At 35.4% G+C, this 88,541-nt stretch carries 76 protein-coding genes and 2 pseudogenes; 51 read left to right on the forward strand and 27 right to left on the reverse strand.

Annotated elements, in window-relative coordinates:
* Positions 1–244 precede the first annotated feature (244 nt).
* Positions 245–1,775 (reverse strand): annotated as a pseudogene (locus SAGCYANO_RS14200) (ferredoxin--nitrite reductase).
* Between the two features lie 1,030 nt (positions 1,776–2,805).
* On the opposite strand from SAGCYANO_RS14200, the gene SAGCYANO_RS14205 reads away from it, so the two are divergent.
* From SAGCYANO_RS14205 to SAGCYANO_RS14235, 8 genes are all read left to right on the forward strand, one after another.
* Positions 2,806–4,917: a PAS domain S-box protein gene (locus SAGCYANO_RS14205; protein WP_202220673.1), complete on the forward strand. Its 2,112-nt coding sequence runs from the start codon at positions 2,806–2,808 to the stop codon at positions 4,915–4,917.
* 1 nt (position 4,918) lies between these two features.
* Complete coding sequence (locus tag SAGCYANO_RS49240; protein WP_307785892.1) at positions 4,919–5,110, forward strand: hypothetical protein; 192 nt, start codon at positions 4,919–4,921, stop codon at positions 5,108–5,110.
* A gap of 2 nt (positions 5,111–5,112) precedes the next feature.
* Positions 5,113–5,367, forward strand: a complete 255-nt coding sequence (locus SAGCYANO_RS49245; RefSeq protein ID WP_307785893.1) for a response regulator — start codon at positions 5,113–5,115, stop codon at positions 5,365–5,367.
* Between the two features lie 166 nt (positions 5,368–5,533).
* Positions 5,534–6,349, forward strand: a complete 816-nt coding sequence (locus tag SAGCYANO_RS14215) for a response regulator (protein ID WP_202220674.1) — start codon at positions 5,534–5,536, stop codon at positions 6,347–6,349.
* A gap of 5 nt (positions 6,350–6,354) precedes the next feature.
* A complete protein-coding gene (locus SAGCYANO_RS14220) occupies positions 6,355–8,475 on the forward strand; it encodes an adenylate/guanylate cyclase domain-containing protein (protein ID WP_202220675.1) in 2,121 nt (706 codons plus the stop codon).
* A gap of 1,120 nt (positions 8,476–9,595) precedes the next feature.
* The gene (locus SAGCYANO_RS14225; RefSeq protein WP_202220676.1) at positions 9,596–12,256 is read left to right on the forward strand and encodes a GGDEF domain-containing response regulator; all 2,661 of its coding nucleotides are present in this window, start codon (positions 9,596–9,598) and stop codon (positions 12,254–12,256) included.
* A gap of 31 nt (positions 12,257–12,287) precedes the next feature.
* Complete coding sequence (locus tag SAGCYANO_RS14230) at positions 12,288–12,476, forward strand: hypothetical protein (RefSeq protein WP_202220677.1); 189 nt, start codon at positions 12,288–12,290, stop codon at positions 12,474–12,476.
* Positions 12,477–13,183: 707 nt separating this feature from the next.
* The gene (locus SAGCYANO_RS14235; protein WP_202220678.1) at positions 13,184–14,593 is read left to right on the forward strand and encodes a pentapeptide repeat-containing protein; all 1,410 of its coding nucleotides are present in this window, start codon (positions 13,184–13,186) and stop codon (positions 14,591–14,593) included.
* A gap of 1,119 nt (positions 14,594–15,712) precedes the next feature.
* Here SAGCYANO_RS14235 and SAGCYANO_RS14240 read toward each other — a convergent pair.
* Together SAGCYANO_RS14240 and SAGCYANO_RS14245 are read right to left on the reverse strand one after the other, a co-directional pair.
* Entirely contained in the window at positions 15,713–17,629 is a 1,917-nt protein-coding gene (locus SAGCYANO_RS14240) for a lipoxygenase family protein (protein ID WP_202220679.1), read from the reverse strand.
* A 611-nt stretch (positions 17,630–18,240) separates the two neighbouring features.
* Complete coding sequence (locus tag SAGCYANO_RS14245; RefSeq protein ID WP_202220680.1) at positions 18,241–19,113, reverse strand: S-methyl-5'-thioadenosine phosphorylase; 873 nt, start codon at positions 19,111–19,113, stop codon at positions 18,241–18,243.
* Between the two features lie 932 nt (positions 19,114–20,045).
* On the opposite strand from SAGCYANO_RS14245, the gene SAGCYANO_RS14250 reads away from it, so the two are divergent.
* Positions 20,046–20,252: a hypothetical protein gene (locus SAGCYANO_RS14250; protein WP_202220681.1), complete on the forward strand. Its 207-nt coding sequence runs from the start codon at positions 20,046–20,048 to the stop codon at positions 20,250–20,252.
* Between the two features lie 735 nt (positions 20,253–20,987).
* Here the strand turns inward: SAGCYANO_RS14250 and SAGCYANO_RS14255 are convergent.
* Complete coding sequence (locus tag SAGCYANO_RS14255; RefSeq protein ID WP_202220682.1) at positions 20,988–21,821, reverse strand: Tab2/Atab2 family RNA-binding protein; 834 nt, start codon at positions 21,819–21,821, stop codon at positions 20,988–20,990.
* A 409-nt stretch (positions 21,822–22,230) separates the two neighbouring features.
* Between SAGCYANO_RS14255 and SAGCYANO_RS14260 the strand changes: the two genes are divergently transcribed.
* The 5 genes from SAGCYANO_RS14260 to SAGCYANO_RS14280 all read left to right on the forward strand — a co-directional run bounded on the left by SAGCYANO_RS14260 (position 22,231) and on the right by SAGCYANO_RS14280 (position 28,495).
* Positions 22,231–23,520, forward strand: coding sequence for a valine--pyruvate transaminase (locus SAGCYANO_RS14260; RefSeq protein WP_202220730.1), 1,290 nt, complete (start codon positions 22,231–22,233; stop codon positions 23,518–23,520).
* 432 nt (positions 23,521–23,952) lie between these two features.
* Positions 23,953–24,210 carry a hypothetical protein gene (locus SAGCYANO_RS44735; protein ID WP_237396159.1) on the forward strand — a complete coding sequence of 86 codons (258 nt, stop codon included), beginning with the start codon at positions 23,953–23,955 and terminating at the stop codon, positions 24,208–24,210.
* 715 nt (positions 24,211–24,925) lie between these two features.
* A complete protein-coding gene (locus SAGCYANO_RS14270; protein ID WP_202220683.1) occupies positions 24,926–25,627 on the forward strand; it encodes a class I SAM-dependent methyltransferase in 702 nt (233 codons plus the stop codon).
* Positions 25,628–26,521: 894 nt separating this feature from the next.
* Positions 26,522–26,989 carry a hypothetical protein gene (locus tag SAGCYANO_RS14275; protein WP_202220684.1) on the forward strand — a complete coding sequence of 156 codons (468 nt, stop codon included), beginning with the start codon at positions 26,522–26,524 and terminating at the stop codon, positions 26,987–26,989.
* A 264-nt stretch (positions 26,990–27,253) separates the two neighbouring features.
* Positions 27,254–28,495, forward strand: a complete 1,242-nt coding sequence (locus SAGCYANO_RS14280; RefSeq protein WP_237396160.1) for a glycoside hydrolase — start codon at positions 27,254–27,256, stop codon at positions 28,493–28,495.
* 272 nt (positions 28,496–28,767) lie between these two features.
* Here SAGCYANO_RS14280 and SAGCYANO_RS14285 read toward each other — a convergent pair whose 3' ends face one another.
* Complete coding sequence (locus SAGCYANO_RS14285) at positions 28,768–29,850, reverse strand: SGNH/GDSL hydrolase family protein (protein WP_202220685.1); 1,083 nt, start codon at positions 29,848–29,850, stop codon at positions 28,768–28,770.
* A 598-nt stretch (positions 29,851–30,448) separates the two neighbouring features.
* Positions 30,449–31,648 carry an SGNH/GDSL hydrolase family protein gene (locus SAGCYANO_RS14290; protein ID WP_237396161.1) on the reverse strand — a complete coding sequence of 400 codons (1,200 nt, stop codon included), beginning with the start codon at positions 31,646–31,648 and terminating at the stop codon, positions 30,449–30,451.
* Positions 31,649–32,755: 1,107 nt separating this feature from the next.
* Between SAGCYANO_RS14290 and SAGCYANO_RS14295 the strand changes: the two genes are divergently transcribed.
* Together SAGCYANO_RS14295 and rnc are read left to right on the forward strand one after the other, a co-directional pair.
* The gene (locus SAGCYANO_RS14295) at positions 32,756–34,105 is read left to right on the forward strand and encodes a CHAT domain-containing protein (RefSeq protein WP_202220687.1); all 1,350 of its coding nucleotides are present in this window, start codon (positions 32,756–32,758) and stop codon (positions 34,103–34,105) included.
* Between the two features lie 692 nt (positions 34,106–34,797).
* Positions 34,798–35,535 (forward strand): ribonuclease III, encoded by a 738-nt coding sequence (gene rnc / locus SAGCYANO_RS14300; RefSeq protein WP_202220688.1) that lies wholly within the window; start codon positions 34,798–34,800, stop codon positions 35,533–35,535.
* A gap of 402 nt (positions 35,536–35,937) precedes the next feature.
* Here the strand turns inward: rnc and SAGCYANO_RS14305 are convergent.
* The 4 genes and pseudogenes from SAGCYANO_RS14305 to SAGCYANO_RS14320 form a co-directional block, all read right to left on the reverse strand.
* A pseudogene (locus tag SAGCYANO_RS14305) lies at positions 35,938–36,124 on the reverse strand (IS1 family transposase); the annotation flags it as partial.
* A gap of 135 nt (positions 36,125–36,259) precedes the next feature.
* Entirely contained in the window at positions 36,260–36,394 is a 135-nt protein-coding gene (locus tag SAGCYANO_RS14310) for a helix-turn-helix domain-containing protein (protein WP_202220689.1), read from the reverse strand.
* Positions 36,395–36,513: 119 nt separating this feature from the next.
* Complete coding sequence (locus SAGCYANO_RS14315) at positions 36,514–37,233, reverse strand: hypothetical protein (RefSeq protein ID WP_202220690.1); 720 nt, start codon at positions 37,231–37,233, stop codon at positions 36,514–36,516.
* A 238-nt stretch (positions 37,234–37,471) separates the two neighbouring features.
* The gene (locus SAGCYANO_RS14320) at positions 37,472–38,425 is read right to left on the reverse strand and encodes an N-acetylglucosamine kinase (protein ID WP_202220691.1); all 954 of its coding nucleotides are present in this window, start codon (positions 38,423–38,425) and stop codon (positions 37,472–37,474) included.
* 80 nt (positions 38,426–38,505) lie between these two features.
* Between SAGCYANO_RS14320 and SAGCYANO_RS47560 the strand changes: the two genes are divergently transcribed.
* From SAGCYANO_RS47560 to SAGCYANO_RS14355, 10 genes are all read left to right on the forward strand, one after another.
* A complete protein-coding gene (locus tag SAGCYANO_RS47560; RefSeq protein ID WP_255502561.1) occupies positions 38,506–38,637 on the forward strand; it encodes a hypothetical protein in 132 nt (43 codons plus the stop codon).
* A 581-nt stretch (positions 38,638–39,218) separates the two neighbouring features.
* Positions 39,219–39,572: a hypothetical protein gene (locus tag SAGCYANO_RS14325; protein ID WP_202220692.1), complete on the forward strand. Its 354-nt coding sequence runs from the start codon at positions 39,219–39,221 to the stop codon at positions 39,570–39,572.
* Between the two features lie 190 nt (positions 39,573–39,762).
* The gene (locus tag SAGCYANO_RS14330; RefSeq protein WP_202220693.1) at positions 39,763–39,984 is read left to right on the forward strand and encodes a hypothetical protein; all 222 of its coding nucleotides are present in this window, start codon (positions 39,763–39,765) and stop codon (positions 39,982–39,984) included.
* An 11-nt stretch (positions 39,985–39,995) separates the two neighbouring features.
* Positions 39,996–40,220 (forward strand): hypothetical protein, encoded by a 225-nt coding sequence (locus SAGCYANO_RS14335; RefSeq protein WP_202220694.1) that lies wholly within the window; start codon positions 39,996–39,998, stop codon positions 40,218–40,220.
* 21 nt (positions 40,221–40,241) lie between these two features.
* Positions 40,242–40,835, forward strand: a complete 594-nt coding sequence (locus SAGCYANO_RS14340) for a hypothetical protein (RefSeq protein WP_202220695.1) — start codon at positions 40,242–40,244, stop codon at positions 40,833–40,835.
* Between the two features lie 807 nt (positions 40,836–41,642).
* Positions 41,643–42,329, forward strand: coding sequence for a transposase (locus SAGCYANO_RS44740; protein ID WP_237396162.1), 687 nt, complete (start codon positions 41,643–41,645; stop codon positions 42,327–42,329).
* Between the two features lie 24 nt (positions 42,330–42,353).
* Complete coding sequence (locus SAGCYANO_RS44745) at positions 42,354–42,575, forward strand: hypothetical protein (protein ID WP_237396163.1); 222 nt, start codon at positions 42,354–42,356, stop codon at positions 42,573–42,575.
* Entirely contained in the window at positions 42,551–42,784 is a 234-nt protein-coding gene (locus SAGCYANO_RS44750; RefSeq protein WP_237396164.1) for a hypothetical protein, read from the forward strand. Before SAGCYANO_RS44745 ends, SAGCYANO_RS44750 begins: the two co-directional genes overlap by 25 nt.
* Before the next feature lie 127 nt (positions 42,785–42,911).
* Positions 42,912–43,169: a DUF4277 domain-containing protein gene (locus SAGCYANO_RS50295; RefSeq protein WP_202220732.1), complete on the forward strand. Its 258-nt coding sequence runs from the start codon at positions 42,912–42,914 to the stop codon at positions 43,167–43,169.
* A 114-nt stretch (positions 43,170–43,283) separates the two neighbouring features.
* Positions 43,284–43,448, forward strand: coding sequence for a hypothetical protein (locus tag SAGCYANO_RS14355; RefSeq protein ID WP_202220696.1), 165 nt, complete (start codon positions 43,284–43,286; stop codon positions 43,446–43,448).
* A 952-nt stretch (positions 43,449–44,400) separates the two neighbouring features.
* Here SAGCYANO_RS14355 and SAGCYANO_RS14360 read toward each other — a convergent pair.
* Positions 44,401–45,315 (reverse strand): S1 RNA-binding domain-containing protein, encoded by a 915-nt coding sequence (locus SAGCYANO_RS14360; protein ID WP_202220733.1) that lies wholly within the window; start codon positions 45,313–45,315, stop codon positions 44,401–44,403.
* Positions 45,316–45,974: 659 nt separating this feature from the next.
* On the opposite strand from SAGCYANO_RS14360, the gene SAGCYANO_RS14365 reads away from it, so the two are divergent.
* Positions 45,975–46,289: an IS200/IS605 family accessory protein TnpB-related protein gene (locus SAGCYANO_RS14365; protein ID WP_202220734.1), complete on the forward strand. Its 315-nt coding sequence runs from the start codon at positions 45,975–45,977 to the stop codon at positions 46,287–46,289.
* 394 nt (positions 46,290–46,683) lie between these two features.
* Here SAGCYANO_RS14365 and SAGCYANO_RS14370 read toward each other — a convergent pair whose 3' ends face one another.
* Positions 46,684–47,439 carry a dienelactone hydrolase family protein gene (locus SAGCYANO_RS14370; RefSeq protein ID WP_202220697.1) on the reverse strand — a complete coding sequence of 252 codons (756 nt, stop codon included), beginning with the start codon at positions 47,437–47,439 and terminating at the stop codon, positions 46,684–46,686.
* Positions 47,440–47,983: 544 nt separating this feature from the next.
* Between SAGCYANO_RS14370 and SAGCYANO_RS14375 the strand changes: the two genes are divergently transcribed.
* The 4 genes from SAGCYANO_RS14375 (at position 47,984) to SAGCYANO_RS14390 (ending at position 52,593) form a co-directional block, all read left to right on the forward strand.
* Complete coding sequence (locus SAGCYANO_RS14375) at positions 47,984–48,967, forward strand: GntR family transcriptional regulator (RefSeq protein WP_202220698.1); 984 nt, start codon at positions 47,984–47,986, stop codon at positions 48,965–48,967.
* 481 nt (positions 48,968–49,448) lie between these two features.
* Entirely contained in the window at positions 49,449–50,102 is a 654-nt protein-coding gene (locus SAGCYANO_RS14380) for a nitroreductase family protein (RefSeq protein ID WP_202220699.1), read from the forward strand.
* 563 nt (positions 50,103–50,665) lie between these two features.
* Positions 50,666–51,088 carry a hypothetical protein gene (locus tag SAGCYANO_RS14385; RefSeq protein WP_202220700.1) on the forward strand — a complete coding sequence of 141 codons (423 nt, stop codon included), beginning with the start codon at positions 50,666–50,668 and terminating at the stop codon, positions 51,086–51,088.
* A gap of 104 nt (positions 51,089–51,192) precedes the next feature.
* Positions 51,193–52,593 (forward strand): hypothetical protein, encoded by a 1,401-nt coding sequence (locus SAGCYANO_RS14390; RefSeq protein WP_202220701.1) that lies wholly within the window; start codon positions 51,193–51,195, stop codon positions 52,591–52,593.
* A gap of 788 nt (positions 52,594–53,381) precedes the next feature.
* On the opposite strand, the gene SAGCYANO_RS47565 is transcribed toward SAGCYANO_RS14390, so the two are convergent.
* The 6 genes from SAGCYANO_RS47565 to SAGCYANO_RS14425 all read right to left on the reverse strand — a co-directional run bounded on the left by SAGCYANO_RS47565 (position 53,382) and on the right by SAGCYANO_RS14425 (position 60,123).
* Positions 53,382–53,513, reverse strand: coding sequence for a hypothetical protein (locus SAGCYANO_RS47565; protein WP_255502562.1), 132 nt, complete (start codon positions 53,511–53,513; stop codon positions 53,382–53,384).
* A gap of 1,917 nt (positions 53,514–55,430) precedes the next feature.
* Complete coding sequence (locus SAGCYANO_RS14395) at positions 55,431–56,636, reverse strand: calcium-binding protein (RefSeq protein WP_202220702.1); 1,206 nt, start codon at positions 56,634–56,636, stop codon at positions 55,431–55,433.
* Between the two features lie 76 nt (positions 56,637–56,712).
* The gene (locus SAGCYANO_RS14400; protein WP_237396165.1) at positions 56,713–57,039 is read right to left on the reverse strand and encodes a hypothetical protein; all 327 of its coding nucleotides are present in this window, start codon (positions 57,037–57,039) and stop codon (positions 56,713–56,715) included.
* A gap of 821 nt (positions 57,040–57,860) precedes the next feature.
* A complete protein-coding gene (gene fetB / locus SAGCYANO_RS14415) occupies positions 57,861–58,631 on the reverse strand; it encodes an ABC transporter permease (protein ID WP_202220706.1) in 771 nt (256 codons plus the stop codon).
* A 92-nt stretch (positions 58,632–58,723) separates the two neighbouring features.
* On the reverse strand, positions 58,724–58,969 hold the full coding sequence (locus SAGCYANO_RS14420) for an ABC transporter permease (RefSeq protein ID WP_202220707.1): 246 nt from the start codon (positions 58,967–58,969) through the stop codon (positions 58,724–58,726).
* A gap of 914 nt (positions 58,970–59,883) precedes the next feature.
* The gene (locus SAGCYANO_RS14425) at positions 59,884–60,123 is read right to left on the reverse strand and encodes a hypothetical protein (protein WP_202220708.1); all 240 of its coding nucleotides are present in this window, start codon (positions 60,121–60,123) and stop codon (positions 59,884–59,886) included.
* Between the two features lie 434 nt (positions 60,124–60,557).
* On the opposite strand from SAGCYANO_RS14425, the gene SAGCYANO_RS14430 reads away from it, so the two are divergent.
* From SAGCYANO_RS14430 to SAGCYANO_RS14455, 6 genes are all read left to right on the forward strand, one after another.
* The gene (locus SAGCYANO_RS14430; RefSeq protein WP_202220709.1) at positions 60,558–61,709 is read left to right on the forward strand and encodes a DegT/DnrJ/EryC1/StrS aminotransferase family protein; all 1,152 of its coding nucleotides are present in this window, start codon (positions 60,558–60,560) and stop codon (positions 61,707–61,709) included.
* 1,751 nt (positions 61,710–63,460) lie between these two features.
* The gene (locus SAGCYANO_RS14435; protein WP_202220710.1) at positions 63,461–65,197 is read left to right on the forward strand and encodes an AarF/ABC1/UbiB kinase family protein; all 1,737 of its coding nucleotides are present in this window, start codon (positions 63,461–63,463) and stop codon (positions 65,195–65,197) included.
* A 481-nt stretch (positions 65,198–65,678) separates the two neighbouring features.
* Entirely contained in the window at positions 65,679–65,957 is a 279-nt protein-coding gene (locus SAGCYANO_RS14440; RefSeq protein WP_202220711.1) for a hypothetical protein, read from the forward strand.
* Between the two features lie 80 nt (positions 65,958–66,037).
* A complete protein-coding gene (locus SAGCYANO_RS14445; RefSeq protein ID WP_237396167.1) occupies positions 66,038–66,475 on the forward strand; it encodes a hypothetical protein in 438 nt (145 codons plus the stop codon).
* A gap of 254 nt (positions 66,476–66,729) precedes the next feature.
* A complete protein-coding gene (locus SAGCYANO_RS14450) occupies positions 66,730–67,032 on the forward strand; it encodes a hypothetical protein (protein ID WP_237396168.1) in 303 nt (100 codons plus the stop codon).
* A 69-nt stretch (positions 67,033–67,101) separates the two neighbouring features.
* A complete protein-coding gene (locus tag SAGCYANO_RS14455) occupies positions 67,102–68,049 on the forward strand; it encodes an NAD-dependent epimerase/dehydratase family protein (RefSeq protein ID WP_202220714.1) in 948 nt (315 codons plus the stop codon).
* Positions 68,050–68,633: 584 nt separating this feature from the next.
* Here the strand turns inward: SAGCYANO_RS14455 and SAGCYANO_RS14460 are convergent.
* From SAGCYANO_RS14460 to SAGCYANO_RS14475, 5 genes are all read right to left on the reverse strand, one after another.
* Positions 68,634–69,497 carry a sulfotransferase domain-containing protein gene (locus SAGCYANO_RS14460; RefSeq protein ID WP_202220715.1) on the reverse strand — a complete coding sequence of 288 codons (864 nt, stop codon included), beginning with the start codon at positions 69,495–69,497 and terminating at the stop codon, positions 68,634–68,636.
* 548 nt (positions 69,498–70,045) lie between these two features.
* A complete protein-coding gene (locus SAGCYANO_RS49250) occupies positions 70,046–70,579 on the reverse strand; it encodes a hypothetical protein (protein ID WP_307785896.1) in 534 nt (177 codons plus the stop codon).
* Between the two features lie 73 nt (positions 70,580–70,652).
* Positions 70,653–70,979, reverse strand: coding sequence for a hypothetical protein (locus tag SAGCYANO_RS49255; RefSeq protein WP_307785897.1), 327 nt, complete (start codon positions 70,977–70,979; stop codon positions 70,653–70,655).
* A gap of 67 nt (positions 70,980–71,046) precedes the next feature.
* The gene (locus SAGCYANO_RS14470; RefSeq protein ID WP_202220716.1) at positions 71,047–71,826 is read right to left on the reverse strand and encodes a hypothetical protein; all 780 of its coding nucleotides are present in this window, start codon (positions 71,824–71,826) and stop codon (positions 71,047–71,049) included.
* A 774-nt stretch (positions 71,827–72,600) separates the two neighbouring features.
* Positions 72,601–73,536, reverse strand: a complete 936-nt coding sequence (locus tag SAGCYANO_RS14475) for an Npun_R2821/Npun_R2822 family protein (protein ID WP_202220735.1) — start codon at positions 73,534–73,536, stop codon at positions 72,601–72,603.
* A 90-nt stretch (positions 73,537–73,626) separates the two neighbouring features.
* Here SAGCYANO_RS14475 and SAGCYANO_RS14480 point away from each other — a divergent pair, with 90 nt between their 5' ends.
* Positions 73,627–73,965 carry a hypothetical protein gene (locus SAGCYANO_RS14480; protein ID WP_202220717.1) on the forward strand — a complete coding sequence of 113 codons (339 nt, stop codon included), beginning with the start codon at positions 73,627–73,629 and terminating at the stop codon, positions 73,963–73,965.
* Positions 73,966–74,845: 880 nt separating this feature from the next.
* Here the strand turns inward: SAGCYANO_RS14480 and SAGCYANO_RS14485 are convergent.
* Complete coding sequence (locus SAGCYANO_RS14485) at positions 74,846–75,850, reverse strand: Npun_R2821/Npun_R2822 family protein (RefSeq protein ID WP_202220718.1); 1,005 nt, start codon at positions 75,848–75,850, stop codon at positions 74,846–74,848.
* Between the two features lie 59 nt (positions 75,851–75,909).
* Between SAGCYANO_RS14485 and SAGCYANO_RS14490 the strand changes: the two genes are divergently transcribed.
* The 5 genes from SAGCYANO_RS14490 (at position 75,910) to SAGCYANO_RS14510 (ending at position 79,648) form a co-directional block, all read left to right on the forward strand.
* On the forward strand, positions 75,910–76,278 hold the full coding sequence (locus SAGCYANO_RS14490) for a hypothetical protein (RefSeq protein WP_202220719.1): 369 nt from the start codon (positions 75,910–75,912) through the stop codon (positions 76,276–76,278).
* Positions 76,263–76,862, forward strand: a complete 600-nt coding sequence (locus SAGCYANO_RS14495) for a sulfotransferase (protein WP_202220720.1) — start codon at positions 76,263–76,265, stop codon at positions 76,860–76,862. Before SAGCYANO_RS14490 ends, SAGCYANO_RS14495 begins: the two co-directional genes overlap by 16 nt.
* Positions 76,863–76,930: 68 nt before the next feature.
* Positions 76,931–77,617, forward strand: coding sequence for a sulfotransferase family 2 domain-containing protein (locus SAGCYANO_RS14500; protein ID WP_202220721.1), 687 nt, complete (start codon positions 76,931–76,933; stop codon positions 77,615–77,617).
* 44 nt (positions 77,618–77,661) lie between these two features.
* Entirely contained in the window at positions 77,662–78,591 is a 930-nt protein-coding gene (locus SAGCYANO_RS14505; RefSeq protein WP_202220722.1) for a sulfotransferase, read from the forward strand.
* Positions 78,592–78,613: 22 nt separating this feature from the next.
* Positions 78,614–79,648, forward strand: coding sequence for a polysaccharide pyruvyl transferase family protein (locus tag SAGCYANO_RS14510; RefSeq protein WP_202220723.1), 1,035 nt, complete (start codon positions 78,614–78,616; stop codon positions 79,646–79,648).
* 64 nt (positions 79,649–79,712) lie between these two features.
* On the opposite strand, the gene SAGCYANO_RS14515 is transcribed toward SAGCYANO_RS14510, so the two are convergent.
* The 3 genes from SAGCYANO_RS14515 to SAGCYANO_RS14525 form a co-directional block, all read right to left on the reverse strand.
* Positions 79,713–80,693 (reverse strand): hypothetical protein, encoded by a 981-nt coding sequence (locus SAGCYANO_RS14515; protein ID WP_202220724.1) that lies wholly within the window; start codon positions 80,691–80,693, stop codon positions 79,713–79,715.
* Positions 80,694–81,125: 432 nt separating this feature from the next.
* On the reverse strand, positions 81,126–81,887 hold the full coding sequence (locus SAGCYANO_RS14520) for a sulfotransferase (RefSeq protein ID WP_237396170.1): 762 nt from the start codon (positions 81,885–81,887) through the stop codon (positions 81,126–81,128).
* A gap of 351 nt (positions 81,888–82,238) precedes the next feature.
* Positions 82,239–83,333 carry a glycosyltransferase family 4 protein gene (locus SAGCYANO_RS14525; protein WP_202220726.1) on the reverse strand — a complete coding sequence of 365 codons (1,095 nt, stop codon included), beginning with the start codon at positions 83,331–83,333 and terminating at the stop codon, positions 82,239–82,241.
* A 1,128-nt stretch (positions 83,334–84,461) separates the two neighbouring features.
* On the opposite strand from SAGCYANO_RS14525, the gene SAGCYANO_RS14530 reads away from it, so the two are divergent.
* The 8 genes from SAGCYANO_RS14530 (at position 84,462) to SAGCYANO_RS14545 (ending at position 88,313) form a co-directional block, all read left to right on the forward strand.
* Positions 84,462–85,460, forward strand: coding sequence for a hypothetical protein (locus SAGCYANO_RS14530; RefSeq protein ID WP_202220727.1), 999 nt, complete (start codon positions 84,462–84,464; stop codon positions 85,458–85,460).
* A 453-nt stretch (positions 85,461–85,913) separates the two neighbouring features.
* The gene (locus SAGCYANO_RS50300) at positions 85,914–86,270 is read left to right on the forward strand and encodes an RNA-guided endonuclease InsQ/TnpB family protein (RefSeq protein WP_375339928.1); all 357 of its coding nucleotides are present in this window, start codon (positions 85,914–85,916) and stop codon (positions 86,268–86,270) included.
* Between the two features lie 8 nt (positions 86,271–86,278).
* The gene (locus tag SAGCYANO_RS50305) at positions 86,279–86,503 is read left to right on the forward strand and encodes a hypothetical protein (RefSeq protein WP_375339929.1); all 225 of its coding nucleotides are present in this window, start codon (positions 86,279–86,281) and stop codon (positions 86,501–86,503) included.
* Positions 86,504–86,557: 54 nt separating this feature from the next.
* On the forward strand, positions 86,558–86,746 hold the full coding sequence (locus SAGCYANO_RS50310) for a transposase (RefSeq protein WP_375339932.1): 189 nt from the start codon (positions 86,558–86,560) through the stop codon (positions 86,744–86,746).
* On the forward strand, positions 86,740–86,931 hold the full coding sequence (locus SAGCYANO_RS50315; RefSeq protein WP_375339930.1) for a hypothetical protein: 192 nt from the start codon (positions 86,740–86,742) through the stop codon (positions 86,929–86,931). The genes SAGCYANO_RS50310 and SAGCYANO_RS50315 overlap by 7 nt, the downstream gene beginning before the upstream one ends.
* Positions 86,932–86,933: 2 nt before the next feature.
* On the forward strand, positions 86,934–87,080 hold the full coding sequence (locus tag SAGCYANO_RS50320) for a zinc ribbon domain-containing protein (RefSeq protein ID WP_375339931.1): 147 nt from the start codon (positions 86,934–86,936) through the stop codon (positions 87,078–87,080).
* A 130-nt stretch (positions 87,081–87,210) separates the two neighbouring features.
* The gene (locus SAGCYANO_RS14540; protein ID WP_202220728.1) at positions 87,211–87,708 is read left to right on the forward strand and encodes a hypothetical protein; all 498 of its coding nucleotides are present in this window, start codon (positions 87,211–87,213) and stop codon (positions 87,706–87,708) included.
* Positions 87,709–87,818: 110 nt separating this feature from the next.
* Entirely contained in the window at positions 87,819–88,313 is a 495-nt protein-coding gene (locus SAGCYANO_RS14545; protein WP_237396172.1) for a hypothetical protein, read from the forward strand.
* Positions 88,314–88,541 lie beyond the last annotated feature (228 nt).

The following is an 88,541-nucleotide window of genomic DNA, read 5'->3' on the forward strand; positions in this document are numbered from 1 at the left end:
AACGCTGCCAACTATTGGTATAAAAACCAGCAAATAGTGTTAACCCAACTACAGATAGAATTTTTAGACCTAGAGATTTTGCAGTTTCGGGTGAATTGTTAGAAGTATTAACTGTAGTAGACATTGTTGAGATTCTCCTTGTTGTTTTTTTGGCTTTGAGTGTAATAAATAAATTTTTGCTTTGAGACTAAATTTGAGAAAGGCTATTTAAGCTTCTCCAGTCTTTACTTGTAAGATTTTTAATTTACTTTGGTTGAGCACCAAAATTTTCAATTAGCAAATTCCGCAAAACAGGTTTGAGGTCTTCACAGGGAATACCTTTTGAACGCAATTGCCAAGTTTAGCATCTTTGCCAACTGTGCCTCCCATGTACAGGTCAACACCCTCAACCATTTTACCATCTTTGCGGGCTTTAGTTCCCATCAAACCGATATCTGCAACCTGTGGCTGTCCACAAGAGTTGGGGCAACCAGTCCAGTGAATCCGTACTGGTTTTGGCATGGATAGTTCAGCCTGAGTTCCTTGACCATTGCTACGGCACGACTTTTGGTTTCGATGAGAGCAAAGTTACAAAACTGTGCCCCTGTGCATGAAACTACGGCCCGAGTTAATGGTTGAGGATTAATGGAAAACTTTTCTAGCAGGGGTTCACCAAGGAACGCTTCGATTCTAGATTCTGGAATATTAGGAACTATAGCATTTTGTTCTACACTGAGCCTAATTTCTCCATTTCCATAAACCTCCGCTAGCCGCGCCAGCTCAAACATATCGTTAGCATACAGCCTACCAACCGGAATATGCAACCCTATATAGTTTAATCCTGGTTGTTTTTGTTTGTAAACCCCTATGTGGTCCCGTTTTTCCCAGATAATTTCGTCTTTGGGAGCTTCTGTTTCTAGAGTTTGCCCCATTTGTTGCTCGACTTTTGAGCGGAATTTGTCTAGACCTAATTCGTCAATTAACCACATTAGACGAGATTTCTGACGATTGGCTCGCGGTCCATTATCGCGAAATATTTCTAATATAGCTCGGCAGATGGCAACTACTTGATTTGGTTCTACCCAAGCATTTAGGGGGATAGCTGCTTCACAACGTTTGGCTGAGAAAAAGCCACCGACTAGAACATTAAAGCCAAACTTATCGTTTTTGTAAGCGGGAACAAAGGCAATATCATTGATTTCCGCATGAACAGAATTATCACGACATCCAGCGATCGCTATATTGAATTTCCGTGGTAGATTGGTAAATTCTGGGTTGCCTTTGCTGTTGCCAGTAATCATGTCTTGGACTTGCTGCACTAACTCACGAGTATCGTACAGTTCGTCTGCATCTATTCCTGCTACTGGGGAACCTGTAATGTTGCGTACATTATCCATACCTGATTGAACGGTGGTTAAACCTACTTGTTCAAATCGACTGAATATGTCTGGGATGTCTTCTATTCTAATTCCCCGCAGTTGCAAGTTTTGCCTGGTGGTAATATCCGCGCTACCATCTTCACCGTAGCGTTGGACTATTTCTGCCAAGACTCGCATTTGCTTACTGGTGATGACTCCATTCGGCATCCGCATCCGCAACATAAATTTGCCTGGAGTTACTGGTCGGAAGAATATACCTAACCATTTTAGTCTGTGGTCGCGGTCAGTTTTGTCTATTGCTTCCCAACCAATATTGGCAAATTGTTCTAGTTCTGTTTTCACTGCCAGACCATCTTTTTCTGCTTTAAATTTCTCAAATTTATTTAGTTTTTCTTGGCGTTCTACTGTGCCAGTCATTTCAGTTATCAGTTATCAGTTATCAGTTATCAGTACCTCCTGTAATAGGGAGGCTACGAGAATACGGAATTATCTTTCTTTTGGTCGATTAGATATGGCGAGGAGACCTTGCCATCTCTCGACCGCTTTTTATCTCCTTAAAAGGGCAGGAGGCTTTAGACCTTATGTTTAACAATTTCTGTATCTGTTGTTACCACCTAAGTCAAATTTTTATTAACTTGTTGTTGATTAATGTAAATGAGTTTCCAGGAAGTATTCGTATTCTTTGTTACAAAATATTTATTTTTATGAAGTTTATGTATATTAAAATGCGTTTATTGCATTTCAGATGCAAAAGAGATATAGGGACAAGGGCTATAGCACTGGGCAAATAGGGCGTGGACATTTATAGAACCCATTTGGGATCTATTGGGAGAGTGTGGGGAGTGTGGGAAGGGTGGGGAGTGTGGGAGGTGTGGGAGGTGTGGGGGTGTGGGAGGAGTTTGTGGGATGATTTTGTCAAAGAGCAGAAACGATAATCCCCGTGTCTCCGTGTCTCCGTGTCTCCCCGTCTCCGCCTCTCCGCCTCTCCGCTGCCTCCACGTCCGCGCCCGAGTTTCCACAATTCGCAGCTCCTCCGGAGGAGGCGTGCCCCCCGGCAAAAAAGCCGTAGTGTAGTATATCTGTTCAATTCACTTGCAAATAAAAAGTCGCCCTACAAGGGCGAGGCACCTACCCCAATTTTTTGGTAACTGTTCTATATTTTTTGTGCTGTAATCAAGATGTGGGTCATCTGAGAAATCAAGAAGCTACAAGTCAGTCGTCATTATTAAGGAGACAAAAAGTGAAATGGCCAAAATTTCAAGAATTTAGAATTTAGAATTTAGAATTTAGAATTTAGAATTAGGGCTTGCGCTCATAAAGCTAAAAGTCAGGATAGCTTACGGTAATGGAGCTTTTTATATTCAGTTTATCTCGTAGTTTATGGCTCTTATTGGCATCAATTTACTGAAATTTTCTGCTGAAATTCAAGAAAATTTCTTCACATAAAATGGCCGAAACCGTTGTCTGTTCCCCACACATCGACCCGTCCCCGCGTCTGGTGCGTCTCCGTGTCCTACCCCCACCAACCAATTTTTTCACCCGTACCCTAAATATAACTTTTGAGGGTGGTCAGGCGCAGTTTGAAACTAATATCTTTGTCCTTGTTTCTTTATCCCTATTGCCTTTCTTAAAAAATATGTTTGAATATAGACCTACTGGACAATGCTATCTCTGGAATCCTAGTTTAGTTAGCTTGCATTTAGTCTCAGATACTCTGATTACTATTGCTTACTTCTCTATCCCTCTAATATTGGTTTATTTTATCCAGCAAAGAAAAGATTTACCTTTTCCTTATATATTCTGGCTATTTAGTGCATTTATAGTTTCTTGTGGGACAAGCCATCTTCTAGATGTGTGGACCTTATGGCATCCCACTTACTGGGTTTCAGGAACTCTGAAGGCTATAACTGCCATAATTTCATTGTTGACAGCTTTTGAACTCAGTATTCTCATGCCTCAAGCTTTAGCATTGCCTAGTCCAGCAGAACTAGAAAAAGCAAATCAGGAACTACACAAACAAATAGTAGAACGGCAGGTTATAGAAACTCAATTACGAGAAAGTGAGGTTAAATTTCGTGCTGCTGCAGAAGCAAGCTTAGATAGTTTATTTATATTTAATACTCTGCGGGATGAAACTGGAGGTATTATCGATTTTATTTTTGCAGAGCTAAACTCCCGCGCCGAACAACTCATTTCTATGTCTAAATCTGAAGTATTGGGACAAAGACTGTCCGAACTAATTCCTATCAACCGTACCGAAGGTTTCTTGGAAAAATACGTTCAGGTTGTGGAAACGGGAAAAGTTCTCAAAGAAGAGTTTTGCACAAATGCCTTTACCCCCAACATTTCTTGGTTACAACACATGGTAGTTCCTCTAGCAGATGGTATTGCTATTACTACTAGAGATATCACTGAACGTAAACAGATGGAAAAAGTATTGCAAGAAAGAGAACAACGCTTCCGTCTAGCTTTTGACAATGCACCTATTGGTATTGCTCTAGTATCACTAGATGGAAAATTTATCCGGGTTAACCATGCTTTGTGCAAAATGCTGGATTACAGTGAAGTTGAATTGATCGAGTTAACTTTCCCAGAAATTACTTATCCTGACGATCTAGCTACCGATCTTGCCTTGATGCAGGAACTGTTAGAAGCAAAAAAAAGCAACTACAATATGGAGAAGCGCTATATTAGCAAGAAAGGTAATATTGTCTGGATAATTTTGAGTGTTTCTCTAGCAAAATATCCATCAGGCGAACCTCTGTATTTTATTGCTCAAATTCAAAATATTACTCCCCGCAAGCAAAATGAAGCTAGACAGCAAAAGCTCATTACTCAGCTAAAAATTAGTAATCAAGAACTAGAGGATTTTGCTTATGTCGCTTCCCACGACCTGCAGGAACCACTACGGAAAATTCAGACTTTTGGCGATCGCCTCAAAGCTAAATATGGGGATGTGTTAGATGAAAAAGGACTAGACTATCTACGAAGAATGCAGAGTGCTGCCAACAGGATGCAAACTCTCATTAGAGATTTATTAAACTTCTCCCGTATTACGACCAAAGCACAACCATATCTACCTGTAAGCCTTTCTCAAATAGTCGCAGAAGTTATTGACGACTTGGAAAACCGCATTGAACAAACAAAAGCTCAGGTGGAAGTAGGAGAGTTACTGACTATTCAGGCCGACTCAATACAAATGCGACAATTGTTCCAAAACTTAATTGGCAATGCACTTAAATTTCAATTACCAGAAAATCGTCCTATTGTCAAGGTAGAAGCAGTTTTACAGTGGAAAACTAATCAAGTTCAAATTATGGTATCCGACAATGGGATAGGTTTTGAGGAAAAATATTTAGACCGAATATTTACACCTTTTCAACGCCTGCATGGTAAGCAAAAATATCAAGGTACTGGCATGGGACTAGCAATATGTCGTAAAATAGTAGAGAGACATAACGGTAATATTACTGCTCGTAGTATCCCCAATCAAGGAACTACTTTTGTGGTTACTTTGCCTATTGAACAGACTGCAGATGAACAAAAGGAGCATATCTAAGTTGAATAAAACACCAGTACCAATTCTCATGGCTGAAGATGATGAGGACGACCGCCTCCTGACAATAGAAGCTTTTGAGGAAAGTAGATTACTTAATAAGCTATATATTGTTGAGGATGGGGAAGAATTATTAGATTTTTACATCATCAAGGTGCTTATGCAGACCCCGGAACTTCGCCTCGACCAGGACTAATTTTGTTAGACTTAAATATGCCTAAAAAAGATGGCAGAGAGGCTCTCAAAGAAATTAAATCTGACCCTAATTTATCTTTGATTCCTGTTATAGTTTTAACTACTTCTAAAGAAGAAGAAGATATCTATACTTCTTATCAATTAGGAATTAGTTCATTTATTGTCAAGCCAGTAACATTTGAGGGATTAATAACAGTAATTCAAGGTTTGAGTAGATATTGGTTTGAAATTGTTGAACTTCCTGCTAGAGAAGATTGAATCTGCTAGGGCAATTTTTAGGTTGATAATTTCCTGGGAAAATTATTGGAAAAATTATTGGGAAAATTATATTTATAATAAATTATTTTATGTTGGTGGCGATGCTAATTGTTTACCTAAATATAACTATAGTTAGTTGATAATATATAAAATCAAGCAGGCTGCTATGCAAAAATACACTATTAATATTCTCCTGATAGAAGATGATGAAGATGATTTTATTGTCATTGATGATATATTGTCAGAAGTAGAGTCACCAAAAATCTCCCTGGTGTGGGAAAAGACCTATGAAGGGGGGTTAGCTGCAATACAAACAGGAGAATATGATGTTTGTTTGCTTGACTATCGTCTAGGAGAAAAAGACGGCATAGATTTACTCAAAGCAGCAATAGAACTTAATTGTCAGACACCAATTATATTCATCACAGGTCAAGGCGATCGAGAATTAGACCTACTGGCAATGAAAATTGGGGCAGCAGATTATTTGAATAAATTAGAAATTCGAGAATATACATTAGAGCGAGTAATTCGCTATGTGATTGAAAGAAATAAAAATTTAATTGCCCTCAAAGAAACTCAAGCCAAACTACAAGAAGCACAAAAAATACCTCATTTGGGTAACTGGGTATTAGACCTCAAAACACAGAAAATTACTTGGTCTGATGAAGTACTGAGGATTTTGGGTCTGAGTGGTACTCAAAAGCCACCAACTTGTACAGAATTCCTCCAAATGTTCCTTCCCGAAAGTAGAAAATTATGGGAAAAAAATATGGCTTTAATCTTAGAGAAAAGCCAAAAGTGTGAGTGTGAATATGAAATAATTCGCCCAGATGGAACAGCGAAATATCTTTATACGAAGACGAGTTTAATTACAAATAGTAACTTAGAACCAATCAAAATCTTTGGCACAATTCTAGATATTACCAAGCGCCAACTAGCCGAATTAGAACTCAAAAAATTAGAAAACAAGAGAACTTATTAAGTTTAGTGATAGACAAAATTAATCAGTCTTTAAACTTAGAGGAAATATTAGAAACTACAGTAGAGTCAGTGCGAGAGTTTTTGCAATGCGACCGCGTAATAATTTATCGTTTATTAGCAAATGGTCATGGTGTTGTAGAAAAAGAATCTTTAGCACCAAATTATCTTTCACTGTTAGGCATGACAATTTTCGATCCATGTTTTCCCAACAGCAATATTTTAGAACGTTATAAACAAGGTCATTTTAGTATTATTAGTAATATTAATCGACCGGATATACAAGAATGTTATGCAGAGATGCTGAGAAAATTTCAGGTGAAAGCAAATCTAGTACTACCCATCTTAATTACAGAGGAAACTGAAAATAAAAATCAGATTGACAATTCAGAAATTAATGTATGGGGGTTATTAATAGCTCATCAATGTCGAGAAAATAGACAGTGGGAAATATCAGAAACTGATTTATTAAGGCGCTTGGCAGCTCAGACAGCGATCGCTATTCAACAAGCTCAACTTTATCAATATGTAGAAAGCTTAAACCAAGAATTAATAGATAATAATTTATTTTTACAACAAGAAATTACAGAAAGAAAAAGAGCTGAAGCCGAAATCAGGTTTTTATTAGAAACTACTCAATCTATTAATAATACAGATGATTTTCATTCTGCATTAACAATTATGCTTCAGTCTTGTTGTCAATTAATTGATTGGGATTTTAGTGAAGCCTGGATTCCTAATCAAGATACTAATTTCCTCGAATGTAGTCAAGGTTGGTGCCCTCAAAAACCAGATTTATTTGAGTGTAGAGACCAGATTATGAAACTAATTTTTAGTCATAATAATGGTTTGCCTGGTAGAATTTTTGCATCCAAAAAATCAGAGTGGGTTGAAGATTTTTCAACTGAGTCAAAATTAGCTGCTGTAGCAGATTTAAAAACAGCTTTTGGCGTACCAATTATTGTCGAAAATAAAGTGTTGGCAATCTTGATTTTCTTTAACAAAAAGGTACTACATGAACAGTTACATATAATGCAATTAATTGAGGCAGTAGCTACTCAATTAGGCTCTCTAGTCCAACGTAAGCAAGCAGAAGAATCTCTGATAATTGCAGAACAACGATATCACGAGATAGTAGAAAATGCTGTTGATGGTATTTTTCAGACTACTCCTTCTGGGCGTTTTATTAGTGCAAATATGGCATTAGCAAGAATGTATGGTTATAGTTTGCCAGAAGAGTTAATCAAGAATACTCAAGATATTTCTCGCCAGCTTTATGTTGAAGCAAACCGACGGCAAGAATTTATATCGGCAATAGAAGTGGATAATGCAGTGTATAATTTTGAGTCCTTAGTATATCGCAAAGATGGTAATACAATGTGGATTTCTGAAAATGCTCGTGCTGTCCATGATTCTCAGGGAAAATTATTGTATTATGAGGGTACTGTTTCCAATATTAGCGAGCGGAAAATAGCACAGGAAGCTTTGAAGCTTCAGAAACAACAAATGCAAGAATTATTGCTAAATATTTTGCCAGCTAAAATTGCTCAACGTTTGCAAAAAGGAGCAAGAGCGATCGCTGATAGTTTTGATGATGTGAGCGTGTTATTTGCTGACTTGGTAGGGTTTACTGAATTTTCCTCAAATGTTTCTCCCATAGAACTTGTAGAACTTCTGAATTTGATTTTTTCGGAGTTTGACCAACTAACTCAAAAACATCGTTTAGAGAAAATCAAAACTATTGGAGATGCTTATATGGTAGTTGGTGGTTTGCTAATAAAACAAGAAGAGCATTTACAGGCGATCACTAATATGGCGCTAGAGATGCAAGCTTGTTTAGATCGTATTTGCATTCAACAACAAACATCTCTAACTCTACGAATTGGTATCCATGTTGGACCTGTGGTTGCTGGAGTTATAGGTCAAACTAAATTTATCTACGATCTGTGGGGTGATACTGTAAATACTGCATCTCGAATGGAGTCTAGTGGTATTGATGGTAAAATTCAAGTTACCTCTGTTGTATATCAGCGGCTCAAAGAAAAATTTGTATTTGAAGAGCGAGGGGAGGTTTCAATTAAAGGAAAGGGAAATATGACTACCTATCTACTTTCAACAATTAATAATTAATAATTAATAATTAATAATTATATCATGTCCGGATAATTAGTTATAAAAAAACTTTCTCCTTCAACTCCAGTTGTTCTTCTTTCTTCCCCTCCACCGGAGGGGAGGGGCGAGGTGGGTTGACTCCTGAGGACTCCGTAGTTATTTATTTATCACTGTTTAACCGGACATGATATTAATCATCCTTTAAAATGGATAGGATTGAATCAAAGGAAAATCTTGATTTTTATCCCCTTAAAATGGGAGGCTTTAAACCACAATTTTTCGGTAAATAAAAAGTAAACTAAGATCTAATATCAAGTTGCCGATAGACCAGAATATAAAAAGATGAAAAAGATGGCATACTCCTCAAGAGTCATCAAAAGGAGACTTAAACTATTAGCCAATAAAATCCTTGGCGAGCTTGGCGAGCCATGTCATACGCTCTTGAAAATCTATCCAATTTCCTCCTACTCTCTAATAAATATAAATATCCAAAAAATAAAAAATTATCAATAATAATTGATAAATTATCAATTTATTACTGCTTATAACCTATTATATATTCCCTATTTTAATGTTTTTTTGGATCTTTTAAAGAGGTATGATATAATAGTTAAATACTTACAAATAAATGTATAGTTAGATGATACATGAAAAAACTGTGGTCGCGATCAAATAAATATATAGGCAAAATTGTTTTTATATTGACTGTTGAGTTATATTTCTCTCCCAGAGATAACTTAAGTAAATTTATTTTAGTAAAAAATGCATCGCTCATTTTTTGTTAGTACTTATAGAAGTTTTCATAAAGGTAGACTACATTCAAGAATTTAGAATTTAGAATTTAGAATTTAGAATTACCTCTCCTTTATAAAGAAGAGGATTGACTCAAAGGAAAATTTTTCTTCTCTTGGTCTCATGGATATGGCGAGGAGACCTAGCCATCCCACCCTACGGGAAGCTCCGCTACGACCACTTTTTATCCTCTTAAAAGAGGAGGCTTTCAAACACAATTTTTCGGTAAAAATTGTACATATACCTAAAGTTTAATAAGTTGCATAAATAGTTGTATTCTATGAAACATGAAAACCGCTGTAAATATTATTCTCAAAGTAAAATTTAGTCAATAAATATTTATATCATGGAAAAGCAGACTATTAATATTCTCCTCATAGAAGATGATGAAGATGATTTTATTGCCATTGATGACATCTTGTCAGAAGTAGGATTGCCAAAAATATCCCTGGTGTGGAAAAATACTTATGAAGGAGGTTTGGCTGCAATACAAACAGGAGAATATGATGTTTGTTTGCTTGACTATCGTCTAGGAGAAAAAGACGGCATAGAACTACTCAAAGCAGCAATAGAACTTAATTGTCAGACACCAATTATATTCATCACAGGTCAAGGCGATCAAGAATTATACCTACTGGCGATGAAAATAGGAGCAGCAGATTATTTGAATAAATTAGAAATTCGAGAATATACATTAGAGCGAGTAATTCGCTATGTGATTGAAAGAAATAAAAATTTAATTGCCCTCAAAGAAACTCAAGCCAAACTACAAGAAGCACAAAAAATACCCCATTTAGGTAACTGGGAATTAGACCTCAAAACACAGGAAATAACTTGGTCTGATGAAGTACTGAAGATTTTTGGTCTGAGTGGGACTCAAAAGCCACCAACTTATACAGAATTCCTCCAAATGTTCGCCCCCGAAAGTAGAAAATTATGGTCGGAAAATATGGCTTTAATCTTAAAGAAAACCCAAAAGTGTGAGTGTGAATATGAAATAATTCGCCCAGACGGAACAGTGAAATATCTTTATACAAAGACGAGTTTAATTACAAATAGTAACTTAGAATCAATCAAAATCTTTGGCACAATTCTAGATATTACCAAGCGCCAACTAGCCGAATTAGAACTCAAAAAAATTAGAAAACAAGAGCATTTATTAAGTCTGGTAATAGACAGAATTAATCAGTCTTTAGACTTAGAGGAAATATTAGAAACTACAGTAGAGTCAGTGCGAGAGTTTTTGCAGTGCGACCGCGTAATAATTTACCGTTTCTTACCAAATAGTCATGGTATTGTAGAAAAAGAATCTTTAGCGCCAAATTGTATGTCACTGTTAGGCATGACAATTGTCGATCCATGTTTTCCCAACAGCAATATTTTAGAACGTTACAAACAAGGTTATTTTAATATAATTAATAATATCGATCGATCAGGGAAACAACAATGTCATGTCGATATGCTCAGGGATTTTCAGGTGAAAGCAAATATAGTGCTACCTATCTTAATTCCAAACGAAACCGAAAACAAAAATCAGATTGACAATTCAGAAATTAATGTATGGGGGTTATTAATAGCTCATCATTGTCGAGAAAATAGACAGTGGGAAATATCAGAAACCAACTTATTAAGGCGCTTGGCAGCTCAGACAGCGATCGCTATTCAACAAGCTCAATTTTATCAACGTTTAGAAAAACTAAATCAAGAATTAAAAGCAATTGCATATATTGATGATTTAACAGGAGTGTTTAACCGTCGTCATTTTGAGCAAAAATTTAAACAAGAATGGAGAAGGTTGGCACGGGAGGAAGCTGTCATATCAATTATTATGTTAGATATAGACTACTTTAAACCTTATAACGATACCTACGGTCATCAGCAGGGAGATAAATGTTTGCAACAAATAGCTATAGCTATTCAAGCTGTGGTGAAACGGCCAGGAGATTTTGTCGCTCGATATGGTGGAGAAGAGTTTGTAGTTGTGTTGCCAAATACCCCCATTGAAGGAGCACTTAAGGTTGCAGAAAATATCAGAATAGAAATTGAAGCTTTAAAAATTCCTCATCAAGCTTCAGCAACAAGTCAATGGGTGACAAGTAGCTTAGGAGTTGCAGATAGCAATTGTGCAAAAACATCTAATCCAGAGAGATTGCTAAAAGCAGCAGATACAGCCCTCTACAATGCTAAAACTTCTGGCAGAAACCGCATAGAGATTTATTATATATGTATGGAAACTTTAGAGAAACAAAAACAAGAAATTAATTTAGTTACACAACTACGAGATGCTTTAAGAGAAAACGGTTTTTGTCTGTTTTCACAAGCAATTGTTCCATTGCATGAAGGCGTACAAACAAAACTTTATGAAGTTTTGCTCAGATTTAGATATCCTTCAGGTAAAATTATTTCACCCGCTACTTTCCTGCCAGTAGCGGAGCGCTATCATCTAATGCCAAGAATTGACCGTTGGGTGGTAAAAAATCTACTATATTTGCTGTCTTTGCAGAAAATCGATCATTTAGACCAAGATTGTATTTTTACTGTTAATCTTTCTGGTGCTAGCATCAACGATAACCACTTTCTAGAATTTATCGAACATCAATTTACCTGTTTCCAAGTGCCCCCCCAAAAAATTTGTTTTGAGATTACTGAGACTATAGCTATTACGAATTTAGATAAAGCAGCAAAATTTATTCAGTCTCTCAAACAAATTGGTTGTAGTTTTGCTTTGGATGATTTTGGCAAAGGAATGTCTTCTCTTTCTTATCTTACAAACTTGCCAGTAGATTATCTCAAGATTGACGGGATGTTTATTAAGAAGATGGAAAAAGATACTGTCACTCAAGGAATAGTAGAAGGTATTCATCACATTGGCAGGGCAATGAATTTAAAAGTAGTAGCTGAATATATAGAAACAGAGTCAATGCTCAACAAAGTCAGTAGTTTAGGAATAGATTATGGTCAAGGATTTTATCTTGATAAACCAAGTCCACTTTTGTCTTCTGTTTGAGGGTAGGGAGTAGGGAGTAGGGAGTAGGGGAGTGGGGAGTGGGGAGTGGGGAGTAGGCAGTAGGGAGTGGGGGAGTAGGGGAGATTACAACAGTTTCGGAGTTAGTGAGGTACAACATTTTAGGACTTTAGGCAACAGGCAAAAGAGAATTAATCAGCAAAAGAGAATTAATAAACTTTACCTCACTATCCTAAAAAGTGCTGTAAATATTGAAGTATAGTTATCAATGGATAATGGATAATGGATAATTGCTTAATTTGGTCTAATACCAATGTGATAAATTTTTGTTACAAATAGTAGCAATAAGGAAGAGGGAAGAAAGAGGAAGGAGCAGGGAGAAAGAATTGATGAATCAGAGTGGGATAATTGATTTGATTTTTTGGCGTTGGTAATTTGAGGTATGATATCGTGTCCGGATAAGAGCGCGATAGAAGTGCATGACCTTTACGCTCCCCGAAAAACTTTATCCTTCTACTCCTCCTTCTTCTTCTTTCTCCCCTCCTGGGAGGGGTTGGGGGTGGGTTGACTCCTGACTCGGTCCTCCTGAGTTCCCTCCTGGGAGGGGTTAGGGTGGGTTGACTCCTAAGTAGTTAAGATTAATATCATGCACGCGCTTTACCAACGCCGATTTTTTTTATTATTGGAAATGTCTATTGTATTTTATCAAGATTTATGCTACTGATATCAAATCAGCTTAAATACTTATTATTGGGAATAGGGGAGTAGGGGATATTGAATATTGAAGTAATTATAGAATTATCAACATATATTAATAACCGGATTCTATATGAATTATCAAATACAATAAAATAGAAAATTCAAGCATAGTTCTCAGCAGACGAGGATTTGAAGGATAAAAGTATTCTTTTAGACTTTAGCTAAATTAGAAAAAAAGTAGTGTAAAAATGAGAATAGGGAAAAAATACTATGAGCAAGCAACACTGGTTAGACATAAGTGAATATGTTTGCCTGGCAGGTTCAGTTTTAGGAACCATTGCTTCAGCCACTTCTGGGCAGGCAATATATGCAGCAGCACCTTTAACTTTGGCCTTATCTGCAAGTGTAGCTAATAGAAAACGGCTAGATAAATTGCAACAACAAGAACAAAGAGTGGCGCTTACAGATGTTCAGAAAACCTTCCTAGAAGATTTAGACAGAGTTGATAGTCAAACATCTAAATTGCAAGAACAATTGAATCTTCAAACTGAGGAACAAAAAAAGAAATTAGAAGTAATAACAGAAGAGCTGAATCAAAAATTAGTCACCGAAAAGGAAACTTTAGAGTGGCAAACTCAGCAACAAAGGAATAAATTACAAGAAGTTATAGAGTTAATACCAACTGAGCTACAACAACTCATTCAACGTTTAGAACCATTAGAACGTCAGCAGAAAGAAATCATCACTCAACGCTTACCTTGGGCAGTTTCAGCGATTGAGGAATTACAAGATAGAACTGCTGCCATAGCATCCTTAGAAAGTAACTTTGGTCATATTAGCAGAAATCTGCAAATTTTGAATAAGCGTGTTGAGAGTCTGCCTCAACCAGAGTTTTTTGGTAAAATTGAAACAGCTATTACTTCAGTAGAGAAGCGACTTGATTTAAATCCTATCAATCTTCAAGGTGCAGTGCTGACAGATGCAGATTTCAGTGATATTTATCTTAAGAATGCAAAACTAACAGATGCTAACCTCAGTGGTGTTAACTTGGGTGGTGCTTGTTTAAATAATGCTAATCTCACAGATGTTAACCTCAGCAATGCTAATTTAACAGGTGCAGACTTAGCAGTTGCTAATCTATCCTACGCAAACTTGAATCATGCTGAACTTGGTCAAGTAGATTTGTCTGGTGCTAACCTCAGTGGAGTAGATTTATCCTCAGCTAACCTAAGTGGTGTTAATCTTTCGTCTGCTAATCTCACAGATGCAGATTTAAGTAATGCTAACCTCAGTGGTGCTAACCTCAGTAATGCTAATCTCAGTGGGGTTATTCTCAGTCATGCAGATTTAAGTAATGCTAACCTCAGTGGTGCTAACTTGTCCCATGCAGGTTTAAATAATACTAATCTCAGTAATGCAAATCTTTGTGCTGCACAATTGTGGTGTGTTGATATCAGTGATGCTGACTTAACTGGTACATTAATAGATCGAAACACTAAATTAGACAAAGAAACTCTAGAGAAATTGCAAAGAGCAAGTCATAAAACAAAGAATCAAAATTTTAATGGTTTTGGTAGGAAAGTAACTAATAATGGTGTTCATCTAATGAGTCCTAACTTCTTGGAAGGAAAATCAAATGATAGCGTTGTTGTTCAATCTTCAATTATTGATACAAATTAGACATATCCAGAAAAGAGGGAGTAGTCAGTAGGGAGTAGGGAGTAGGGAACCCACCCTCGCCCCTCCCCTCCCAGGAGGGGAAAGAATTGATAATTTATGTGCGATTATTGGTTTTCTTTTTTATTATTAGAGATGTCTATTCGTAAGGTACACCAGTCGCGGGCAAGATGCCCGCACTTGCATTCACTTTAGACTTCTATTCTGATATTTTCTGTTCCCTTTTTCCTTATTATTCATATTATGTCCGGTTGAATAGTTATAAATAACGAGAGAGGAGTCAGGAGTAGGGGGACCTGCGGAGTATGCGAAGCAAACGGCCGTTTGCTTCGCATAACTATCGTTACACTACTTCCTACTCCCTACCTCAACAAAAAGACTTTTTCAGCAAACCCTAGTGGACTGACACAGCTAAAACTGTGCAGAGCGATTATATCAAATCCGGTAGCATCGGTGTAATTAGATGGGGAGATGGGGGGATGGGGGGATGGGGACCCACCCCTAACCCCTCCCTGGAGGGGAGAAATATTTGGTAATCGTTGAAGATGGAACATTTTTTACGTGCCGAATTAAACGGATTTGATATTATTGGTGCGGGGGCGGGTTTACCAGCTCCTGGGTAAAACCATTAACTTCACGCGGAACCCGCCGGGGGCGGGTTTACCAGCTCCTGGGTAAAACCATTAACTTCACGCGGAACCCGCCGGGGGCGGGTTTACCAGCTCCTGGGTAAAACCATTAACTTCACGCGGAACCCGCCGGGGGCGGGTTTACCAGCTCCTGGGTAAAACCATTAACTTCACGCGGAACCCGCCGGGGGCGGGTTTACCAGCTCCTGGGTAAAACCATTAACTTCACGCGGAACCCGCCGGGGGCGGGTTTACCAGCTCCTGGGTAAAACCATTAACTTCACGCGGAACCCGCCGGGGCGGGTTTACCAGCTCCTGGGTAAAACCATTAACTTCACGCGGAACCCGCCGGGGGCGGGTTTACCAGCTCCTGGGTAAAACCATTAACTTCACGCGGAACCCGCCGGGGCGGGTTTACCAGCTCCTGGGTAAAACCATTAACTTCACGCGGAACCCGCCCCTACTATTGCACCATTTTAGGCGTGTCACGCCACTAGATATTAATGCTCTGGGGAATTCTCGAAGGCAGTAAATATCTATAAAGTGGACGGTTTAAGTTACGCTGCTCAATAGTAGCTTCAATCTGAGTTAAATTCTCTTGAAACTTCTCTAACAAAGGTTTCACCTGCGGGTTTGTGAAATGCTCTATGGGATATTCACCCAATCTGTTGTAATAGACAGACCCCAATAAATATGTGAGATTCAGTTGGGTTTGTGCTTGCTCCAGAGGAGGTAGTAAATTCAGATAGTCTTGTTCACTCACCTCACCTCTGAGAGTTGAAGCTGGAGAATAACCTGCTAATGGTACCGCCGCAGCATAAGACATAATATTTTTTTGCGGGAAGTTAACTGCAGCGTGTTGAGCACTAGCAGTAAAAATAATCAACGTCACTGCATCAATTAAATACTGTCGCGTCTTAATACCTCCATCTTCACCAAAATCAGGTACGCGACCACCATCATAAGCGATCGCTTCCGCTGCCCAAGCTTGTAGTCGTTTATCCGCCTGAATTTCTTCATCAGAAGAATAGTAAACTTTCACATAATCTGAAACCCATTGATGAATAGCATCCCAAACTAACAAAGCATCATCCCGGTAAGGATAGACAGGAAGTAAATTCGGGTCGTCAACTCCCCGTTGTTTGAGTTGGTTGGGTAACATAGCTTGATTAAAGCTATAGCTTTGTAACCCGATCGCTGCTAATACACGGGAGTTATCAATAGTGGATGAAAGTAATTTGTCTACTCCACCTCCAGGAGCAATTAACATTTCCTGAGCTGCATTATTAATTGCCAAAGTGCCTTCAAAGTGAGGACGTAGTAGTATACTTAGACAATGAGTTTTTGGGAGTTGTCGATGAGTAGGCAGGATAAAAGCACCCACAAATAGATGAGTTCGACCCAAGTGACTCACAGCTTCATGGAAATTTGCATCCGCTATCTGTACGACTGTTTTGGCAAATAACCAAGCATATTTGGAAGAGTTAGGAATGAAAATTGGATTATCTGCTCCAGGAGTTTGACCGCACTGAATAGCTACGGGGCGTAATTTGCGATTGGGATCTGAACCTCTTGGCACTGCAAACAGAGCTAGAGGAGCATAACTATACTTTTGTTCTTTGGGAAAAGTGCCATTGAGAGCGCCTGCCAAAATTCCATAGTCTACTAGGTAAAGACGACCTTCTGCTCCTGCTGCTTCTAATGAATCTTCATTTCCCATGACTTGCTGATATGGAGCATCTGTAACAGGAAAGCGATCGTCTAAAGTTGATACCCGCTCAAGCATAACAGGGTTATAACCTGCCACTCGCATATAGGCAAATACTTCGTCTTCTTGAAAGGTATTAGCGATCGCTGGTATTCCACCAGTTTCAGGGAACAACTCCTGATAGGGCAACAACTTCTTGTAATCTTGCAAATTAGTCACATGGCCTTTTGGAGCATTTTCATACAGAAGTTTGACTGCTCGCCCTAAAATACCCTGGAAGACTGACAGATCGCTTTTTTTTAAGAGAGAATACAATAGCTCGTCAATTTCGTGAAAGTCCCTAGATATTCCTTTAATCAATAATTTGATTAAAACTTGCACTACTTGAGTCATGACGCTGATTTTTGTGGCTATCCCCTCTTGAGAAATCACTTCAATGATAAATTTTTTGATATCGTCTCTCACTCCTTGGTTGCCATAATTACCCCGGTTTGTGATTAGAGTATTCACAAAAAGAAGGCGGATAGTAGTGGCCAATAAGAAATACCATTGCGGGGAAGGCTGTTCTTGAGGGGGTAACTTATCCACCATTGCCAGAGGAGGAATATGAGCGTAGTTGTATTGATATTCTTGTTTGGCTATTTCTAGACTTTCATTCACTGGGGAACTTGCGATCGTAATATTTTCTGATGAAGTAGTCATTTCAGTTATCAGTTATCAGTTATCAGTTTACCTCTGCAATAAGGAGGCTTGATACATGGAATATTCTCTTTCTCTTGGTCTCATGGATATGGCTAGGAGACCTTGCCATCCCACCCTACGGGAAACTGCGCTAAGGACCGCTTTTTATCCCCTTAAAAAGGAAGGATTAAGACCAAAATTTTTCGGTTATTAACATAATTTACCGAATAGTTAAGGTAAAAATCCTCTCCTTTTAAGGAGAAATAAGAAAAAATTTTCCTTTGATTCAATTCTCTTCCTTTTAGGGAGAGGTAATTATCAATTATCCATTATCAACAGGACTTACGCAGAGACTCTACATATAGAGAGGGCGCAATTCGGAGCTTGGCGTTAGCCAATACCATTCGCCCCTACATATAGTGGTTTAAAAGTCAATTTGCGTAAGTCCCGATCAATTATTGAAAGCATAAATATTACAACTCAGAGCTGATTTATAAAGTAAATATTAAGAGGCTGAATTTCTTACAGGACAAAGGTTTTGCCGATTTTGGGCCAGTAAACCATAAATTCCTGAGACCTAGATAGCATAAGAGTTTTAGCTCAGTTTATCAATCAGCTCTTAAATAGGATTGCTATATATACTTTTGCAATAATAATTCCAATTTCTCCTTAGTCTTAGCAGGTGCTTGGTCCAAAGAAGTTAAGATGGCATTTTTCAAGGCAGAATGGGAATCAGAAACAAACTGATTTTCGCTCAACCTCCGCACCGTTTCCTGAATAACTTTTTGGGCATTCACCGCATTCTTGCGTAGATTATTAATCACCATGTCCACAGTTACGCTCTCATGTTCTTCATGCCAACAATCATAATCTGTAGATAGCGCTAAAGTTGCATAAGCTATTTCTGCTTCCCTTGCCAACTTCGCTTCTGGTAAATTTGTCATCCCAATAACTGTTGCGCCCCAACTACGATATAAATTTGATTCTGCTTTGGTAGAAAAAGCAGGTCCTTCCATACATAAATAAGTGCCACTGCGATGCACATTGATATCTGATAAATTCAAACTTTCTGCAGCATCCGCCAACATTTTCGCTAGTTGAGGACAAGTAGGATTTTCAAAAGTAATGTGTGCTGCTATTCCTTCACCGAAAAAAGTAGATATCCGACCTTTTGTCCGGTCAATGAACTGGTCTACTACTACTAAGTCTAGTGGTTTGATTTCTTCTTTGAGAGAACCAACTGCAGAAGCAGAGATTAAATATTCCACACCTAGACTTTTCATACCATAGATATTGGCACGAAATGGTAATTCAGATGGTAATAAAGCGTGATTGCGATCATGTCTGGGGAGAAATGCTACTTGTGTTCCTTCTAAAGTACCAACAATAAAAGCATCAGAGGGAGACCCAAACGGAGTATCTACCCGTATCTCCTCCACATCTGTGAGTGCTTCCATTTTGTACAGACCACTGCCGCCAATAATTCCTATTTTTACTTTGGTCATCCTGAGATTAGCTAATATGGATTTTTCAGGTATTCTACCGGATTTCTGGTGAAATTATTTGAGATTGTATCCGTTTAAATACTTATTTAAGAAAGCGATCGATAATACGGCCTATGGGGTGTCTCACCCTACAAATGGTATGGACATCGCTGGTGATATAGAATCCGGGGCGTTGCTGAATTGAAGTATGAATGTGCGATTGTTTGGTTCTCGCCTTCGCCCCCGCTGGTCCCCCATTCAACAAAAAGCGCAGCATCCTCTGGCTTCCCCCTCCTCACACTCCCCACACCTCCCACACTCCCCACACCTCCCACACCTCTCACACTCCCCACACTCTCCCTATATTTTTAAATAGATCCACTCAGGGGTTCTATATGTCGCGGAGCAAAACGCTCGTACAGGAGTCAGGAGAAATGGAAATTACAGAGAATGTAGTTGAAAGAACTGTCCCTTAATTTTTCTGCCCTTGTCTGCACAAAATGCGCTCCATGGATGAGCTTTCTTGATCGAAAAGCTGACACTTTTTTCAACCTAAGAAGTCTAAAACTTTTATATGTCAATGCTTTGATATTTGATCGGTAAGCCCTAACTAGCAATAGGGCACTATAGAGAACATAGCATAGAGTCAAGTAAGTGTTTATAATTAATACATAAGTATTAGACATACTGCAGATCTAAGTATTTTTCATCGCTGAATGTATAAAAAAAATTAATTTTTCAAAATCTTCAATGTTTATGCTGAATCTTTATCAAAATTTTACAAAACAAACTATACTTTTGTAATACTCTAGAAAAATAAGAACTACTCAATTTTGTGTCGTGCCCTTTCTTTATGATTCTCCTACCCAAATAGTTTTTCAATTTTCTGCGGGTAGTCAGTATTTTAGGAATATTTCTCTTTTGTCGGACAATTATCTGATTTACTAGAAAAAATGAACAATTCCCAAGCTCAATCTAAAACAACTTCCCTAGAATTAGTTATCAGTAATATTTTTGCTGCTCGTAAAATTTCGGCTAGCGATCGCCAGCTTTTAAGAACGGTGTTACTTTTACCTAATCTTTTAAGTATCACACAACAAAACCAGATTAAACAAATTTATGAAGAATTAATGGCTGGACGAATTAGTATTGTTAAATAGTCAGCATCCCGCTCTAAAGAGATGGGGCTTAGTGCCTCGTTAATTTAGATAGCTGACCAGCCTAAGTCCTACGAGGGCTACGTTGCATTTAAGAGCCAAAGTTCTCACCTTGGGATGCTTGCCAGTTCCATGCTCTGAAATCAAACAGTTAAAAGTTTACGAGGGGTAAAGCGGTGCTATCTGAATGTGCCGGAATGCAACAAAGGAAATTCTCGAAACTACTTTGATACAACTGAGTTTTCTATTGAAGTTACCAAAGCTAAAACTAAACGGACTCGCTTTCTTTAGGGGAACAGAGGGAGAACAACTAAGTTGATTTTAAGAGTAACGGCGATTAAAATCCCCTGAATCGAACTTCCTCCCCGAACTAAAGTATCGCGGCTCCCGTTCTCCCATAATTTTTCCGTGGAATTTAGTGAACATTCTTCTTCCTTCTGCTATAAATAGGGCGTGACCGATCTAATCTAAAAGTATTTACAGATAAAGGTAAGTGCCTTTTTGGGGTCAAATTGCAGTGCCTGGTATCACGTCTAAAACCCTCATGCATGGATCGTATTTTAGGCTCATAGTTGGGCAGAAAAATAATTCTTACAATTCTTACTCCTACCTCCTCGCTCGTACCCATTTCTCCTGTCTCCTGTCTCCTGTCTTCCCCTCCAGGGAGGGGTTAGGGGTGGGTTGTCTCCTACCCTCACCCATAAGACTTTTTGCCGCAAACCCTAAATAATTTTTTTTCTACTGTAAAAGCCAAAATCCACTGTAAGTCATCCCAGAATCATCTGGTTGTACTAACAGAAAATGTAACCCCTGACTATGTTGTTTTCTCTGTTCATAAACTTGAGCTGCTGATGAAACTTCTCGGTCTGAAAAAGTAGCAACTACCCATCGATCTACTAATCCCGCCTCTAAAATTAACCCATCAGGATCACCAGAAACATACTTTAAAAAGTATGGTTGCGCTGCTTCTAACCATTTAGCTAATCTCATAGACTGACGACCTCCGTCTATAACAACCCCTGGTATAGGAAGTGTTGAAGACAATCCTAAATTTAAGGGTAAAAGAAATTCAGATACTGTCAAAATAGGAATTGGGCGTTCAATAATATCCTTAATATTACCCGCAGGTAATGTAGCAAATCTCCAGCGATCGCCCCAAAGATTTTCAGCTAATGGTACGGGTGGAGGAGAATCTAATTTTAAGGGATCGTAAAATTCCCCAGTATATGTTTCCATCCCCTGATATTCTTGCGCCCTATCTAGTAACCATTGTTTTAAAGCAGTAGTACGTCTAGTCGCTTCCACTTTTACCCCCAATATTTGAGCTGCGGTTTCAATTAAACCCAAAGATTGAGGTCGAAATACTTGAATTGTATCTGGTATCTCCTGGCCTTGACCCACTGTTCTCAGTTGCTCCACTACCCAATGGGCATTAACTTCTGGTTGGGGACAAATAGCCGTAAATTCTAGGCTACGAGTGGGAGTACAAATTAATAATTCCCATAACTGTTGGCCTTGTTTATCCTGGAGTGGACGACGATAAAAATCTGCTTGCCAAATACTATTGTTCATTTATTTTTGAAGGAAGAAGGAAGAAGGAAGAAGGAAGAAGGAAAATTGGCTGGTTGAATTACCGAAAAATTTAGGTATAAAGATTTGATTTATGGAGAAAAAAGCGGTCGTTTTGCTAGCGCAAAGCTCCGCTAACGGCTGTCGCCGATATGTTTGCGTAGCATTCCGCACCGAAAAGCGGAGCTTCCCGTAGGGTGGGATGGCGTTTGCTATCGCAAAGCTGCGCTAAAAGCGGAGCGGCTCTGATAAGAGCGGGTCTCAGAGCCATATCCAATCGACCAAAATCCTTTTAACCAATCCTCTTAGTTTATAAGAAGAGGTAATTCTAAATTCTAAATTCTAAATTCTAAATTCTGGAATCTTGGCTACAATAAAAAATTGTCAATCTATTTATATTTTATTAGATGCTATGGTTAATCCGGCCCTGAGTGAATTTGGTACAACTATGTCCCGCCTCACAGGTGTGCGGGCAATTATGGCAGATATTATTGCTACTCTACGAGCAGGCCAGGGACAGGAGTTTCTCAACTTCAGTTCAGGAAATCCCCTGGTTTTGCCAGAAGTAGAAAAGTTGTGGCGGGATTGTACCACAAAATTATTGGCAAGTCCAGAATATGGGGAAGTTGTGGGGCGTTACGGTTCATCTCAGGGTTATCAACCGTTTATTGATGCAATTGTTAATGATTTTAACCGCCGCTATGGCCTGAATTTAAGCGATCGCAATATTTTAATTACCCCAGGTTCTCAGTCTATATATTTCTATGCTGCTAATGCTTTTGCTGGATATACTAACAGTCAAACTCTGAAAAAAATTGTTCTACCTCTGAGTCCAGATTATACAGGTTATGGCGGAGTGAGTTTATTCCCTGAAGCAGTGGTAGCTTATAAACCTACTCTGGAAATAGATGCTGAATCTCATCGCTTCAAATATTGTCCAGATTTTAGTCAGTTGGTCATTGATGAAAATACTGGTTGTGTCATTTTCTCACGCCCCTGCAATCCTACTGGTAATGTGATTAGTGCTGATGAGGTTAAGAAAATTGCAGATCGGGCTGCTGTTTATGATGTGCCAGTATTTGTGGATGCTGCTTATGCTCCCCCATATCCAGGATTAAATTTTGTGGAGATGGAGCCAATATTTGGGGACAATATTTGTCATTGTATGAGTTTATCGAAAGCTGGACTTCCTGGAGAAAGAATCGGCATTGCTATTGGGGACGAACGAATAATTGAGGTTTTGCAGGCTTTCCAGACTAATATGTGTATTCATTCTCCTCGTTATGGACAAGCGATCGCTACTGATGCAATTAATTCTGGCGCTCTGGCAGAAATTTCTACTGGAGTAATTCGGCCTTTTTATCAAAATAAGTTTTCGATTTTAGAATCTACTTTATCAAAAGCTTTACCAAAAAGTTTGCCTTGGTTTCTCCATCGTTTTGAAGGAGCAATTTTTGCTTGGTTATGGTTGAAAGATTTACCGATGACTGACTGGGAACTTTATCAAAAGTTGAAGGAAGTGGGGGTTATTGTTGTGCCTGGCAGCTCTTTTTTCCCTGGTTTGCGCGAAGAGTGGCCTCATAAGCAAGAGTGTATTCGGATTAGTTTAACGGCTTCTGATGAGGATATTCAAGAAGGAATGGAACGTTTAGCGAAGATGGTGGTTTCTATTTTTTCAAGCACATCAACTAACTTTATTTAATATAGCTATTATCCAAGTTAGAGTTAACAATAATGTTACAGTTGGAGAGATTATTTCTAGTAGTCTGATTCTTCCTAATAAGATTTAGTTGAAAGCTTCTGCTATCCCTCTAGGTTTACCAAAAACTTATTAGTTTGTTAAACGTATTAAGCAATTTTTAATAGCATAGACTTCAAAAAAATACATATAAATAAAAGGAGTATAAAATATATGAATGCCTCAATTTATAGTATTGCAATTGAACCCACTGCTGGAATTGCTAGACATTATTTTATTTCGTCTGACGGAACATTTGAAAATTAAATTGGGTGGGGGCCTCAAGGAATTGAATATCGGGGAAAAGGGGCAGAATTAACAGTTGAACAAGAACAACGAGCTTGTGAATATTTACACAAGTTTGGCAAGTACAATATTCATACTAATAATTGTGAAATGTTTGCTTGGTATGTCATTACTGGAAGACATTATTCTGGGCAAATTCAAGAAAAAATTCACACTGCAATTGGAGCTAAAATGGTTTCTCTTGTACAACCTGTTTTGACCACTAGAGAAATAGTTAATTATCAGTATGAAAAAGCAATAGTTTGTAAATTTAATGAAGACCTAGAAAAAGCAAAACTTGCTAGGTTAAAATCAGAGCAAGCAATGCGTGATGATTTTTGGAAAAAAAGAGATGCTAAGGAAAATTAGATTTGAGAGTAATACCAAATTCAAGAAAGATTGTTACAGTAAAATCCGGGGGTCAAAGGATTGGAAAATTGGCACTTGTTCTCTCTCATAACTAACACCTAACACCTAGAAATCAACCACTGTAGCAATATTTTATGAAAATGGTATAAATTAAGTTCCTTACCTAATAATGAAGGTTTAAAGCCTCTCCTTTAAAGGAGAAAAAAGTGGTCGTTAGTGTAGCTTCCCGTAGGGTGAGATGGCGAGGTCTCAGAGCTATATCCAATCGACCAAGAGAAGAAAAAATTTTCCCTTTTGCGTCAATCCTCTCCTTTTCAAGGAGAGGTAATTAGGGCTTGCTGATTAAATCTAAAAGTATTTACAGATAAAGGTAAGTGCCTTTTTGGGGCCTTTAAAAAGTGCCTGGTTTTCAGCTCTTCATGCTCATGCATGGAGCGTATTTTAGGCGCATAGTTGGGCAGAAAAATCACTGTATCCAAAACTTAGCTCCTACCTCCTCGCTCCCGACCCTTTTCTCCTGTCTCCTGTCTCCTGTCTCCTACCCTCACCCATAAGAATTTTTCAGCAAACCCTAATTATTAATTATTAATTATTAATTGTTGAAGCATCCTAATTGTGCTTTCAGGATTTAATTTTTGAAGTTCACAGATTATTCTCCTGTAGAATCTGCTAAAAATATAAAGATACTAATATTTGAAAAAAAGCCACTGTAACAATGATAACTGTCAAAGAAGCTAGAGAACAAGCATTATCTTTTCTTAGTCAACAAGGACTTGAAAGAGAATTTATTGAAAATGCCTCAGTCAAACTTGATGATGCAGAAAAATTGATTAATATCAGCCGTCAAAAAAATCATCAGAAAATATTAGAAATTGGCACATTTGTCGGAGTTTCCACTGCTGTATTAGGATTGTGCCTACCAGAGTCAAAAATTGTTTGTGTCGATGCCGATCTTCCTGTAGAACTTCTCAATCTTCTTTGTGTTAAACAATTTGAAATTAAAAATCAACAAACTCATTTATATTTTGTTGAAAAAGTGCTTAAACACTTTGAAATTTTGACAAGATTTACCTTAAAACGAGGTTTTTTTTCTTGCGGTTTTCCCAACAAAGAAGATTTAGATAAAGTTGTAAATTATGGGATTAACCTTGAAGATAGAGAAATTATTGGTCGAGAAATATGTGAAGAATATGGACCATTCGATCTAGCATTTCTGGATGCAGACCATCGAACAGAAGCGGTCAAACAAGACCTAACATTACTTTCTAGTTACATTAAACCAGAAGGAACAATTATTCTTCATGATGTTGGCTTAGATTATTGGGGACAACAAGTACGACAAGGTGTGGAATTGTTCTTAAAAGAACATCCTCAAAAAAAATTTAATATTGAAGGTGAAATTGGCTTGATATCTTAAGGTTTTGTCAGCAACGAATGATTCTTAAAACTTAAAATTGGGTCATAAATTCCAGATACCGAGTTTCTAGCACTGCCTTATACCAATTTAATCAAAGAATGTTACAAATGAGTGACTGGAAATCCTTGCCAGATATACATTTTTCCATACATCCATTTTTAAAATTGGTATTAGTCAGAGACTCGGTTAATTTTTTGGTGTTGCTGATTCTGGGTATGATTTGATGATTTGATGATTTTGGATTTTGGATTTTGGATTTTGGATGGTTTGAACTACTTGTTAATATTAACTGTTCCCTGTTCTATGTTAAATGTTCCCTCCATACCTATAAACCTACTTTCATACCTTAATTCAGCAATGCCAATTTTTTATATCTTAATATTTATAAATATCAAATTTTATAAGCTACATATATTTGAAATTCATATTTAATAAAAATAAATTTTATAGTGAATTAAACTTTCAATAAATTATTTTTATTTGTAACTCAAATAAAGTCATAATCAAAAATTGTAAATCTTATACCAAATCCGGTCCTGAATGCACCACGTTTTTCGTTCTTCCTCTCTAACTTTTCTGCCTCCAGCATAGCTGCCTTACCCTTGTAAACCGGACATGATATTAGTTATCAATACAAAGCGAAAATTCCCCTGCTCAAAGTGAAGTTCTAAAGAAGAAATGAAAATTCTCCCGATCAAAGCAAAGTTCTCAAGAATAAGCTATAAGTAGTAAAAGAATGAGGGGTCTTACCCCTCAATGTAGTTACAGCTTTATCAAGGATGTCCAATGCTAAAGACTTTTCCGATTGATACAACGCGAAATATCAATCCTCTAACCAATAACTTCAGGGTCAACAATTTCAACAGATATACCGTAGCCATTCCTGACAATGAAATGACTAAATCAGAACTCTTACAACTCCCAACAATGTCTAGTTGTATTCGCCTTGGCCTAGAAAATTTAAAATCCTTTGAAGTAGTAGACCATCAGTTTAGAAATTGGGGCCTAACTTTCTCTAATGCAATTGCGATCGAACCCTCAAACCCTGCTTTTGCAATTCCTCCAGGTGTAAAAGTATTAATGGGAGCGCCAAAAAGTGGCCTAATAGAAATTCACTTTAAATTTCCAGTCAAGTTTGTCAGTGGAGTGGTTACCAGTTCTCGCCGAACAATCTTGTCAGCTTACGATCAAAATGAAGAACTTCTGGCCAAAGATGAAACGTCCGCCTCAAACTTGCTTAACTCTAATTCACATATTTCCCCAAATGCTCAATTAACTGTGAATGCCGAGAACATTCACAAAGTTAGTTTCTACGCTTTTGAGGGTCAACTAATAGTTGTTGATTTGAAGTTTGGCTTCTGAAACTCCCCAAAAGTTCCATCGAGCTTCAAGATTTGATACCAATTTGAAAAAAGAATGTTACAAATAGTTTCAAACTTTAGATATCGAATAATTTGCTGAAATTACTGCAAAATAAAAGTTTTGAGCTATAAAATCTGACTTTTGACTTTTGAGTTTTGACTTTTGAATTCCGTGAAACGGTATGAGAACTTATCCTAACTTTTCTTAATAGTGCTATAAGTAATAAATCCATGAATAGTTTAGTACCAGGAAGAGTGTCAGAAAGTGTCAAATCCCAATCCTCTGTCTATATTTGTCCCCTGGTTACATTTTCATCAACCTCCGATTTGGAATAATGGTCAACTACAGGGCAACTTAGAAAAAATGCTTGGTGGTGAAGAAAACTCTGAAGAGCATTGGAATGCTCAATGGTTTGCTCAAGCATACAAAAATCCTGCCCGTTATGCGAAACAACTCACACAAGAAGGCCATAAACCTCGGATGATGGTAGATTACTCTGGGGTATTGCTCGAAGAAATGGCCAAGCTTTCTACCAATGGTATTTTTTCTCATCTTCACGTTGATAATGAACCAGTAGGAGATGTAATTAGTCTCTGGCGAGAAGTTCTCACAGAATATTCAGACACAATAGAATTTACTGGTAGTGCATATAGTCATTGTTATTTTCCGGCCACTCCCGAACGAGACCATGAAGGTCAAATTATGGAATGGCGACGAGTCTTTAGGGATTTATTTGGGACAGAGGCATTATCGCGAGTAAGGGGGTTTTGGCCACCAGAGATGGGCATGACAGGAGACCCTGCTGAAGCATTAAGATTTATACGTCTGTTGAAGAAGTGCGGTTATGAATGGATTATTTTACCCAATGCAGCATTGGAACATCCTGAAGGTTGGAGTACGCCAGAGTTAGAAAACCGAGTGCATTGGTTGGTGGTAGAATCAGATGGTGAGTCGGAACGTATTCTCTGTGTGGTTAGAGATACGGATATGGGTATTCGACAACAAAGTGGTCAAAATGCTGAGGGTTGTATTAGTGATGTGCGATATCGTGGGCAAGAAGTGGGAATGAAACCCCCTGCTTTGGTAGTGCCGACTTCTGATGGGGAAAATGGTAATGTGATGATGTTTGAATATTTTAAGAATTCTTTTGTTCCTCTGTTTCGGGAGAGCGATCGTTGGTCTGATGTGGGTTTTTTGACTGTAAGTCAATATATCGATACATATTTATCAGAGGGTTCAGCGACAGAGGTAAGACTTAAGTCAACTGGGGGTTCGTGGATAGGGGGACACCAGCAATGGCAAGAAGGAGACTTAAGACAAGAGGTATTGGCAGCAGTTGAAAAGTTGAGTCAAGATTATGCCAAGGTTGTAGAGTCTGGTAAGGGGTCTGCTGAAAAAACTAGGGCGTTATTGTTGTGTGAAACCAGTTGTTTTGTTTATTGGGGTTCTGATTTTTGGGCGGAACAGGCAAAGTTATGTATTGAGTGGGCAACAGAGATGTTATAGAACCTGTTTGAGATCTATTTAGGGTTTGCGCTCAAAAGTCTTATGGGTGAGGGTAGGAGTCAGGAGTCATAATTCAGGAGAAATGGGAATCACACAGGAGACCAGGAAAGGATGTTTCATACAAGTATTGTGAAACATCCCTATACTCTTTTTCATAAATCTTCAAAGATTCTGATGATATAGTAGTCGAAGCAAAGGGTGCTAACATTTCTAAATTATCAAACTCACTCAAAGAGTATTTTTGACTTTTGACTTTTGCCTTGCACGTAGCGCTATACTTTCTGTTTCTGCTTTTGTATATCTTTCTGTTTGAAAGCTGACATTCCCAGGAAACTTAAACCTAATCCCAACAAACTCAATGTAGAACTAGCTTCAGGAACAGCTTGATTATATTCAGGAACAGCTTGATTATATTCAGAGTTCAAAGCAGATATAGCTTCATTTGCTACTAACTTATGAAATGCTTTTGTAGGATGAAGGTAATCCCAGAATAAGTATCTATCTGGATCTGCAAGATCGACATCACAGTCAAAAGCGTTGTTGCAAGCAGAAGGATCGAGAACTGTCTCTAACCAATTGTCTGTTACATTGGTAAAACCTAACTGACTGGGATTATCAAGTATTTCATTGAAAATAGAGTCAACATCTAATAATGTGATGGTAACTTCAGATAACTCTTCCTCCAACTCAGCGATCTTTAACTCCAATTTTTGGTTATGATCGTCTGTTAATTGATTCAATCTCTCAGATGCACTTTCACTTCTGGATGTAGCAAGAGGTGAGAAACCGAATAATGGCAAGTTAGGGATAAGGAAGTCCTCAGCACCTTCACCATGTAAATTTCTAATAGCATCAGCAATATTCTCAACAACAATATCAGGATTTCCATCAGATTCTGCATCTGAACCCAACAATGTCTCCTTAATATAATCATTTGCACCTATCCACACAGTATACAGTGCATTAGAGTTAGCTGACTGACCTTCATCTAAAAAATCATTGATAAAATCGTCAATTTGTTCACCGAATTTCTCTCCACTATCATTTCCACCTCTAGCAAAGTTAGCTCCATCTGAAGACACACCACCACGACGAGGACGATAATAAGTTACAGGATCTAAATCTAAACACGATTCTGCTAGAATATCTGCAAAAACATTTCCGTTAGAAGCTCTACGCTCAAAATAACGACGGCCGTTTCTAGTTCCGTTTGTATTTCCTGGATCTGAAAGGCTATCCCCAAAAACAAACATTTGAGAAAAGTCTAAATTGCAATTTGTAGCATAAGCTGGTGCAGTGCCTATAGTTAGAGTAGATGCAGTTACAGCAAAGCTGAGTGACACAAATTTATTCATTGATTTAAGCTGTATTATTATTATTGTTATTATAAATCTATTCTTTAAATAATAAATTAAATTTCTAAAAATGTCAAGTAAGAATTGTTAGTGTTTTATGAAAATTCAGTAAAGATTTGGCAGTATTTCACTGGTTACATGAATATTTGATGAAGTTGATATAGTAATATTATGTCCGCTTAATCAGTGATAATACAGTTTGTAGGTTGTAGGTGGCTCGGTGGTAGGTGTAAATTCAAAAGGGAAGACTTGAAACGGAGTGGAAATTTGGGATATTTCTTCAATATTGAGAGTCAAACATTTTTATTATACTTAATCATCCGGACATGATATAATTTACATTTATAGATGAAGATTTGATGAACTTGGCCTTTTTGTTTTTGACATGAGCGGGTAAGAATTCATAATCCGAAAATAAAAATAGGCATTGGTAAAATAAGTAAGCATTTCCTGCGGAATGCTGACTAAAATAAGGTATTAAATTTGGATTAAATAAAGATTGATAGTAAGGAAAAAAAGCTGTTTTAAATATTTGGCTACGAAAAATCATACCATCATTTACCAACGCCTCTTATTCATAGCTCTTCAAAGATATTGATTATATTTTCTGTTTCTGCTTTTGTTTATCTTTCTGTTTGAAAGCTGATATAGCTAACGAACTGACACCTAATCCCAATAAACCAAATGTAGAAGTAGGTTCTGGAACGGTTTTAAATTCTGATTTGAGAGCAGATAAAGCTTCATCGGCGACTATCTGATTAGATACTTCTGTAGGATGAACTATATCCCAGAATAAGTATTCATCTGAATTAGGAACATCGATATCGCAGGACTCTACTGAACCATCTGCTCCTAAAAAAGCATCTGGACAAAAAGCTAATACTGTATCTGACCAACTGTCTGTTGTATTCGTAACATTAAACTGACTGGGATTTTCAATTATCTCATTTACTATAGAGTTAACATCTAATAGAATGATTTTTGCTCCAACTAAAGATTGATTTAATTGGGCGATCGCATCCTCTAATTTTTGGTTATGCTCATCAGTTAACTCGTTCAAAATATTAGATGTATTTGTTAATGTAGCTAAAGGACTAATACCTAATGATGGCAAGTTAGGGATGAGGAAGTTGCGAGCGCCTATGTTATATAAAGATGCGATCGCGTTGGAAATATTATTAATAGTTGTATCTGTATTAGGTGGTGCATCTGGTTGTGATGTAAAACCTAATGTAAATAGAGGGTCTAAAAGATAATCATTTGCACCAGTCCAAATGGTATATAGTGCTTCGGAGTTAGCTGAACTATCTGTTGCTAACAGAGGACTAATAAAACTCTCAAGTTGTTGCTGTAAACCTAGAGGAAAATCATCAAAAATATTCTGGTCTCCGCTGAGAGAACCACCCGTGGCATAGTTTGCTCCATCCGGCGAAACAGAAAAATTAGTAAAAAAAGCTGTAGGATTTAAGTTTAAAGATGATGCTAGAGATTCTATCCAAATAGAGCTATTAGAAAATCTACCTTCAAACGAGAGGGAGTTTCCTGGAAATGCTCCACCTGTTTGAGTAAAAGCATTTCCTGTATCAGAAAGACTATCTCCAAAAATAAACATTTGAGAAAAATCTAAACTGGAATTATCGGTGTTGAAATTTGCAGCAGACACAGGGAATGTCCCCATAGTTAGAGCAGATACGCTTAAGGCAATGCTTATGGAAAAAACATGATTCATTTTTGCACCCCGTTCGATGTAATAACTACCGAATATTTGCATATTGGCAAAATTTTTTAGGGATGTCAATTATGAAATAAAAGTTAAAAATTTTTATCATTCATGCTTCATAAAATACTTTTTTGTTAGTTATAAAATCAATAAATACTCACAAATTTAATCATTAGAAATCTCTGGAAAAGAGGGAGTAGGGAGTAGGGGAAAATAATTGATTATTTATGTACAATAATTGATTTTATTTTTTATTATTGGAGATATCTATTAGTTTACAGAAAAATCTATGTCAAAATCTGAATTTTGACTATTAGTATATTACTATGAAAGACTACCGAATAATTTACAAATTTACTCAAAAGCCAAATTTTAATTTGACAAAATAGCAAAGCTCTAGTAAAATATAATACTTATAATATTTCCTAACTTTTAATATCAAGTCTCATTTAATTAGCCATAATAAAAATGTTCAACTCTAGAGAGAGAATATTTTTTCCGTTTGTCATGGGGAACAAACAAATTTCCTCTTGTTCCCTACTCCCTACTCCCTAAATTTTTTATCAAAATAATTGGGTCGCGCAACCCCGCCTTTTAAGGCGAAATATTTTTGGAGAGTTGCTCAAATCCCTTACTTCCCCTCCTGGGAGGGGCGGGGGTGGGTTGGGTTAAGGGTTGGTTAACTTCTGTACAGATGGTTCGCGTGTAGGGGTGCTTCGCGAACCACCCCTACTGTAAGGACGCCCTTGCGAAGCCCATGCCGTCAGGCTATATGGCCATTTGCGCTCTGCAAAGCTCCGAATGGCGCCTCTACTGACTTCTGACTTCGTTAATGGGGTTATTTAAAGAGACACGATATTATATCATGTCCGGATAAGAGCGCGATAGAACTCCGTTCCGCTCGGCGTTAACGCAGTTGTGCGCCAGCAAACAAAAAAACTTTCTCCTTTTCCTCCTCTTATTTCTTGCTTCTTTCTTCCCTCCTGACTCCTGACTTCCCCTCCCCTCCACGGTCGGGGTTAGGGGTGGGTTGACTCCTGAGGACTCCGTCATTTTATTTATAAGTAATCAACCGTACATAATATAAGATATTTTCTGCACAATTCAAATAGGACTGCTAGGGATAGAAAAATATATTTAAATCATTAATATTAACCTGTAGAGTAAAACTATGTATCATCAGAAATGGAAAAAAAGAATTATTTTTTGTTTATTATTTATCTTAATTTTTTTAGTACCATTATCTTAAACATTCTATGGCTCAAACAATCAGCGATCGCTGTAAAAGACGAGGACTGGGATAGATTTTTAGAACAGAAAGATTTTATTGAAGCAGTAAATCAAGTTGAGCAACATTGGGAAAGAGACTATGAAAATTACTTTGATGAAAATCTAGCTGACTTTTCAGTAACTGCTGAAGGTATAGCTGAAACTCTTTCAAATATATCTCAACAAACTGGTACAAAACCTGCAGTTATTTGGATTTGGTCACGAGCAGAGCAAATGCAGCTAATATTAATAACTCCAGGCAAAAAACCAGAAATTTATAGTGTTACTGATGCAGATAGGCCACAGTTAATTAATACAGTCAGAAGGCTAAATGTAGAAATTACAAATCCTAGAAAACGCAATACAAAATCATATTTAGAGTCAGCACAAAAATTACATGAATGGATGGTAAAACCATTAGAAAAAACTTTAAAACGGGAAAAAATAGATACTATTATGTTCTGCTTAGGTATGGGTTTACGAACTTTACCATTAGCAGCATTACATGATGGAGAAAATTTTTTGATAGAAAAGTATGCTCTTACTAGAATTCCAGCATTTAATCTGATAGATACTAACTACAATAAAATTAAAAATGCTGAAATATTAGCAATGGGAGCATCAGAATTTAAAGAACTAGAACCTTTACCAGCAGTACCAGTAGAAATCAACAAAATCACGCGATTTGTGTGGCAAGGTAATGCTTTGATAAATCAAGATTTTACAGTGAAAAATTTACAAGCTCAACGACAGAAAAAATCTTATGAAATAGTTCATTTGGCTACCCATGCAGAGTTTAGACCAGGAAAACCAGAACGGTCTTATATACAGTTTTGGAATGATGAACAAATCGGATTAGATGAAATAGAAAAATTAAAACTGAATGACCCCCCAGTAGAATTATTAGTTTTAAGTGCTTGTCGCACTGCTTTGGGGGATAGACAAGCAGAATTGGGTTTTGCGGGGTTAACGGTAAAGTCAGGAGTTAGATCGGCATTAGCAAGTTTATGGAATGTCAGCGATATCGGAACATTAGCATTAATGACAGAATTTTATCAACACTTGCAAAAAACACTACTGAGAGCAGAAGCACTCCGACAAGCTCAAATTGCAATGATACGAGGGGAAGTAGGTATAAATATGGGTGAGTTAAGTGGAACTAGGGGAGAGTTACAACTACCTCCAGAATTGTCAGAGTTTGGCGATGAAATTTTTTCCCACCCTTATTATTGGTCAGCTTTTACATTAATTGGTAATCCTTGGTAAGTCTTCTGGGCGTTGTTAATTTAGACCCTAGATCGATCATCTTCTCGACCTTTCTATTTTCGGCGTTGCTGAATTAGTGTATAATATTAGTCTTAATTACTTAGGAGTCAACCCACCCCTCGCCCCTCCCCCGATCGTGGAGGGAAGTAAACCCACCCCTAACCCCTCCTGGGAGGGGAAGGACTGAGTCAGGAAGGAAGAAAGAAGAAGAAAAAAGAATAGAAGGAGAAAGTTTTTTGTTTAGCTACGCCATATGTAACGCGGAGCGCAGAACTCCGTTCTATCCCTAATTATTGGGACATGAAATCATACCTCAAATCACCAATGCCCTATTTTCTATATGTAATAATATATATGATGATCTAACTCTAACAGTAAACAAATATTCCATTGCACTGAACTGAGCAAAGCAGGAAGCAAGGAGTAGCAGTGCCACCCCACGAAGTGCGACAGACATATCTGGTAGCGCATCAACAGAGGGAGTAGGGAGAGTCCAAAAATTGGATAATTTATTTTTTGCTATTAGACATCTCCAATAATAAAAAATCAAATCAATTATCGCACTCTTATTTATCAATTCTTTCCCCCTACTGCCTACTTTCTACTGCCTACTCCCTCTTTTGGTGGAGATGTCTATTCCTAAATTTTAAAAGTAAACAAATAAATTGGGAGATACCAAAACCATCCAAACAATGACTCAAATATATCATCCTCGCCAAAAGCAACTTCAATCTCTAATCAAAAAATTATCTATACCTCAACAAGCAGCAATAAAATGGAATTTACTAGATTTGGCTTTAACCCATTCTACAGTTTCCTCAACACATAACTATGAACAATTAGAGTTTGTAGGTGATGCAGTAGTACGACTGGTAGCTGCCGAGTTACTATTTGAAAAATATTCAAATTACCCAGTAGGAGAATTTGCTGCCATTCGTTCTATTTTGGTGAGCGATCGCTCTCTAGCACAAATTGCCAATAAGTATGGGTGGAGTCGTTATTTACTGGTATCTAAAAGTGCGGCAGGGGATCGAGCTGGAGAAGAATCACGAATAGCAGATTCTTTTGAAGCTGTTTTAGCTGCTCTTTATTTAAGCACTAATAGCTTAGAATTAATTCGCCCCTGGTTAGACTCTCACTTTGAAATCTTAATCGCAGAAATTCGCAGTGACCCAGCTAGGCAAAATTATAAAGCAGCTCTCCAAGAATGGACTCAAGGTCATTACAAAACACTGCCAAATTATCAAGTTGAGGAAACAAATAAGATTCATGGCGATCGTGGACGTTTCTTTGCAGAAGTTTGGTTTAAAGATAAGAAACTTGGCATGGGTAAGGGACCATCAATTAAAGCTGCGGAACAAGCTGCAGCTAAATCTGCTTTGAATAAATTGAAAGCTCACAGTTTTGAACAGTTAGATGATCTACTTTAGTACCTGACAGATAAAATTTTTCATAGTAGTTAATACTTACCAGTTTTGAAAACCAGGTGAATAATAACACTGATAGGTTTTGACTTGTTATTAGCAGTCAAATCAAATCTATCAAAAATGGAGCTTTAATGAATAGATAGGTAGATGTATTCTGTATAGATAGGATCGGCTTTTTAATCGCTAAATTATCGGGACTCGATCTCAATCAAGTTGCATAAAGCTAACGCACATTGAATCTAGTATAACTACTACTCATGCCACTTGGATGAATATTTGCTATAAATCTTGATTCTGTCTGTAATATCATGTCCGGATAATTAACCATAGAACTCCGTTCCGCTTACGCGACCAAAAAACTTCCTATTTCTTCTTCTTTACTGGCGTTGCTGAATTAAGGTATGATTATAGAAAAGTAGCGATCGCGCTCACTATAAAATAATTTGTATTATTTGAATAAGGAGTTGGCACATCTCTAAATTTTAGAAGCGTGAATTAATAATTGAATAGAATATTTGAGCATTTATTCAGATTTAGAATAGCAAAGAGTTTGACAATGTAACCTTGCTAAATAATGTTTTAATCTAGTATTTCCGGCATTGCATAATTGCGGGATGATTTTGTCACCAGAGCAGAAACCATAATCCCCGTGTCCCCGTGGAGCGCCGAAATCATCCCAGTATTCAGCAACGCCTCTTTACTTCCGTTCTTAGAAACCCACGATTATCTATATAAATCTATGATTTTCTCTAATTAACCATAATCCCCAATTCCAAGCGTGACGAGCTACACCTGCGTGTTTAGCCAGTAATGTTTTTTGCTGCTTATTTGGGTGTAATTCAGTATGATATCCAAGTAGCATAAACAGATCATACCAGATTTTTATAGATAATACCAGATTTTAGCCAACAGTTACAAGCCCTCCTGACTCCTGACTCCTTAGTCGTTTATTTATAACTGTTCAACGGGACATGATATAAATCAACGCAATGCAAAATCAGAGCGTAATCTCAAGTCTAAATCTTCTTCTGGACGAATCACGACAACCTCAGCTTTTTCCCGACCCAATAATACTCCAGCTAAAGCACCCAAACCAGCACCAGCTAATACTCTTTCTGTAGCAATTACTTTATCCCCAGTAATACCAGATAGTAAAGTAGCAGCAGCACCACCCACAGCGGCACCCTTCAAAATATCTCCAGCATCAGCACCCTTTCTAATTTGTTCAGTATCGGTAACTACCCTAGAAATAGCGTCAAAACGAAACCTTCTGCGACCGCTGATAATTAACTGTTCGGCCAAAAATTGAGTACCATCTGAAACAGGTTGTAGTTGACCTTCTATGAGACTGCCAGAGGGTATGATTACTCTTCCTTGAACATCTCGAATATCTTGTGCTACTGTTAGCCTTAATCTCATAGATTCATCTGGACTCAGAACTATTTTTTCTGCTTCCTCATATTCGACAGGTATAAGTGTTCCTGCTGGTATTCGTGCTACAGAAAACTGTCTTTGTTGGTTATTAGAAAACTGTCTTTGTTGGTTATTAGGAAATTGCCTTTGTTGGTTCCCAATAAATGTTCTTCGCCGATAAAATTGAGCCATAGCAGGATTTGAAATTAGGGGTGTTGCTGTGGCTAATGTCATACCTAAAGTTAATAATAAAGATGTTCCGAAATGCCATTTTTTTGAATTAAACATAGGTAATATTCTCCAAATAGAAAATTTTCAGTAGTGTAATAAATATCTGGTTAGATATATAGTAGGGAACAAGGAACAGTTAGAAAAACATTTCCTAGTATTCGATTCATTATCAGTAATTCTCCTAACCAATTCTTTCTTAGCTATAGCAGTGCAACCTCAGCTATTTAAATTTTTAAGGTCAGGGAAAATTACTAAACTTTTTGTATTACAAGATTTTTGATTCCCTGTTATTTGCCTACATAGTAATAGCTTTCAAGGCTAAAATTCCTGCACCATAAGCAGGTTGATGTCGAGGCCAGATAATTTTCGCAGCAGGAGCGATCGCTATGATGGAGTCTTCAAATTTACCGCGAAAATTAATTATGCTCTTCCAGATATTTCCAATAGTAACAACCTCAAAAGTTTCGTGAGGCTGAAATAAGGTAGATATCACAATTTTTGTAGCTACGCTTAACTCCTCTACAGCATCGTGGATAATTTTTTTAGCCACCTTATCTCCCTTATCTGCGGCTGTGGAGACAATAGGAGCAAGTGCTGCTATCTGTGTTGGACCCCATCCACGACGATAGACTACTTCTATTAGACCTTCAATATTACTCAGGCCCAGATATGCTTGAAAATCTGTAATTAGAGTTGTGGGTAATTCACGTCCATCATCAGCTTTCAATACTGCTTGTAAACCCCGAATAGCTATATTATAACCACTACCTTCGTCTCCTAACAGATAGCCCCAACCACCAACTCGTTTAGTTAACCCCTGACTATTTTGGCCGAATACTTGAGAACCTGTACCTGCCATAGCCACAATACCTACAGAATGGCCAATACCACCGACCAGAGCGATCGGGCTATCGCTACAAATAATTATTGTATTTGGCTGTAATGCCCATTTTATCGGAATATTAGTAATAATTTCTTGGAGGAAATTTTTTACTACTCGAATATCTCCAGGTCTTCCTACTCCTGCTAAACCAAGACAAATTCCAGAAATTGGTTGATGGTTATTACTATTACTAACTGCTTGAGTAATAGCGGTTTGAATCGAATTTTTTGCTACTTCAATTCCTACGCTCTGATAATTTGAAGGACCGCTTTTACTACTACCAAGAATTTGATAATTTTCATCCATTAAAACGGCTTCTGTTTTGGTACCACCGCCATCAATTCCTAAAACATTCACTTTTTTCATGTTCTTCTATATATTATAATTACTATTATTATTAGACATATATATAAAATAGGGAACAGGAAACAATAATATAGTATATAGTGGTATTAATTGATAATTTATACCAATTTGATAAGTGTTTGTTACAGATAGTAGAAGTAAGAAAGAAGGAAGAAGGAAGAAGGAAGAAGGAAGAAGGAAGAAGGAAGAAGGAAGAAGAAGAAAATATTTAAAAAAGGTAAAAAATAGATAGAACTATCTCTAATGAAGGATCGCCACTATTTTTAAACATATTTTATCGAGAGGCACTTTTTATAGAATTATTTTTTCAAATTGAATTGGTATTATAGATAATAATTTATTTTTTAAAATTTTTGGAGAAGTCTATTTATCTAATTTGGAGGCAGGAAAAACTTTAAAATCAAATTATTATAATCAGACAAAAATTATCACAAGTAGTCATTTCAGTTATCAGTTACCAGTTATCAGTACCTCTGCCTGTTTGCACAGCATGACCTAGGAAAGTCAGAGGCTTGAAATACTGAACTTTATTTTTTTAATCCCCTTGTAGAGCGGTAGCTCGCGGCGCAGCCAAGGGGAGGTTTGAAACCTTATTTTTTGGTCAAAATAAATTTATTTTTTATTCAGCTTGACAGGAATGAAATGTAAAAGTTAGTATCAAAAGTGATGAAGCAGGTGATATAGGGTTTCTCAGCCTAATGAGGTACACCTATTTTTATTTGTATTCTGTTCCCTATTTCCTGTGCCTTAAAACCAACGAATAACAGTACATCACCAGCATGGGAATTGCTATATGACTAATAGTTGCATAGTTAAAAGTAACATGAATATTTATTTTGGACAAGATCGAACCTTCTGCATTTCAACCATAGATGAAATTAATTTGTACCTCAAAATTCCTATTCTAGAAGGGCGATCGATTATTCATTACTCTAGCAAATTAGGAAAAAAATACAGCGAGCAAGGCTTTCATCTGCTACAAACAAAATCACAACTAATAGGCGCTTCCACTGTACCGATAACATATCCTCTAAACGAATTTGTATACAAAACATATTTAAGTTTGCTAGAGCTGACCCAAGACTGGAATTTATGTCGAATTTGGAATTATGTTCCCTACATTAATGATGAAAGTAGGGGTGATTAACTGTTAAACTTAAACCGTAGAAAATAGTTGTAAAATTTACACTCATTGTTGTAATATTAAATAGGTAACAATAAATTATCAAGCGTTAGCGAGTGAATGCAACTTGTTGATAGACATATTATTAACCGAACACATAACTTTTGGCGAGTTTGTGATGAATTAGCCAATAAGATCGAAAAACTTGTATAATTTGGCTAATTATTATTGTCGTCAGCATTTTTTCCAGTCCTCAAAAAGCCTGGATTTAACTAAGCTGTACCACGCCACCAAAGATAGCGATGCTTATAGAGCATTACCAACTAAAGTATCAAAACAAATAATCAAATGCTTGGTTGCCACTTGGCGTAGTTATTTTCAGGCAATGGACATGAGTCTCTGGGCAAAGGCAATATTGACAAACAGTTTGAGGTAACTCTAGATAACATGAAACTGGTGTTTGAACGTATGGGGTTTAATCCAGGACTTCCAGACCCAATACTTTACGATCGTACCTTCACCATTTACCTCCGCCATCCTTCTGATTTGCCTGTTGTTCAACAGATGGTTAAGAAAAATTTCCCTGCTGCTGATAGACTTATCTATTTGCATTCGGATATATGCCGCTCAGAACTAGACATTGAAATTGAAGCCATCATTACTGAAAAATAGCAGACCATAACTATCCTGCAATTGAGCTACCCGATTTTATCCTTTATCAACTCTAAAAACAAAATAGAATTTGGTTTACAGTTTTTTCCCGATGTTAGCCCTCAACAGAAGTCAGGATCACAGTATTTTAACGAAGCTCTCCATCTGGTAAGTCTGTGCGACAAACTTAATTATACTAATGTTCGGATTGTCGAACACTACTCCCCTACTCCCCCACTCCCCCACTCCCAACTATACAATAACTATTCAACCGGATTCTATATTAGGAGTGGGTTGACTCCTACCCTCACCCATAAGACTTTTTTAGCAAATCCTAATTATTATCTACCCACTTTGGAGGCAGAAAAAATTTTGGTATTACAAACAAACTATTCCTACCAGACAAAAATTATCACAAATAGTCAGGATGAGCCGTATCTAACTCCAGAATTTCAATATGTTCTATCTGGCTTAATTATGAAGCTGAAAAATTCTCAATTAAGAGACTTTCTGATTGATAAAATCCTTGGGGATACAAAGCAAAATATTAAATCTGATGTAACCAAGCTAGAAATATTTGAAAAATCTCGACCTCCCCGTTTAGGAGCATTCTATACTTCTGAGAATTACGAATGAAAATTTTATGGCAAATAATAGTTTATATGCATTAACTCCTATTTATTCTAATTTTCAAAAGGAAAACTGGGAAAATATTTTAATTTACACGGAACGCTTACTCAACTCGAAATTATATTTATGTCTAGCGTATCAGATGAATATTATTAGAAAAATCCCAAGCAGCAACCTCAAATCAAAGTTAGTGATTTAAAAAGATTACCTTTTTGGCTGGATAAAAAAGTTTATTTTTTGAAAAAATTATTAGTCTCAATCCTATAGCCTACATTTCGCACGACAAAATGTAGTACATAAAGAGGAGAAAACTTGAATAAGTATTTAGACTCAAGAAAAAAACACCTCAAACTGTAATTCTAGATCGGGAGGTGAAGATACAAAAGAGGAGAAAATGTCAATAGAAGTGACTAATGTAGACCCAGATCGGATTGGTAGCAGGAATTATTGATGAAATTGGTATAGAAAAGAAAATTAATCTATTACCTAAATAACACGGGAGCATGAAAGCCATCGTCTTTTAAGCGATGGATGAAAGGCAACTCGTCGGATTTTAATCCGAAGTATTTTATTTTACCGAAAAGCGACGTTTAAGCTCCCCCGTGTTTGAACCGGGATATGAAAACAAGGGAGTTGTTTGGACTAGACAATTTTAGCTGCCCTCTGTTACTATAATAGACAATAACTTTTCAGTCTGCCCGTTTCCAATGTACTCTTGCCAGAAAGTTTTAGTAAATAAAAATTCTGAATTAATTGCTATCTTAAAATTCTTGTGCGAAGAATCTCACAAGCTAACTAACATGGGAATATATTATGGCAGACAATTATATTTTAAGTCTCACAAAACCTTGGGTAAGTATGACTTGGAAAAAGTCTATAAAAACAACTATCACTATAAAGTTTTATATTCACTCTTCAGCACAACAAATATTGAGAACTGTAGCTGAATCATTTAGGTCTTATTATAGTATAATTAAAGCTTATAGTTCAGGTAAAATCTCAGATAAACCAAGGATTCCTAACTACAGAAAAAAAGGGGGAATGGCTACAGTAAGTTACCCCAAGCAAGCATTAAAACTTAAAGATAATCAAATTAGAGTACCATTAGGCAATACCTGTAAACGCTGGTTTGGAATAGATTGCTTTTTAATTCCAATGCCTAGTATAAGAGCATTTTCTACTCTCAAGGAACTGAGAATATTACCCATAAATAGATGCTTTACCCAAGAATTTGTCTATGAAAAAGAAGTAGTAGTTAAACCTCAATTAAATCAAGACAATGTATTAGGAATAGACCATGGTGTAAATAATTGGTTAGCCTGTGTATCTAATGTTGGTACTAGCTTAATCCTAGATGGTAAACATCTCAAATCAATGAATCGTTGGTACAACAAACAAGTATCAACCATTAAAGAAAATCAACCTTTAGGATTTTGGTCAAATAGGCTAGCTTCTATTACTGAAAAACGTAACCGCCAAATGCGATTTGGGTATAAATAAAGCAGCAAGAATAGTAATTAATCATTGCTTAAAAATTCTATTGGTACAATTGTATTTGGTTGGAATAAATGTCAGAAAAATCAAATAGAATTAGGAAAGAAAAGTAATTCAGAATTTGTACCAATTCCCACAGCTAGACTCTTTGAAAGAATAGCTCAGTTGTGCGATGAATATGGAATAATATTTATAGAAACCGAAGAAAGTTATACTTGTAGGGGCGAATGGCATTCGCCCCTTCATTTTTAGATGGTGACTATCTACCTAATTATGGTGAGAAACCCAATGATTGGAAACCTAAGTCTTTCAGACAAGCTTCGCTAACAGGAAAAAGAATAAAGCGTGGTTTGTATAGAACAGGTGATAATTTGTGTGTGAATGCAGACTGTAATGGAGCTGCAAATATCATCACAAAAGTAAGCAGAAAGTTAAGTTTAGACGCTATGCCGACTGTGTAGGGGCACTTTGACTTGTCCCCAGAGAGCGTATCTTTGGTCAGCTAAGAAGAAACGGAGCAACAGAGATTTATCCTGTTGCGTAGTATCTGCGCTTGTTTCCCCTCGGCTTCAGCCAGGGGAGTAGTCAATTGGAGAACAGTTACCAGAAAAAATTACAGGGAGTCAAGCAGTCAAAGGAATACTTTTAAATGGGTTAGGTAAGGTTTCATCTCCATTATACTTATTTAGTCGATTTTTTCAGAGGAAAGCAATAGAACATTTAATTGCCCAAGGGGTGAAAGCAGAGTATTTTAACAACGATGATAGATTATTGTTGAGTATTAGACCAACTTTATCGCACAGGATTAAATCAGATTTTCATGTCTGTGGTGGAGCGAAGCAGTGAAAATTTATCAACTAGAAACAAGCACAGTCCACCTAGATTCCGGTTCCCGATCATGTTCATGGAGATTATCAAAGACTTGAAGATGAATCCACAGAAGATATAGAACCAAAAACTGTGAAAATCACTTATGGATATTCGAGAGATAAAGGACCTGACTTAAAACAATTTCTGATGGATTTAATTTGTACGAACGACGGAGATGTGCCATTCTGGATGAGAATTGGGTCGGGAAATGAATCTCGACCAAAAACAATTTGTAAAAGCCATGAAAGAGTTTAAAAGTCAGTTAAATTTTTTTATCCCCTCAGTTCAAACACGGGGGCCTTCAACGTTGCTTTTCGGTCAAATAAAATACATCGGATTATAACAAGATTCTCAAATAATAACTTATATATTTCAACAGAAAAATATTAATTTTCTGACAACTTATAACTGATAACCGAAATAACTCCTTCTTCTTTTTTATAAGACTATAAAATACTTTGACATTAATTAAACTTATAATTAATTGATTAACATATTTATAATTTAAACTAATTTTGGCAAAAAAGTTCAAATGAGCTATCGAAGACCATATTTTAGGGAAAAATCACGATTTTGCCCCTGTATGAGCAATCTTTTCATAAACGCTACAAGTATTGATATGCAATAAATACAGGATTTTTGCTTATCGCTCAATTTTGATCTATATTGATAACAAGTCTGTCGCTCTGCGTAGGTGCTTATTAAAATGAAAAAGGGCATTAGCGAGTGGGAGTGCGATCGCGTACTATCACAAAATGGTATTGATAAGATTGATAACTTTTTCTACCATTTCATATTGATAAAAATTTCGACCATAAAAACTGCTGAATAAGTGCCAAAACCTATTCAGCCATCCTGAAAAGTAATAGAAAAATTACACCTATAGCTAAGAAAAAATTGGTGAGAACTTATGCAGATGATAAACCTTAGACTAGGAAATATTTTTCCGACTATTCCCTATTCCCTGGTAAGCATTAAGCTATTAGCTGTCAGCTCGAGCGCAACAAGAGTCTCTCCTCAAAAACAGTGTTTAAATTAACAACTGACTTTAAGGGCAAGGGAGCCAACTTTTGTAGTAAGAAAATTAATAAAGCTTTTATCCTAAACTAGAAGCAATAGCTGATAGCTGAAGTCCGCAGTTACGACCATAGAAGGCTGGCTGACGGCTGTTTGCGCAGCATTCCGTAGGAAATGCTTACATTCCCTGCTACTGTAATTGAGGTAAAGCCTTTCTTGCCCTTTCTGCACGAGCATCTGCCGACTCCATCACTTCATCAATTTTTTCCAACATTTCCCCTGGATAATTTTCTAGCACCTTAGTAGAAAGAGAAATTCGCTTTCGGCCTTCATCTAAATCAACAATCATCGCCCTAACCAAATTACCCTGGGCAAAAATAGTTGATAAAGAATCAACCCGTTTTTGACTAACTTGGGTAATATGCAGCAAACCAGTTAAACCCTCTAAATCGACAAAAACCCCAAAAGGTTTCACTCCAGCAACCTTTCCTTCAACCAACTGACCAACTATTAACTTACTAAAACCAGCAGATTGAGCAGCCAAACGCTGAGACATCACAATTTTCTTCTTTTCTTGGTCTAATTCCAAAAAATTGACCGTCAATACTTGGTCAATCAATGACTCTAAATTATCCTTTGCCAGAAGATGGGAGCGCGGAATAAAACCCCGCAAAGATTGTACATCCACCGTCACCCCACCCTTATTAGTACCAATTACTCGAACTTGGAAAGACTGACCACCTTCTTGTAATTCAATCAAATTCTCCCAAATTTGATTAATTTCTAGCTGCTTGATAGAAAGAAGCACTTCTCCTTCTGCATTTTGCTCGCGGATAATTAGGAAGTCCCGTTCTAGCTGTAATGGTAGTGCTTCCGATAAATCTTGTGTTACTCCCAAGAAAGCTTCTTGAATGGGTAAAAGAGCTAAAGACTTACCCCCTATATCAATGTATATACCTTCAGATTCATAACTATATACTTTTCCAGTAACTATTTGTCCTTTTTGAAATTCATAATTATATTGAGGTTGTTCGAGAGCTTTAGCAAAATCGTCCATGGAAAAGGACTGTTTACTTTCTTGAGAGCTGCTTGATTCGGGATTCATCATAAACTTTCGGTAAGTGGGAAACCAGCCAGTTTTTAACGGCTGGATGGAAACGATGCGACGGGTTTTAACCCGTAGTCACGCACATTGCCAATTTTGAATATTTTCGCTACTAAGATGTATTATAAGTGCGAAAGTTAATTATGTATCTTACCCAAAAGAACAAAATTATAAACCTGTATGGCCAGAAGTTTAGAGCCTTAAAGCAATTGTGCAGATTATCTAAAAATATTTACAATGTAGGACTTTACTCTGGGTGATAGTTTTATTTTGCTGAGGGCGGATATCTCAGATACGAGTCAAATTACCATTACTGCAAGGATAACGAAAGCGTTTGCGTAGCATTCCGTAGGAAAGCTCCTCTGTAAGAGGCAAATTATCAACTACTTCAAACCTATATTGCACAGCAAACTTTAAAAGTTGTAGATAGGTCTTTTAATAATTAATAATTAATAATTAATAATTAATAATTAACAATTACCTCAGACCTGGGGTTAGACAATAAGCGCAACTTGTGTATCAAATATTGGGTCATCGTTTATTTTAGACGGTAGAAAACTTAGATCAATCAACCAGTTGTACAACAAGGAAAATTCGCTTATTACAGTCATTAAAGGATAAACAAGGCATTAAAGGTTTAACCAAAAAACAAGGCGCGCATTACAGTAAATCGGAACAATAAAGTTAGAGATTACCTAAATAAAGCAGCTAGATATTTAATTAACTGGTGTAGAGAAAACAAAATATCTACTATTTTTTTTGGTGTTAATCCAGGGATGAAACAAAATCTCAATTTAGGTAAAAAAAACAATCAAAAGTTGGTGCAAATATCACACAACATTTTTAGATTCAAACTAAAAGCCATGTGTGATAGGTATGGGTTAACTTACATGGAGCAAGATAAGTCTTATACTTCCAAGGCTAGTTTTTTAGATAGCGATCCAATACCTGTTTACCGAATAATTAATAATTAGGGTTTGCACTTCACTAGTCTTTTAGTAGGGGTAGGAGACAGGAGACAGGAGAAATTGGAATTTATAGCAGGTAGGAGTAAGAATTGTTCCTTGATTTTTCTGCCCAAGTCTTGCCTAAAATACTAACTTTTTGAGCATAAAGAGCTGAAAAATTTGCATTTTATTCTACCCCAAAAAAGCTAAAGCCTTTATATGTCAATGCTTTGATATTTAATCAGCAAGCCCTAATTAATAATTAAATAATTTTGGTTTAAAGCCTCCCCTTTAAAGGGAAAAAAGCGGTCGAGATATGGGAGGAAACCTGCGCCATATCCAATCGACCAAGAGAAGAAATAATATTTCCTGATATTCAATTCCGTAAAGGTTAAAACCAGAGGTAATTATCAATTATCAATTATCCATTATCCATTAATGAAAATTCTTGACTAAACAGTTGCTTTGTCTTAACCCAAGCATCAGTAGCAGCTTCAGCATTATAACTACTACGATGGTCACAAAAGAAACCATGGTCTGCCGGATAACGAAATACCTGGTGCTTAATTTGATACTTCTGTAATTCTGCCTCTATTTGGTCTACTTGTTCTACGGGAATTAAAGGATCTTCTGTGCCAAAAAAGCAGTAGATAGTACCACTAATTTTCGGAGTTAGAGTAATAGTAGGTTCACCACCACCGGGAGTACCAGTGGCAATACCAGCTCCATAGAAAGAGGCAGTTGCTTGAATTTCTGGTAAAGTTGCTGCCAGATAACTCACATGGCCTCCAAAACAGAAACCAATACAACCAAACTTATCTGCTTTAATAGTAGGTAGGGTTTTGAGATAGTTTATAGTAGCTTGAACATCACTTAGTAGTTCTGAGGCTTTGGTTTGTTCTTTATATTTGCGGCCCAGTTTTAAATCTTCCTCACTATAGCCAACTTCAAAACCGGGAGCTTGACGTTGGTAGATTGAGGGAGCGATCGCTACATAACCTTGTTTGGCAATTTTTTCTGTTACTTCTCGAATATGGGCATTGACCCCAAATATTTCTTGAATTACTACTACTGCTGGAAATAGATTTTCTTCTACTGGTTGTGCTAGATAGGAAGCTATTTCTAGGTCTCCGTTGGGGACTTGAATATGGCCTGTACGAATTTTTAATTCTGTCATATAGTTTCTACACTCCGAAGGTATTAGGTAGGAGGTTGTAAGTATTTAGGGCTTGCTGATTAAATCTAAAAGCATTGACAAGTAAAGGTTTGAGCCTTCTTTAATTCCCAAGTCGTGCGCTGGGAGTAGTCTAAAACCCTCAAAAAGTTAGCATAAAAGGCAAACCTTCGGACAGAAAAATTGAGGGACAAAACGCCCGCTCCTACCTCCTCGCTCCCGACCCATGTCTCCTGTCTCCTGTCTCCTGTCTCCCCTCCTGGGAGGGAGGGGCGAGGGGTGGGTTGGGAGGGGAGGGGCGAGGGGTGGGTTGTCTCCTACCCTTACCCATAAGACTTTTTCAGCAAACCCTATTTAGATGGGAAAAGTTTACTTAAATCCTTATTCAAAACTAGATGCTATCTAGTTGATTGTTCAGAATACATAATAATTGTTCAAGTAATTAAGATCAATTTAATTAAAAGATTTAATATGAGTGAGTTCTTGACGAAGCAAAAACTAAAATTAGAGGATGAAAATTTATTTCTGAGCAGCAGTTTTTTCTACTATGGTTAATTTTCAGATTAAAGCAGATAGTGATATTCCTGCATCAAACCAATTATTTAATCAAATTCGGTTTGCCATTGCTTCTCGACAATTTCCCCCTGGCCATCGACTACCTAGTACTCGACAACTTGCGATGCAAACTGGTTTACATCGCAACACGATAAGTAAGGTATATCGTCAACTTGAAGATATCGATCTTGTGGAAGCTCAAGCAGGTTCAGGTATTTATGTCAGAGCGCAGGGAAATGAGAGAGGGCCAAGGTTAAATTCTCCCTTTTATGACAAGTATCCCCATGCCAGTAATATAGTCAAGGGTGGCTTGGATGAATTACTGTCCCAAGGTTGTAGTTTGAATGAAGCTAGAGAAATGTTTCTCTCTGAGATTGATTGGCGACTGCGTTGTAGTGCCAGGGTATTAGTTACAGCTCCCTCTAATGATATTGGTATTGGACAGTTAATGGCTAAAGAGTTGGAACAAGCTCTTAATATTTCTGTCCAAGTAGTTCCTCTGGAAGAACTAGGTAGAGTTATAGAGGAAATATCTTCTGGAACGGTTGTCACAAGTCGATATTTCATTGGACGAGCTGAAAAAATAGCTGCTCCTCAATCTGTACGAGTGATTCCAATTGATATATATGATTATGCTCAAGAATTTAAGTTGGTCAATAATTTATCTCAGGGAAGTTACTTTGGTATTGTTAGTCTCAGTTCTGGTCTACTAAAAGCTGCAGAAGTAATTATTTACAGCTTGCGTGGAAATGACATAAATGTAATGACTGCCCAACAGGAAGAAACCCACAAAGTTGATGCTATGGTGCGGGTAGCTAAAATAATTATTTGTGACAGATTTAGTGATGCTAAAGTTAAAGCTGCCGTACAAAAAAACAGAGCAGATATTATTCGCCCGCCACAAATTATCTGTTTTGAAAATTACATTGGTACAGAGTCAATTAATTTATTGAAACGAGAGTTGGGTTTGGTATAGTTACTTCTTAAGATTATGCAAGATGAAGAACAATTAGATAAAATTAATATTAATTTATTCCCTATTTCCAATGTTTATGCTGCTATAACTTTATATGGTATTTTCAAATATTGTGAAGCCTAATAGTAAGCATTTCCGTTTGTCATGCTGCGCAAACAGCAGTCAGCTATTAGCTATCAGTTATTAACTTATTATCTGAGAAGGAGAATTCAAAATTATGTTTATACAGCATTCCGCAGGAAATAAAAAGGTAACAAGTTAACCTTAGTAAGTCCTGTGTATTCATGCATCTTTTTGCGTAGCATTACAAACGGAAATTCTTACTCCTAATAATTGCTGAATATAGCAGCACTAAAAAATCTCTATCTATTATTTCCTCTTATTCCATTTTTCTATCAATCTTAGTTTCACACCTTAAAATAGAAAAATTATAGTTCAATCAGAAATAAAAAAATCCAACTATAAATTATATTTTGATTTTATGGAACCAAGCATTAATTTAAAGCAAGCTATTGAAAAACGTCGTTCTGCTCGTGCATTTAGTAAAGATTTAATTCCTAATGTAATCCTAGAAGAAATTTTACGTCTGGGTATGATGGCTCCTTCTAGTTTTAATTTACAACCTTGGCGTTTTATTGTGGTTAAGAAACAAGATAATAAAGAACGACTTAAGGCTTGTGCTTTTAATCAACGCCAGGTAGGAGAAGCTCCAGTAGTTTTAATTTGTTGTGGCGATCGCCATGTATCTAAACCAGAATATATAGAATCTATAATTGAGTTGCGCAAAGAGCATGAAGCTATCAATGATACTTATGCAGATTATATGAAAAATTCAATTCCTAAAATGTTTGAAAATCCTCATTCTTTTGAGTCTATGGAAGCTTGGATAAATAGGCAAATAATGTTAGCAGTAGCTCAAATTATGCTCATTTCTAGTAGTTTTGGGGTTGATAGTTGTCCTCTCGAAGGATTTATTACATCTCAAGTTAAAGCAGCATTTAATATTCCTGAGCAAGTAGATGTTTGTTGTCTATTAGCTATGGGTTATGCTGCTGAACCATTTAAAAAATACGGTGGACGTCTTTCTGTTCGTCAGGTCTGCTTTCAAGAAACCTATGGACAGGATTTTGTCTGATTGACCAATCCTACTAATTTGACCAAAAAATGTGACAAAACTGTGTTTGTATGTAACAAAAATTTATCGCAAATATTTATCCAAATTTTATTATTAATAGCTTTACGTTTAGGGTTATTAATTTAGTGACAAAATTCAAAAGATTAATTCCTAAAATAATTAGGGTTTGCGTATGGAAAGTCTTTTTGCTCTTTGTAGGAGACAGGAGAAAACCCACCCCTCGCCCCTCCCCTCCCAGGAGGGGAGAAATGGGAATGTAGAGGAGGTAGGAGCGGGCGTTTTGTCTCTCAATTTTTCTGCCATAATCGTCCCAAAAAACTAGCTTTATGCAGCTCTTGCCACCGAAAAGCTGGTACTTTTTTCAACTATAAAACGCTAAAATCAATATCTGTCAATACTTTTAGAATTAATCAGCAAGCCCTAATTAATACCAATTTGTTTGATAAATGTTTGCTACAAATTTCTGTTGCCTGTTCCTTATAACTAGAGTTTTGTAACATTATTTATTTTCACGCTTAGTATTGAACCCACAAAGAAAAGATAATAAAATTATTAACTAGAAAATGAAAACAGCAATCAGAAATATTAATACTCAGATATTAGAGGATAATTTACAAAAAAGCTGGCAATCTTTGAGAGATTTCAATGATGCTTGTAAAATTAAATGTGACTTAAAAGCTGGAACATTATTAGTGATTTGTGAACATCCAGCAAATTTAGTGATAGATCGAGAGAAAACAATTTCTGAGTTAAAAGATATAGTTCAAAAACAACCACTAGAATCTATTGAGAAAATAGGTATTTGTTTAAATGTGATTGGTCATATACATCCTTATGCTTATCATTCATTTTTTACCAAGAGTCGGCAAGAAGAGTCTACATTAACTTTTATGCCGAGATGGGTAGATAGAGATATGGATTATCAAGTAAAAATTACATCAGAATTTTTAGATTCTTTAGATAATCCATTTGATTTAAAAATTTAGAACAGATATCTATTAGGTTAGAGTCTGAGCTAAACACTAATGTCGAGAAAGAGGATATTCCTGGAAATAAAAGTCAAAACTCAGAGATTAAAATTACTTCAAAATTGCTGGATGATTTAGATAACCCCTTTGATGCGGAAGGATTAGATCTATCTCTAAAAATCAAGAATAAAAGCAAAAATTCTAATTATGTAGAACAAAAATCAACTGTTAACTTCAGTACCTTCTCTAAAGTAGAATTTCTCAGTGCCAGTTTAAGTTTGACCATTTTAATAGGCTGTTTTTATGCAATAACTCAACCCTGTGTTATAGGAAAATGTATGATCGTACCCACAGCAAGAGAGTTAAATCAACAATCATTAGAAACAATTAAAAATTTTCAAAACTCTCTAGCTCCAAAGCAAGCAAAAGAAAAGTTACAAAAAGCAGTTCAAGATTTAAACAAAATTCCATTTTGGTCAATACATTATCTAGAGTCACAACATTTAAAATCTACTTACAAAGTAGAAATTCAACATTTGGAAAATATTGAACAAGCTTTAGCTAAAGGTCAACAAGCAGCTCAAAATAGTAAAACTTTGCCACTCAAAGTAGAAGATTGGATAGAAACTCAATCACTTTGGCAAAATGCAATTTTCTTACTAGAAAAAGTACCAGAAGATAGTACTGCTTATCCTTTTGCTAAGAATAAACTACAGCAATATCGTAAATATTTAGTGGCGATTAAAGGTAGATTAACAACAGAAGAAGCAGCAGATAAAAAATTAATTGCTGCTAAAAAATCAGCTCAGTTAGCAAATACAAGAGAAGTCGTAGCTCAGTTTCCTGAAAGCTGGAAAAGTGTATATTCAAGTTGGGCGGATGCCTTAGATAAAATATCTTCTATTCCACCACAAACAACTGCCTATTTAGAAGCTAAAAATTTACTCCCTCAGTATGAACAAAAACTTCAGTTAGCTGAGGAACGTAGGATTATAGAACAAATTGGTGAAGAATATTATAATCAAGCTATTAGTTATGCGAAACAAGCTGAAGTTTTTGAGACAAAAGATAATTGGCAAGAGGCTGTGGAATATTGGCAAAATGCTCTAAATTCTGCTGAGGAAGTACCTACCAATTCTAGTTATTTTTCTAAGGCAAAACCTCTGATTAAATCTTATGACACTATTCTCAAAATAGCACAAGCTAACCAGAGATTTTTAGATACTATAGCTAAAGCTCGTCAAGATTTAAGTAAGACTTGTAAGGGAACACCCAAAATTTGTGAATATAGTATTACTAAGGATTTAATTACTGTACGCTTAACTTCTGATTATGTGGATAAAATTAAGAAAACAGCTAAGGAGTTACAGGGGAATAAAGATCAAAAGAGTTTGAATCAACTAGAAAAACATTTGAAAACTTTACAGATAGCTTTGAAGGCTATTAGTAATAATGCCAATATTCCTTTAGAGGTTTATAACCCACAAGGTTTAAAAATTGCTGCTCATATTCCTAATAGTTGAAGTAATTTCAGTTATCAGTTATCAGTTATCAGTTAACAGTACCTCTACAATAAAGAGGCTTGAAATCTGTAATATTCTCGATTTTTACCCTTGGTATGATACTAATTTTTAAAAGAAAGCGATCATGGAGAATTAGCAGACATAGTTGACCGTTAAATAATACTTTTAGAGTGAGGTATTGAATTAAGATGAAATTTGAGCATACCTTCTATATTTAAATATGAGAAAATTGCTACTTTTTGAAAGTAGAAATAGGCTTCTCTATTTATGAAGCGATCGCTCAATTGGCAATTGGATAACTTTTCTAAATTGTAGAGGTACTGATAACTGATAACTGAAATTACCTTCAGCTACTTACCATGACATTTGAGCAACTGCTAGACAAGGATTTGGCCACAGATACACGGATGATTAATCTGCATTCTGTGCAGCTCCAAAAAACAGCAAGGCTTTTCCCCTGGCATCCCTAAAAAAATCGTGATAGTATGTAATTATTGGGTGTTTATCGCCCCTACGCATGACTTTTTATTCAACGCAAAAACAGCATTTCGTTACTGAATACATATAGAAGGCATACTCACATAACCAAAGCACCAGAAAATCATCATCCTGTGAAGCACTACGAACAGAATTTCGGAAAAATTTTCTACCATTAACAGTATCGATATAGGTCAACATATCAATATAGGCGTTGCTGAGGGGCGGGATGAAACTTTTGACAGAAGGTAAATCCCATGTTTTGTTTTTTATACGGACTGTGTTCGAGAGCCTAAAATTCATCCTGCACTCTATGCAACGCCATATATATACTCATATAGAGGGGATGTAGCTACTGCTATGCGATCGCTATTATTCACAACCAAAGAAAAATTATCATCCTGTGAAGCTCCAAAAAAACGGCAAGGTATTTCCTCTGGCATTCTCAAAAAAATTATGATAGTATGTAAACATTGGCTTCTACTCGCCCCTACGCATGACTTTTTATTCAACGCAAAAACAGCATTTCGTTACTGAATACATATAGAAGAGATACTCACATAACCAAAGCACCAGAAAATCATCATCCTGTGAAACTCTAAAAAATTAAGTGGCGACACCGAAAAATTTTCACCCCATCAACACATCCATATATTTACTCATGTAAAGGCGATGTCGCTACCGCACAGCAAGTGCGGTAGCTATTATTCACTTTTGAATCAAATTATCATTCTGTGAAGCTTCAAAAAAACGGCAAGGTATTTCCTCTTGCATCCCTAAAAAAATCGTGATAGTATGTAATCGTTGGGTTCTACTCGCACCTACGCATGACTTTTTATTCAACGCAAAAACAGCATTTCGTTACTGAATACATATAGAAGAGATACTCACATAACCAAAGCAGAGAAAATTCATCATCCTGTGAAGCACTACGAACAGAATTTCGGAAAAATTTTCTACCATTAACAGTATCGATATAGGTCAACATATCAATATAGGCGTTGCTGAGGGGCGGGATGAAACTTTTGGCAGAAGGTAAATCCCATGTTTTGTTTTTTATGCTTCCTGTGTTCGAGAGCCTAAAATTCCCGAACGCACTCTATCTATGCAACGCCATATATATACTCATATAGAGGGGATGTAGCTACTGCTATGCGATCGCTATATTCACTTTTCAATCAAATCATCATTCTGTGAAGCTCCAAAAAAACAGCAAGGTATTTCCTCTTGCATCCCCAAAAAAATCGTGATACTATGTAATCATTGGGTGTTACTCGCCCCTACGCATGACTTTTTATTCAACGCAAAAACAGCATTTCGTTACTGAATACATATAGAAGGAATACTCACATAACCAAAGCAGAGAAAAATTATCATCCTGTGAAGCACTAAGAAAAGAAGTGGTGACACCGAAAAATTTTCACCCCATCAACACATCCATACATATACTCATATAAAAGGAATGTAGCTACTGCTATGCGATCGCTATTATTCACTTTTCAATCAAATTATCATCCTGTGAAGCTCAAAAAAAAAGCGGCAAGGTATTTCCCCTTGCATCCCCAAAAAAATCGTGATACTATGTAATTATTGGGAGTTACTCGCCCCTACGCATGACTTTTTATTCAACGCAAAAACAGCATTTCGTTACTGAATACATATAGAAGGAATACTCACATAACCAAAGCAGAGAAAAATTATCATCCTGTGAAGCACTAAGAAAAGAAGTGGTGACACCGAAAAATTTTCACCCCATCAACATATCCATATATTTACTCATATAAAAGGAATGTAGCTACTGCTATGCGATCGCTATTATTCACTTTTCAATCAAATTATCATCCTGTGAAGCTCAAAAAAAAACGGCAAGGTATTTTCCCTTGCATCCCCAAAAAAATCGTGATAGTATGTAATCATTGGGTGTTGTTCGCCCCTGCACATGACTTTTTATTCAACCAAAGAAAAACTTATATTTTGCGTTCATACTTAATCTCAAAATCATTACCACTGAACAACGCCGAGAATTTAGTTAAGATAAAAGTCTGAAATATCAGAAAAATGCTACTTTTTGAAAGTCGAAACAGAGTTCAGTATTTTTGAAGCGATTCAGCTTTAGCAAAGTTTATATTATAGTCATTTAACTTTAGATTGAGACAAAGCTTTCTTGCTCTGAGGAAGTTTCAGACGAAAAAACGTCTCATTTTTAAGTTAAACAACTATAAGTAGTCGTGCTTTTAGGAATTTCCTAGTTGAGATAGGGAACAAGGAATAGTAAACAGGGAGTGAATTAGGATGTGTAATTAATTTTGCATAGGAACTTATTATAAAAATAAGAAAAACTTTTCTACCAGTGAGATAACCTACGACTGAATCATAAAATCTCTAGCTCTAAGTAGTGGAATATCTGTAAAAGTAGCAAACTTTCCACCGTTGCCAAAACCATTAGTTCTACCATTAGGATTGTAATATAAATCTCCACTGGAAAAATCATAAACAATTTCTGCGCGACTTCTAGCAACTGCATCCCTACTATCAACAACTGCAAATTCTCTTGCCACATTAAAACCTCTACCGATACGACTATTTAAACTGGTAAAAGTGGTTTTATCTAGAACAATTTTGTCCTGACCTAATACAAAATCTACGATAGTATCTATTCCCACATCATTCCGACGAAAACGTCTGTCTGTTTCATAAATAAATTTATCTTTTCCTCGACCACCAATTAAATTATCGTTTCCTGAACCACCATTAATATTATCATTTCCTGAACCACCATTAAGTCTATCATTACCCGCTCCACCAATTAAATTATCGTTTCCTGAACCACCATTAATATTATCATTTCCACCTTCACCTATTAATAAATCTCTCCCAGCACCACCGTTGATTCTATCGTTTCCTGAACCGCCATTAATTTCATCATTGCCACCTCTACCATTGAGAGTATCTCTGCCGCCTCTACCTGCAATAATTTCATTTTGGTTAGTTCCTGAAAGTTTGTCATTTCCAGAACTACCTTGAAGTAAATTTTCTGAATTTTCTACTAAAGCTTCCAAACGAATATTATCAAAAAAAACATCCCCAGTTACTCCACCTGAACCTGACCAGTCTTCAAATATAAGGTGAACTTCTTCATCGGTTGTGAATATAATTTCAACAGATTCCCATCTTCCAGTATCCTGTAAATCAGTAAAATCTTCAGCTAGGGTATTCGTATCTCGAATTGTTCCAGCAACCCATGCATCTGCGTTGGTCAGTTCACTGCCATACCCTACATATCCACCAAAATTACCTACTATACTTCCTGGTAATCCTAAACCTAAATAGTCAAAAGATAAACGATATATACCAATATTACTATTATTAAACAGAACCCTGAAGGACTCTTGTGTGAAAATATCTCCTCCACTTCCGAAACCACTAAATGAAACAACTTGGTCATTTTGTAGTGGGTCATTAGTAATAAATCCTGTAAAAGAACCTCCAAACCTTCCAGTCCAACGAGATAAGTTTGACTCAAAATCTTCAAAAAATATTGTTTCAAAGGTAAAAGTTTCTGCCATAAAGTTTTCCTTAAATTAACAAGATTATCTGAAGCATGATGTTAATCCATTTCTGTCATTTTGCGAAAAAAATTTATTATTGCTTAATTGTCGTCGCTACACTCTGAATGTATTTACCTTCTTGCCTTCCTTTTTGAGTAGCATTCTCTAAACGTTCTAAATAAAGCGGTGATAATTCCATAATTAATTCCCTATCCTCTGGTTCTAGACCTCGATTTAGTTCCAACATTGTCAGCAAGTTGTAAACTAATTCCAACACATTGAAACGTAATGGATTTTCAACAGATAAATTTCTTAATTCCTCAATAACTTCTTTTTGCACTTGTCCTCTACCTAAAATTCTCAACCACAAAGTTTCCCCACTTTTTTGTAATTGATGAACTGCGATTATTTTGGTTCTCAAAATTTTTCCTAGGGTGTAAATACCTGGGGAACTACATTCTGTATCATTCACAGCACTAACTCCCGAAATTATTGCCTGTGAAATAGTTAGTGTAATTATCCATAATAGAGGTAAGTCTGTTTTAGTAGTTTTCTGATTTTTTCGATTAATTTATCTTTCTAAACCTGCACAAATATCAAATAAATTTTCCAAACAACTACGAATTTTTCTAGGAGTAACTTAATTACGAAATGGTTCGATAGTACAGACATTGACAGCAATTTTTTCTAGTATACCTAAGTTGAATAAATTCTCAGGAGTCTGAGTATATAGGATAAAATAAACGTCAGCTTGTCTGATTTATCCAGATATATCTTTACTTACTTCTACTTAACCAAAAAATAAGGTCTCAAGCCTTCCCTTGGCTGCGCCGCGAGCTGCCGCTCTACAACTCTACAAGAGGAGGAAAAAAAATAAAGTTCAATATTTCAAGCCTCTGAATTTCCTGCGGAATGCTGCGCAAACAGGCAAAAGTACTGATAACTGATAACTGATAACTGATAACTTATAACTGATAACTTATAACTTAAATGACCTCTGTTAGATAATAATTCTGTTAAATACTGTTTGGCAAATTGGTCATGGATAAATCTTGTCATTGATTAATTTTAAGTTGTACTAACTTTAATAAATACTTCTACATTTCTATTACGGTTCAGATAAGACCAAAACTCATAAAGTATAGTTCTATAGACTCATATAATTTCCTTCTTTCTTCTTTCTTCTTTATTATTCCTTCTTCCCTCTTCCCTCTTCCTTCTTCCTTCTTACTTCTTACTTTCTTATAAATTTTTGAGTTGTGCATCCTGATTAAAAAATTGTCTACATAAACCATAGGTAATTAATAAACTTGTCACCAAGTTTGTAAAAGCCAAAAGAAACATAATTAAAATCTGATATGCTACAGCATTCAAAGGATTAACACCAGTTAATAACTGACCAGTAAAAATACCAGGAAGCGTAACTATTCCAACTACCATCATTAAATTTAAAGTAGGTATTAATGCAGCACGAACAGCATCTTTTCTATATTTAGCAACTGCCTGTTGAGAAGTAGCTCCTAAACTTAAATAAGTTTCAATTTCTACTGGACTAGAATTAATTGTACTGACAAGTCTTTCGCCAGCGAGCGCTGCTGTATTCATGGCATTTCCTAATACTATTCCTACTAAGGGAATTAAGTATTGAGGTTCGTACCAAGTTTCAGGTTGAATAACTAATAAGTTGGTATAACTGATACTTAAAACTGTACTTGTTAAAATCGAAACCCAAACTAAAGGTAATAATCGAGGTATTTTTTTACTAATTCTATTCCTAGCAACAACAGAAGCAACTGTTAACATAATAGTAATCATAGCGACCACCAACCAAGGTTGTTTATTATCAAATACTATTTCTAATACATAGCCAACAAATATTAACTGCACAATAGTACGAATTGTCGCTATTAATAATTGCCATTCTAATCCTAATTTTTGCCAAGCTGACAAACCAATAGCTATAGCAATAAGTCCTAAAGCCATAGCTATATCTATAATTGTTAATTGAATCATATTTGTTACTTATACCAAATTAATAATAAGTTCCATAGAATAATATTTTAATCAGAGTTGACTGTAGATTAAAATATACAGGTTAATAAATTTCATATTTTAGCAACAACAGAAGCAACTGTTAACATAACAGTAATCATAGCAACTACTAACCAAGGTTGTTTATAATCGAATACTATTTCTAATACATAGCCAACAAATATTAACTGTACAATAGTACGAGTTGTTGCTATTAATAATTGCCATTCTAATCCTAATTTTTGCCAAGCTGACAAACCAATAGCTATAGCAATAAGTCCTAAAGCCATAGCTATATCTATAATTGTTAATTGAATCATATTTGTTACTTATACCAAATTAATAATAAGTTCCATAGAATAATATTTTAATCAGAGTTGACTGTAGATTAAAATATACAGGTTAATAAATTTCATAATTCTGTGCAACTTCACATAAAATTGGTATAAAGTTTAATTTTATATTAGTTAGGGCTTACCGATCTAATCTCAAAGCATTGACAGATAAAGCCAAGTTTCTTTTAGGTCGAAAAAAGTGTCAGCTTTTCAGTCCAAAAAGCTCAAAAAATCAGTACAAAAAATCAGTATTTTAGGCATACAAGAGCAGAAAAATTACTCTGGCAACTTTTCCTCCTACCTCCTATATAATTCTCCCTCTCTCCTGACTCCTACCCTCACCAAAATACTTTTTCAGCCAACTCTAGTTAGTAAAAATCATAATTAACCTCACCAAAAGCATTATGCTTTCTAGTTAGGTATGACTAATTTATATTAATGTATATTCTGAAATTCTAATTTTTAGAAGACTTAGCTAGGAATAGTTAAGTTAATTAGAATTACAGATATGAGGATTCTTTAAATGTAAGCATTTCCTGCGGAATGCTGCGCAAACAGCTTTTAGCGGTTAGCTATGCGGTTAGCTATTGCGTTTGTCATGCTGCGCAAACAGCTTTTAAATAGACATCTCCTTCATGGATAGGGAGTAGGGAATAGGGGGAAAGAATTGATAATTGCTGTGCAATAATTGATTGGATTTTTTATGATTGGAGATGTCTAATCAATAAAGCAAGCATTCATTTAATTTCTACTACATTATCAACCAGATATTCGTACTCTAAAGCTTTGATAAAATTGCTTTTTTCTCCTTTAAAAGTAATAAAGCTAATAGGTCATAGCTGACTGCTTAATTCTTACCTTTGAATTAACTTTAAAGATACTTGGAATTAACTTTAATATTAGCTAATAGCCTCACTCAAGTCATCATAATCTATAGCTGGTTCAGGAGGATTTTCAAGACCTGACTTATGAGTATCAGTTAGTACTTGCCAAACTAAACCACCAAAGCGTTCGGCACATCTCTTTTGTATACTCTCTATTAACTTTTCACCATAGTAATATTTTTCTTCATTCCAATACACATTCTCTTTTTTTCCAGTTTCTTTGTTATCAACTGTTATCACAGAATATTTTGACATTGTATTCTCCTAATATATGTTAAGTAATAGGCACCTCTAATTACTCTTAGAAAAATTAAAAATTTACTTGTATTAGCAATAAATTAAAGCATTTATTCTAGATGCAAATATATCAAATATAAAAAGAAATATACTACTACCTAAAGTTATAGATTAGGTAAATTTTTGATTGAGTTAATACTAGAAAATATCTATCCTTAGATTGTAGCTAAAATTGTATTTTAGCAATCTTATTTGAGTTGTGAGATATTGTAGATTTTAGGAAATAGGGAATAGGGAACAGGTATGGGAAAAACACCGAAGCAATAAAATTATCACAAATGATTTAGGATTGCTATTACAAGACTCACGTTAACAGTAGCTTGATTTTCTAAGTCAGTTATCATATCAATAAATTTTACTAGCCTTTTATTCTTTAATTTCTCACTCTAAATATGACTAATATTCCTCCCCTAGATTTAACACAACAGTATAAATCAATCGCTGAAGAAATAAACACCAGAGTCCAAGAAGTACTCAGCTCTGGTCGCTATATTGGTGGCTCTATTGTTGATGAATTTGAACAACAATTTGCTAACTATATAGATGTATCTCATTGTGTATCCTGTAACTCTGGCACTGATGCTCTATTTCTAGCTTTACGAGCTGTAAATATTGGCCCTGGTGATGAAGTAATTACTACTCCTTTTACTTTTTTCGCTACCGCTGAAGTAATAAGTGCTGTCGGAGCAACACCAGTTTTTATTGATATTGACCCCCAGACTTTTAACCTAGATATTGAACAACTCCAATCAGCAATTACTGAAAAAACAAAGGCTATTTTGCCAGTACATTTATTTGGTCAACCAGTAGATATGACCCGGTTAATGGCGATCGCTCGTTCCCATAATTTAATAGTTATAGAAGATTGTGCCCAAGCTACAGGGGCTGAATGGTCAGGAAAAAAAGTAGGAAGTTTTGGTGATATCGGTTGTTTTAGTTTTTTTCCTACTAAAAATTTGGGAGCTTTTGGAGATGGGGGTGCTTTAACTACTAATAACTCGGCGATCGCTGACCAAGTACGGATGCTCAAAAATCATGGACAGTCTGCTAAATATTTTTATGAACATATCGGTATTAATAGTCGGTTGGACACCATACAAGCTGCAATTCTACAAGTTAAGTTGCGTTATCTAGATAGTTGGAACGAGCAACGTCGGGATTTAGCAGATCGTTACCTTGAATTTATGAGTGGAATAAATGCTGTAGTTCCTCCTCAAGAGTTGACTGGTAGTAGATGTGTTTGGAATCAATACACGATTAGGCTCAAAAGTCAAGATTTAGAAGCTACAGTAAAGTCTCGTTTTTCTAATTCTCTGCGTAATTGGATTCGTATTCAGTTACAAAACAAAGGAATAGGTTCAATGGTTTACTATCCTACTCCTTTACATTTACAGCCAGTTTACAAATTTTTGGCATTCCGTCAGTTGCCAGTGGTAGAACAAGTTTGTCATCAGGTTTTGTCCTTGCCTATATTTCCGGAACTTTCTACTCCACAACAAGAACAAGTTATATTTGCTTTGAAGGATTGTTTACAGGAACTTTGATAGTCAGGAATTACGGCAAGGCACTACATATAGCAGATAAAAACTATAGCACTATGGTATATATAGTGTTTTTGTTGGAAAAATGCTTCAATAATTTAGAATTTAGAATTTAGAATTTAGAATTACCTCTTCTTGAAAAGAAGAGGATTGGGTTACAGCGCTTTTCATTCGAGTAGACCACAAAGTCAGCCATCTATTGTGGAATTTGCAGTCCTCGTTTCGCTGACCACCGCTTCACCTACCACCTAACTTTTTAACTGTGGTTTACCGATTTAAAAACTGCTGTAAAAGGAATTTTTTTCTTCTCTTGGTCGATTGGATATGGCGAGGAGACCTCGCCATCCCTCGACCGCTTTTTTCTCCATGAATGGAGAGGCTTTATACCTTAATTTTTCGGTAAGTTCTGATAGTGTTGACTTTAATATTTCTTTAAAATTTATTTTTGAAATTTGTAGTTTTGTATACTATACTTAATAAAAAGAAAAATAATTTAATTTAAGACAGCAGGGATAAATTTTTTTTATACCTTTTGAATCACTCAAAATCTGCCATTAGTTAAGAAGAAAAAAGGTACAACAAACAACAAAAAGATGAAGGAAAAATTTCAGCTCTAAGCTCTAGAAATATAGCTAAATACAGATAAAGTAACAATTGCCCGTTACTTAGAAACTGTCAATATCCTTGACTTATTTTTGTTGTGAAATACCACCCCCTTTTTTCAGACGACTTACACAAAAACTCTATATATAGTCAAAAAACTATAGTGCCACACTATATATAGCGATTTGCCAGAAAAAGCCAAGGTGAAATACCACCCCTTTTTTCAAATGACTTACACAAAAACCCTATATATAGTCAAAAACTATAGTGCCACACTATATATATGATTTGCCAGAAAAAGCCAAGGTGAAATACCACCCCCTTTTTCAGACGACTTACACAAAAACTCTATATATAGTCAAAAACTATAGTGCCACACTATATATAGCGATTTGCCAGAAAAAAGCCAAGGTGAAATACCACCCCCTTTTTTCAGACGACTTACACAAAAACTCTATATATAGTCAAAAAAAACTATAGTGCCACACTATATATAGCGATTTGCCAGAAAAAAGCCAAGGAGAAATACCACCTCCTTTTTTCAGATGACTTACACAAAAACTCTATATATAGTCAAAAAAAACTATAGTGCCACACTATATATAGCGATTTGCCAGAAAAAAGCCAAGGAGAAATACCACCCCCTTTTTTCAAATGACTTACACAAAAACCCTATATATAGTCAAAAACTATAGTACCACACTATATATAGCGATTTGCCAGAAAAAGCCAAGGAGAAATACCACCCCCTTTTTCAAATGACTTACACAAAAACTCTATATATAGTCAAAAACTATAGTACCACACTATATATAGCGATTTGCCAGAAAAAGCCAAGGAGAAATACCACCCCTTTTTTCAAATGACTTACACAAAAACCCTATATATAGTAAACAAAAACTATAGTGCCACACTATATATAGCGATTTACCAGAAAAAAGCTAAACATACCTAAGTCATGTGTAACTAGCTATCAGCTTTTAGCAGCTTTGGTTAAAATTCCCGACAACCACAAGCGATAGTTTAGGAGGAGTAGTGTATCCCCTTCTCCCACGTTAAAAAAATGAACAAAGCTGAGTGCTGAGTGCTGAGTGCTTCTTTAACTCAACTCAATAAATAAAAATATAAAATTTAAGAGGAAAATATTAAAAGTGGATGACAATCACTTTAATTCAACAAGACGATACGACCCAGAAGCGATCGCTAAATATTACCGTTACCGTCCCTGGTTAGTAATTTGGAGATTTCTCGTTATACTTTTGTCCTTTGCTAGTTTTCTACTAGGAGTTTTATGGGATAAATGGCAATATGACAAAGTTGAAGATACTCCCGAACGAGCTACCCAACTGCGAAAAATTCTAACTCGCTTAGGACCAACATTTATTAAAGTAGGCCAAGCATTATCCACAAGACCCGATTTAATTCGTAAAGACTTTTTAGAAGAACTAACAAAATTACAAGACCAGTTACCACCTTTTGATAATCAGAAAGCCATCTCAATTATAGAAACAGAGTTAGGCCAAAACATCAACAACATATACAGCGAAATTTCTCCCAGACCAGTTGCAGCAGCTAGTCTGGGTCAAGTTTATCAGGCACGTCTTCAGAGCGGAGAAGTAGTAGCAGTAAAAGTTCAACGACCAAACTTATTGCCCATTATTACTCTCGATTTATTCTTAATGCGGTGGTCAGCAACTTGGTTAGCTCCCTGGTTGCCTCTGAATCTTGGCCACGATTTATCTCTGATTGTAGATGAATTTGGCACAAAGCTATTTGAAGAGATTGACTATATCAATGAAGGACGAAATGCAGAAAGATTTGCGACCTATTTTGCCGATGACCCAAGCGTGAAAGTACCATCAATATTTTGGCGTTATACTACCATCCATGTTTTGACCCTGGAATGGATTGATGGTCTGAAATTATTAGATACCGAACAAATTAAAGCAGCAGGTCTTGATACTGATACTTTGATTACTGTAGGTGTTACTAGCGGTCTACGTCAATTACTAGAATTTGGCTTTTTTCATGCAGACCCTCATCCCGGTAACTTATTTGCCTTAAAAGATGGTCGAATGGCCTACATTGATTTTGGCATGATGGATCAATTGGAGCAGGATACTAAAGAAAATTTGGTTGATTCAGTCATTCATTTGATTAATAAAGATTATCAAGAGTTGGCTAAAGATTTTGTCAAACTTGGGTTTTTGGCACCTGATGTAGATATTCAGCCAATTGTACCAGCTTTAGAAATAGTGCTGGGAAATATTATGGGTGAGAAAGTTAAGGATTTTAACTTTAAGACAATTACAGATAAGTTCTCGGAGTTAATGTTTGAATATCCATTCCGAGTTCCGGCTAAGTTTGCCTTAATTATTCGTTCTTTAGTTACCGAGGAAGGTTTAGCTCTTTCTCTAAATCCAAATTTCAGAATAGTTGATATTGCTTATCCTTATGTGGCAAGAAGATTATTAAAAGGTGAGTCCCCAGCATTACGTCGTAGGTTAATTGAGGTATTGTTTAAAGATGGAAAATTCCAGTGGCAAAGGTTAGAAAATTTGATTGGCATAGCTCAAACAGACCAAAATTTTGATATACTACCTACTGCTCAATTAGGTTTACAATATCTCTTGAGTGAAGAAGGCGAATTTCTCCGAAAAAAATTGATACTAGCAATGGTAGAAGACGACCGAATTCACACCGAAGAAGTTAGTCGTTTGTGGGGTTTAATTCAAGATGACTTTCAACCAAGTCGTTTGTTTGATATTGCTTTAGGTGCTCTAGCTGAATTTTCTACACAGAGAGCTACTGCAATTTTACCTTCTGTAATGGCCATGACAAATTCTCAAGCAAGGAGTCAGGAGTCAGGAGTTAGGAGTCAGAATTGAAGAGTTTATTTTACAGATTAATCATCAGGAAAATCAGGAATAAGTAGTCATAATTTTCCCCTAAAATATTCTGTTAATTTGTAATTAAATGACTCTTATACTTGAATTATTATTGCTCAAAAAGAGAATCAATTAATTGATGTATTGATATTACTGCATTACAGATAAAAATTAATTTTTAAATTCTTGTAAAGTAAGATTTTGAGTGCCAAGAAAACACTTTTCTAATAAGTAGTTCTGTAATTCAGTAGTATCTATTACTAAATAGATAATTGAAATTAGTATAAATCAATGAATTATTTGTGTATGACACAATGCTTTTGCTTTAAGATTAGGATATTCTTTTTTTACCTGTTGTCTGTTGCTTTTCCTACCGGAATGCTGCGCAAACAACCCAGATTTATTGTCCTAATCAAAGAAGGTACTGCTATATAATCTGCTTTATTTAAGTATTAAAAAAACACAAAAACAATGAAAGATAATGAAAAATCTTAAGAACATAGCTAAACAAAACTTATTTGTTAGTAAAATTCGGAGTAAAATAAGAATTGTTCAAAAAATTCAGCATTTAATTAATCGTAATAAAATACTTAGTCATCAACTGATATTTTGTATTAATTCTGGGCGTTCTGGTTCTAATTATTTATCAGCACTTTTAGGAACTGCTGAAGAGGTTGTTAGTTATCACGAACCAAAACCTTCTATGACGCACCAGTATTTAAAGATGATTAATAAATCTAACTATACAACTTCTTTTTAAAAAGAAAGTTGAAAAATGCTGCTATTAAAGATCAACTATTACAACTTCCTGATGACAAGATATACTGTGAAACCAACCATATGTTTATTAAAACTTTTTTTGATGTTGTTGTTCAGGAATTTCCCAAAGTAAAAGTTATTATTTTGCGTCGCTATTTACCAAGGGTGTTGAAAAGTTTTATTGAACTAGGATATTTTTCTGAGAGAAATCGACATTGGAAGTCTTGGATGTCTAGTCCTAATGCTGCTACTGCAGCTATTCCCTGTATTGATGTCGATCAAAACTTAGACCAGTGGGATTTATCTATAGCCTATTTAATTGATATAGAAGCTAGAGCAAAGAGGTTTCAGCAAGAATATCCAGAGATAAATACCTATGAAGTACGTTTAGAAACTTTAAATAATTTTACTAATGTTGAATCACTTTTTGAGCAACTAAATATTACTCTAACTGATGCAACCAAGAACATGTATAGTCAAAAAATTAATCAAAGAAAAAGCATAAAGAAAATATACTAGCGAACAAGATATTAGTTTATCATATTGCCAAGAACGAATAGAAAAGTATATTCAAAAAGACCATGATTTGAATATCCCCATACCTGTTAATACTTTAGCACTAGATGATTATATATAAAAAAATACTTCTTCGATAAATAATTCTATAATTAAGTAGTATATATCCCTCAAATAATTAATTAATATAAATCAAGGAAATATTTGTGTATAATCTCCCTCAACCTCCCTATTTTTTAATCGCAGTTGGTTTATTCATGAGTTTATCTTCAGGAATAGTATTTGCCAAATTAATTAAGCAACTGGTTCAAGATTGGTCAGCAAATCCTTCTACTTGTAATATAGTTAGTATAAGAGGATTAACATTACAGCTTCCATATATAGGTATTGCTATTGGTGCATTAATATTTTTATCCTCAAGTTTACAATTATTTGGATTTACTAACTTAGTTGCCTATTCTATTTGTTTGCCTTTAACTGTCGCAACTGGGGTAGTTCTCTGGATTCAGTTTACTAAAATTTTAGATAAGATGGAACGGAGCATAACAGAAGAGAGTTGATTTTTTTCAACATCAGGATAAATTGACTCCCGTTTTCAGTAAAAAATAGCCACTTGAATATAGGAAAAAATGAGTAATATTATCGTAACAGGAGTAGGTGGGTTTATTGGGTCTCATTTAGCGGAAACTCTTTTAAATCAAGGAGAAAAAGTAATAGGTATCGATCAATTTAATGATTACTATGATCCTGTTTTAAAACGTCAGAATATTTCTCAATTTAAAGACAATTCCGCTTTCCAACTAATAGAAAATGATATTCAATCTTTAAATTGGTCAGAGTTATTAGCAGATGTAGATATAGTTTATCATCAAGCGGCTCAAGCAGGTGTTCGTGCTAGTTGGGGTGAAGGTTTTCGTGCTTATACAGAACGTAATATAAATGCTACTCAAATAATTTTAGAAGCGGCTAAAGATGCTCCTAATTTGAAAAGATTGGTTTATGCTTCTACTTCTTCTGTATATGGTAATGCTGAAACTTTTCCCACTCCTGAGACTATTTGTCCTCAACCAGTATCCCCTTATGGAATTACTAAGTTAGCAGCAGAACAATTAGGTAAGTTGTATCATCAGAATTTTGGCGTACCCTGCGTATATTTACGCTACTTTACAGTATACGGTCCCCGGCAACGACCTGATATGGCCTTTCATAAATTTTTTAAGTGGATTTTGCAAGATGAACCAATTTCTATTTATGGAGATGGTCAGCAAACTAGAGACTTTACTTTTGTTAGTGATGCAGTAGCAGCTAACTTATTAGCAGGTACAGTACCGGAAGCAGTGGGTGAAGTATTTAATATTGGTGGGGGTAGTCGGGTTGTATTAGCAGAAGTTATTAATATGATGGAGGAAATAGTTGGGCGTCCAATTAAGAAAAATTTTGTGGAAAAAGCGAGGGGAGATGCTCGTCATACAAGTGCTGATGTTTCTAAAGCACAGAAAATTTTGGGTTATCAACCTCAAGTTTCTTTGAAAGAGGGGTTGCAGAGAGAGTGGGAATGGGTAAAGTCTCTCTATTAGTTAGATTTTTTTGGCAAACAAGATTGTTTTTTGTTAGTGCTAAAAAGTAGTGATTTTTGGCGTTTACTTGGTATTTTGTTTCACAGAAATGTACAAACTACTATGATGATAATTTTTGGGAATTAAGGCAAAAAAAAGTAGCTATAACTGTCATAGCTTATATAAGTTAAAGGTGTTCGTGTTTTTTGAACCCCAAAAACTTAAATGCTTATCTGGTAAGTATTTGAAAAGTTTTACTTTTTGTTTCCCAACTACCCTATTACTTCTATAGGACTTAGTATGGTAAAAATAACTTGAATAATTTAAGTTTCTGTACTGTCTGTGCAATTTCTATGAGCAATTCTTTCCAGGAGCAATCAATAAATTAATTTCCTTGTAGCCCTACTAAACTACTTTTACCTTTTTTAATGTTCAATAAATTTTTACCTGCACCTACGGTATCTAAAACATTATTTACTGTTTAGATATGCCTATTTTTGACCTGGCTATCGGACTCACAAATTGGGAATATAACTATTTAATGATACACCAATCAAAAAGTTAAAGTTTATCTATCTATCAATAATTAGATTGTTAATGAGTACCTAAGTTTTTAACCAGTGAGATAAGTCAATATCAATAATATCTTGTGTTTTTAAAATATCTTCACGATAATAGTCTATTAAATTAGACTTCAATTGATTAGGTGATTTTCTTTTGACAACAAAAAGATTGCTTAATTTCTTGCCCAACATATACCTCTGTTTTTCGTTAGTAAAAGGTTTTATTATTGTCTTGGCAGTGGTTCTCAGAAAATTGTTTGATAAAAATATTTTTTGGAGTTTACCACCTTTTTTTTGACCTCCTTTACGGACAATATATGATGTATCTGGAATAAAATTTTGATTGACTCCAACAAAGTTAAATAACTTGAAAAAAAACTTTTTCTGATCTCCAACAAAACTATCGAAAAGTAAAACACATATTTCCTTGTCTTTAAACTCATCTAAATATAATTTTAAACGATTATAATACAGTCCGTTTGTTAATATTCTATTGGTATTAAAATTTTGAGGATTTTGACAAATATCTTCCCATTTAACTTGACATTTTCCTTGGTCAGGAAGCACTTGATAATGGGAGAAAGCTCTATCGACGGGATTTCGTAACATAGCTAATAATTTAACATTGGGAAAATATTTTTTTATTGACAAGCAAGCTGTTTCAGACTTCCAATAAGTACTAGAAACTTCACCAAAAGTTTTCTGATTGATAATTTGATGAGTATCATATGAAGCTTTATAATCCTCAATATCTAATTTAGAACGGCCTAATATGTCCAGTCCTTTATCTATAGGCATGATAATTTCTGGATGTTGCTTTAGATAAGAGTGTAATGAGGAAGTTCCACACTTATGTCCTCCTAAAACAATAAACCGATTTGCATGGAGAAAGTCACTTAAATTCATCTGCCCAATTTATAGAATCCATAGATCGATAATTAGTTATCTAATATAGTGGCTTGGAAGAAATTTATAGCTCATTTAATACTAGATTGTAATTGTTTTGCGAGATAAGAGACTGTTTGTAAAAGGAATATTAAATCCAGTCATAGGGTAGGTTAGGCGACAATACTTATGTTGACTCACCAAAATCTTAACTATCCGCCGTAACCGACTAATATTAAGCACTCTAGATGTCTTAATCTTTGGTTTACAAACACTCTCTAACAGGCACAGTCTTCTAAATCTCTTTTAGTTTCATCAAACTAACGTTAATTTAAATAGCTACCTGCAATAATTATAAAGTTTTATAACAGAGAAATTATCGATCTTTACAACAATCTATAATACCTCATTTATCATGTTTGCAGTAGTTTCGGAGTTGATGAGGCACACACTTAGAATACTTGAGGGATAAGGAAATAGAAATTATTATTAAACTGTACCCCACCCATAAAAGTTCTGTAAAAGCTATAAATTTTTTATAAAACTACCATTCAAAATCCTTGGTCATGTTAATTACTGTAAATTTTTTTTATTTGCCCCGCTATCTTTTTGACTTTATCAATAAATTTTCGCCCTAAACTTTTTTTCCTATCTGTTTTTTGAGGATAGTAATTAGGTTTAGCTTCACCCAGATATCGATAATGCTCCCAAATATCCCAATAAGGACACCCTGGTTGAATCCGAATTCCTGCCCAATGTAGATACTCTAAAGGTTGATTCACATTTGGGTCTATCAGCTTATCACCTTCTCGATGAAAATGTGATGTACCTGCCCAACTTCCTGGTGCTTTTCCTGGTCTACGAACAATATTGAAACGCCTTTTAATTCGCTTCAACATCATATAATTAATAATTGGTTGATCGGAAGTTTTATGAGAGAAATCAAAGTATTCTAGGTGAGCTGCACATTCAGCAAATACATCATACAAATCCTGTTCTGAAATTAGACCTTTTTTAGATGCCCACCATCCTCCATTAAAAATATCCTTAAGTTCATCTTGACTAAAAACTTGATAAATTTCTGGAGTGAATACATTTTTCATTCCGCCTAAATGTTGATAATCAAAACACAAGAAATCATATTCATTTAGATAGTTTAGATTTTCAATAATTTTATCAAAAACAACAATATCTGTATCTATGTATAAAAATTATCAAATTCTCCAAACCAACAAGCTTGCTTATGAAACTGATTTGGTCTGGCAAAAAATTATTACCAAAAATTTGTTTTACTTTGTTTGATAATCTTTTAATCAATTCTAAATATTGATAAATTTTGACCCCATAATCTCTCGAAAAACGTTCTGCGACTGTTTGATAATTATCATCATAGGGAATCAAAATAATTGGTGTATCACTATCATACTTACGGATACTTTTTAATAGAGCAATACCTTGTTCTATCATTTTGTTATTTGCAGTGATATATATACCACGAGTCATGATATTTTCCTGTGTATACTAATTTCATCAACTTATGCTACACCACCTAAGTCTTACTGAAAAGTCCTCACCGATAATAAAATTCAAAATCTCTTAAAGCCATTATCCTAGTTTTATTAAGACGATAATGATAACCCATTCTCTTTTGTAGTTTATTCCAAAAAGTTGCTTTTGGTTTACTCCGAGAAGCATCCCAGTGCTGAGTCACTCCAGTAATTTTTTCCCACGCTTCACTATTAATAACCCATCCTACTTTTGCAGCAGCTAACCCCATTAAACTACCTTCTCCAGCGTGCATTCCTTTTAATTCTGCATACCGAGAAACTTTCCCCCAAGTTTCCAAAAATGCTATTTCCTTACCATTATCTCTAAAAATAATAAATAAAGATTCCCCTATCCAACTAGAATTATTAAATGAATCATCAGAAATATTTAGCTTATCTGCCAATTTTTTCAATATTGGTAAACTAGAAGCTCGATATTTTGAAACGTGTTCTACTAAGTTTTTATGGCGTCCAGTTAACCCAGGTTTCCATTCAATATCTTCTGGTAATGATTCTAAAATTCTAGTATCGGCATCTATATATATAGCTACTGGAAATAATGATATTGCTTTCTGGCAGAGAAATCTTTTATCGTTATAACAATGTAGAATTCCTTGCTGATAATGTTTAAAAGCCATTACATTTTTATAGCTACTAAAATCATCAGGTTTCTCTGTATAAATTACCAGTGAAGTTCCTGGAGCATTAGTTTCCAAATCTTTAGCTAACTCCTTGGCTATATCGCGATATCTTTGCCCTAGTGCCAAAGTACAAAAACAAAATTTTTTTTGTTCGGCGGTCATATTTTCACCTAGAAATTTTAACGATAAAAAATGCTGAAAATTATTTGATTTGAAGAAGTGACAAAATTAGGAAATAATTTTGAATATAACAAGGATACTAACTCAAAAATATCTTGAATAAATCCTAGAATAGAAATTTATATACCAATTCCCATCTCATCTCTGAGTGAGGTACAAAATTTCTTTGTTTGAGGAAGTAATGAGTAGTAAATCTGGTTCCAGGGAATATAAAATCAACTAACAAAACAGTACTTAAGTAACTTGAAAAATGGTTTATATACCAATTGTTATTAAAAGTAAGGGGCAAAAAAATATAGGTTTTAGGAAATAGCTCATCTAGGAAAAGGTAACAGGGAAAAAATACAAGTGTAAATCATGTTTCTAGATAAACTCTATATTTTTAATCTTTCAAGTTTTTCTAAATCTGAATTATCAATATATCCCTGTTGAAAAAAAATTTTGTGCCTTCTTTATTTAACTTTTTTGATTTACTACTCTATATCTTTAAGGGGAAATTTATTTTAGGGATGGTTTTTTTCTGACTCCAAATCATCTGAAATATATTAAAAATTATTCTTCTGTCTTTATGACCAAGAAATAAGGTCTCAAGCTTCCCCTTTGAAAGGAATAAAAAAGGAATTTTCAGATTTCAACCTTCGCCTTGAGTCGGAAGTACTGTTTCGCTTCGCGACATGAATGCGGAGCATTCTGTAGGATACCTCCTCTAAGAGAGGCAACTCCTAGGTCGGAGGCTAACTGATAACTGAAATGACCCTAACTTTTCTTAATTTGCCGAACTATATTTTTGACTCGATCAATAAATTTTTCTCTTGGACTTTTTTCCTTTTCAGTTTTCTGAGGATAGTAAGTAGGTTTAGCTTCGCCCAGATATCGATAATGCTCCCAAATATCCCAATAAGGGCATCCTGGTTCAATCCGAAAACCTGCCCAATGTAAATATTGTACGGGTTTACCTACTTTAGGGTCAATCAAGCGATCGCCTTCCTGTTGAAAATGGGGACTACCTGCCCAACTTCCGGGACCTTTGCCTTCTGGCCGTCTAACTAGATTCAATCGCCGAGAAATATGTTTTAATACTATATAGTTAAAAATGGGCTGGTCTGTGGTTTTTTCAGAAAAGTCGAAATACTCGGTATGAGCAGCACATTCGGCAAAGGTTTCATATAGTTCATTTTCTGTAAATAGGTTTTTCTTTGACGCCCACCACCCACTATTAAATACATCTTTAAGTTGTTCTTCAGTGAAGATTTTATTTTCTAGAACTTTGGATGTAAAGACATTTTTTATTCCACTTAAATATTGATAGTCGCAACACAGAAAGTCATTATCTTCCAGATATTTGAGATTGTCAGCAATTTTTTCAAAGACAACAATATCAACATCAATATAGAGAAATTCATCGAAAGGTCCGAACCAACAAGCTTGTTTTTTTTGTTTGTTAGGAGTATTGAAAAAACCTTGACCAAAAATGTTATATAAATTGTTGCAGAGATTATCTACAAATTCTAAATCTGGATAAATTTCTACACCATATTTACTCGTAACTATTTCTTCTACCTGCTGATAATTTTCATCAAAAGGTATCATGATAATTGGAGTATCAGTGTCATATAATCGGATACTTTTCAGCAGAGCGATCGTATTATCAAGCACTTTATCATTGGCGACAATATAAATTCCTTTCATGATTTTTTCCTTAGTTATTTCTCTCCAATTTTTGGCAGATTTTAGTGATTATATTTACTGGGAAATTCTCTGATTTTTATTTTCCTACAAATTTTGATTTTTTGGGGAAAGAATCATCAAAAATTCCTTTCATATTGTTTATCTGGATTTTTACCTAGTTTTTGGCAAATTTTAGTGATTATATTTACTGCCAGATTATCGAATTTTAGTCTCCCTATAAATTTGGTTTGTTCGGGAAATCATCATCAGAAATTGAAGACTTTTCCACAAATGGATAGTTTGAGCGATCGCCCAGTAGTTGACGACCATATAAATGCTTTTTATCTTTTTTTCCTTAGTTATTTCTCTCCAATTTTTGGCAGATTTTCATCATTATATTTACTGGCAGATTCTCAAATTTTAACTAACCAGTATATTTTAGTAATTTTCTGAAATAAATTATCAGAAATATCAGACTTTTCTAAAAATGGATTGCTTGAGCGGTTGCCCAATAGTTAGCAATAATATAAATGCCTTTCATCTTTTTTCCTTAGCTATTTTAACTCTGTTTTTGGCAGATTTTAGTCATTACATTTACTGGCGGATTATCGGATTCTAGTTCCCCTGTATATTTTAGTGATTTTCGGGAATCAATTATCAGAAATTGAACATCCACAAATGGATAATTTTAGCGATCGCCCTGTAGTTTACGACAACATAAATAGATGCTTTTTATCTTTTTTTCCTTAGTTATTTCTCTCCAATTTTTGGCAGATTTTCATCATTATATTTACTGGCATATTCTCAAATTTTAACTAACCAGTAAATTTTAGTAATTTTCGGGAATAAATCATCAGAAATTGAACAGTTTTCCACAAATGGATAGTTTGAGCATTCCCCCTGTAGTTAGCAATAATATAAATGCCTTTCGTCTTTTTCCCTTAGCTATTTTAATCCTGTTTTTGGCAGATTTTAGTCATTACATTTACTGGCGGATTATCGGATTCTAGTTGCCCTGTATATTTTAGCGATTTTCGGGAAATCATCATCAGAAATTTAACATTCACAAATGGATAATTTTAGCGATCGCCCTGTAGTTTACGACAACATAAATAGATGCTTTTTATCTTTTTTTTCCTTAGTTATTTCTCTCCATTTTTTGGCAGATTTCAATCATTATATTTACTGGCATATTTTCAAATTTTAACTAACCAGTGAATTTGAGTAATTTTCGGGAATAAATTATCAGAAATTGAACAGTTTTCCACAAATGGATAGTTTGACCGTCTCCCTGTTTCTTATCTACCATATAAATTTATTTTATCTTTTTTATTTAACTATTTAAACCCAGTTTTTTGAAGATTTTAGTCATTATGTTTACTGGCGGATTATAAGGTTCTGGTTTGCCAGTAAATTTTGGTCTTTTATCTGGTTCATGGAGATAACGATAGTGGAGAAAAATATCTCGATAAGGAAAATCTAAATTTTCTCCCTGACAAAGCCTAGCAAACCTTTTAGAAGAAACTCCAATATAATGAAGATATGTCAGTCTTTCTCCTTTATCATATAATACATTGTCCCTTTCTTCAAAATGAGGCGATGTTACAGAACAACCTGTTCTTTTTTCTGGTGGTAAATCAAGACCAAAATTATAAACAGGAATATCCAATCGCATTTTCATATAGTTGAGTAAAGATTGGTTTGGAGCGGATGTATATAAAACTTCTCCTTCTCCAGAGTTAAGCTTTTCTACTAGAAACTGTCTTTGAGTTTCCGAGAATAAACCTCTTTTTCCTGCATAAAATCCCGCACAAAAAATTTCAGACTTAATCCGTGACTCTGGAAAAACATCAAACAGTTTAGACGACTCTAAATTAAAAATATGGGAGGGGTCTTTATACTGAAAATCATAGACAACAAAATCATCCTTATCCAACTGTTCAAAAATATATTCAACAGAATTAAGTACCAGAATATCTGCATCAAAATACATAAACTTTTCAAAAGGAGCTTGAGAGTCAAAGCCACAATATCTACGATTCATGCCAATTCGATTTACTCCCTTAATCCCTTTTTCTGCCCACATACTCAAAGCATTTGGATGACCTTTCCAAGCTTGGTAAGAAAATTCTTCCCAGGGGGCAAATATTTCTGGATTGTCTAAAAATTGGACATTATTTCGCTTTTCTATATCAGCTTGGACTTTTCCCGTGCGATCGTCATAAGCAATAACACAAACTGGAGTATCAGTACCAACATTGACCTCAATACTATTGAGTAGAGCTACCAGTTGATCGAAGACAACATCATTTGCTACAGTGTATATACCGTTAGTCATAGAAGTTAAATTGAATCACTGCTTTTGATTATATCAAGTTCAACACTCATCACAAACTATTGTTATTTATTTTTGTGTTTATAGGAATAATTATTTATGCAGAAAAAGTCATATTTATCATGTCAAGTGGGCATTCTGGTTCTAGTCTTTTATCACTAATTTTAGGAAGTCATCCAGACTGTTTTTCCGCAGGTGAATTAGTCGGTCTTCCCAATCGTTATCGTCAGCAAAAACCTATTGATTGTGTGAATAAGACATCTGAATTTTGGGAAAAAACTTTTGGAGAAAAAGGACTATATGAGTTGGCTAGTGTTCTAGGAAATACTCGTTTAAATAAGAATATTCCTTTAAAGTTTGAGAAAAAATTAGACAAATATTCAACAAAGATGAGATTTTTAATCCTTATTCTTTTATGTTTTCCAAGTTAGAGAATAAAAGCGTTATTATTGATGCTAGTAAAGCTTATCCTTGGATTGGAGAAAAAATTCAAGCTGAAGAATTTACATCAGGAAAAGTAGAAGCATATTTAATTCATTTAGTTCGTGATGGTAGAGCTGTTGTTAACTCTTACTCCAGAAAATATCCTCATTGGGATATGGCTAAGGTAGCAACAGAATGGGTAGAAAAAAGTAAACTAAGGAATGATTTTTTTGAAAAATTTAATCCTGAGAAAAGAATTGAGATTGCTTATGAAAAATTAGCGAGTAATCCTCATCAAACTGTTGAAAGGATTTGTGATTTTGTAGGTATAAATTTTGTTCCTTCCATGATAGAGTATTGGCAATACGATCATTATGATATTTCTGGTAATGAAGGTACTTATTCTCTAATTCGTCGCTATCGAGAGCAGGTAATAGAAAATAAAGTAGAGAAAATCAATGACGATTACTATAGCAATGTAGATATAGCTATAAAGTTAGATTTACGCTGGCAAAGAGAGCTAGCACCAGAAAAACTAGAAATATTTGAGCGTATTGCCGGAGAAGCTAACAAACCTTTTGAGTGGAATTAAAAGTCAAAATATTTTTTGTTACTTAAACAATAATAATTAAATAACCTCATAACTAAGAAACAATCAAAATGCTAATATCTCACAAACATAAATTTATTTTTGTTCATGTACAAAAAACAGCAGGACAAAGTGTCACAGAGACTTTAAAAAAAAATGTACCTGACTTAGAAAAACTTGTTACTCAGCATAAACATGGTTCTGCCATAACAGGTAGAGATATATTGGGAGTTGATAAATGGAATGAATACTATAAATTTGCTTTTGTGAGAAATCCTTGGGATAGATTAGTATCTTGGTACAGCATGATTTTAGGAATTTGTTTAGACGAAAAAATGAGCCAAAATTACTCCAATTATAATTTATGGCACAAAGTTGTTAGAAACTACAGAAAATACCGATATCTTAATCGTCCACATAACAGTAAATTTTATTCTTATGTCTTGAAAAACTGCAATAGCTTTGAAGATTTTATCAAAAATAGTCATAGAGACAATATGAAAAATATGAGGAATCAATTAGACTATTTAGTAGATGAAGAGGGCAATATAATAGTAGATTTTATTGGTAAGTTTGAATCTTTAGGGGATGATTTTAATCAACTTAAGAGTAACTTAAATTTGCCACATATGGAATTACCTCATGTTACACATAAATCCAAACACAGGAATTATCAAGAATATTATAATGATGAAATTCGTGAAATAGTTCAAGAAAGATATCATCAAGATATTAAGTATTTTAATTACAATTTTTAAGTTTTTGTTTCATTATAAAAAGTCAGGAAATGAATGAGGAGTAAATGACTAAAAAAGTTGTATCTATTATAGGTAGTGGTAGAACAGGTTCAACATTATTGATGTTGATTTTGGGCAGTCACCCTGAATGTTTTGCACTAGGAGAAATTAGTAAATTATATCGATATTATAAAAAAAAGCAAGCTCTTTGTGGTATATGTTTGGGTACTTGCTCATTCTGGGAACAACAATTTACTAAAACAGAACTAGACAGATTAACTGCGGTTTTAGGTAAAACCCGATTAAATCCATTAATTCCTCTTCAGCTAGAAAAAAAAGTTAGAGAAATATTCCATCTAGATGGAGTATTTAATGCTTACTCATCAATTTTTGAGAAACTATCTAAAACAGTTTTAATCGATTCGAGTAAAGAAGTTGATTGGGTGAAAGAACGATATAAAGCTAAAGAGTTTACTGCGGGAAAAATTCAAAATTATCTCATTCACATGGTTCGTGATGGTAGAGCTACTATGAGTTCAAAATTGAGAATTACTCCTGGACTTACAGCTACGGAATTTAGTCATCAGTGGGCTAAAAGAATTAAAGAAACTAATGAATTTTTTGATAAGTTTCCTTCTGAACGGAAAATGGTTATTCGTTATGAAAAATTTATCACAGAAAATCAGGAAACTTTACAAAGTTTATGTCAGCTTTTACAGATAAAATATGTGCCAGAAATGGCTCAATATTGGAAACATGACCACCATCCTATTGCTGGAAATACAGGAACTCGTTCCTTGATTTTAAAGTATAGAAATGAAGAAGCTACCGCAGTTCAAAATCAGGTGCAACAACGTCAGGGAAACTATTATGACAATATGGGTTTGAAGTTAAAGTTAGATTTACGATGGAAGAACGAGTTATCATCAGAAAAACTAGAAGTATTTCAGCGTATTGCGGGGGAATTTAACAAACCTTTTGAGTGGAATAAATAATTATCAAAGGAGATTTAATTTTATGTACTCTGCGTTAAAATATGAACAAGGTAAATCCAGTGGTGGAACTGTAAATGTTGGAGACATGATTCAAACATTGGCCGCAGTACAGTATCTGCCTAAAATTGATTATTATCTTGAAAGGCGACAAGGAAAAAATATATCTAATGATTTACCAGATTCTTTTTGTATTATGAATGGGTGGTATAGTTTAGGAATGCTACCTCCACCACCTAACATTACTCCTTTTTACATTTCAATTCACATTAAGACTCCAGAAATGTTAACGGATGAAGTTGTTAAGCATTTAAAAGAACATCAACCTATTGGTTGTCGCGATCGCTCAACATTAAATTTACTAAAGTCTTATGATATAGATTCATATTATTCTGGATGTTTAACTTTAAGTTTTCCAACTATCAAAGAAAAAACTACAGGCAAAATTTATATAGTTAATCTTGATGAAAGAGGATTAAAGCTTTTACCTGAAGAGATCAAAGAAAAAGCCATCCATGTTGATTATATAACTTATCGAGATTTATTGACTCTAATGAAAGTAAAAAAGGGTAAGATTTTACGTCCAATTGAAGGTGGAATTGAGCGTTTCCAAGAAATTTTAGAAATACCACAAATTTTTATCAACTCAGAATTTAGTTCTCTTTTCCCTAAAATTTGGACGGATAAAGAGCTGGAAAATCTTATTCATCTTTTTAAAGCTCGTTCACTTCTAAAAATGTACAGTAAAGCTAGTTTAGTAATTACTAATAGATTACATTGTGCATCTCCATGTCTTGCTCTGGGAACACCAGTAGTATTTATACCAAGAAAAAAACATCTATCAGGTGATTCTCGCTTTGAAACTGTTGGCCGTTATATTCCATTGAATATGGAAGCAGAAAAATCCTCTAATATAGACTGGAACCCTCAACCAGTTAATGTTGAAAATCACAAACTATTTTTAAGAATGCTTTGCCAAAAAGCAGTGGAGATGGGTGAAAATCCCCTGAAGAAAATTCCTTTAACTCAATTTTATGAAGATAGCGGTTGGAAGAGTTAGTTTGAAGTTTGAGAATGCTATTTTTGAGGTATAAAAATAACTGTTACTACAATTGTTTTTTGTCCTACTTAAAAAAGGAATAAATACGGTTATAAGTAGCATCTACTTTTATTTGGAAATAACAAACCTGTAAATATAATTGTTGCCTCCACAGATAGGAACTACACCATTCCTGATACTTAGGTATAGCCGCATCAGTTAGAAAACTACGCCATTGCCTAACAACATTTTGAGGTTCAATTTCTTGCCCACGAACTTTACCATTTTCTCTAACTTTTTCACACAACTTAGGATTATCCCTCAGACGCTTCAAAACATTAATAGCATCTTCAACTGAACTAACTTCAAAATAGTCAAACTCGCTTTTCCGTTCTGAGTGAAAAGCTGATTCTTTTCCTAAAATTGCAGGTACTCCAGCTTGCCAAGCATTATAAAGTTTAGTCGCTGGTTTTTGAGTATAATCTTGCTGTTGAAAATTACGAACAGCCACAACAGCATCAATATTACTATAATCATACCAGCGATTTCTGGGAATAATTTGCCAATTCAATCCTAATTCTTCTAATTGTTTCGACCAAGAAGCAGCTTTTAATTCTGGCGCTAAATTAGAATTAATACCAAAATAACCAATATTCTCAAAGCGATCGCCCCTTTCAGGATGACGAGGAATTAATCCTGGTTGTCTCCATAGAGGAATATAGTAACTATTTCTGAAATTTTTGGCATCTTGAGGATTTTGAACTACTTGCAACTGAGCATAAGGATGAGGATTTCGATCTGGTTTAATACAGACCATTAAAACCTTTGACGTTGGTCTTAGTTCATAGTCAAAAGAATCTCGATGAGCTATTACAATTCCTTCGTCTGGCATAGTTCCTACTAAGGTACAAGGAAAACCATCTGCTTTAAGGTAAAGATAGGTTTGTAAAGTCCAACAGTATATCCCTCTGCCAAATTCTTCCCAATAAACATCTGGTTTATTTGGCATATCATTCCGCCAGTTTTCTTGGGGAAGATAAAAATATATTGGGGGTAAATCTGTCATTTCAGTTATCAGTTATCAGTTATCAGTTATCAGTTATAACTACCTCTAACAAGTAGGCAGCTTTGAGACTTTATTTATTTGGTCATATTAAAAAATTCATCTTTGATTTACCGAAAAATCAAGGTATAAAGCCTCTCCATTCATGGATAAAAAAGCGGTCGAGGGATGGCGAGGAAACCTGCGCCATATCCAATTGACCAAGAGAAGAAAAAAAATCCTTTTAGTCAATCCTCTTCTCAGAAAGAATAGGTAATTATTAATTATTAATTATTAATTATTAATTATTGAACTAAACTTCTAACCATTTTGACAAATCTCTGCCGATTAAATCCTGAAGTTTTAATATATCTTCCCGATAATCAGCAATTAATTGCTTTCTGATTTTTGGAGATAATTTTGGTTTACCTAAATTCTTCTTTTTGAGAACCCCTGCTATTTTTTCCGCATTCCCATTGGCATAAATAATTTCAAACTATCTTTAATTGGATTCGGACGATTTAGTAAAGTATTAAGAGTTTGATTTTTGGCTACATTCGTAGGATTATGTACTTTAGCCACATTTAAAATAAAAGTATCATCTACTCCCAAAAATTTAAAGATATCTTGAGTTAAAGCAATAGGGTCTTTTCTAATATCCTCATACAGACAAACCTTAATTTGATTAGCAGGAAAAAGATCGAAATAACGCTTGAGTTGGAGATAATAAAAACCTCGACGTTTATGATGCCATTGAAAACTCCAATTATTCTCTACTCGCCAATCTTCTTGTTCTAATGTTTTCTTAAAATCAGGTTCCGGTTCTCTACCATTACTTAGGGAAAATAAAAAGTGAGAAAAAGCTCTTTCTGCTGGGTCTCTAAGAATAGCAATTATTTTAGCATCAGGTATATAGTTATGTATTCGTTGTGGTGCTTTTTCACTATATATATATGAAGTAGAAGCTTCCCCAATTGCTATTTCATCTGTCACTTCAGCAAACAACTCTTGGTAGCTTTCTAAATCTGTAATTGCATTCCCCATAAAATGAATACCATTAGGACCAATTCGCTCTTTACTTTCTCCTTCTAAAGTAAAAAAATCTGGTTCTTTTTGGTCTCTAGAAGCTGGCATATAAATTTGAGGATGTTGCTTCAGATAATAATAAAGAGAAGAAGTACCAGACTTAGCAGCACCGATTAATAAAAAATTTGGCATTGTCATTTCAGTTATCAGTTATCAGTTATCAGTTATCAGTTATCAGTTATCAGTTATCAGTTATCAGTTATCAGTTATCAGTTATCAGTTATTAGTTATTAGTTATTAGTTATTACTACCAACCTTTGAAGCATAAAGCTTGAAATACCTATGGCGAATATTTTTTTCATCCCCTATCGAAGGCTATAGTTTATAAACATCTTTACTTAACATAAAAGTTGAGAGAGAAAAGTAGAGAAGTTTTGTATTTGCCATTCAATTGATATTTCAGGAGAGTAAACGTATTTAATTAAAAACTTTTCTCCCCCACCTCCCCATCACCCCATCACCCCATCTATTTTTAATACCTCCCTATGATATTTCAGCTAACCACAATTTAGCTACATTTTCCCAGGTTTCATCTTTCACTAACTCAACATTTTTTTCTCGGAGTTCTTGAATTTGTTCTGGGTTTCTGAGCAATTCTACTATTTTATAAGCCAGTGCTTCTTGAGTTTCTTTTTCGTAAGGATGACCGGGGACTTTAACACAATAATTTTTGTCTGTTAATCCTGCATAATCGGTTGTTACTGGTACAGATCCTACTAGGGCAGATTCTCTAACTGTATTACAATCTAATTCTTGAAAAGTACAACCATAATAATGAATAGATGAAGTAGATTTTTCTTGCATTAGTTGTTCTCGCCCTATTTTCCCTCGTTCAGTTACTCCTGGTTGTGCCATTAATTTCAACATTTTTTCTTTCCAATCTGCCTCGACTTTACTACTCCAACCATAGTAAATATTCAACTCTGCTGACGGAATTTCTTTGTTAATAATCGGCCAGCCAAACTCTAACATTCTTTCTAACCCTCTAATATAATTAGAAGCGTAAATAATTTTGTTAGAGTCTTTAGAATTTTCATAGAGCGAGGAGAAAGATGGTTCTATTCCATTTGGGATAATAGCAATTTTATTGTCAGGTATTTCTGGAAGTAATGAACGGTGATAATTGTTCTTGCAGAAAATTTTATCGTAGTGTTTTAATTTTTCATAAGTTACTTCTCTAGGCAACAATACCGAACCTAAATCTAACCATACTCTTTTAGATTTAATGGGAAACTTAATTCTCCAGGCAAATTGCCACATAATTAGAGTATCAAAACTATCGTAAGGATTAAATTTTGAATAGTGATGATATTCTACTCCATCATAGACACCTTCTTTTTTACCACAGTTATTATAGACAGCAACTTTATAACCTAACTTTACCCATTCTCTGCCTAGAAAAACAATTCTGGCATCAGCACCTCCTAGTCCTGTTTTTAAACTTTCTGGAGACCATTCATAAGGAGTTTCACCAGTGTAGTAAACAATAGAATTTTCTGACCATACTTTAGGTGTTATTCTTTGTTTTAAAGTAGTTAATTTAGAATTAAAACTATAGAGTAGTTTCTTAGTCGCCACAGTTGAATTACTCCCAGTATATTTTTGATTTTCCTTGTTACTAGACAGTGCAAAGTTCTAGGAATAACTATTGCTAGCTAAGGCTTTCAGCTATCTAAAGGTTAGAAACTTTCTATTCAGACTTGTAGGTGCTGTAAGCCTTTTCCAGTAATACTTTTAGTCTTGAAAGCTAATCATTCTTTAGAAGAACTTTGTACTCTCCAGCTTGTTATTTTAACTATAAATATTTTCTCGAATCGGGATGATATTTAGTATTAGTAGTATTCAGAGGTTTCTGGCGATCGCCAAGACATCTCCCCAATTCATATAATTAAAAATCATTTCTTCTATTGATGATAGTCTCTGTTATTTTTCACTAAACATCTACAACAGAAGCAATCAACTATTAACTATAATAGACTCTCCCAAAGTAAATTTATTAACATTATTAATACCTCAAATATTTCTTTCCTTGTTGTCTATTACTTCAAATTCAAAATAATTATTGACATACACATTATACTATCTTAGCAAACTTAGAGTAAACCTTGATAACTAGATAATTTGTCTTAGAACTTAATTCATCTATATTGTCGTCGCACAAATCCCTCTTTTAAAGTAGCTAAACTTTCTATTTTATTAGCATATTTTTCTTAATTACTGTATATCAAAAATCAGGTATGCCTCTGTATCTTGGATAATTTCCTCTTGAACATTTCGCTATAAGTCTTGTGTTTGTGCAGCAGTCCGCAGGAAAATTAAAGATTCTATTCTTAAATAATGATTAAGTAGGTAGGCACGAAAAATTTTAACTATCAGGACTTAAGCAGAGACCCTACAGATAGGGAGGGTGAATGCCATTATACCCTACAGATAGTACTTTCAAGGTTAATTTGCGTAAGTCCTGACTATATTAATATTAATAATTGTAAACTCACTCCCAGCTCCTCCAACTCCTACAAACAGTTGAGTTGAGGGTTATTTACATATTTTACATAGGGACAAGTTTTAACGCCTACTTAATATGTTATAGTTCTGTCTAAGTAATTTCCACATTAGTTATAGTACAATTTGCGCAAAAAATAAGTAAATATTGGTATGGAATTAATATCAATAGTAAAAAACTGATACCTTGGAGGTAAAAAAAAGATGCAGTTAATAGATAAACCACAAGTAATTGAACGTGGTAGTAAGGAATCATTAAAGCTATCTAACACCTGTTCTTTCTCGATGTTGGTAGCAAGAACAGACATACCTTTTATGATGCATACAATTCCTCATCTAGTTAGAATGAGTAATTTTAATTTTACTCAAAAAGTGCTGTTTATGGATACAGCACCTCTATCTGGAGATAAAGTTATGCGTCCTGGTGTTGGTACTCTAAGTGAACTTAGAGATTGCTGCAGGAAACTGATAAGTGAAGGTATTGTAGATCGAGTTGTGGAGATGAACTATGACCAAAATCATCAAAAACAAATGTACCAAAAGCATTTTGGTCATCGGATTAAACCCACCCATAACTATAAGGGTTATCCGATCTTGGGGTCAATTTCTCACATAGAATCTGTACCAGGAGATTATATGTTGCACTATGACAGTGATATGCTTCTACATCAACAACCAGATTATAATTGGATAGATGAAGGTATCAAGTTAATGGAGCAAAATCCGGAGATAATGGCAATTCGACCATTGACAGGGCCACCAACTGAAGATGGTACTATATACCAAAAAAATAATTCCCTAAAACCAGGAGTAGAAGGCTTCTATAAACTCAAATTTTTCAGCAGTAGGGTGTATCTGATTAACCGTAAACGCTTTGACAAGTTACTGCCATTGCCTATTTTGTGGCGTTCTTATAACAAAAAATCTCTTAATCGACTCCCACTAAACTTAAAAACCCTTTTAAATTACTATACTGGCAAAGGCAAGTTGGATTCTTGGGAAGTTATGGTATCCATGCAGTTAGAGAAAAGTGACTATGTACGAGCAACTATGAGTTCCCCCAAGGCGTGGACCATTCATCCTAAAGACCGAAGTCCAGAATTTATCAGAGCTTTGCCAAATATTATCGAAAAAATAGAGCAAGGATGGTACCCACCTGAGCAAGCTGGACACTATGATTTTATTTCCAAATATTGGCTCTGATTTAAGGGACTTGCGTTTAAATAAATTACCAATTAAATTAGGTGAGGCAAAACTAACAGATAAACTCAATTAAAAATTCTGAAAGAATATTTTGCCCACCTAGAAAACTCAACATTGGTACATTATTTTTTTGCTAATCCCTATGGAGCGATCGCTACTAGATAGGATAAATGGGTAATATTATAGAGGTTCCTGGAGGTCATCAATACATATCCTCCCATACATACAGCTAAAAATTATTTCTTCTATTGATGATAGTCTCTGTTGTTTTTCACTAAACATCTACAGATACAATCAATTATTAACTATACAGACTCTCCTAAAGTACATTTATCCAAATGTTGGCATTTATACCCGCGCTCTCCCGTAGGGGAGCGCCGTATGGGAATGCCAATCAATGTTGCGGCTTCACACAATCTGTTAAAATGTAAATGTTGAAAAATTTGGCAGCAGATGGTTGAAAAAGCGTACAAATTTAGATTTTACCCAACTCCGGAGCAGGAAAATCTGTTGCGGAGGACTTTGGGTTGTGTGCGCCTAATCTACAATAAGGCTTTAGCTGCTAGAACTCAAGCCTGGTATGAGAAAAAAGAGCAAGTAAGTTACAAGCAAACTTCAACCATGCTTACGAATTGGAAAAAGCAGGAAGATTTAGATTTTCTTGACAGAGTAAGTAGTGTGCCATTACAGCAAGGCTTAAGACATCTACAGACTGCTTTTACCAACTTTTTTAGTGGACGAGCTAAATATCCTAACTTCAAGAAAAAGCGTATGGGGTGGCAGTGCAGAATTTACAAAGTCTGCATTTAAGTGGAAAGATGGTCAAGTCTCAGATCGCTAAATGTGCTGAACCATTACCTATTAGATGGAGTAGGCAACTACCACTTGGTTGTGTACCAACTACAATTACAGTCAAACTTGACCCCAGTAGCAGATGGTCTATATCCTTGAGAGTCAACGACACTAGAAATTTATTACTCAAGCCAGTCAAAAAGCAAATAGGTATTGACGCGCGGAATTACCAGTTTAGTTACTACCAGTAATGGAGAAAAAATTTCTAACCCTAAGAATATAAACAAATTACACAAAAAGCTGAGATTAGCGGGAAGTCTCTATCGAGAAAAACCAAGGGATCTAATAACTATCAAAAGGCCAGACTGAAAGTAGCCAGGATACACGCCAAGATTAAAGATTCAAGAGGAGACTATACGCACAAACTGACAACCCAACTAATTAGAGAAAACCAAACGATAGTAGTTGAGGACTTGGCAGTAAAAATATGGTGAAAAATCACAAATTAGCTAGAGTAATATCAGATGCCAATTGGGGAGAATTAGTTAGGCAATTAGATTACAAAGCTGAGTGGTATGGTCGTCAATTAATCAAGATTGATAGATATTTTCCCAGTGCCTCTTTCAGAGGAGCTTTCCTATCGGAATGCTTCGCAAACGCTAACAAAGCGTTGTTCTAATTGTGGGCATTATAGTAGAAAAATTACCTTTAAATATTAGAGAGTGGGATTGCCCAGAGTGTGCAGCTCACCATGACCGGGACATAAACGCTTCGCTAAATATTTTTGCTGCGGGACTCGCAGTGTCAGTCTGTGGAGCGCGCCTTTAGACCCGAGGGGAGTAAATCCCGGAAGGCGGGTGCTAAGAAACAGAAAGTCTCTAACAGTGATGCTAGGGAATCCCGGGCTGTCTCCTAGAGCAGCGTCGGGAGAATGTCAAAGTTGATACTAGAGCATATTATGTTAACACCTATAAAAAAGTGGATTAAATCTCAAGTTCCCTTTGCTAATGACTTAACAAAAAAACTAACTGCTAAAAAATGGCCAGAAAAGTCAATTGTATATTATCTAGGAAAGCGTTTTTTAGTACTAGAATCCGATCTTAAAACTAAGGGTGCTAGTGGTTCGGATAGTGCAGTTTTCTTTTTGACTAGAGAATGGGTCAAGCAAGGCTATGATGTTACAGTTTTTACTAATTGTGAAGATAAAGAGGGTATTTATGGAGGAGTTAAGTATGTTAATTATGACAAAATTAACTGGTACGATACCTTTGATACTTTGATTATGTGGCGACATCCTAAGATGTTACCTACTTATGCTAAAGCTCAAAGAACCTGGTTTGATTGGCACGATATAATTACATTTGAACCTATATATTTAAAGCCGTATAATAAAATTTTTGTCAAAGTTATTACCAACGTAATTTATTACCAGACATACCTGATGATAAGTTCGTAGTTATTAATAATGGTGCAGATTCTACTGTTTCAGAACTTAGTAACAATCAAAAACAACCATATAGATTAGTATATGCTTCGAGGTATTATCGAGGTTTAGAATTCATGTTGATGTGGGGATGGCCGATTATTAAAAGAGAAATTCCAGAGGCAGAACTACATATTTATTATGGGTGGACGAAGCGTGACTATAGTGAAAAGTTAATACCTTGGAGGCAAAAAATGATGGAATTAATGGAGCAGCCAGGAGTAATTGAACATGGTATTGTAGGTCATAATCAATTAATGCATGAAAAATCTACTTCAGCTATTCATTATTATGGGTGTGCTTATGAAGAAATAGACTGTATTTCATTGCGGGAGTCGGCGATGGTAGGATGTGTTCCTGTCACTACTAATTATGCAGCAATTAAGGAGAAAGATTACTGTATAAAAGTGGATGGCGACCCCCAGGTAAAGGAAACTCAAGAGGCTTTAGCTTATAGAGTAGTTGAACTTTTAAAAAATCCTCAAGAGTTAGGGGAGATTAGGGGAAAAATCCAAGAATCTGTCAAGAATGAAATTTGGGAGCAGGTAGCACCATTGTGGTTGCAAAATATTGATTAAGTATGACTCAAATAAACTCTAGCGCCGCTACGCGGAAGTTAAAGGTTAAAAGTCAAAAGTTAAAAGTATTTATTTGTAGTTGGGTGTATCTCATATTTGCAAAAATACTTTTTTCTTATTTATTCCCTGTTGCCTATTGCCTTCCGAAGCTGTTGCCTAAAAGCGATAAATTTTTTGCTTTATTCAAAATTTAGATGCACCCTTGTAGTTGTTTTAGGATTTTGTAAC

The sequence above is a fragment of the Okeania sp. KiyG1 genome (assembly GCF_014132355.1).
In the GTDB taxonomy this organism is placed as follows: Bacteria; Cyanobacteriota; Cyanobacteriia; order Cyanobacteriales; family Microcoleaceae; genus Okeania.

Bases quoted from the DNA above. Each gene is read 5' to 3' on its own strand.
- SAGCYANO_RS14205 (WP_202220673.1), top strand. From the start codon at position 2,806: ATGGCCGAAACCGTTGTCTGTTCCCCACACATCGACCCGTCCCCGCGT.
- SAGCYANO_RS14215 (WP_202220674.1), top strand. From the start codon at position 5,534: ATGCAAAAATACACTATTAATATTCTCCTGATAGAAGATGATGAAGAT.
- SAGCYANO_RS14225 (WP_202220676.1), top strand. From the start codon at position 9,596: ATGGAAAAGCAGACTATTAATATTCTCCTCATAGAAGATGATGAAGAT.
- SAGCYANO_RS14235 (WP_202220678.1), top strand. From the start codon at position 13,184: ATGAGCAAGCAACACTGGTTAGACATAAGTGAATATGTTTGCCTGGCA.
- SAGCYANO_RS14240 (WP_202220679.1), bottom strand. From the start codon at position 17,629: ATGACTACTTCATCAGAAAATATTACGATCGCAAGTTCCCCAGTGAAT.
- SAGCYANO_RS14245 (WP_202220680.1), bottom strand. From the start codon at position 19,113: ATGACCAAAGTAAAAATAGGAATTATTGGCGGCAGTGGTCTGTACAAA.
- SAGCYANO_RS14250 (WP_202220681.1), top strand. From the start codon at position 20,046: ATGAACAATTCCCAAGCTCAATCTAAAACAACTTCCCTAGAATTAGTT.
- SAGCYANO_RS14255 (WP_202220682.1), bottom strand. From the start codon at position 21,821: ATGAACAATAGTATTTGGCAAGCAGATTTTTATCGTCGTCCACTCCAG.
- SAGCYANO_RS14260 (WP_202220730.1), top strand. From the start codon at position 22,231: ATGGTTAATCCGGCCCTGAGTGAATTTGGTACAACTATGTCCCGCCTC.
- SAGCYANO_RS44735 (WP_237396159.1), top strand. From the start codon at position 23,953: ATGTTTGCTTGGTATGTCATTACTGGAAGACATTATTCTGGGCAAATT.
- SAGCYANO_RS14270 (WP_202220683.1), top strand. From the start codon at position 24,926: ATGATAACTGTCAAAGAAGCTAGAGAACAAGCATTATCTTTTCTTAGT.
- SAGCYANO_RS14275 (WP_202220684.1), top strand. From the start codon at position 26,522: ATGACTAAATCAGAACTCTTACAACTCCCAACAATGTCTAGTTGTATT.
- SAGCYANO_RS14285 (WP_202220685.1), bottom strand. From the start codon at position 29,850: ATGAATAAATTTGTGTCACTCAGCTTTGCTGTAACTGCATCTACTCTA.
- SAGCYANO_RS14295 (WP_202220687.1), top strand. From the start codon at position 32,756: ATGGAAAAAAAGAATTATTTTTTGTTTATTATTTATCTTAATTTTTTT.
- rnc (WP_202220688.1), top strand. From the start codon at position 34,798: ATGACTCAAATATATCATCCTCGCCAAAAGCAACTTCAATCTCTAATC.
- SAGCYANO_RS14310 (WP_202220689.1), bottom strand. From the start codon at position 36,394: ATGCTACTTGGATATCATACTGAATTACACCCAAATAAGCAGCAAAAA.
- SAGCYANO_RS14315 (WP_202220690.1), bottom strand. From the start codon at position 37,233: ATGTTTAATTCAAAAAAATGGCATTTCGGAACATCTTTATTATTAACT.
- SAGCYANO_RS14320 (WP_202220691.1), bottom strand. From the start codon at position 38,425: ATGAAAAAAGTGAATGTTTTAGGAATTGATGGCGGTGGTACCAAAACA.
- SAGCYANO_RS14325 (WP_202220692.1), top strand. From the start codon at position 39,219: ATGACTAATAGTTGCATAGTTAAAAGTAACATGAATATTTATTTTGGA.
- SAGCYANO_RS14335 (WP_202220694.1), top strand. From the start codon at position 39,996: ATGAAACTGGTGTTTGAACGTATGGGGTTTAATCCAGGACTTCCAGAC.
- SAGCYANO_RS44740 (WP_237396162.1), top strand. From the start codon at position 41,643: ATGGCAGACAATTATATTTTAAGTCTCACAAAACCTTGGGTAAGTATG.
- SAGCYANO_RS44750 (WP_237396164.1), top strand. From the start codon at position 42,551: ATGGCATTCGCCCCTTCATTTTTAGATGGTGACTATCTACCTAATTAT.
- SAGCYANO_RS14360 (WP_202220733.1), bottom strand. From the start codon at position 45,315: ATGAATCCCGAATCAAGCAGCTCTCAAGAAAGTAAACAGTCCTTTTCC.
- SAGCYANO_RS14370 (WP_202220697.1), bottom strand. From the start codon at position 47,439: ATGACAGAATTAAAAATTCGTACAGGCCATATTCAAGTCCCCAACGGA.
- SAGCYANO_RS14375 (WP_202220698.1), top strand. From the start codon at position 47,984: ATGGTTAATTTTCAGATTAAAGCAGATAGTGATATTCCTGCATCAAAC.
- SAGCYANO_RS14380 (WP_202220699.1), top strand. From the start codon at position 49,449: ATGGAACCAAGCATTAATTTAAAGCAAGCTATTGAAAAACGTCGTTCT.
- SAGCYANO_RS14385 (WP_202220700.1), top strand. From the start codon at position 50,666: ATGAAAACAGCAATCAGAAATATTAATACTCAGATATTAGAGGATAAT.
- SAGCYANO_RS47565 (WP_255502562.1), bottom strand. From the start codon at position 53,513: ATGCCAGAGGAAATACCTTGCCGTTTTTTTGGAGCTTCACAGGATGAT.
- SAGCYANO_RS14395 (WP_202220702.1), bottom strand. From the start codon at position 56,636: ATGGCAGAAACTTTTACCTTTGAAACAATATTTTTTGAAGATTTTGAG.
- fetB (WP_202220706.1), bottom strand. From the start codon at position 58,631: ATGATTCAATTAACAATTATAGATATAGCTATGGCTTTAGGACTTATT.
- SAGCYANO_RS14420 (WP_202220707.1), bottom strand. From the start codon at position 58,969: ATGATTCAATTAACAATTATAGATATAGCTATGGCTTTAGGACTTATT.
- SAGCYANO_RS14425 (WP_202220708.1), bottom strand. From the start codon at position 60,123: ATGTCAAAATATTCTGTGATAACAGTTGATAACAAAGAAACTGGAAAA.
- SAGCYANO_RS14430 (WP_202220709.1), top strand. From the start codon at position 60,558: ATGACTAATATTCCTCCCCTAGATTTAACACAACAGTATAAATCAATC.
- SAGCYANO_RS14440 (WP_202220711.1), top strand. From the start codon at position 65,679: ATGAAAAATCTTAAGAACATAGCTAAACAAAACTTATTTGTTAGTAAA.
- SAGCYANO_RS14445 (WP_237396167.1), top strand. From the start codon at position 66,038: ATGTTTATTAAAACTTTTTTTGATGTTGTTGTTCAGGAATTTCCCAAA.
- SAGCYANO_RS14450 (WP_237396168.1), top strand. From the start codon at position 66,730: ATGAGTTTATCTTCAGGAATAGTATTTGCCAAATTAATTAAGCAACTG.
- SAGCYANO_RS14455 (WP_202220714.1), top strand. From the start codon at position 67,102: ATGAGTAATATTATCGTAACAGGAGTAGGTGGGTTTATTGGGTCTCAT.
- SAGCYANO_RS14460 (WP_202220715.1), bottom strand. From the start codon at position 69,497: ATGAATTTAAGTGACTTTCTCCATGCAAATCGGTTTATTGTTTTAGGA.
- SAGCYANO_RS49250 (WP_307785896.1), bottom strand. From the start codon at position 70,579: ATGAAAAATGTATTCACTCCAGAAATTTATCAAGTTTTTAGTCAAGAT.
- SAGCYANO_RS49255 (WP_307785897.1), bottom strand. From the start codon at position 70,979: ATGACTCGTGGTATATATATCACTGCAAATAACAAAATGATAGAACAA.
- SAGCYANO_RS14470 (WP_202220716.1), bottom strand. From the start codon at position 71,826: ATGACCGCCGAACAAAAAAAATTTTGTTTTTGTACTTTGGCACTAGGG.
- SAGCYANO_RS14485 (WP_202220718.1), bottom strand. From the start codon at position 75,850: ATGACTAACGGTATATACACTGTAGCAAATGATGTTGTCTTCGATCAA.
- SAGCYANO_RS14495 (WP_202220720.1), top strand. From the start codon at position 76,263: ATGTTTTCCAAGTTAGAGAATAAAAGCGTTATTATTGATGCTAGTAAA.
- SAGCYANO_RS14500 (WP_202220721.1), top strand. From the start codon at position 76,931: ATGCTAATATCTCACAAACATAAATTTATTTTTGTTCATGTACAAAAA.
- SAGCYANO_RS14505 (WP_202220722.1), top strand. From the start codon at position 77,662: ATGACTAAAAAAGTTGTATCTATTATAGGTAGTGGTAGAACAGGTTCA.
- SAGCYANO_RS14510 (WP_202220723.1), top strand. From the start codon at position 78,614: ATGTACTCTGCGTTAAAATATGAACAAGGTAAATCCAGTGGTGGAACT.
- SAGCYANO_RS14515 (WP_202220724.1), bottom strand. From the start codon at position 80,693: ATGACAGATTTACCCCCAATATATTTTTATCTTCCCCAAGAAAACTGG.
- SAGCYANO_RS14520 (WP_237396170.1), bottom strand. From the start codon at position 81,887: ATGCCAAATTTTTTATTAATCGGTGCTGCTAAGTCTGGTACTTCTTCT.
- SAGCYANO_RS14530 (WP_202220727.1), top strand. From the start codon at position 84,462: ATGCAGTTAATAGATAAACCACAAGTAATTGAACGTGGTAGTAAGGAA.
- SAGCYANO_RS50300 (WP_375339928.1), top strand. From the start codon at position 85,914: ATGGTTGAAAAAGCGTACAAATTTAGATTTTACCCAACTCCGGAGCAG.
- SAGCYANO_RS50305 (WP_375339929.1), top strand. From the start codon at position 86,279: ATGGTCAAGTCTCAGATCGCTAAATGTGCTGAACCATTACCTATTAGA.
- SAGCYANO_RS50315 (WP_375339930.1), top strand. From the start codon at position 86,740: ATGGTGAAAAATCACAAATTAGCTAGAGTAATATCAGATGCCAATTGG.
- SAGCYANO_RS14540 (WP_202220728.1), top strand. From the start codon at position 87,211: ATGTTAACACCTATAAAAAAGTGGATTAAATCTCAAGTTCCCTTTGCT.
- SAGCYANO_RS14545 (WP_237396172.1), top strand. From the start codon at position 87,819: ATGTGGGGATGGCCGATTATTAAAAGAGAAATTCCAGAGGCAGAACTA.